This window comes from Dyella thiooxydans, assembly GCF_001641285.1.
In the GTDB taxonomy this organism is placed as follows: Bacteria; Pseudomonadota; Gammaproteobacteria; order Xanthomonadales; family Rhodanobacteraceae; genus Dyella_A; species Dyella_A thiooxydans.
This window is the reverse complement of record NZ_CP014841.1, coordinates 1977385-2087781: the sequence shown is the minus strand read 5'-3', so window position 1 is coordinate 2087781 and position 110397 is coordinate 1977385. Positions and strand designations below refer to the sequence as shown.

The window sequence follows — 110397 nt, the reverse complement described above, 5'->3', positions numbered from 1 at the left end:
CAGGGTCAGGCCGATCTCGATGAGGGCCAGTACCCGCGTATCGGCCGAACTCCAGGCCTCGGAGATGCCGTGGCAGAAGTAGAACAGGCTGAGGATGCCCACCCACAGCAGCGCCCTCCGCACGTTGCGCAGGGCGGTCAGCGGCAGCAGCAGGGGGGCCACAGTGATGGCCAGTACCAGCGCAGGGGACAGGTGCGTCGGCGGCGCCAGCCAGCCGTGCCAGGCCAGTTGCAGCAGGGTCAGTCCGGCCCAGGCGGCCAGACCGAGGCGGTAGACGGGGAGCATGCTTTCACGGACGGCGTTCATGCGTCCCCCGCCAGCTTGCGCGCGGTATCGGCCAGGCGTCGGCCGAGCGCGCGGGCAAGCTCGCGCTCGTGCTCGCTGATCGGCCGTTCCCCATCGGTGCCGGACACGTGGGTCGCGCCATAGGGCGAGCCGCCCGTCACGGTGGCGTTGAGCGCCGTTTCGGTGAACGGCAGGCCGAGCAGCAGCATGCCGTGGTGTAGCAGCGGCAGCGCCATGCTGAGCAGGGTCGATTCCTGCCCGCCGTGCATCGTGCTGGTGGAAGTGAACACCGCCGCCGGCTTGCCGACCAGTGTGCCGCTGGCCCACTCGGCGCCGGTGCTGTCGAGGAAGTATTTCAGCGGCGCGGCCATGTTGCCGAAGCGGGTCGGGCTGCCCAGTGCCAGGCCGGCGCAGTCCTGCAGATCCTGTCGCGTGGCATAGGGCGCGCCCTCGTCCGGCTCCGGCGGCTGCGCCGTCTCGGTGACCGGTGCCACCGGTGGCACCTGGCGCAGTCGCGCCTGCATGCCCGGCACTTCCTCCACGCCACGCGCGATCAATCGCGCCAGCTGGGCGGTGTGGCCCGTGCGGCTGTAGTACAGGACGAGGATCGTGAGGGACATGCGCTTGGGCGGTTCGTTGACGATCCGGTAGTGTACCGTCCGCTTCTGTCCTTCGTGCCGCGATGCGGTGCGAGCCTCCGTCCGAGCAAGGGACCTCGATGGCCAAGCCATTCAACCGCGATCGCACGCTCAGCTTCGCCCGCTTCATCTGGCAGCGCTTCGTCGACGACAAGTGCTTCGAGACCGCCGGCGCGCTTTCCTACACCACGCTGGTGTCGCTGGTGCCGTTGATGGTGGCGGTGTTCGCGATGTTCTCGGTGTTCCCGGCGTTTGCCGGCGCGCGCGACGCGCTGATCTCGTTCGTGTTCAACAATTTCGTGCCGGCCGCGGGGGAGAAGTTGCAGCTGGCGCTGGCCAGCTTTGCCAACAATGCCAGTGGGCTGACCGGGATCAGCGTGCTGGTGATGCTGTTCAGCGCGCTGTCGATGATGGTCAGCATCGAGGATCGGCTGAACCGTATCTGGCGGGTCCACCGTGCGCGTCGCTGGGGGTCGCGGCTGCTGCTGTACTGGGCGGCGTTGACGCTGGGACCGATCCTGGTGGTGGGCGGGCTGGCGGCCAGCTCCTATGTCACCGCGCTGCCGCTGCTGCAGCAGGCGGCGGGGCAGTTCGTGCCGAATGCCAGCCAGCGGTTGCTGGGACTGCTGCCGTTCGTGGTCACCTTCATCACGCTGTGGCTGATGTATGCGGTGATCCCGAACCGGCCGGTGGTGCGTCGCGACGCGGCGATCGGTGCGCTGCTCGGCGCGGTGCTGTTCGAGGTCGCCCGCTGGGGCTTCACGCTGTTCGTGCGCAATGCGCAGACCTACCAACAGATCTACGGCGCGCTGGCGGTGATTCCCACCTTCCTGCTGTGGATCTACCTGTCCTGGGTGATCGTGATCCTCGGTGCGTCGATCGCCGCCTCGATCAACGCCTTCGAGTATCACCCGCCCGCACATGCGCTGCCGGAAGGGTCGGAGTTCCTCGGCCTGCTGGTGGTGCTCAAGCACTTCGTCGAGGCACAGCGAAGCGGCGGTTCGATCGATCCGGCGATCGTGCAGGCGGCCGAGCCGTACCTGCGTTCGAGCCAGGTGATCTGCTATTTCGAGGACCTGCAGCGGGCCGACCTGATCCAGCGCAGCGAGAGCGGTGGCTGGTTGCTGTCGCGCAGCCTGGACAGCACCGACCTGCTGCGTGTCTACGCCGGAACGCAGTATCGTCTGCCGTTGCGTCCAGCCGAGGAGGCGCAGGCGCTGGGCATCGTGCTGCCGCCCGTGCTGCTCGAGCTGCTGGCGGCGGTGGCCGAGGCCCTGCACGTCGCGCTCGGCACGCGGCTGGACCGCATCTATCCCCCGTGCGCCGAACCGGCGGACGCCCCGAAGGAGTTGCTGCCATGAAATTCATCGTCCGCTGCGCGCTGGTGCTTGCCGTGGCCCTCGCTGCACCCGTGCAGGCGGCCATGCCGGCCACCCCGGCGCTAAAAGTCACCACACTCGACGGCAAGCCTTATGACCTGGCGGCACAGCGTGGGCACTGGGTGATCGTCAATTTCTGGGCGACCTGGTGCATCCCCTGCATCAAGGAGATGCCTGACATCTCGCACTTCGTCAGCACGCACAAGAACGTCAGCGCGATCGGGCTGGCCTACGACGACAGCGCGCTGGCGGACATCAAGGCCTTCGTAGCCAAGCACCCGGTGAGCTATCCGATCGCCCAGGTGGGCCTGGACAACCCGCCAAAGGATTTCGACGAGCCGCGCGGCCTGCCCACCACTTACCTGATCGCGCCGGACGGCACGGTGGCCAAGCGCTTCGTCGGTCCGATCACCGGCGACGTGCTGGCGGCCGCGATCACCGACGCAAAGTAGTGGCTGCCGCGCGCTTCCTGGTCAGTGGCCGGGTGCAGGGCGTGTTCTACCGCGCCAGCACCCGCGAGCAGGCGCTGGCGCTGGGCCTGGCCGGGATCGCGCGCAATCTGGCCGATGGCAGGGTGGAAGTGATCGCCTGCGGAGCGCCGGCGGCGATCGATGCGCTGGAGCAGTGGCTACATTGCGGTCCGCCCGCCGCCCGGGTCGAACAGGTAAGGCGGGAAGCCGACATCGAGTGGACCGGCAGCGGCTTCGCCACCGGCTGAGGCTCAGCGCGGCGGCGCAATCCAGAAACTGGCATCGGCCAGCTTCTCCTGCCTGGGTTTGCCGCGCAGCTTCGGTAGCTTCACCTTGGTGTCGGGCACGCGCACGTCGGGCAACTGGTCGAGCAGGTGGCGCATCAGGGCGAGCCGTCCCTTCTTCTGGTCGTTGTAGTCGACCACGAACCACGGCGCGTGGGCGGCGTGGGTGCGCGCCATCATCACGTCGCGCAGACGACCGATCTCCGCGTACTTGGTGCGTGCCGCCAGATCCACCGGCGACAGCTTCCAGCGCTTGAGCGGGTCGGCGGCGCGCTCGGCGAAGCGGGCTTCCTGTTCGGCCTGGTCCACCGCCAGCCAGTACTTGAACAGCAGGATGCCGTTGTCGGCCAGCATGCGCTCGAACGCCGGACAGTCGTCGAGAAACTGCGCGTACTGCGCCTGCGTGCAGAAGCCCATCGCCGGCTCGACCACTGCGCGGTTGTACCAGCTGCGGTCGAACAGCACGAGCTCGCCGGCCGCCGGCAGGTGCGCCACGTAACGCTGGAAATACCACTGGGTGGATTCGCGCTCGTCGGGTTTGGGTAGCGCCACTACGCGGTAGCCGCGGGTGTCCAGACGGTCGGTGATGGCCTTGATGGTGCCGCCCTTGCCGGCCGCGTCGCGGCCTTCAAAGATCACCAGCAGGCGCTTGCCGCTCTTGCGCAGCCATCGCTGCACCCCGGTCAGCTCGATCTGCAGCGCTTCCAGCTGCTGCTCGTAGGCCTTGCGCTTCATCGGGCGATCTCCGGTGGGGTGGCCTGGCGAGGGTAGCGCGCCGCGGGCGTTCCGCGTCACCGCACCGGTCAGCCGGCGCCGGTGAGCGCCTTGAGCTGGTCGGCCTGGTCCTCGCGCATCAGGGCGTCGACCAGCTCGTCCAGGTTGCCTTCCAGCACGTCCGGCAACTGGTAGAGGGTGAGGTTGATGCGGTGGTCGGTGATCCGGCCCTGCGGGAAGTTGTAGGTGCGGATGCGCTGACTGCGGTCGCCGGAGCCGACCTGCAGGCGCCGCGACTCGGCCTCGGCGGCGGCCTGCTTCGCGCGTTCGGCGTCGAGCAGCTGCGCCTTCAGTCGCTTCATCGCCTTGTCGCGGTTGGCGTGCTGCGAACGCTCGGTCTGGCATTCCACCACCATGCCGGTGGGCAGGTGGGTGATGCGGATCGCCGAGTCGGTCTTGTTGACGTGCTGGCCGCCGGCGCCGGAGGAGCGGAAGGTGTCCACCTTCAGGTCGGCTGGGTTGATCGCGATGTCCTCGACCTCTTCCACGTCGGGGATGATCGCCACGGTGGCCGCCGAGGTATGGATGCGACCCTGCGACTCGGTGGCCGGCACGCGCTGCACGCGGTGCGTGCCTGATTCGTACTTCAGCCGGGAGAACGCGCCCTTGCCCTCGATCCGCGCCACGGCCTCCTTGTAGCCGCCGTGTTCGCCCGGGTGTGCCGATTCGATCTCGGTGCGCCAGCCGCGGCGCTCGGCATAGCGCAGGTACATCCGCAGCAGGTCGCCGGCGAAGATCGCCGCCTCGTCGCCGCCGGTGCCGGCGCGCACCTCCAGGAACAGGTTGCCCTCGTCGCGCGGGTCGGTCGGCAGCAGCAGGATCTGCAGCTCGCCGTCCAGTGCCTCCAGCCGATGCTCCAGCCGGTCCACGTCGTCGGCGGCCATCTCCTTCAGCTCCGGATCGGCCAGCATCGCGCGGCTCTCGGCCAGCTCGCGTTGCGCCTGGTCGTGTTCGCGCAGCGCGGCGGCGACCGGTTCGAGCTGGGCGTACTCGCGCGACAGCGCGCGGAAGCGGTTGCTGTCGCCGATCACCTCGGGCTGGGCCAGCAGCAGGCCGACCTCTTCGTGGCGTTCGGCGAGGGCTTCGAGTTTGGCGCGGATGGAAGGAGTCATGGGCGGGGCGTAGGCAGAGGGTGGGGCGGGCGAACGGGCATGGAGCCGGGCGTTCGCGCCGCTAATCCTCGCCGGCCTCGCGCTCCAGGCCGTACAGGCGTCCGGCGGCGTGCAGCAGGTCCAGGTCCCCGCTGAGGGCGGCCTCGCGCAGCGCGGCGCTGGGGTGGTGCAGCAGCTTGTTGGTCAGGGTGTTGGCGAGAAAGGCCAGCGCTTCGTCCGGCGACTTGCCGCGGGCGATCATGGCGCGTGCCTTCTCCAGCACCTCGTCACGGTAGACCTCGGCGTGGTGGCGCATGTCCACCGCCGGGTTGCGCACGCCCAGCGCGCGGCGCCAGGCCATGTAGCGGTCCACCTGCAGGTCGATGATGGCCTCCGCCTCGCGGGCGGCGGCCTCGCGCGAGCGCAGGTTGTCGTCGATCACCTGGCGCAGGTCGTCGATGCCGTAGAGGAACACGTCCTCCATCGTGCCGACGCTGTCCTCGATGTCGCGCGGTACCGCGATGTCGACCATGAACATCGGCTTGCGGCGGCGTGCGGCGATGGCCTTCTCGACCATGGCGCGGGTCAGCACCGGCTGCCGCGCCGCGGTGGAGGCGATCACGATGTCCGCCTCGGCCAGGTGCTGCGGCAGGTCGGCCAGGGCGATCGCGTAGCCGCCGTGGCGGGTGGCCAGCTCGTGGGCGTTCTCCAGGGTGCGGTTGGCCACGATCAGCCGGCTGACCTGCTTCTCGACCAGGTGCCGGGCGGCCAGTTCGATGGTGTCGCCCGCGCCGAGCAGCAATACGCAGGCCTGTCTCAGGTCGGTGAACACCTGTTCGGCCAGGCGCACCGCGGTGAATGCCACCGAGACGGTATGGGCGCCGATCCGGGTATCGGTGCGCACCCGCTTGGCCACGGCGAAGGTGTGCTGCAGCAGGCGGTCCAGCGGCGCTTTCAGCGCACGCGCCTCGCGCGCCTGCTGGTAGGCGTCCTTCACCTGGCCGAGGATCTGCGGTTCGCCCAGCACCATCGAATCCAGCCCGGTGGCCACGCGGAACATGTGACGCACGGCATCGTCGTCGCGGTGGAGGTAGAGGAACTCGTCCAGCTTGCCCGGGGTCAGACGGTGATGCCGGTTCAGCCAGGCCTGCGGTACGTCTTCGGCGCCGTCGGCCACACCCACGTAGAGTTCGGTGCGGTTGCAGGTGGACAGGATCATCGCCTCTTCCACCCCGGGTTCGCCGGTGAGCTCGCGCAGGGCCTCCTCGGTCGATCCCGCGTCGAAAGCCACCTGCTCGCGCAGGTTGACCGGCGCGGTGAGGTGGTTGAGCCCGAGGGCGATCAGCGGCATGACGAGGCAGACATTTCGGCGACTAGGGTGTCCGGCGGCGTAGGCTAAGCTTGGTGCTCGTCGCGTGCGATGACGGAAACAGCCGAAACAGGCGAACAGATGAACGATAGTGTGCTGAGCGGGTGGGCCAAGTTCAAGCAACTGCGGCATTTTGCGGTGGCCGGGGGGCTTGCGCTTGCCGCCACCGGTTGTGCCGCGGTCCGGCCTGGCGGGGCGCCGGCGAGCCCTCGCGGCGAGCCGCAGCCGCTGGCCCGGATGGTGGTGGCCACGCCGGATGCCGACCACGACGTGCTGGCCCAGCTGCTGGCCGCGGAGATGGCGCTGACCCACTCCGACCTCAAGACGGCCGCGGCCGGCTACGGCAAAGCGGCCCAGCTCTCCGGCGATGCCCAGGTGGCCGAGCGCGCCACCGAGCTGGCCCTGGCGGTCCATGACGATGTCGCCGCGGAGAAAGCGCTGGCGCGCTGGCAGGCGCTGGGCGCGCCAGCGCCGGACCTCGCGCAGAGCCGGGCCCAGCTCGCACTCGATCGTGGGGACGCCGCCGAGGCCCGGAAGCAGCTCGAGCAGCTGATCAAGCTCGGCGGCCCGGACGCCTGGCGGCGCTTCGGGCGCGTGCTGGTCGGGGCGCGCGACTCCGCGCAGGCGGCCCGCCTGCTCGAGGCGATGGCCACGCCGGAACGCCTGCCCGATGACGAACGGGCCTGGTTGGCGATGAGCGAACTGGGCGAACGGCTGGGGCGACGCGACTATGCGCTGCGCATCGGCAAGGCCGCCGTGCAGCGCTTCCATACGCCGACCACCTATGCCTGGACGGCGCAGATGATGCTCCGCGCCGGCGACCGCGAAGGCGCTAAGAGCCTGCTGCACAAGGCGATCGTGGACCATCCGGGCGAAACGCGGCTGCGGCTTGCGTACGCCACCATGCTGGCACAGGGCGGGGACTACCCGGCGGCCGCAAAATTCCTCGCATCGGGCAAGCAGAGTGCGGATATCTACAATCTGCGCGCAGCGCTCGCCGCCAAGGCCAATGACCGCAAGACGCTGGCGGCGCTGTACCGGCAGCTGAAGAACGCCAGTCCCGACATCCGCGACGCCAGTACCTTCCTGCTCGGCCAACTGGCCGAGATGCAGGGCATGAAACAGGCGGCACTGGACTGGTACGACCAGGTCGGCGACGACGACCCACACGCCTTCGACGCGGATCTGCGCAGCGCGATCATCCTGCACCAGCAGGGCAAGCGGGCCGAAGCGCATGAGCTGCTCGGCCAGCTGGAAACCGCCTATCTCGACGAGCCCGGGCAGCTGCGCCGCGCCTACGAGGCCGATGCCGACCTGTACATGACCGAGCAGCGCTATCCGCAGGCGGAGGTCGCCTTCAGTCGTGCCCTGCAGGTGGTGCCGGACGACCCCGGGCTGCTGTATGGACGTGGGCTGGCCTATGCCGAATCGGGCAAGATCGATCTTGCCGTGGCGGACCTGCGCCGCTTGCTGCAGCTCAAGCCGGACGACGTCGATGCCAGCAATGCGCTGGGCTACACCCTGGCCGATGCCAATCGCGACCTGCCGGAGGCCGAGAAGCTGATCGCGCAGGCGCGCAAGGCCAAGCCGGACGATCCGGCCATCGCCGACTCCTGGGGCTGGCTGCAGTATCGGCTGGGGCATCTGGATCAGGCGGTCGCGGTGCTGCGCCAGGCCTGGAAGCAGCGCCAGGATGCCGATGTCGGCGTCCATCTGGGCGAGGTGCTCTGGAAGAGTGGCCAGCATGACGAGGCAAACCATGTGTTCGACCAGGTGCGCAAGCTCGATCCGCGCAACGCCAGCCTGCTCAGCACGCTCAAGCGGCTGAAGCCGTGAGGGCTGCCCGTTTCCTGGTCGGGCTGGGTGCATTGGCCCTGCTCGCGGGCTGTGCCCCTGCCGTTCGGCTTAAAGGCGATGCGGCAATGTACCGGGCCCAGCAGCAGCGCGAGCACGCGCTGGCCGGCACCGAACACTGGTCGCTCAGCGGTCGCCTGGGCGTTTCCGATGGCCACAGTGGCGGCAGCGGCAGCCTGGAATGGCATCAGGACGGGGATCATTACGACTTCCAGTTGCGTGCCCCGATCACCGGCAAGAGCTTCCGCCTGACCGGCGGCCCCGACGGTGCCCTGCTCGAGGGCCTGGATGGCGGCCCGTTGCGCGGTCCGGATGCGGAGTCGCTGATGCGCAAGGCACTTGGCTGGGAAGTGCCGCTGTCGGATCTGCGTGCCTGGGTGCTGGGCCTGCGTGCCGACAGTGGTCCGGCCGAGCTTCGCTTCGGCGAGGATCATCTGCCTTCGCTGTTGCTGCAGGATGGCTGGACGGTGGATTACCGGAGTTGGGACCAGAGCCGCCGGCCCGCCCTGCCGGTGCAGATCTTCGCGACCAAACCACCGTACAAGGTGCGCTTGTTCGTTGAGTCCTGGCAGCTGAAGTAGCCCGGAGCAGCTAGGCTATCGGCCCTGCGCGGACGCCGTGCCGTGAGCCGCTTCATCGCAAGAGCCCCCATGAACGCAGTGATCGAACGTGCCCGACCGGACGAGGTGGATGCGCTTTGCGCCATCGAGCGCGCGGCCGTGCAGTTGTTTCGTGGTCACCCGGCCTGGCCGTTCTATGCCGATATGGCGATTCCGCCGGAGCTGCTGCACGCTGCGATCGCCCGTGGCGTGGTGTGGGTGGCGCGAACCGCCGTCGGCGGGGAGCCGGTCGGCTTCGTATGGCTGGACGATGCCTTGCCGGACAGGGCCATCGGCATCGGTGAGCTGGATGTATTGCCGGCGCACGGCCGCCACGGCATCGGCGCCGCGCTGCTGGAGCATGCCTGCGACTGGGCACGTGCAGCCGGTTACGACCGGGTCGATCTGGGTACGCTGGCCGACGTGCCGTGGAACGCGCCGTTCTACGCCCGGCACGGCTTCGTCGTGGTCGACAAGGACGATCCGGCCTTCGCTTTCGCGCGCGACCGCGACCGCGAAAACGGCTTTCCCGACCGCCTCCGGGTCTTCATGAGCCGTCCGCTGCCGCCGCTCGATGCGAGCAGCTGGAGCGTCTGGCCGGCACCGGCCAAGCTCAATCTGTTCCTGCGCATCACCGGACGCCGGCCCGACGGATACCACGAGCTGCAGACCGTGTTCCGCCTGCTCGACTGGGGCGATGAGGTGCGCCTGCGGGTGCGCGACGACGGCGAGATATGTCGCGAGAACGAGATTCCCGGGGTGCCCGCCGGGCAGGACATCACCGTGCGCGCTGCGCGCCTGCTGCAGTCGGCCGGCGGCACCTCGCAGGGCGCCGATATCGCGGTCGACAAGCGCATTCCGATGGGCGGCGGCCTGGGCGGCGGCAGTTCCGACGCGGCCACCGTGCTGGTGGCGCTCGATCACCTGTGGGGCACCGGGCTGGGCGAGGATGCGCTGGCCGAACTCGGCCGACGGTTGGGGGCCGACGTGCCGGTGTTCGTGCGGGGGCGCTCGGCCTGGGCCGAGGGGATCGGCGAGCGCCTGCAGCCGCTGGACCTGCCGCGGCGCAGCTACGTGGTGCTGGACCCGCGCGAGCACGTGCCGACCGCGGCCCTGTTTCAAGCGGCTGAATTGACACGAAATGCCCCCCGGGCGACAATTTCGTCCTTTGTTTCGGGCGAAACCGCCGAGAATGCCTTCGAGCCGGTCGTACGCGCGCGCCATCCGCGCGTGAACGCGGCGCTGGAGTGGCTCGGCAGTTTCGGGCGGGCGAAACTTTCCGGCAGTGGCGGGTGCGTGTTCCTGGAAACGCCCTCGCCGACCCGGGCGATGGCGATTGCCGCGCGGTGTCCCGCGGAATTCGTCGCCCAGGTGGCTTCCGGAGCGGATCGTTCGATGTTGCACCGTGCGCTGGATCGCCACCGCCGCACGGAGCGGGCGAGGCATACAACGTAATACTGGGGCGTCGCCAAGCTGGTTAAGGCACGGGATTTTGATTCCCGCATGCGCAGGTTCGAATCCTGCCGCCCCAGCCATTCAAGCCAGGACCTTACAGGTCGAGAGGAATTGTCCGTGGACACGTCAGCTAGCCCGATGCTCTTTACCGGCAACGCGCACCGCGCGCTCGCCGAGGACGTGGCGCATCGCCTGGGCATCCCGCTGGGCAAAGCCCTGGTCGGCACCTTCAGCGATGGCGAGGTGCAGATCGAGATCGAGGAGAACGTCCGCCGGCAGGAAGTGTTCGTGCTGCAGCCGACCGGTGCGCCGAGCGCGGAGAACCTGTTCGAGTTGCTGACCCTGGTCGATGCGCTCAAGCGGGCGTCGGCGACCAGCGTGACCGCGGTGATCCCGTACTTCGGCTACGCCCGCCAGGACCGTCGCCCGCGCTCGGCGCGCGTGCCGATCACGGCGAAGATGGTGGCCAAGCTGATCGGTACCGTCGGCGTGGACCGCGTGCTCACCGTCGACCTGCATGCCGACCAGATCCAGGGCTTCTTCGACATCCCGGTCGACAACGTCTACGCCTCGCCGATCCTGCTGGCCGACATCTGGCGCAACTTCGCGATGGACGATTTGATCGTGGTCAGCCCGGACGTCGGCGGCGTGGTACGTGCTCGCGCGCTGGCCAAGCGGCTGGACGATGCCGACCTGGCGATCATCGACAAGCGCCGCCCGAAGGCCAACGTGGCCACGGTGATGAACATCATCGGCGACGTCGACGGCAAGACCTGCGTGCTGGTGGATGACATCGTCGACACTGCCGGCACGCTCTGCGCGGCCGCTGCGGCGCTGAAGGAGCGCGGCGCGCGCAAGGTGGTGGCGTACTGCGTGCATCCGGTGCTGTCCGGCGCGGCGATCCGCAACGTCGAGGGCTCGCAGCTGGACCAGCTGGTGGTCACCAACACGCTGCCGTTGCGCCCCGAGGCGCAGGCCTGCGCGAAGATCCGCCAGCTCTCGGTCGCCGAGCTGCTGGCCGAGACGATCCGCCGCATCGCCTTCGGCGAATCGGTGAGCTCGCTGTACGTGGATTGACGATTGAAATGTCCGTCCAGGATGGACGGTCTTGATCGGTGCTTTTCGCGGCATGGACGCCGCGTAGAGATAAATGTCTTCCCTGGTCGCGGGGAAGTCACCCGGCCGCCGCAAGGCGGCATTCCCAACCCAAGGTGTAAACCATGTCTCAGACCCATGAAATCAAGGCCGAGAGCCGCAAGGACGAGGGGAAAGGTGCGAGCCGCCGCCTGCGTCGTGCGTCGTACGTGCCGGCCGTCGTCTACGGTGGCAAGCTGCCGCCGCAGAGCATCCAGATCGAGCACAACACCATCCTGCTCGCCGCCAAGCACGAGTGGTTCTTCTCCTCGGTGCTCGACCTGAACATCGACGGCGCCGTGCAGAAGGTGCTGGTGCGTGACTGGCAGAAGCATCCGTACAAGCAGCAGATGCTGCACATGGACTTCCTGCGCATCGACGAGAATGCTGCCGTGCGCGTCAGCGTGCCGCTGCACTTCCTGAACCAGGAGAAGTCCCCGGCCGGCAAGACCTCCGGCGTGGTGGTCTCGCACAACCTGACCGAGCTGGAAGTGTCCTGCCTGCCGAAGGACCTGCCGGAGTTCGTCGAGATCGATCTGGCCGACCTGAAGCCGGGCCAGATCATCCACCTCTCGCAGATCAAGCTGCCGAAGGGTGTGGAGATCCCGGCCCTGTCGCTGGGCGCCGACCACGACATCGCCGTGGTCACCGCCAACACGGTGAAGGAAGAGGCCGAAGAGGCCCCGGCCGCCGCCGAGGGCGAAGAGAAGCCGGCTGGCGACAAGAAGTAAGCCCGCTTCCGCCCGCGCCCTCGCAGGCGCGGGCGGAGTCGGCTTGCCGGACGCATGGCAGGACTTCGACTCATCGTCGGGCTGGGTAATCCCGGCGCCGAATATCTCCGAACCCGGCACAACGCCGGGTTCTGGTTTGTGGACGCCCTGGCGGCGTCGCAGGGCGAACGCTGGAGCTTCGACGGCAAGCTGCACGGCGAATCCTGCAGGGTACGGATCGGTGGCGAGCCGGTCTGGCTGCTCAAGCCTTCCACGTTCATGAACAAGAGCGGCATCGCCGTCGCCTCGGCGCTGCGCTACTACAAGATCGAGCCGGCCGAGTGCCTGGTGGCGCACGACGAGCTCGACCTGCCGGCCGGCACCGTACGGATGAAGTTCGACGGTGGCCACGGCGGCCAGAACGGCCTGCGCGACATCGCCGCGCACCTGGGCCACGGCAAGTACCATCGGCTGCGCATCGGCATCGGTCACCCGGGACACAAGGATCGCGTGACCGCGTGGGTGCTGGGTCGCCCGACCGCGTCCGACGAGGATGCCATCGTCGACGGCATTGCACGTGCGCTCGACGCGCTGCCGCTGGCGGTCGATGGGCAGTTCGACAAGGCGATGCAGCAGTTGCACACGGTGGGAGCGGGGAGCGGCAAGAAGGGAGCGTGAGCGCCCCGGGCGCGCCTCTCCCGTCCGTTATCCGTTTCCATATCCTGGTTTTCCCCCAAGTTTCCGGAGTTCCCATCATGGGCATCAAATGCGGCATCGTCGGTCTGCCCAACGTCGGCAAGTCCACGCTGTTCAACGCGCTGACCAAGGCCGGCATCGCCGCGGCCAATTTCCCGTTCTGCACGATCGAGCCGAACGTGGGCGTGGTGCCGGTACCCGATGAGCGCCTGAACGCGCTGTCGGCGATCGTCAATCCGCAGAAGGTGATCCCGACGGCGGTCGAGTTCGTCGACATCGCTGGCCTGGTCGCCGGTGCATCGAAGGGCGAGGGCCTGGGCAACAAGTTCCTGGCGCACATCCGCGAGGTCGATGCGATCGCCCATGTGGTGCGCTGCTTCGAGCACAGCGACATCGTGCACGTGGCCGGCAAGGTCGACCCGATCGCCGACATCGAGACCATCGACACCGAGCTGGCGCTGGCCGACCTCGATTCGGTCGAGAAGGCGCTGAACCGCGCCGAGCGAGCGGCCAAGGCCAACGACAAGGAGGCGCTGGCGAAGAAGCCGGTGCTGCAGAAGCTCGCCACCGGCCTCAACGAGGGCAGGACCGCGCGCAGCCTGGGCCTGGATGACGAGGAAAAGGCGCTGGTGCGCGACCTGTTCCTGCTCACCCTGAAGCCGTTGATGTATATCGCCAACGTGCGCGAGGACGGCTTTGAGAACAATCCGCACCTGGATGCCGTGCGCGCCCGCGCGGCGGAAGAGGGTGCCGAGGTCGTGCCGGTGTGCGCGGCCATCGAGGAAGAGCTTTCGCAGCTCGATGATGCCGACCGCGACGAGTTCCTCAAGGACCTGGGCCTGGAAGAGCCGGGCCTGAATCGCGTGATCCGGGCCGGCTACAAGCTGCTGAACCTGCAGACCTACTTCACCGCTGGCGTGAAGGAAGTGCGCGCCTGGACGATCAAGCGCGGCTTCACCGCGCCGCAGGCGGCCGGGGTGATCCACACCGACTTCGAACGCGGCTTCATCCGTGCCGAGACGGTCTCCTTCGACGACTTCGTCCAGTACAAGGGCGAGGCCGGCGCAGCGGCTGCCGGGCGCCTGCGCAAGGAAGGCAAGGACTACGTGGTCAAGGACGGCGACGTCCTGCACTTCCTGTTCAACGTCTGATTTCGCGGCGGGCAGGCCGCTCTGGCCTGTCCGTCGCCGCTTCAGTTGCCGCCGTCGGCTTCGTCGATGATCTTCTTCTGGATGCGGTCGAGATAGGCATCCAGCTCCGATGTGCCGGTGAACACCTCGCTGACCGGCACCGCCTTGACGATATCGAAGACCTTGCGGACCTGCGGTTGCGGGTCCAGCAGCAGGGTATGCCCGCCGAGGGCACGGGTGGCCTTGCGGATGCGTGCCACGCTGCGCAGTCCCGCACTGCTGATGTACTCCAGGCCGGCCATGTCCAGCACCACGGTGGCGCCGTGCGGCAACTCGGTCAGCAGTGGCAGTGCCGCGCCGTCGAATTCCAGGTAGGTGTTGGCATCCAGGCGCCCATGCAGGTGCAGGACCAGGCGGTCGGGAGTGGTTCGTTCCGTGCGCACTTCAAGCGTCATGTCGGCGGTTCCGTCGGGTCGGGTTGGATGAAGCGCAGTTGCAAGTGATTGCCTTCGCAGTCGTGGTGATAGGTCAGCTCGCTGGCCATCGCGCGGACCAGGTGGATGCCCAGTCCGCCCACTTCTTCCGCGTCGGCCAGGTCGCCCGAGAGCGAGGGTGAGGCGGCCTGCAGCGGGTCGAATGCCATGCCGTCGTCGTGAAGCTCGGCGAGTACGGCGCCTTCGTCGGTGCGCAGGTGCAGCCGGATCGAGCCGTCGGGCGGGTTCTCGTGGCCGTGATGGACCATGTTCACCATCAGCTCCTCTAGCACTAGGCGAACGTCCTCACGCGTGCCGGCGGCCACGCCCGCCTCGTCCAGCGCGTACTCGCAGCGCTCCAGGGCGGCGAACACATCCTCCAGGGTGGTCTTGAGCGTCAGGTCCAGCATGCCGGCTTCCTCCCGGGATCGATGGTGCCAGCTGAGTGCGAGGATCGTGATGTCGTCGGTCTGGTCGCAGCCTTCGGCGAATGCATCCACGTCGGCCATCAGTCGGGCGGTGAATTCGCCGGGAGCCGCCGGCGGAGGTGCCCGCTCCAGGCTGGCCAGCGTGCGCTCGATGCCGAACATGCTGCCATCGGGCGCTCCGGCCTCGGTGATGCCGTCGGTATACATCAGCAGCGTATCGCCGGCTTCCATCGCCAGCTCCTGTTCGACGTAGCCCGCATCCTCGTCCAGCCCGATCGCCGGCCCCGTGGTGACCTCGATGAGGCGCCCGGCACCCCGCTGGTAGAGGATGGGGGGCTCGTGTCCCGCGCTGGCCAGCACCAGCCGGCCATCCGATGTGTCGAGCACGCCACACAGCAGGGTGATGAACATGCAGCTTTCGTTGCCCTGGCACAACTCGCGGTTGAGCTGTTCCAGCAACAGCGCGGGATGGCGTGCGCGCGGTGCCAGCGCCTTGGCCAGGGTGATCGCGCGGGCCATGAACAGCGCGGCCGGAATCCCCTTGTCCGACACGTCTCCCACCATCAGGCAGAAGTGCCGCTGGTCGAGCATGAAATAGCTGTACAGGTCGCCTCCCACCGCACGTGCCGGGCGCAGCGTGGCGTGGAGCTCGAACATGGCGCAGCGCGCATCCAGGTAGTGCTCGCTGGGCAGCAGGGCCACCTGGATCTGGTGGGCGATCTCCAGCTCGCTGCGCAGGCGTTCCTGTTCCCGGGTGGCCCGGGTCAGTTGTTCCAGGTGATGCGCCAGCTGTCGACGCATCCGGTCGAAAGCGTGCGTCAGTCGGCCGATCTCATCGCGGCGCCGAATCCGGGGCAGGGTGAAGTCCAGCTCGCCGCGCGCCACGTGCTCGGCCCGACCGGTCAGGGCCGCCAGCGGTGAGAGGGTGCGGCGGGTGACCACCAGGGTGATGACCGCGATGCCCAGCATCGCCAGCAGTCCGAGCGAGAGCTCGCGCAGGAACAGGCGGCGGAGGCTGCTTTCCAGCTGCGCCTGCGGCACCAGCAGGCCCAGCGTCCAGCCGGTGCCCGCGACCGGAGCGCGATAGAGCCACGCGCGTCCTGCGACACCGGGATCGACGCCTGCCGGCAGTTCCCCCGGCGTGTCTCCGGTCATGGCCAGCGCCTGCCGCAGTTCGGGCGCGGCCACCAGACCCAGCCTGGCGGTCCCGTCATGGGCGAGGAAGTGTCCCTCGCGGTCGACCACGAACATGACGGCTCCATCCGGGCGCTTGAGCGAGCCCAGGACGCTCTGCAGCCATGCCAGTGTCACGTCGGCATTGACGATGCCGATGCTCCGCCCGGCCGAGCGGATCGCCACCGAATAGTTGATCAGGCGCTCCTGCCTGGACTGCGAAAAGAACGGCTTCTGCCAGCAGCCATCCGTGCAGTCCAGGCCCGACCGGAACCACGGTTGCTCCCAGTAGCGGGTGCCGTCATGGCTCAGGTCGCGCCGATTCAGCGTGCCGTCCGGCTGGCGGTCGACGAACGGTGCACTGGGGGGATGGGTGGGGTCGTCGGGGGTCCACGCAAACAGGATGCCCGCCAGATCGGGGTTCGCCTTCAGGGCGTCCGAGGCCAGCTGCTCGGTTGGATCGGAGCGGGTCCGGGCGAGTCGCGCCAGCAGGCGGGTCACCTCGCCCGCGCGGGCGAGATGGGCTTCGATGCCGTGCGCGGCGGCGAGCGCCAGGGTGCCTCCCTCGCGATGCGCCGAGCGCAGCCAGGTCTGGCGCAGGTGGCCAAGCAGGAGCAGTCCGACAGCGGTGAGCACGAGGGCCGAGCCAAGCAGGCTCCACAGCGCCAGTCGCGACGCGATACTGCGCAATCCCCGCATGCGCACCTCCCCTGGCTCCCTCGGGTGTCCTGCCGTATCCGCGGAGTCCGTCCGCAAGCCGGCCTGTGCGGGCATACTGCACGTCTTCGATGGACGGGAGCAGTGCCTATGCCGGGACAGCAGAGCGAAGTCACCTTCCGGTTCCTGGCCGAGCCCACCGATGTCAATTTCGGGGGCAAGGTCCACGGCGGCATGGTGATGAAGTGGATCGACCAGGCCGGCTACGCCTGCGCGGTGGGCTGGAGCGGTGCCTATTGCGTCACCGCCTCGGTCAGCGGCATCCAGTTCGTCAAGCCGATCCTGATCGGCGACCTCGTTACGGTGCGGGCGCGCCTGATCCACACAGGTACCACCAGCATGCACCTGGCGGTCGATGTGCAGGCGAGCGACCTGCGGACCGGCGAACGTCGTCTCGCCACCAGTTGCGTGATGGTGTTCGTTGCGCTGGACCGTCCGGACGGCCGCCCGACGGCCGTGCCCACCTGGACGCCCCGCAACGAAGAGGATCAGCGCCTGCAGGAACACGCGCGCCGCCTCATGGAGATGTCCAAGGCGATGGAGGCCCAGGTCGTGGCCATGCCATCGGAGCCTGCTTCGGACTAGATCGCGCGCCGCCCGCTCCCACGGAAAGCTTGCCCTGCCGTTGCGAACCGAGCATCATGCGCGCCCCGTGCGGTTTCGCGGCTGGCCGTGCTCCGGAAAATGTCGGTAAAGTGTTGACAGTATCCGGGGGCGTGGCGAAAATAGCCGTTCTTTGTTGGAGGGATACCCAAGCGGCCAACGGGGGCAGACTGTAAATCTGCTGGCTTACGCCTTCGGTGGTTCGAATCCACCTCCCTCCACCAGTCAGGTTCCGCGCAGGTTTTCGATCGATCGGGCGGGAGTAGTTCAACGGTAGAACCTCAGCCTTCCAAGCTGATGGTGCGGGTTCGATTCCCGTCTCCCGCTCCATTGAACTCGGCCTCAAGTTTTCCGCTCATGTAGCTCAGTCGGTAGAGCACTTCCTTGGTAAGGAAGAGGTCGCTGGTTCGATTCCAGTCATGAGCACCACCTCAGGTGGCACGTCCAGCAAGGCTGGCCGGCGCCACCATTGAGTTTTTCTAACTTCAATCGACTCCATCGGGGTTTAACGCGTATGGCAAAGGGTAAATTCGAGCGCACCAAGCCGCACGTCAACGTGGGCACGATCGGTCACGTGGACCACGGCAAGACGACGCTGACGGCAGCGCTGACGAAGATCGGCGCAGAGCGCTTCGGTGGCGAGTTCAAGGCGTACGACGCGATCGACGCGGCGCCGGAGGAGAAGGCGCGCGGCATCACGATCTCGACCGCACACGTCGAATACGAATCGCCGACCCGCCACTACGCGCACGTGGACTGCCCGGGCCACGCCGACTACGTGAAGAACATGATCACGGGTGCGGCGCAGATGGACGGCGCGATCCTGGTGTGCTCGGCTGCTGACGGCCCGATGCCGCAGACGCGCGAGCACATCCTGCTGTCGCGCCAGGTGGGCGTGCCGTACATCGTGGTCTTCCTGAACAAGGCGGACATGGTGGACGACGCCGAGCTGCTCGAGCTGGTCGAGATGGAAGTGCGCGAGCTGCTGTCGAAGTACGACTTCCCGGGCGACGACACCCCGATCATCAAGGGTTCGGCGCTGAAGGCGCTGGAAGGCGACCAGTCGGAAATCGGCGTGCCGGCGATCATTGCGCTGGTGGACGCGCTGGATACGTACATTCCGGAGCCGCAGCGCGACATCGACAAGCCGTTCCTGATGCCGGTGGAAGACGTGTTCTCGATCTCGGGCCGCGGCACCGTGGTGACCGGTCGTGTCGAGCGCGGCATCATCAAGGTCGGTGAGGAAATCGAGGTCGTGGGTATCCGCGACACGCAGAAGACCACCGTGACCGGCGTGGAAATGTTCCGCAAGCTGCTGGACCAGGGCCAGGCGGGCGACAACGTGGGCCTGCTGCTGCGCGGTCTGAAGCGTGACGACGTGGAGCGTGGCCAGGTGCTGGCCAAGCCGGGTTCGATCACCCCGCACACGGACTTCGAGGCCGAGGTGTACGTGCTGTCGAAGGACGAGGGTGGCCGTCACACGCCGTTCTTCAAGGGCTACCGTCCGCAGTTCTACTTCCGCACGACCGACGTGACCGGCGCCTGCCAGTTGCCGGAGGGTGTGGAGATGGTGATGCCGGGCGACAACGTGAAGATGGTGGTGAGCCTGATCCACCCGATCGCGATGGACGAGGGTCTGCGCTTCGCGATCCGCGAAGGCGGCCGTACCGTCGGCGCCGGCGTGGTGGCCAAGATCATCAAGTAAGCGGTAAAGTGGCAAGTCGCCCGTAGGGCTGGCTGCCGGGAAGGAGGCGAGGGCGGGTTCCGTTCCTCGCCCTCCCTGACGCCGAGGCGTCCCCGTCGGTTGGTCAAGCGTGCGACTTTGCTTGTTTCTGAACTTCAGTACGCCAGTAGCTCAATTGGCAGAGCAGCGGTCTCCAAAACCGCAGGTTGGGGGTTCGAGTCCCTCCTGGCGTGCCACTCTTGCAAGGAGCGATGGCGGGTAGTGCGGATCGGTCGCCAAGACGGTCGTCGCTGCATCCGTCCAGTGCGCATGAACACCAAGGCAGAACAATCCCGGGGCATCGGCTTCGGAGATATTGGCAAGCTTGTGCTGGCCGGGCTGGTGCTCGTGGCCGGCATCGGCGCGTACTCTTGGTACGACGGCGTTGGCAAGGTGCCGCAGTCGGTGCTGCTGATTGGCGTGCTGGCCTCCATCGTCGCCTCGCTCGCGATTGCGGCCTTTACCGAACCGGGCCGCCGTCTCAAGGGGTTCATCGCCGAGTCGCAGTTCGAGTTGCGCAAGGTGGTCTGGCCCAACCGGGACGAGACCATCAAGACCACGGCAGTCATTATCGTGGTGGTGATCGTGCTGTCCCTGTTGCTGGGGCTGATCGATCTGATCCTGAAGTCGGTCGTGCTCGACTGGCTGCTCAAGCTGGGTTCGTGAGGTAAGTGAGCATGAGCAAGCGTTGGTATGTGGTGCACGCCTATTCGGGCTTCGAGAACCAGGTCAAGCGTTCGCTCGACGAGCGGATCAAGCGCGCTGGCATGGAAGAGAAGTTCGGCGAAGTGCTGGTGCCGACCGAGGAAGTGATCGAAATGCGCGCCGGCCAGAAGCGCCGCAGCGAGCGCAAGTTCTTCCCTGGTTACGTGCTGGTGCAGATCGAGACCGACACCGAGGGCAAGGGTCCGCGCATCGACGACGAGTGCTGGCACCTGGTCAAGGAGACGCCCAAGGTCATGGGCTTCATCGGCGGCACTGCCGACCGGCCGTTGCCGATCCGCGACAGCGAGGCGGATGCCATCCTCAGCCGCGTCCGCGAGGGCGTGGAGAAGCCCAAGCCGAAAGTGCTGTTCGAGCCGGGCGAGATGGTTCGCGTCACCGATGGCCCGTTCAACGACTTCAACGGCGTGGTCGAAGAGGTCAATTACGAGAAGAGCCGCCTGCGTGTGGCGGTGCTCATCTTCGGTCGCTCGACCCCGGTCGAGCTGGAGTTCGGCCAGGTCGAGAAGGCCTGATTGGTTCCCGTCGATCCGTGATCGTGGCTTGCGCCTAACCGGGTTCTGGCGCGCCACTTGCTTAAAAGCTGATCAATCTCTAAACTACGCGGTTCACGCTGAGGCTTTTCAGTCTCTGCGTGTTCGCGTTTTCAGATGCCTGCCGGAGGGCGGGCGTTCCATCGTCCGGGAAGGACATGAAGCGAGGAGCCGCAAGGCGCCTGCACTCGCAAGGAAAATCCCATGGCAAAGAAAGTTGTCGGCTATATCAAGCTTCAGGTCAAGGCCGGTCAGGCCAACCCGTCGCCGCCGGTCGGTCCGGCCCTCGGTCAGCGCGGCCTGAACATCATGGAGTTCTGCAAGGCGTTCAATGCCGCCACGCAGAAGATGGAGCCCGGTGCCCCGGTTCCGGTGGTGATCACCGCCTACTCGGACCGCAGCTTCACCTTCACGATGAAGACCTCTCCGGCCACGTTCTGGCTGAAGAAGCTCACCAATACCCCGAAGGGTTCGTCCAAGCCGAACACCGACAAGGTCGGCAAGGTGACCCGTGCCCAGCTCGAAGAGATCGCCAAGCAGAAGCAGCCCGACCTGACGGCGGCTGATCTGGATGCGGCCGTGCGTACCATCGCCGGCAGCGCTCGTTCGATGGGTCTGGTGGTGGAGGGCTAAGACATGGCAAAGCTGACGAAGCGTATGAAGGCGGCCCAGGCCGCAGTGCAGCCGGGCAAGGTCTATGGCCTGGAAGAAGCACTGAAGATCATCAAGGACAACGCCAAGGCAAAGTTCGCCGAGTCGGTCGACGTGGCCGTGCGCCTCGGCATCGACGCGAAGAAGTCCGACCAGGGTGTGCGCGGCTCCTCGCTGCTGCCGCACGGCACCGGCAAGACCGTCAAGGTCGCCGTGTTCTGCCCGGCCGGTGAGAAGGCCGAGGCCGCCAAGGCTGCCGGTGCCGACGCCGTCGGTATGGACGACCTGGCCGAGCGCATGCAGGCCGGCGACCTCGACTTCGGTCGCGTGATCGCTACCCCCGACGCGATGCGCGTGGTGGGCAAGCTGGGCCAGCTGCTGGGCCCGCGTGGCCTGATGCCGAACCCGAAGGACGGCTCGGTCACCGCCGACGTGGTCACCGCGGTGAAGAACGCCAAGGCCGGCCAGGTCAAGTTCCGCAACGACAAGGCGGGCATCATCCACGCCACCATCGGCAAGGCCAGCTTCGAGGCGTCCCAGCTGGCGGACAACCTCAACATGCTGATCTCCGATCTGCTGAAGGCCAAGCCGGCGACGGCCAAGGGCCAGTACCTGCAGAAGGTCGCGCTGTCGAGCACGATGGGCGTGGGCGTGCCGGTCGATACCTCGTCGCTGACGGTTGCGGCGAAGTAAGCAATTCAAGTCCTGCCGGTCTTCGGGCCGGGCAGGCAGTTTTTGAAGGTAGCCCCGGCGGCGCGTCCGCCGGGGTCGCCGTCAAAGACCGCAGGCGCGTTCCGCGCGCGATGACGACGGGCAGGGAGCTCGTGCTGGCAGGGAATCGCCGTCATCGAAAGCGGGAGCGCTTAATCGGGATCCGTTGCCGGACCCTGGCCTGCGCAGATGGTGTTGCCCCTTCTGGAATCGTTTTTCTGGAAAGGCCACCACCCGGGATCTCCAAAGGATCCCCGACGTCACGGAAGGCGTCGCCCAGGACCGCAAGCGGCAGGAGTCGCGAGCGGATTTCATAGTGGAGGAGTGATATGGCTCTGAATCTCTCTCAGAAGCAAGAAGTAGTCGCCGAACTGGCCGAAGTGGCCGCCAAGGCACACTCCCTGGTCGCCGTCGAGTACGCGGGCACCACGGTCGAACAGATGACCGCGATGCGCAAGAAGGCCCGCGAGTCGAGCGTGTTCCTGAAGGTTGTCAAGAACACGCTGGCATCGCGCGCCGTGGTCGGTACCGAGTTCGAGGTCGTCAAGGACGCCCTGACCGGTCCGCTGCTGTACGCGTTCTCGCTCGAGGAGCCCGGCGCTGCCGGTCGCCTGATCAAGGAATTCGCCAAGACCAACGACAAGCTGAAGGCCAAGGTCGTTTCCGTGGAGGGCAAGCTGCTGCCGGCCGCCCACGTGGATGTGCTGGCCTCGCTGCCGACCCGCGAAGAAGCGCTGGCCATGCTGGCCCGCGTGCTCGCCGAGCCCGCTGCGATGTTCGCCCGCGCCGTCAAGGCCGTGGCCGACAAGCAGGGCGGTGGCGAAGCTGTCGCGGAAGAAGCCTCGGCGGAAGCCTGAGTTCGTCGTCTATCCCATTCGATTCAATTTCCAGAGGTAAAACACAATGTCCCTGACCAACGAACAGATCGTTGACGCCGTCGCCGCCAAGTCGCTGATGGAAGTGATGGAGCTGGTGAAGGCCATCGAAGAGAAGTTCGGCGTGTCCGCCGCCGCTCCGGTGATGATGGCCGCCGGCCCGGCCGCTGGCGCCCCGGCTGCCGAAGAGAAGACCGAGTTCGACGTCGTCCTGGTGAACGCCGGCGACAAGAAGGTCGACGTGATCAAGGCTGTCCGCGCCATCACCGGCCTGGGCCTGAAGGAAGCCAAGGACCTCACCGAGGCCGGCGGCGTCCTGAAGGAAGCCGTGTCGAAGGAAGACGCCGAGAAGTTCAAGAAGGACCTGGAAGCCGCTGGCGCCAAGGTCGAACTGAAGTAATTGGCGCTCTTGCGCGCCATCAGTTTGAACCAGCGTCACGCAAGCCTGGGGGCGTAAGCCCCCGGGCTTTGCCTGTTGCAAGGGCTGGCCTCGTCGCCATCCCGTTTCACCGAGTCACCCGAAAAGGCAGTACTGAGCGGCCGGACACCGGCTACTGATTCCTGTCTTTTTGATGTCCCGTCGGGCCTGCCTGGCCGTCCGGAGCATCACCGCTTTCCAAAATTAGCCGGTGTGTGCACCACCGGCGTCACTGCGAACCGAGGCGTCACCGACCATGACCTACTCGTTTACCGAGAAGAAGCGCATCCGCAAGGATTTCGGCAAGCGTCCGCCCGTGCTGGGCGTGCCCAACCTGCTGACCATCCAGACCGACTCCTATCGCGAATTCCTGCAGGAGCATGTCGCCCCGAAGCAGCGCGATGAAAAGGGTCTGCACGCGGCCCTGAAGTCGGTTTTCCCGATCTCCAGCTACTCCGGCAATGCCGCGCTCGAGTACGTCGATTACCGCCTCGGCGAGCCGGCGTTCGACGAGCGTGAGTGCCGCAACCGTGGCATGACCTTCGGCGCGCCGCTGCGCGTGACCGTGCGCCTGGTCATCTACGACAAGGACAGCCCGGCGTCGAAGAAGGCGGTGAAGTACGTCAAGGAGCAGGAGGTCTACATGGGCGAGATCCCGCTCATGACCGACACCGGCACCTTCATCATCAACGGCACCGAGCGCGTGATCGTCTCGCAGCTGCATCGTTCGCCGGGCGTGTTCTTCGACCACGACCGCGGCAAGACGCACAGTTCGGGCAAGCTGCTGTTCTCCGCACGCGTGATCCCCTACCGCGGCTCCTGGCTGGACTTCGAGTTCGACCCGAAGGACGCGCTGTTCACCCGTATCGACCGTCGCCGCAAGCTGCCGGTGACGGTGCTGCTGCGCGCGCTGGGTTACACCAACGAGGAGATGCTGAACATCTTCTTCGAACACAACGTGTTCCACCTGGGCAAGAAGGGTGGCACCACGCTGGAGCTGGTTGCCGAGCGCCTGCGCGGTGAGACCCTCACGTTCGACCTGATGATCGGCGACAAGGTGCTGGTGGAAGCCGGCAAGCGCATCACTGCGCGCCACGTGCGTCAGCTGGCGGCCGAGAACATCACGGCGCTGGAAGTGCCGGACGATTACCCGATCGGTCGCATCCTGGCGATCGACGTCGTCGACGCCAAGACCGGCGAGCTGCTGGCTGCGGCCAACGACGAGATCACCGCTGAGCACCTCGAGGCGTTCCGCAAGGCCGGCATCGAGACGCTGCCGACCCTGTACGTGAACGACCTCGACCGCGGTGCCTACATCTCGCACACCCTGCGCATCGACAACACCAAGACGCCGCTCGAGGCGCTGGTGGAGATCTACCGCATGATGCGTCCGGGCGAGCCGCCGACCAAGGACGCCGCGCAGAACCTTTTCTACAACCTGTTCTTCACCTTCGACCGCTACGACCTGTCGGCGGTCGGTCGGATGAAGTTCAACCGTCGCGTCGGTCGCCAGGACATCCTGGGTCCGGGCGTGCTCTACGACCACAAGTACTTCTCCGAGCGCAAGGAAGAGAGTGCGCAGGAGCTGGTGGCCGCGCAGGGCGAGACGTCGGACATCCTCGACGTGCTCAAGGTGCTGATCGACATCAAGAACGGCCACGGCACCGTGGACGACATCGACCACCTGGGCAACCGCCGTGTGCGCTCGGTCGGCGAGATGGCCGAGAACACCTTCCGCATCGGCCTGGTGCGCGTCGAGCGTGCCGTGCGTGAGCGCCTGTCGCTGGCCGAGTCCGATGGACTGACCCCGCAGGACCTGATCAACGCCAAGCCGGTGGCCGCGGCGGTGAAGGAGTTCTTCGGCTCCTCGCAGCTGTCGCAGTTCATGGACCAGAACAACCCGCTGTCGGAAGTGACGCACAAGCGTCGCGTCTCGGCCCTCGGGCCGGGCGGCCTGACCCGTGAGCGTGCCGGCTTCGAGGTGCGCGACGTGCACCCGACCCATTACGGCCGCGTCTGCACCATCGAGACCCCGGAAGGCCCGAACATCGGCCTGATCAACTCGCTGGCCGTGTACGCCCGCACCAATTCCTACGGCTTCCTCGAGACGCCGTACCGCAAGGTCGAGAACGGCAAGGTGACCGACAAGGTCGATTACCTGTCCGCGATCGAGGAGGGCGACCACGTGATCGCCCAGGCGAACTCGCCTCTGGACAAGCACGGCGCCTTCATCGAGGACTTCGTGTCCTGCCGCTTCCGCGGCGAGTCCGAGCTGCGCCCGGCGAAGGAAGTCGACTACATGGACGTCTCGCCGATGCAGACCGTGTCGGTCGCGGCGGCGCTGGTGCCGTTCCTGGAGCACGACGACGCGAATCGCGCGCTGATGGGCGCGAACATGCAGCGCCAGGCGGTGCCGACGCTGCGTTCGCAGACCCCGGTGGTGGGTACCGGCATCGAGCGCGCCGTGGCGCGTGACTCGGGCGTCATCGTCACCGCCAAGCGCGGCGGCGTGATCGACCAGGTCGACGCGGCCCGCATCGTGGTGCGCGTGAACGAGGAAGAGGTCGGCGACAACGATGCCGGCGTCGACATCTACACCCTGACCAAGTACACCCGCTCCAACCAGAACACCAACCTCAACCAGCGTCCGCTGGTGAACGTGGGTGACGTGGTGGCGAAGGGCGACACGCTGGCCGATGGTTCGTCGACCGACCTGGGCGAGCTCGCGCTCGGCCAGAACATGCTGATCGCCTTCATGCCGTGGAACGGCTACAACTTCGAAGACTCGATCCTGCTCTCCGAGCGCGTCGTGCAGGAGGACCGCTACACCTCGATCCACATCGAGGAGTTGTCCTGCATCGCGCGCGACACCAAGCTGGGTGCCGAGGAAATCACCGCCGACATCCCGAACGTGGGCGAGCAGGCGCTGGCGCGCCTGGACGAGTCGGGCATCGTCTACATCGGTGCCGAGGTGAAGGCCGGCGACATCCTGGTCGGCAAGGTCACGCCGAAGGGCGAGAGCCAGCTGACCCCTGAAGAGAAGCTGCTGCGCGCGATCTTCGGCGAGAAGGCGTCCGACGTGAAGGACAGCTCGCTGCGCGTGCCGCCGGGCATGGACGGCACCGTCATCGACGTGCAGGTGTTCACTCGCGATGGTATCGAGAAGGACAAGCGCGCCAAGCAGATCGAGGAAACCGAGATCAAGCGCATCCGCAAGGACCTCGACGACCAGTTCCGCATCCTCGAGGGCGCCATCTACAACCGCATGCGCATGCAGCTGGTCGGCAAGTCCGCGATGAGCGGCCCGGGCGGTCTCAAGCGCGGTGCCGAGATCACCGACGCCTACCTGGACGGCCTGAAGAAGGACGACTGGTTCAAGATCAACGTCAAGGACGAGGACGTCACCGAGTTCCTCGAGCGTGCGGCCGATCAGGTCAAGCGCCACAAGGAGGAGTTCGACAAGCGCTTCAAGGAGAAGCAGGGCAAGATCACCCAGGGCGACGACCTCGCGCCGGGCGTGCTGAAGATGGTCAAGGTGTTCCTGGCCGTGAAGCGCCGCATCCAGCCGGGCGACAAGATGGCCGGTCGCCACGGCAACAAGGGCGTGGTGTCCAACGTGGTGCCGGTGGAAGACATGCCGCACATGGCGGACGGCACCTCGGTCGACATCTGCCTGAACCCGCTGGGCGTGCCGTCGCGCATGAACATCGGCCAGATTCTGGAAGTGCATCTGGGCTGGGCCGCCAAGGGCCTGGGCAAGAAGATCCAGAAGATGCTCGAGGCGCAGGAGAAGGTCACCAAGATCCGCGAGTTCCTCGACCAGATCTACAACCACCACGTCTCCGGCGCGGTGCAGCACGTCGACCTCAAGTCGCTGACCGATCAGGAGATCCTGACCCTGGCGAACAACCTGCAGGACGGCGTGCCGATGGCGACGCCGGTGTTCGACGGCGCCGAGGAGTCCGAGATCAAGGCGATGCTGAAGCTGGCGGATCTGCCCGAGTCGGGCCAGACCACGCTGTTCGACGGCCGCACCGGCGAGGCGTTCGATCGCCCGGTCACCGTCGGCTACATGCACTACCTGAAGCTCAACCACCTCGTCGACGACAAGATGCACGCGCGCTCGACCGGCCCGTACTCGCTCGTCACCCAGCAGCCGCTGGGCGGCAAGGCGCAGTTCGGCGGCCAGCGCTTCGGTGAGATGGAAGTCTGGGCGCTGGAAGCCTACGGCGCGGCCTACACCCTGCAGGAAATGCTGACGGTGAAGTCCGACGACGTGCAGGGCCGCAACCAGATGTACAAGAACATCGTTGACGGCAACCACGAGATGACGGCGGGCATGCCGGAATCCTTCAACGTGCTGGTGAAGGAAATCCGTTCGCTCGGTATCGACATCGACCTGGAAGAGATCAAGTAACCGACGGGTTACAGGAGCTTATGCAATGAAAGATTTGCTCAATCTGTTCAATCAGCAGCGCGCGACGCCTGATTTTGATGCGATCAAGATCGCCCTGGCTTCGCCGGAGCTGATCCGCTCGTGGTCCTTCGGTGAGGTCAAGAAGCCCGAGACGATCAACTACCGCACCTTCAAGCCGGAGCGTGACGGTCTGTTCTGCGCCGCGATCTTCGGTCCGGTGAAGGACTACGAGTGCCTGTGCGGCAAGTACAAGCGCATGAAGCACCGCGGCGTGGTCTGCGAGAAGTGCGGCACCGAGGTCACCCTGGCCAAGGTGCGCCGCGAGCGCATGGGCCACATCGAACTGGCCAGCCCGACCGCGCACATCTGGTTTCTCAAGTCGCTGCCGTCGCGCATCGGCCTGATGCTGGACATGACCCTGCGCGACATCGAGCGCATCCTGTACTTCGAAGCCTTCGTGGTGATCGATCCGGGCATGACCGCGCTCGAGCGCGGTCAGCTGCTCAGCGAAGACCAGTACCTGGAGGCCGTGGAAGAGCACGGTGACGAGTTCGACGCCCGCATGGGCGCCGAGGCCGTCTACGAGCTGCTGAAGTCGCTGGACCTGCCGGGTGAGGTCATCCGCCTGAAGGAAGAGATCGCCTCGACCAACTCCGAGACCAAGCTCAAGCGCCTCACCAAGCGCGTGAAGCTGATCGAGGCGTTCCTCGAGTCCGGCAACAAGCCGGAGTGGATGGTGCTGACCGTGCTGCCGGTGCTGCCGCCGGACCTGCGCCCGCTGGTGCCGCTGGACGGTGGCCGCTTCGCGACCTCGGACCTGAACGACCTGTACCGCCGCGTCATCAACCGCAACAACCGCCTGAAGCGTCTGCTCGAGCTCAATGCGCCGGACATCATCGTGCGCAACGAGAAGCGCATGCTGCAGGAGTCGGTCGATGCGCTGCTGGACAACGGCCGCCGCGGCCGTGCCATCACCGGCACCAACAAGCGCGCGCTGAAGTCGCTGGCCGACATGATCAAGGGCAAGCAGGGCCGGTTCCGCCAGAACCTGCTCGGCAAGCGCGTGGACTACTCCGGCCGTTCGGTGATCGTGGTCGGTCCGACCCTGCGCCTGCACCAGTGCGGTCTGCCGAAGAAGATGGCGCTGGAGCTGTTCAAGCCGTTCATCTTCGCCAAGCTGCAGGCTCGCGGCGAAGCCACCACCATCAAGGCCGCCAAGAAGCTGGTCGAGCGTGAAGAATCGCAGGTGTGGGACATCCTCGAAGAGGTGATCCGCGAGCATCCGGTGCTGCTGAACCGCGCGCCGACCCTGCATCGTCTGGGCATCCAGGCGTTCGAGCCGGTGCTGATCGAAGGCAAGGCGATCCAGCTTCACCCGCTGGTCTGTACCGCGTTCAACGCGGACTTCGACGGCGACCAGATGGCGGTGCACGTGCCGCTGTCGATCGAGGCGCAGCTGGAAGCGCGCGCCCTGATGATGTCCTCGAACAACATCCTGTCGCCGGCGAACGGCGAGCCGATCATCGTGCCGACCCAGGACGTGGTGCTTGGCCTGTACTACATGACCCGCGAGCTGGTGAACGCGAAGGGCACCGGCATGGTGTTCTCCGGCATCGGCGAGGTGCGCCGCGCCTACGACAACCGTGCGGTCCAGCTGCACGCCAAGGTCAAGGTGCGCATGAAGCAGGTGCGCATCGACGAGCAGGGCAACAAGTCGGTCGAGCATGGCCTGGTGGAGACCACCGTGGGCCGCGCGCTGCTGGCCGAGATCCTGCCGGAAGGCCTGCCGTTCTCGCTGGCCAACACCGAGCTGACCAAGAAGGCCATCTCGCGCCTGATCAATTCCAGCTACCGCCTGCTGGGCCTGAAGGAAACGGTGATCTTCGCGGACAAGCTGATGTACACCGGCTTCCGCTTCGCGACCCGCGCCGGCATCTCCATCGGTATCGATGACATGATCATCCCCGACGAGAAGAAGCCGATCCTGGAGGAGGCCGAGAAGGAAGTGGTCGAGATCCAGGAGCAGTACCAGTCGGGCCTGGTGACCGCCGGCGAGCGCTACAACAAGGTGGTCGACATCTGGTCGCGCACCAACGAGCTGGTCGCCAAGGCGATGATCGACGGCATCGGTACCGAGAAGGTGACCGACGCCGAGGGCAAGACTGTCAACCAGAAGTCGATGAACTCGCTGTACATCATGGCCGACTCTGGTGCCCGTGGTTCGGTGGCGCAGATCCGCCAGCTGGCTGGCATGCGCGGCCTGATGGCCCGTCCGGACGGCTCGATCATCGAGACCCCGATCAAGGCGAACTTCCGCGAAGGCCTGAACGTCCTGCAGTACTTCAACTCCACCCACGGTGCCCGCAAGGGCCTGGCGGATACGGCGCTGAAGACGGCGAACTCGGGTTACCTGACCCGCCGCCTGGTGGACGTGGCGCAGGACGTGGTCATCACCTCGAACGACTGCGGCACCGAAGATGGCCTGACCATGCAGCCGATCGTGGAAGGCGGCGACGTGGTCGAGCCGCTGCGCGAGCGGGTGCTCGGTCGTGTGGTGGTCGAGGACGTCTACGCCCCCGGCGACGACGACCAGCCGATCGTCACCCGCAACACGCTGCTGGACGAGGCGCTGGTCGAGAAGCTCGACAAGGCCGGCGTGCAGTCGATCAAGGTCCGTTCGCCGATCACCTGCGAAGCCAGCCACGGCGTGTGCGCCCTGTGCTACGGCCGCGACCTGGCCCGTGGCCACCTGGTCAACATGGGCGAGGCCGTGGGTGTCGTAGCCGCTCAGTCGATCGGTGAGCCCGGCACGCAGCTGACCATGCGTACGTTCCACATCGGTGGTGCCGCGTCGCGTGCTGCTGCGGTGGACAACGTGTCGGTGAAGACCACCGGCACGCTGAAGTTCAACAACCTCAAGACCGTGCAGCACAGCCAGGGTCACCTGGTGGCCGTGTCGCGTTCGGGCGAAGTGTCGGTGATCGACGCCAACGGCCGCGAGCGCGAGCGCTACAAGGTGCCTTACGGCGCGACCATCGCGGTCAAGGACGGCGATCCGGTCAAGGCCGGCCAGACCGTCGCCAACTGGGATCCGCATACCCACCCGATCGTCTCGGAAGTGGCCGGCGTGGTGCGCTTCATCGACTTCCTCGATGGCGTCACCGTGCAGAGCCAGACCGACGAGCTGACCGGCCTGGAGTCGGCGGTGGTGACCGATCCGAAGCGCCGCGGCACGCAGGCCAAGGATCTGCGCCCGATCGTGCGTCTGGAAGACAGCAAGGGCCGCGAGCTCAAGCTGCCGGGTACCGACGTGCCGGCGCAGTACTTCCTGCCGGCCGGTGCGATCGTGTCGATCCAGAACGGCGCCGAAGTGGGCGTGGGCGACGTGGTCGCCCGTATCCCGCAGGAAACCTCCAAGACCCGCGACATCACCGGCGGTCTGCCGCGCGTGGCGGACCTGTTCGAAGCGCGCAAGCCGAAGGAGCCGGCGATCCTGGCCGAGCGCTCCGGTGTGGTCAGCTTCGGCAAGGACACCAAGGGCAAGCAGCGTCTGATCATCAAGGACGTCGACGGCAACGAGCACGAGGAGCTGATTCCGAAGTGGCGTCAGGTCATCGTGTTCGAAGGCGAGCACGTGGAGAAGGGCGAAACCATCGTCGATGGCGAGCCGAATCCGCACGACATCCTGCGCCTGCTGGGTGTCGAGCCGCTGGCGGCTTACCTGGTCAAGGAGATCCAGGACGTCTATCGCCTGCAGGGCGTGAAGATCAACGACAAACACATCGAAGCGATCATTCGCCAGATGCTGCGCAAGGTCGAGATCACCGAGCCGGGCGAGAGCCATTACCTGCGTGGTGAGCAGGTCGAGCGCGTGCGCATCAACGAGGAAAACGACCGCGCCAGCGCCCGCGACGAGCGTCCGGCCGAATACCAGTCGGTGTTGCTCGGTATCACCAAGGCGTCGCTGGCCACCGAGTCGTTCATCTCGGCGGCATCGTTCCAGGAAACCACCCGCGTCCTTACCGAAGCGGCGGTTCGTGGTACGCGCGACACCTTGCGTGGCCTGAAGGAAAATGTTATTGTCGGCCGTCTGATCCCGGCAGGTACGGGTCTGGCGTACCACGCGCAGCGTCGTCGCCAGAGCGGTCTTACCGATGCGGAGCTGGAGACCCTGTCCGGTTCCTCGCATTCCTTCGCGGAAGCGCCGGTAAGCGACGGTGGGGTCGAGTAAGCCCTTCGCGGGCAACACTCGCTGACATACGAAATGAGGCGCACGGAGGCGCCTCGTGTTCGGGTCATGGATGCGATGGGCCTGATTGCTCGAGCAAGAGGGCCCGTGTTAAATTTCCGCTTCTCGGCAGGCCGAATGCATCGGTCTGCCTTTATGTTTCCCAGGAATAGTTCCGCATGACGACAGTCAATCAGTTGGTGCGCAAGTCCCGCAGCCCGAAGAGCTACAAGAGCGCTTCGCCGGCCCTGCAGAGCAGCCCGCAGCGTCGTGGTGTCTGCACCCGCGTCTACACCACCACCCCGAAGAAGCCGAACTCGGCCCTGCGCAAGGTCGCCAAGGTGCGCCTGACCAACGGTTACGAGGTCATCAGCTACATCGGTGGCGAAGGTCACAACCTGCAGGAGCACTCGGTGGTGCTCATCCGCGGTGGCCGCGTCAAGGATCTGCCGGGTGTGCGTTACCACACCGTGCGCGGCAGTCTGGACTGCGCTGGCGTCACCAAGCGCAAGCAGGCCCGCTCCAAGTACGGCGCCAAGCGCCCGAAGAAGTAAGCATCAAGGACACCCAACATGTCGCGTAAAGGTTCCCACCCCGCCCGTCTGGTCCTGCCGGATCCCAAGCACGGTAGCCAGCTGATCGCCCGTTTCATCAACATGGTGATGAAGAGCGGCAAGAAGTCCGTGGCCGAGAGCATCGTCTACGGCGCGCTCGATCAGCTCGGCGAGAAGAATCCGGAGCCGGTGGCTCTGGTCGAGAAGGCCCTGAACAACATCGCCCCGGCGGTCGAGGTGAAGTCCCGTCGCGTCGGCGGCGCCACCTACCAGGTGCCGGTCGAAGTGCGTCCGGGCCGTCGTATGGCGCTGGCCATGCGCTGGGCGATCGACGCGGCGCGCAAGCGCGGCGAGACCTCGATGCCGCGCAAGCTGGCGGCCGAGCTGCTCGAAGCCTCGGAAAACCGTGGCGGCGCGATCAAGAAGCGTGAAGAGACGCATCGCATGGCGGAAGCCAACAAGGCGTTCTCGCACTACCGCTGGTAATCCGGTGGTTCCCAGGGCAGTGGGCGGGCATGGCTCGTCCACTGCCTTGTCGTATTCGGAGGTCCTCCATCGTGGCACGCACGACCCCGATCGAGCGCTATCGCAACATCGGCATCATGGCGCACATCGATGCCGGGAAGACCACGACTACCGAGCGCATCCTGTTCTATACCGGCGTCAGCCGGCGAATGGGCGAGGTCCATGAGGGCACCGCCACGATGGACTGGATGGAGCAGGAGCAGGAGCGCGGCATCACCATTACCGCTGCCGCCACCACGGCGTTCTGGCGCGGCATGGACCGCGGACTGCCCGAGCACCGACTGAACATCATCGATACCCCGGGTCACGTCGACTTTACCGTCGAAGTGGAGCGGTCGCTGCGCGTGCTGGACGGGGCGATCTTCGTGTTGTGTGCGGCGAGCGGCGTGCAGTCGCAGTCGGAGACGGTCTGGCGTCAGGCCGACCGCTACGGTGTTCCGCGCCTGGCATTCGTCAACAAGATGGACCGGGCCGGGGCGGACTTCGACAAGGTGGTCGGCCAGCTGCGCAGCCGGCTCGGAGCCAACCCCGTGCCGATGCAGTTGCCCATCGGTGCCGGGGATGGCTTTCGCGGAGTGATCGATCTGCTGCAGATGCGGGCGATCTACTGGGATGGCGGTTCGCAGGGCATGACGTTCGAGTATCGGGACATCCCTCCTGAGCTCCTCGATGCCGCCACGCGTGCGCGTGAGTTCATGGTCGAGGCGGCTGCCGAGACGTCTGAAGAGCTGATGGAACGCTATATCGGCGAGGGCGGGCTTGGTGACGAGGTGCTGCTGTCCGCCTTGCGTACCGCGACGCTCGGCTCCGGCCTGATTCCGGTCTTCTGCGGTGCGGCCTTCCGCAACGTGGGGGTGCAGGCGCTGCTCGACGGGGTGCTCAGGTTTCTCCCGTCGCCGGCGGACCGGCCTCCGGTCGTCGGCGTGGATGAGCTGGATCGGGAGACTTCGCGCGGCGCGTCGGACGACGAGCCCTTTGCTGCGCTGGCCTTCAAGATCATGAACGATGCACCGCTCGGTGCGCTCACTTTTTTCCGCGTCTATTCCGGGACGCTGCGTGCCGGCGAGGTGGTCTACAACCCGCTCCGGCAGCGTCGGGAATGCATCGGGCGCATCCTGCAGATGCATGCCAATGAGCATGAGGAAATCGGTGAGGTCCGTGCCGGCGATATCGCCGCGGCGGTCGGGTTGGACGACGTGGCTACCGGTGACACGCTGTGCTCCCCTGCCCACGTCATTACCCTCGAGCGGATGAGCTTCCCCGAGCCGGTGATCGCGATGGCAGTGGAGCCGCGCACCGAGCTTGACGGTGCGCGGCTGGCGACGGCGCTGGAGCGCCTTGCGGCGGAGGATCCCAGTTTCCGTGTGTACGTGGACATCGAGTCGGGGCAGACCGTCATTGCCGGCATGGGCGAGTTGCATCTGGACATCCTGGTGGACCGGATGCGGCGCGAGTTCCAGGTCGAGGCGAATGTCGGCAGGCCGCAGGTCGCCTATCGAGAGGCGATCAGGCAGCCGGCGGTCCAGCAGGGCCGGTTCGCCGGTCCGTCCGCGGGCCAGGAGCAGTTCGCACAGGTCGTGCTGGAGCTGACGCCGCAGCCGCGCGGCGCGGGTTGCAGCTTCGAACTGGCGGCGCCGGCAACGTCGATCCCGCTACAGCATGTCCAGGCGGTAGAGCAGGGGGTGCGTGATGCGATGGCTGCCGGTGTGCTTGCGGGGTTTCCGGTCGTGGACGTCCGCACTCGACTGCTCGGTGGGGAGTGTCATGCGATGGAGTCGCCCGACCTGGCTTTCCGCCTGGCGGCGGCTGCGGCGTTCCGCGACGGGTTCCGCCGCGCCGATCCGGTACTGCTCGAGCCTGTCATGCGGGTCGAGGTGGTGACGCCAGACGAGTTCGTCGGCGACGTCATGGGGGATCTCAGTCGCCGCCGGGGACTGCTCCGGAGCACCGAGGAAACTCCCTCGGGCACGGCCATCGGTGCACGGGTGCCGCTGGGGGAGATGTTCGGGTACGCCACGGCCCTGCGATCGCTGTCCCGCGGGCGGGCTACCTTTTCGATGGAATTCGACCATTACGCCGAGGCGCCGGATTCCGTCGCAGGGCGGGTCACAAACCGGGCCTGACAGGCTCATCTTTCGGTATAATTGCGGTCCTTTTTTCAGAGGTTAGAGTCATGGCAAAGGGTAAATTCGAGCGCACCAAGCCGCACGTCAACGTGGGCACGATCGGTCACGTGGACCACGGCAAGACGACGCTGACGGCAGCGCTGACGAAGATCGGCGCAGAGCGCTTCGGTGGCGAGTTCAAGGCGTACGACGCGATCGACGCGGCGCCGGAAGAGAAGGCGCGCGGCATCACGATCTCGACCGCACACGTCGAATACGAATCGCCGACCCGCCACTACGCGCACGTGGACTGCCCGGGCCACGCCGACTACGTGAAGAACATGATCACGGGTGCGGCGCAGATGGACGGCGCGATCCTGGTGTGCTCGGCCGCGGACGGCCCGATGCCGCAGACGCGCGAGCACATCCTGCTGTCGCGCCAGGTGGGCGTGCCGTACATCGTGGTCTTCCTGAACAAGGCGGACATGGTGGACGACGCCGAGCTGCTCGAGCTGGTCGAGATGGAAGTGCGCGAGCTGCTGTCGAAGTACGACTTCCCGGGCGACGACACTCCGATCATCAAGGGTTCGGCGCTGAAGGCGCTGGAAGGCGACCAGTCGGAAATCGGCGTGCCGGCGATCATTGCGCTGGTGGACGCGCTGGATACGTACATTCCGGAGCCGCAGCGCGACATCGACAAGCCGTTCCTGATGCCGGTGGAAGACGTGTTCTCGATCTCGGGCCGCGGCACCGTGGTGACCGGTCGTGTCGAGCGCGGCATCATCAAGGTCGGTGAGGAAATCGAGGTCGTGGGTATCCGCGACACGCAGAAGACCACCGTGACCGGCGTGGAAATGTTCCGCAAGCTGCTGGACCAGGGTCAGGCGGGCGACAACGTGGGCCTGCTGCTGCGCGGTCTGAAGCGTGACGACGTGGAGCGCGGCCAGGTGCTGGCCAAGCCGGGTTCGATCACCCCGCACACGGACTTCGAGGCCGAGGTGTACGTGCTGTCGAAGGACGAGGGTGGCCGTCACACGCCGTTCTTCAAGGGCTACCGTCCGCAGTTCTACTTCCGCACGACCGACGTGACCGGCGCCTGCCAGTTGCCGGAGGGTGTGGAGATGGTGATGCCGGGCGACAACGTGAAGATGGTGGTGAGCCTGATCCACCCGATCGCGATGGACGAGGGTCTGCGCTTCGCGATCCGCGAAGGCGGCCGTACCGTCGGCGCCGGCGTGGTGGCCAAGATCATCAAGTAAGCGGTTTCCCGCGCGGACGAGGGCGGCAGCCGGAAACGGCTGCCGCTTTTTGTTGGGCCGGGGCTTCCCTTCGCGTTCGGGGCAGGCTATACTCGCTCTTCTTTGCAGGAGCATCTTGCCTACGGCGGGGTCTCCTACACCGCGAAATGAGGCACAGGATGTGCTTCGAGTTCGCTGGCACGGATCGCCTGGGGCATAAGACATGAGGATCACAGGGCGCGAGCTTTGTTGATCTTTGTTTTTACGCCTTTTATACTTTTCTGCTCGGCAAGCCGGATCGACTGGCTTGCCGAACATTTTGGGCGGCTTTCAGTGCATCGGGGCGTCCAGTCGCAAGTGCGAAGCGGTGAGAAGCCGCTTCGGTTCACAAGTAATTGTTCTTTTGACAACAGGACACGGTTTTATGGCGAACCAGAAGATTCGCATCCGGCTCAAGGCGTACGATCATCGTCTGATCGACCGCTCGGCCAGCGAGATCGTCGAGACGGCCAAGCGCACCGGCGCTACGGTGCTCGGCCCGATTCCGCTCCCGACCAAGATCGAGCGCTACACCATCCTGGTCTCGCCGCACGTCGACAAGGACGCGCGCGACCAGTATGAGACCCGCACCCACAAGCGCGTGCTCGACATCGTCGACCCCAATGACAAGACCGTGGACGCGCTCATGAAGCTTGACCTCGCCGCTGGCGTGGATGTCCAGATCAAGCTCGGCTGAGCGATAGACAGGATACGAAGATGAGTATCGGACTGGTTGGCCGCAAGTGCGGCATGAGCCGACTCTTCACCGAAGATGGCCGCTCGATTCCGGTGACGCTGATCGAAGCGACGCCGAACCGCGTGACCCAGGTGAAGACGGAAGAGAATGATGGCTACAGCGCCGTGCAGGTCACGGCGGGCGCAAAGCGCGCCTCGCTGCTGACGCAGCCGCTGAAGGGCCACTATGCGACCGCGAAGGTCGAGCCGGGCCGTGGCCTGTGGGAGTTCCGCGTTGCCGCCGACGACCTCGGCAAGTACGCGATCGGTGCGGAGATCAAGGCGGACGAGCTGTTCACCGTCGGCCAGATCGTCGATGTCGCCGGCGTGTCCAAGGGCAAGGGCTTCCAGGGCACGATCAAGCGCCACAACTTCAAGATGGGCGACGCCACCCACGGTAACTCGCTGTCGCATCGCGCCCCGGGCTCGATCGGCCAGCGTCAGACGCCGGGTCGCGTGTTCCCGGGCAAGAAGATGGCCGGCCACATGGGTGCGGTGAACCGCACGCAGCAGGGTCTGGAAGTGGTCAAGGTCGACGCCGAGCGTCACCTGATCGCGGTGAAGGGCGCGGTGCCGGGTGCCACCGGTGGCGACGTCGTCATCCGTCCGACCACCAAGGGTTGAGGAGAGACGCCATGGAACTGAATGTCATTGGCGCCAAGCCGCTCAGCGTGTCGGACGAAGTGTTCGGCGGCGAGTTCAAGCAGGCCCTGGTGCACCAGGTGGTTGTGGCCTACCAGGCCGGCGGTCGCGCCGGTACCAAGGCGCAGCTGTCGCGTGGTGAGCTGTCCGGCACCACCAAGAAATTCAAGAAGCAGAAGGGCGGCGGTGCCCGTCACGGCGACTACCGCGCCCCGATCTTCGTCGGCGGTGGCGTGACGTTCGCCGCCAAGCCGCGCAGCTACGAGCAGAAGGTCAATCGCAAGGCGTATCGCGTGGCGATCCGCTCGATTCTGGCCGAGCTCAACCGCCAGGATCGCCTGAAGGTCGTCGAGAGCTTCGGCATCGAGGCGCCGAAGACCAAGTCGATGGTGGCCAAGCTGGCCGAGCTGCAGGTGTCCGGTCGCGTGCTGCTGGTGAGCGAAGACGCCAACGAGGCGCTCTACCTTGCCGCCCGCAACATCCCGTACCTGCATGTCGTGGACGTGATGGCGCTGAACCCGGTCAATCTGGTGGGTTCGGACCACATCGTGCTGACCGTCGACGCGGTCAAGAAGATCGAGGAATGGCTGGCATGAGCACCGAACGCATTCTCAACACCCTGCGTGCGCCGCACATCTCCGAGAAGTCCGCGCGCCTGGCCGAGAGCAACCAGTACGTATTCGTTGTCGCCCCCGAGGCGACCAAGGCCGATGTCCGCGCGGCGGTGGAGCAGATGTTCGACGTCAAGGTCGAGCAGGTGAACCTCGTCAACGCCAAGGGCAAGGTCAAGTCCTTCCGTTTCCGCACTGGCAGCCGCCAGGGCAAGCGCAAGGCCTATGTCCGCCTCGCCGATGGTCAGACCATCGACGTGTCGGCCAAGGCCTGAGCTCAAGGAGTCGCATTGAGATGGCACTGATCACGCACAAGCCGACCTCGCCGGGCCGCCGCGACGCGGTGAGCGTCCGCACCGAGGGCCTGCACAAGGGAGCGCCGTACGCGGCGCTGACCGAGTCGCAGTCCAAGACGGGCGGTCGCAACCACTTCGGCCGCATCACCACGCGTCATCGCGGTGGTGGCCACAAGCAGCATTACCGCATCATCGACTTCAAGCGCGACAAGGAAGGCATTGCCGGCCGCGTCGAGCGCATCGAGTACGATCCGAACCGCACCGCGCACATCGCGCTGCTGTGCTACGCCGATGGCGAGCGCCGCTACATCATCGCGCCGAAGGGCGTGCAGGTGGGCGACCGCCTGGTGTCCGGTTCTGACGCCCCGATCAAGCCGGGCAACAGCCTGCCGCTGCGCAACATCCCGGTCGGTTCGACCATCCACTGCATCGAGATGAAGGCTGGCAAGGGCGCGCAGATCGCCCGCAGCGCCGGCGCCTCGGTCCAGCTGGTCGCCCGCGAGTCCGGTTACGCCACCCTGCGCCTCCGCTCCGGCGAGATGCGCAAGGTGCCGGTCGACTGCCGCGCCACGATCGGCGAGGTGGGCAACTCCGAGCACAGTCTGAAGAAGCTCGGCAAGGCCGGCGCCACCCGCTGGAAGGGTATCCGCCCGACCGTCCGCGGCGTGGTGATGAACCCGGTCGACCATCCGCACGGCGGTGGTGAGGGCCGTACCTCCGGTGGCCGTCATCCGGTCAGCCCGTGGGGCACGCCGACCAAGGGTTACAAGACCCGCAACAACAAGCGCACGCAGCAGTTCATCGTGCGTCGTCGCAAGTAACAGGAAGCCGACATGCCGCGTTCTCTGAAGAAAGGTCCGTTCGTCGACCTTCACCTCGTCAAGAAGGTGGAAGCTGCGGTTTCCGCCAACAACAAGCGCCCGATCAAGACTTGGTCGCGTCGCTCGATGATCCTGCCGGAAATGGTCGGCCTGACCATCGCCATCCACAACGGTCGCCAGCACGTGCCGGTGCTCGTCAACGAGAACATGGTCGGGCACAAGCTCGGCGAGTTCGCGGTGACCCGCACCTTCAAGGGCCACGGCGGCGACAAGAAGGGCAAGTAAGATGAGCACCGAAGCCAAAGCGATCCTGCGCAGCGCCCGCATCTCGGCGCAGAAGGCACGCCTGGTGGCTGACCTGGTCCGCGGCATGCCCGTGGGTCGCGCCAGCGACGTGCTCCAGTTCACCAACAAGAAGGCTGCCCACCTTGTCCGCAAGGTGCTGCTGTCGGCCGTCGCCAACGCCGAGAACAACCTCGGCGCCGACGTGGACGAACTGAAGGTCTCGCGCATCTTCGTGGACGAAGGTCCGTCGATGAAGCGCATGTACGCCCGCGCCAAGGGTCGCGGTTCGCGCATCCTGAAGCGCACCAGCCACATCACCGTGGTCGTTGGCGATTAAGAGGACGAAAAGACGATGGGTCACAAAGTTCATCCCACCGGTATCCGCCTCGGCATCGCCAAGGACTGGAACTCGAAGTGGTACGCAAACAAGGGCGATTACGCCAAGTACCTGGTCGCTGACCTGAAGGTCCGCGAGATGCTTCGCAAGAAGCTCGCCCAGGCTGGCATCTCCAAGATCCAGATCGAGCGCCCGGCCAAGACCGCCCGCGTGACGATTTACAGCGCCCGTCCGGGCGTGGTGATCGGCAAGAAGGGCGAGGACATCGAGAAGCTGCGCAAGGAAGTCAGCGAGATGATGGGCGTTCCGACGCACATCAACGTGAACGAAGTCCGCAAGCCGGAGCTCGATGCGCAGCTGGTCGCCGAGTCGATCGCGCAGCAGCTCGAGCGCCGCATCATGTTCCGTCGTGCGATGAAGCGCGCCGTCGGCAACGCGATGCGCCTCGGTGCCCAGGGCGTCAAGATCAACGTGTCCGGTCGTCTGAACGGTGCCGAGATCGCCCGCTCCGAGTGGAGTCGTGAAGGTCGCGTGCCGCTGCACACCCTGCGTGCGGACATCGACTACGGCACCGCCGAGGCCAAGACCACCTACGGCATCATCGGCATCAAGGTGTGGATCTACAAGGGCGAGATCTTCGACCTGGCGGCAGCGTCGCAGGAGTCGAAGGACGAGCAGTCGCAGCCGCGTCGCGAAGGCGGCGAGGGTCGTCGTGAATCGCGTCGCGAGGGCGGTGAAGGCCGTCGCGAGCGGGCGGCGAAGTAAGGAGAGTTGCCATGTTGCAACCCAAGCGAACCAAATTCCGCAAGCAGTTCAAGGGCCGCAATGACGGGCTGGCGCACAGCGCCAACCTGGTCAGCTTCGGCGAGTTCGGTCTGAAGGCGACCACGTTCGGTGCGCTGACCGCGCGCCAGATCGAGGCCGGTCGTCGTTGCATCACCCGTTACGTCAAGCGTGGCGGCAAGCTCTGGATCCGCGTGTTTCCGGACAAGCCGATCACCAAGAAGCCCATCGAGGTCCGCATGGGCGCGGGTAAGGGTAGCGTCGAGCTGTGGGTCGCCCCGATCCAGCCCGGCCGCATGCTTTATGAAATCGAGGGTGTGGACGAGTCCACGGCGCGCGAGGCGTTCCGCCTGGCGGCCGCCAAGCTCTCGGTGCAGACCCAGTTTGTCAGCCGGGCGGTGATGTGATGGCTATCAAAGATATCAACAACAAGTCGGTCGAAGAGCTGAACCAGCACCTGCTGGACCTTCGCAAGGAGCAGTTCAATCTGCGCATGCAGAAGGGCACCGGCCAGCTCAGCCAGCCGCACCAGCTGCGCCGCGTTCGGCGCGACATCGCCCGCACGAAGTTCGTGCTCGGCGGCAAGAAGTAAGGACGGCGGACATGAGCGAGAACCAGAAACAGGCACGCACCCTCGAGGGGCGCGTGGTTTCCAACAAGATGGACAAGACGGTCACGGTGCTGATCGAGCGTCAGGTGCAGCACGGTCTGCTCGGCAAGATCATCCGTCGTTCGACCAAGCTTCACGCGCAGGACGACCTGGGCGCGAACGAGGGTGACGTGGTGCGTATCGCCGAATGCCGCCCGCTGTCCAAGACCAAGCATCACCGCGTGGTGGAAATCCTCACGCGCGCCAACGTCTAAGAGGAGGGTGCAGACATGATCCAGATGCAAAGCACGCTCTCCGCGGCGGACAACAGCGGCGCCAAGGAACTGATGTGCATCAAGGTGCTCGGCGGCTCCAAGCGCCGCTACGCCGCGATCGGTGACGTGATCAAGGTCACCGTGAAGGATGCCATCCCCCGTGGCAAGGTGAAGAAGGGCGAGGTCTACAACGCCGTGGTGGTTCGCACTGCCAAGGGCGTGCGCCGTCCGGATGGTTCGCTGATCCGTTTCGACGGCAACGCGGCTGTCCTCCTCAACAACAAGCTCGAGCCGATCGGCACCCGTATTTTCGGGCCGGTCACCCGCGAGCTGCGCAGCGAGAAGTTCATGAAGATCGTCTCGCTCGCGCCGGAAGTGCTCTGAGCGGAGTAATAGCCATGAACCGTATCCGCAAGGGCGATCAGGTCATCGTGATCGCCGGCAAGAACAAGGGTCAGCGCGGCGATGTGCTGCGCGTCGATGGTGACCGCGTTTTCGTCACCAACGTCAACCTGGTCAAGCGCCACACCAAGGCGAATCCGCAGGCCAACCAGCCCGGCGGCATCGTCGAGCGCGAGGCCTCGATCCACATCTCCAATGTCCAGCTGTTCAACTCCGCCTCCGGCAAGGGTGAGCGCGTGGGTGCCAAGACGCTCGAGGATGGGCGCAAGGTCCGCGTGTTCCGCTCCAGCGGCGAAGTGGTGGACGCGTAAGGAACACGATCATGACGCGCCTCGAAAATTTCTATAAAGAGCAGGTAGTCGCCAAGCTCACCGAGAAGTTCGGCTACCAGAACGTGATGCAGGTTCCCCGCATCACCAAGATCACGCTGAACATGGGCGTGGGTGAAGCTGCGGGCAACAAGAAGGTGCTCGAGAACGCCGTTGCCGACATGGCCAAGATCGCAGGCCAGAAGCCGATCACGACCAAGGCGCGCGTCTCCGTCGCCTCGTTCAAGATCCGCGATGGCTGGCCGATCGGCTGCAAGGTGACCCTGCGCCGTGCCCAGATGTGGGAGTTCCTCGATCGCCTGATCAACATCTCGCTGCCCCGCGTCCGCGACTTCCGTGGCGTGTCGGGTCGCGCCTTCGACGGCCGTGGCAACTACAACTTCGGCGTGAAGGAACAGATCATCTTCCCGGAAATCGACTTCGACCAGATCGACGCGATGCGTGGCATGGATATCTCCATCACCACGACCGCCAAGACCGACGCCGAAGCCAAGGCGTTGCTGGAAGCCTTCAGCTTCCCGTTCCGCAACTGATACGCGAGAGATAAACCATGGCAAAGACCTCGATGGTCAACCGCGATCTGAAGCGGACCAAGCTCGTCCAGAAGTACGCCGCCAAGCGCGCCGAACTGAAGGCGGTCGTGCTGAGCCCCAGCGCCTCCTACGAGGAGAAGATGGAGGCCCAGAGCAAGCTGCAGAAGCTGCCCCGCGACGCCAGCCCGGTTCGCCAGCGCACCCGTTGCGCCCTGTCCGGTCGCCCGCGTGCGGTCTACAAGAAGTTCGGCCTGGGCCGCAACAAGCTGCGCGAAGCCACCATGCGCGGTGAGGTTCCGGGTCTGCGCAAGGCCAGCTGGTAATTCCCGACCGGGAAGCGGGCCGGCTCGGTCCGCTCGCCCCCGACGGCGGTATCTCCCGCCGTCCATGACGTTGGCGCTCTGATATTCGCCAAAGCTGGAAAAGGCTGCTACACTCGTCGGTCTGCGTAAAGCAGGCCGGCTTGTCGCGGCTCACAATCTAGAATTGATTTCCGGTTTTATCGGATATCGGTGCACTCTGAAGGATGTTTTCATGAGCATGACTGATCCCATCGCCGATATGTTCACGCGCGTGCGCAATGCCCAGCTGTCGGGCAAGCAGACCGTGACCATGCCGTCGTCGAAGCTGAAGGTGGCGATCGCCGACCTTCTCAAGAACGAGGGCTACATCCTCGACGCCAAGACCTCCGACGCGGAGGGCAAGCCGGTGCTCGAGATCAAGCTCAAGTATTTCGAAGGCCGTCCGGCCATCGAGGCCATCTCCCGAGTCAGCCGCTCCGGCCTCCGCGTCTATCGCGGCAAGGACGAGCTGCCGAAGGTGCTCGGCGGTCTTGGTATCTCGATCATTTCGACTTCCGCCGGTCTGCTGACCGACGCCCAGGCCCGCGCCAAGGGTCTCGGTGGCGAAGTCATCGGCCAAGTGGCTTAAGGAGTCGACGATGTCCCGTGTTGCTAAGAAGCCGATCAGCCTGCCGAAGGGTGTCGAGCTGAAGGTTGCCGAAGACGGCATCTCCGTGAAGGGCCCGAAGGGCTCCCTGTCCGTGCACGCGCTGCCGGGCGTCAACGTGTCCGTCGAGAACGGCGTGGCGACGATCGTTCTGGCCGAAGGTGCGGACGACAAGTTCGGCGGCACTGCCCGCGCGCTGCTGGCCAACATGGTCAAGGGCGTCTCCGACGGCTACGAGCGCAAGCTTGAACTGGTCGGCGTGGGTTATCGCGCGTCGATGACCGGCAAGGCGCTGAACCTGAGCCTCGGCTTTTCCCATCCGGTGGTGTTCAACGCGCCGGAAGGCGTGACCATCGAGACGCCGACGCAGACCGAGATCCTGATCAAGGGCTCGGACAAGCAGAGCGTGGGCCAGGTAGCTGCCAAGATCCGCGCCTACCGTCCGCCGGAGCCCTACAAGGGCAAGGGTGTGCGCTACGCCGGCGAGAAGATCACGCTGAAGGAAGCCAAGAAGGCCTAATCCGCCTCCCGGGGTGAACCCCCGGGGGTAGGCAAGGGTCGATCCGCTTCCTGGAGAACCATGACGATGAACAAGAACGAATCCCGTCTGCGCCGCGCCAAGTCCACCCGCGCGCACATCCGCAAGCTCGCCGTGCCGCGCCTCTCGGTGCATCGCACGGGGCAGCACCTGTACGCGCAGGTGTTCGATGCGTCCGGCACCAAGGTGGTGGCCGCGGCATCGACCGTGCAGAAGGCGGTCGCCGAGGGTCTGAAGGGCACCAAGAACCTCGAGGCGGCCGCAGCCGTCGGCAAGGCTGTCGCCGAGCGTGCGATGGCCGCGGGCATCGAGTCGGTCGCTTTCGACCGCTCGGGCTTCCGCTACCACGGTCGCATCAAGGCGCTGGCCGACGCCGCTCGCGAGGCCGGTCTGAAGTTCTGATCCACGTGGGGCGCGGCGATTGACGGCGCGTCCCAAGCTTCAACTACAACTCCAAGCGGCCAAGCCGCAAGCAAAAGTCCCGGAACTCCGGGCATACGGAAACCAACATGTCCTCTAACGATCGCGAAAATTCGGACGGCCTGCTCGAGAAGCTGATCGCCGTCAACCGCGTGGCCAAGACTGTGAAGGGTGGCCGCCAGATGAGCTTCACCGCGCTGACGGTGGTGGGTGACGGCGAGGGCCGCGTCGGCTTTGGTTATGGCAAGGCGCGTGAAGTGCCGGTCGCCATCTCCAAGGCGATGGAGCGTGCCCGTCGCCAGATGGTCAACATCGAGCTGAACAATGGCACCCTGTGGTATGCCGTCAAGGCCAACCACGGCGCCGCCCGCGTCTACATGCAGCCGGCCGCCGAGGGTACCGGCGTGATCGCTGGCGGCGCGATGCGCGCCGTACTGGAAGTGGTCGGCGTGAAGAACGTGCTGGCCAAGGCGGTCGGTTCGCGCAACCCGATCAACCTGGTGCGCGCCACCATCAAGGGCCTGCAGGCCGTGGCCTCGCCCAAGAAGATCGCCGCCAAGCGTGGCAAGACCCTGGATGAGGTGCTGGGCAATGGCTAAGAAAGAGACTGCCGAAAAGACCGTGCGCGTGCGCCTGGTCAAGGGTCTGCGCGGTGTGCAGAGCCGTCACCGTCTGAGTGTCAAGGCCTTGGGCCTGGGCAAGCTCAACGACGTTCGTGAGTTGAAGGACAGCCCGCAGGTGCGCGGCCTGATCAACACGGTCTACTACCTGGTCCGGGTCGAGGAGTAATCGTCATGCGTCTTAACGACATCAAGCCGGCCGCCGGTTCCCGCAAGACGCGCCTGCGCGTCGGTCGCGGCATCGGTTCGGGCCTCGGCAAGACCGCTGGTCGCGGTCACAAGGGTCAGCACGCCCGCGCGGGCGGCACCCACAAGTACGGCTTCGAAGGCGGCCAGATGCCGCTGCAGCGTCGCCTGCCGAAGGTCGGCTTCCGCTCGCAGAAGAAAGCCGAGAGCCAGCAGGTGTTCCTGTACCAGCTCGCCACGCTCGATGCCGAGGTGATCGACCTGGTGACGCTGCACAAGGCCGGCCTGGTCGACAGCCGCGCCAAGAAGGTCAAGGTCGTGGCCAAGGGTGAGATCGGTCGCGCCGTGAAACTCTCCGGCATCCTCGCCACGGCCGGTGCCAAGGTCGCGATCGAGGCGGCCGGCGGCAGCGTGGAGTAACCCGGTGGCTGCTGCCAAGGGCAACCAGCTCGGCTCGCTCGGCAAGTTGACCGAGCTGCGTCAGCGCATCTTCTTCGTGATCGGTGCGCTGATCGTCTTCCGCCTCGGTTCGTTCATCCCGGTTCCGGGCGTGAATCCCGAGGCGATGACCCGCCTGATCGAACAGCAGGGCGGTGGCCTCCTGAGCATGTTCAACATGTTCTCGGGTGGCTCGCTGTCCCGCATGTCGGTCTTCGCCCTGGGCGTCGTCCCCTACATCTCCGCCTCGATCGTGGTGCAGATGATGGGTTCGGTGATCCCCAGCCTGCAGAACCTCCGCAAGGAAGGCGAGGCAGGGCGGCGCAAGATGACCATGTACACCCGCTTCGGCACGGTCGGCCTTGCGGCTTTCCAGGCGTTCGGCATTGCCGTGGCGCTGCAGAAGCAGGTTGCTTCCGGCGGCGTGCCGGTGGTCTACATGCCGGGCATGGGTTTCGTGCTGTCCTCGGTGGTCGGGCTGACCGCCGGCACCATGTTCCTGATGTGGCTGGGCGAGCAGATCACCGAGCGCGGCATCGGCAACGGCATCTCGCTGCTGATCTTCGCGGGCATCGTGGCGGGCCTGCCCGGCGCGGTGGCGCACACGCTGACCATGCAGGCGAACGGCGAGCTGGGCAACGGCCTGAAGCTGATCCTGATCGTCGCCATGGTGCTGGCCGTGACCGCCTTCGTGGTGTTCATGGAGCGGGCGCAGCGGCGGATCACGGTGAACTACGCGCGGCGCTCCGGCGGCCAGCAGGCGTACATGAACCAGAGCTCGCACCTGCCGCTGAAGATCAACATGTCGGGCGTGATCCCGCCGATCTTCGCCTCGAGCCTGCTGATGTTCCCGGCCACCGCGCTGACCTGGTTCGGCACCGGTCACCAAGCCCGCTGGCTGCAGTCGCTGACCCAGGCGCTGAACCAGGGTGAGCCGCTGCACGACGTGGTGTTCGCGGTACTGGTGATCACCTTCGCGTTCTTCTACACGGCCATCGTCTTCAACTCCCAGGAGACGGCGGACAATCTCAAGCGCTCCGGCGCGCTGATCCCGGGCATCCGTCCGGGCAAGGCGACCGCCAGCTACATCGATGCGGTGATGACTCGCCTCACCGGTGTGGGCGCGCTCTACCTGGTGCTGGTCTGTCTGGTGCCCACGTTCATGCAGAAGTCGTGGAACGTGCCCTTCTACTTCGGCGGCACCTCGCTGCTGATCGTAGTGGTGGTGGTCATGGACTTCACCTCGCAGGTGCAGGCGCACCTGGTGAGCCACCAGTACGAAGGTTTGCTCAAGAAGGCCAATCTCCGGCGCAGCTAGTGGCTGCTGGGGCGTAGGAGTGGGGCCGGATAAACGGGAAAGCCGCGGCGCAGGCCGCGGGACTTTCCAGCAGGGTTGATTCAGGTTAAAATTGCGCGTTTACCGCGCACGAAAGCATCGGAGAAAGTACATCATGGCGCGCATCGCGGGTGTCAATTTGCCGGTCCAGAAGCATGTCTGGGTCGGTCTGCAGAGCATCTACGGCATCGGCCGCAGCCGGGCCAAGAAGGTCTGCGCGGACGCCGGCGTGGTTCCGACCACGCCGATCAAGTCCCTCAGTGAGGGCGAGGTGGAGAAGCTCCGCCACGAAATCGGCAAGTACGTTGTCGAAGGTGATCTGCGTCGCGAAGTTGGCATCGCCATCAAGCGTCTGATGGATCTGGGTTGCTACCGCGGTCTGCGTCACCGTCGTGGCCTGCCGGTGCGCGGCCAGCGCACGCGCACCAACGCCCGTACCCGCAAGGGTCCGCGTCGCGCCATCAAGAAGTAACGGATTCGAATCATGGCCAAGCCAGTCAAGACCAAGAAGAAGATCAAGCGCGTTGTCACGGATGCCGTGGCTCACGTGCAGGCCTCCTTCAACAACACCATCGTCACCATCACCGATCGCCAGGGCAACGCACTGTCGTGGGCGACTGCCGGCGGCGCGGGTTTCCGCGGCTCGCGCAAGTCGACTCCGTTCGCTGCCCAGGTCGCCGCCGAGAAGGCCGGCCGCGCCGCGGGCGACTACGGCGTGAAGACCGTCGAAGTGCGCATCAAGGGGCCGGGCCCGGGTCGTGAGTCGGCGGTGCGTTCGCTGAACGCCCTCGGCTACAAGGTCCTGAACATCATCGACGTCACGCCGATCCCGCACAACGGCTGCCGTCCCCCCAAGAAGCGTCGAGTCTAAGGAGCATACCCATGGCCCGTTATCGTGGAGCTACCTGCAAGCTCGCCCGTCGTGAGGGTTCCGACCTCAGCCTGAAGAGCCCGGCCCGCGCGCTGGACTCCAAGTGCAAGCTGGAGAACAAGCCCGGCCAGCATGGCGCCAACAAGCGCATGCGCATGTCCGACTATGCCGTCCAGCTGCGTGAGAAGCAGAAGGTCAAGCGCATCTACGGCGTGCTCGAGCGCCAGTTCAGCAACTACTACACCAAGGCGTCGACCCTCAAGGGCAACACCGGTGAGAACCTGCTGCGCCTGCTCGAGAGCCGCCTGGACAACGTCGTCTACCGTATGGGCTTCGCGGTCACCCGCGCCCAGGCCCGCCAGCTGGTCGCCCACAAGGCGGTGCTGGTCAACGGCAAGAAGGTCAATATCCCGTCCTACCAGGTCAAGCCGGGTGACGAAATCGCCCTGACCGAGCGCGCGCGCAACCAGCTGCGCGTTCAGGAAGCGGCGACCGTGTTCGACACCATGGATCTGCGCCCGCAGTGGGTGGAAGTGGACGCCAAGAAGTTCGCCGGCACGTTCAAGTCGGTGCCGGATCGCGGCGACCTGCCCACCGACATCAACGAAGCGCTGATCGTCGAGCTTTACTCGAAGTAATCAACCGGAGCTCTGCATGGCAGTTTCGTCAACTAGCGTGCTGCGGCCTCGTGGCCTCAGCGTCGAACAGCTCGGAGCCAACCGCGCCAAGGTGGTGGTCGAGCCGCTCGAGCGTGGCTTCGGCCACACCCTGGGCAACGCGCTGCGCCGCGTACTGCTCTCCTCGATCCCCGGCAGTGCCATCGTCGAGGTCGAGATCGATGGCGTGCTTCACGAGTACACCACCCTCGAGGGTCTGCAGGAGGACGTGATCGAAGTCCTGCTGAACCTCAAGGATGTCGCGATCCGTCAGCATTCGGGCGACGAGGTCACCCTGACCTTGTCCAAGAAGGGCAAGGGCGTGGTCACCGCCGGCGATATCACCGTGGATCACACGGTCGAGATCATCAACCCGGAGCACGTGATCTGCCACCTGACCAAGGACATCGCGCTCAGCATGCGCCTGAAGGTGCGTCGCGGCGTGGGTTACCAGCCGGCCAGTGCGCGCCAGCATCCGGACGACGAAGCGCGTCCGATCGGCCGCCTGCAGCTCGATGCGTCCTTCGCGCCGGTGCTGCGCGTGGCCTACGAGGTGGACGCCGCTCGCGTGGAGCAGCGCACCAACCTCGACAAGCTGGTGCTGGATATCGAGACCAACGGCACCATCGGTGCCGAGGATGCGGTCCGCAAGGCGGCCGAGATCCTCAACGACCAGCTGTCGGTGTTCGGTGACTTTTCGCGTCGCGAGAGCGCCACGGACACGGCCGAGAAGAGCGGTTTCGACCCGCTGCTGCTGCGTCCGATCGACGACCTGGAGCTCACCGTGCGTTCGGCGAACTGCCTGAAGGCCGAGAGCATCTACTACATCGGCGATCTGGTGCAGAAGACCGAGGTCGAGCTGCTGAAGACCCCGAACCTCGGCAAGAAGTCGCTGACCGAGATCAAGGACGTGCTGGGCAGCCGCGGTCTGGCGCTCGGCATGAAGCTCGAGAACTGGCCGCCGCCGGGCCTGTCGCACGGCATGCAGCTGGGCTGATGCAACACATGCCGCGGTCGCCTTGGCGATCGCGGCATCTTGCCGTGAGGGGGCTGCTGCGGCCTGCCTGTTTCCGGCACCTTTCGACGGTCCACTTGATCGTCCGCCGCGGGGACTTCCCGGGGCTTTCGCAGCAGTTGATCCTCAATACTCCTATAGCGGGCAACCGCGGGAAGCCGGCGACGTCCGGCCTCTCATAACAACAGACAGAGATTATCGCCATGCGCCATATGAAGAGCGGTCGCAAGCTCAACCGCACCAGCAGCCATCGCGAAGCCATGTTCCGCAACATGGCCGCGTCGCTGATCAAGCACGAGCTGATCCGTACCACCCTGCCGAAGGCGAAGGAACTTCGCCGCGTCGCCGAGCCGCTGATCACCCTCAGCAAGACCGACGGCGTCGCCAACCGCCGCCTCGCCTTCGCCCGTCTGCGCGACAAGCAGGCCGTGGGCAAGCTGTTCGTCGAGCTGGGCCCGCGTTACCGCGAGCGTCCCGGCGGCTACCTGCGCATCCTCAAGTGCGGCTTCCGTCCCGGCGACAATGCGCCGATGGCATACGTCGAACTGGTGGATCGTCCGCGCGCCGAGGCCGTCGACGCCGAGTAAGCGCTACCCGCTCGGGCGTCTGGACGTCCGTGTCAACGAAAGCCCCGACAGCTGGTCTGCCGGGGCTTTTTGTTTGTCGGTCCGGAGGCGATGGGGTGTGCTGACAGCGCACCGCGGGACGGGTTAATGTCGGCCATTCCCTGCTATCCACAAGCCATGAATCCTCTCCATTGGTCCTACCGCACCACCTTCCTCGCCGGCTTCGTTATCTGTGCGGGGCTGCTCGGTTTTGCGCTCTATGCGCAGTACGTCTGGGCGATGATTCCGTGCCCGCTGTGCATCTTCCAGCGCATCGGTTTCATGGTGATGGGCCTGTTCTTTCTGGCCGGTGCGATCCATGCGCCCAAGGGAGGTGGACGCTGGATCTACACGGCTGGCGTTCTGCTTGGCGCGGCCTGGGGCATTGCGGTGGCTGGACGCCATTTGTGGATCCAGTCGCTGCCCGCCGACGAAGTGCCCTCCTGTGGCGGTGACCTCGGTTACCTGATGAGCGCCTTTCCTTTCGCCAAGGTCCTGAAGCTCGTGTTCACCGGGTCGGGCGAGTGTGCCAAGGTCGAGCCCATCCTCGGCCTGCCGATGCCGGCCTGGACACTGTTGTGGTTCATCGCGCTGGGGATCTGGGCGGTACTGGTCACGCGGCGTCGGAGCGTCTGACATGGCGATCCAGCCTACGAGCCCATCCACCCCGGTGGACTGGTCTCCCGCTTCCTGGCAGCAGCGCGAGGCGTTGCAGCAGCCCCACTACGACGATCCGGCCGAACTGGCCGCCGCTACGGCCCAGCTGGCCTCGCTGCCACCGCTGGTGACCTCCTGGGAAGTGCTTGCGCTCAAGCAGGCGCTGGCCGAGGCCCAGGATGGCCACAGCTTCCTGCTGCAGGGCGGCGATTGCGCGGAGAGTTTCACCGACTGCACCAGCCCGATCATCTCCAACCGGCTCAAGGTGCTGCTGCAGATGAGTCTGGTGATGGTGCACGGGCTCAAGAAGCCGGTGCTTCGGGTGGGGCGATTCGCTGGACAGTACGCCAAGCCGCGCTCGGCCGACACCGAGACACGCGACGGTCTGACCCTGCCGAGTTTCCGCGGGGACGTGGTGAACGCACCGGCCTTCACGGCCGAGGCACGCCGCGCCGATCCTCAGCGCCTGATCCAGGCACACGCACATTCGGCGCTCACGATGAATTTCGTGCGGGCGCTGATCGATGGCGGTTTTGCCGACCTGCATCATCCGGAGTACTGGGACCTGGCTTGGGTCGAGCACTCGCCGCTGGCTGCCGAGTATCGCCAGATGGTCGCCTCGATCGGCGACTCGCTGCGTTTCATGGAGACGCTCGCCGGCCCGATCGCCAGCTTTTCGCGGGTCGATTTCTTCACCTCGCACGAGGCGTTGCTGCTGCACTACGAACAGGCGTTGACCCGCCAGGTGCCGCGCCACCCGGGCTGGTTCAACCTGTCCACGCATTTTCCGTGGATCGGCATGCGCACTGCGGCGCTCGACGGCGCGCACGTGGAGTATTTCCGCGGCATCCGCAATCCGATCGCGGTGAAAGTGGGGCCGTCGGTCACACCCGAGCAGCTGCTGCCGTTGATGGACGCACTCAACCCCGACGACGAACCTGGACGGCTGACGCTGGTGCATCGCATGGGCAACGCGGCGATTGCCGAGCGCCTGCCGCCGCTGCTGGACGCGGTGAAGCGCGAAGGGCGTCGTGTGCTGTGGGTGGCCGACCCGATGCATGGCAACACCGAAAGCACATCCAACGGCTACAAGACGCGTCGCTTCGACAACATCCGCGGCGAGCTCGATCAGGCTTTCGACATCCACGCCGCCGCCGGCACGCGCTTGGGTGGCGTCCATCTCGAGCTGACCGGCGAGAACGTCACCGAGTGCATGGGTGGCGCACGCGACCTGTCCGAGTCGGATCTCTCGCGGGCCTACAAGTCGACGGTCGATCCCCGGCTGAACTACGAGCAGTCGCTGGAGTTGGCGATGCTGATCGTGCGCAAATCCGTCAGTCGCGGCTGAGGCATCGGTCAGCGCAGGTAGACGGTGGGGCCGAGCACCGCGGCAAACGCCGCCATCACCACGGCGCCTGCGATGAGCAGCGCGGGGTGGCGGCCGATCGCCAGGGGGCGGGGTGGAGTCGCCGGTGTTGGGCGATAGGCCACATTGAACAGCCCCGCCGTGCCGCCGAAGGTCGACGCCACGGCGGAGATCAGCGTGATCACCAGCCCGTGCGGGTTGAACAGGCTGACCAGCAGCGCGCCCGCACCGCCTATCCAGTAGACGGTCATGGCCGTGCGCACGCGGGTGGCACGCGCTGCCGCGCCGCCGCCGAGCATCGCGTCGATGCTGCGGTTGGCGAGGCGGATGGTGCCGATGTAGGCCGCCAGGCCTACGGCGGTCAGGGCGACCCGCCACAACCACGGATGCGGCAGCGGCGCGAGTCCGCCATCGCCGACCGGACTCCAGTCGCCCAGGCCCAATATTCCGGAGAACAGCCAGTAGCCGGCAGCCACCATCGCCTTCACGGTGAAGGTGATCCAGAGCGCCAGTCGCAGCAGCGGCGTGCGGACGGTGCGCCAGGCGAGGTAGGCCAGTGCCGCCACCACGATATCGACCGTCGTGCCGGCCATGGCCACCAGGCGGCGCGCTATCGGCCCGGTGCCTGGACATTCGACGTAGTAGGCCCCCAGCTCGCTCGGACGGTGCCCGGAGGCCACGCAGGTCACGGCGTGGCCCAGCAGCTCGTGGGCCATGGTCAGCAAGGGCGAAAGCAGCAGAACCAGGCCGATCAGGGTCCAGCGATCGACATGCGGCAGCTCGGCGGGCGCTTCAGGCGATCGTTGCTTCGCACTCATCGGTGAGGTTCCGGGACAGGGCAACGCTGCCTATCGGACCACGTCGGGTAGCCGGAGCGAAGTGATCCTTGTCACCTGCAGATCCTGCATGCAGCTCAGGGAGCGGCCTCCCGCTCGACGGCGATGCGCTTGTCCATCATCTGCCCGCCCAGGCGTGCGTAGGCGCGGCAGGCGTCCGGATCACGCAGCGCATCCGCATGCCCCTGCGCGCGCGCCGTCATGCGTTGCCAGAAGCGGCTGGCTTCCGGATGTGGGGTCATCAGGATGTCACAAGGCAGGGTGGACAACGCGGCGATGCCGCGACGGAAGGATGTCAGACGCTCCGGATGGTCCGGAGCGGAGAAGCGGTAGCTGCCGGCCGCCATGGGCGTGAGGCTGTCGGCATACACCATGTGCAGGCAGCGGCCGCGCTCGCAGGAGGTCCAGCTCCAGGTGGTGCTTCCGGGGGTGTGTCCCGGCGTCGGGTGGGCGCGGATCGCCAGTGGCCCGACATGTACCGTGGCCTCGTCCCCGATCACCTGCACGTGCCTGATGGGCGGAAACAGCGGCGCGTCGCCGTACTGTGGGTCTTCCGGGTCCTTGCCGCCCTCACGCAGCGCCCGAGCCTGGGCGGCGCGGGCCCGGACCGTGGCCCCGCTGTCCCGGGCGATCGCTGCCACGGCGCCGGCGTGGTCCCCGTGCGCATGCGAGTCGAGGATCACCCGGACGTCGTGCAGGCGGAAGCCGAGCGATCGGATGTTTGCTTCGACCATCGCCGCACTTTCGGGCAGCGTGCCGTCGATCAGCACGTGGCCCCGTGGCGAGGTCACCAGGATCGCGCTGAGTCCGCGGCTGCCGACGTACCAGGTGTTGCCGTAGATGCGCTGCGGCACCTGTGGCTGGCGCCAGGTGGGGTGGGGATCCGGCGCTGCCGGAGTGGCGGGCAGCGGAAGGGCGATCGCGATGGCCGCCGCGAGGGCGCCGGGGAAGGGGATGCGCATGAGGTCTCACGGAGCGGTCGAAGGCAGGCCAGCGTGGAGTCTGGCGCCACGCGCAGTCGGCCGGTTCCCGGGCGTGGCGCTGGCGCCTTCGGCGCTTCCGCGGGCAGTTCGAACCGGGGGGCTTCCGGGATCGCGCAGGCCGGAGCGGCGTGGGGCTTGCGGCAGGTTGTCGCGGCGTCCGGGCGACGACCTTAGCGTTTGGCGGCTTCACCATGCCGGGCGCCTATACTTCGTGGATGACCCGATGCTTCCGTATCCCGCTCCGCGGCGTCCTTCTGCTGGCAGCCCTGCTGCTGCCGGCCGTACACGCCGCCGATAACCCGCCGACGCATACCGTGCCGGATACCCTGGCCCAGCGCATCGCCTCGTGCACGGCGTGTCATGGCGAACACGGCGAGGGTTCGCCGGGCACCGGTTTCTTCCCGCGTCTGGCGGGCAAGCCGGCGGAGTACCTGGCGCGCCAGCTGCGCTATTTCCAGCTCGGCCTGCGCAGGTACGGCCCGATGGAATACACCGTGCGCCCGCTCACCGACACCTACATGCACGAGATCGCCAGCTACTTCGCCCAGCAGGAAGTGCCGTACTCGCCGTCACCCACGCCGAGGGTGTCCGCCGCGCAGCTGGCACGCGGACAGGCGCTGACCGAGCATGGCGACCCCGGGCGCAAGATCCCGCCGTGCCAGGCTTGCCACGGCAGCCAGCTGACCGGCGTGCAGCCGTCCACGCCCGGCCTGGTGGGTCTTCCCTACGACTACGTGAGTTCGCAGCTCGGCTCCTGGCGCACCGGCACCCGCGCCGCTGCCGCACCGGACTGCATGTCGACCATCGCCAACCGGCTTACTCCGGCGGACATCACCGCGGTGTCTGCTTTCCTGGCCACAAGGCAGCTGCCGGCGGACATGCATGCGCAGCCGCCCGGTTCGGTGACGCCACCACTGCAGTGCGGCGTGCTGGGCAATGCCCCGCCGGCGGAGGCGCCGGTCAAGGGAGACGGCGCATGAAGTGGCTGCTGCGCGGTTTCCTGATTGTCCTCTTGCTGATGGTGGGCGGCGTCGCCTGGTGGCTGTTCGGGCCGCACCCCGACGATGTCGCCACGCGCGAGGCAGGTCGCCTTGCCGCCAGCGAAAACCTGGCCGACCCGGCGCTGATCGAACGCGGTCGCTACCTCGCCACGGTCGGCGATTGCGCGGCCTGCCACACCGCGCGCGATGGCGTCCCGTTCGCCGGCGGCCACGAAGTGCCGACCCCATTCGGCAATATCCCGGCGCCGAACATCACCCCGGATGACGAGACCGGATTGGGCCGGTGGACGTTTGCCGATTTCTGGCGTGCCCTGCACGAGGGCAAGGGCCGCCACGGCGAGTTCCTCTATCCGGCGTTCTCCTACACCTCGTACACCAAGGTCACTCGCGATGATGCGCTGGCGATCTTCGCCTACCTGAAATCGCTGGCGGCGGTGCATCGCCCGGCCGCAACACCGGAGCTGAAATTTCCCTACAGCGTGCGCCAGGGACTGGCTGCCTGGCGCGCGATGTATTTCCAGCCCGGTGTGTACCAGCCCGATCCGGCCCGGTCGGCCGAATGGAATCGAGGCGCTTATCTGGTGCAGGGCCTGGGTCACTGCAACGAGTGTCACGCCCGGCGCGACGCGCTGGGCGGCATCCCGGCGCAGCCGCCGTTGTCCGGCGGCGAGATTCCCGCACAGGACTGGTATGCGCCCGACCTCGGCACGCAGGCCCACGGCGGGCTGGAGGGCTGGAGCGGGCAGGACATCGTGCAGTTGCTCAAGACGGGGCAGTCGGCGAAAGGCAGCGCGTTCGGCCCGATGGCCGAGGTGGTCGCGCGCAGCACCCAGCACATGACCGACGCCGATCTCGCAGCGATCGCCAGCTATCTCGAGTCGCTGCCGCCACGGTCGCAGCCGCGGGTCGTCGAACCGGCGATCGACGCAACGGCGATGCGGCACAGGGGCGGGGAAATCTATGGCCAGCGTTGTGCCGCCTGCCACGGCAAGGACGGCAATGGCGTGGCCGGGGTCTACCCGCCGCTCAACGGCAACTCCTCGGTCGACGAACCGACCGGCATCAACGCGATCCGCGTGGTGCTGCTCGGCGGCTTTCCTCCGGTGACCGCGGGCAACCCGCGGCCGTACTCGATGCCGCCGTTCGCGCAGTCGCTGAGCGACGCGGACGTGGCGGCGGTGGTCAGCTACATCCGCCACGCCTGGAGCAACCGCGCTTCGCCGGTGCTCGAGCGTGACGTGGGCAAGTATCGCCAGACGCCGATGGACTGAGTCCATCGATGCGCACCGCATCGCGCGAACGGCCCGCTTCGTAGGGCCGTTCGCATGCCGGGCTCCGGCAACCCTACGGCGGCGCATGGCTGGCGCTCGCAGGTAAGATGCGCCTTTGCCTCACGACAGTCGAAGCGAACGCATGATCATCAATCCGAAAGTCCGCGGTTTCATCTGTATCACGGCGCACCCGGTGGGCTGCGCGAACAACGTGCGCGAGCAGATCGACATCACCAGGGCCAGCGGCCAGAGCGGGCAGGGCCCGAAGCGCGTGCTGGTCATCGGCGCCTCCACCGGCTACGGCCTGGCTTCGCGCATCACCGCCGCGTTCGGCTACGGTGCGGCGACGCTCGGCGTGTTCTTCGAGAAGCCCTCGAGCGAGACCAAGACCGGCACCGCCGGCTGGTACAACTCCGCCGCGTTCGACCAGGCAGCCAAGGCCGCCGGCCTGTACAGCAAGTCGATCAACGGCGATGCGTTCTCAAACGAGACCCGTGAGCGCGCGATCGAGCTGATCAAGGCGGAGATGGGCGGCCCGATCGACCTGGTGGTCTATTCGCTGGCCTCGCCGGTGCGCAAGCTGCCGGACACCGGTGAAGTGAAGCGTTCGGCGCTCAAGACCATCGGCGAGCCCTTCAGCGCCACCTCGGTCGACACCAACCGCGACACCGTGATCACCGCTACCGTCGAGCCGGCCACCGAGCAGGAGATCGCCGACACCGTCGCCGTGATGGGCGGCGAGGACTGGGCGCTGTGGATCGAGGCGCTGAACCAGGCCGGCGTGCTGGCGAAGGACGCCACCACCATCGCCTACAGCTACGTCGGCACCTCGATCACCTGGCCGATCTACTGGCACGGCACCCTGGGCCGCGCCAAGCAGCACCTGGACAACACCGCCAACGCGATGCGAGAGCGCTACGCGGCGAATGGCCTGAAGGCCTATGTGGGCGTGATGAAGTCGGTGGTGACCCAGGCCAGCGCGGCGATCCCGGTGATCCCGCTGTACGTGTCGATGGTCTTCAAGATCATGAAGGCCAAGGGCATCCACGAGGGCACCATCGAGCAGGCCAACCGTCTGTTCCGCGACTTTCTCTATCGCGCCGATGGCAGCGCGCCGCCGGTGGACGAGGAGCATCGCCTGCGCCTGGACGACTGGGAGCTGCGCGAGGACGTGCAGTCCGAGTGCAAGGCGCTGTGGCCGACGGTGACCACCGAGAACCTCAGCCAGGTGACCGACTACGCCGGCTACCGCCACGACTTCCTCAAGCTGTTCGGCTTCGACCGCAGTGACGTGGACTACACGCTGGACGTGCCCGCGGACGTGCGCTTTGACTGCGTGGAGATGTAACCCGCCCTCTCCAAGCTGCATGACGCACGGGCGCCCCTGGGCGCCCGTGTGCGTTTGGGGGCTGCAACGGCACTGGATCCCAGCCTTCGCTGGAATGACGAGCGTGGGGTTGGCGCCTTCGACGGCAAGCTCATGCCATGCCTCATCGTCATCCCGGCGCCCGCCGGAGGCGCTCTTCAGCGGCGAATGCCGGTCATCCAGCGTCTTCAATCGCCACGTACCAACCTGGCCAACTCAACCCATGGCCCGATCGACCAGTGCCCGCGCGCCTGCCCCGACGGCGACGGCAGCACGAACACCCGCGTCGTGCCGATGTGTTCCGGCTGCTCGCCGTAGCCGCTGATCGCCCTGCCCAGCGCCGCCTTCGCGCCGTGCTTGCTGGTGAAGGCCAGCCAGCGCGGTGCAAAGCACTCGATCTTTGCCATCAGCGCCGGCACGTCGAAGGCGTCGCGCGGCAGCTCGCTGTCGTTGCCGCTGTGGAACTTGGCCAGGTCGGTGAAGCCGATGCCGAGTTCGGGAAGCCGCGGGAACTCCTCCGGCGCGTAGCGTCGCGGGGTCAGGCCGACCTCGGCCAGCGCCCGCCAGAAAAGATTGCCGGGGTGCGCGTAGTAGGCGCCCTCGGCCGCCGAGCGCTTGCCCGCCGCGGTGCCGCAGAACACCAGTGCCAGGCCCGGTTGCAGCACGTCGGGCAGGATGTGCCGCTCAGTCGTCCGCGTCATCGAGCAGGAAGTCGGTGAACTGGAAGCGTTCGTCGCGCAGCACCGACTCGCCGCGACGCAGCCGCAGCGGCGTGCGGAACAGCGGGCCGCCGCAGCTCAGCGTATGGAACTCGCCGCGCTCGCCGCAGGGGTCGACCCCGACCGGCAATGCGTCGAGCAGGGCGCCGTCATAGGCGCGACCACAGAAAGCGGCGTCGAGTTGCTGGGTGTCCACGCAGCACAGCATGGCGCGATGGCCCTCGGCGACGAAACGGCGCGACAGCGCGGAAGTGTCTTCGCCCCAGATCGGAAATACCGCGCGCCATTCGGTCTGGCCGAGCTGGCGTACGCGATAGTCGCGCACGTCCTGCAGGAACAGGTCGCCGAACGCGCAGTGCCGGATGCCCGGCCAGCGCATGCGCGCTTCGATCAGCGCCTTGGCGTGCGCCTCCTCGTAGGCCTCGTTCGAGCCGGGCCAGTCCATCTCCACCACCAGCAGCGGCAGGCCGAGCGACGCGGCCTGGGCTTCCAGGATGTCGCGGCGTACGCCGTGCATGGCGATGCGGTCGTAGGTGCGGTTGACCGTGGTGAGCAGGGCGACCACCTGCCAATGCGGATCGGCGCGCAGCCGCTGCAGGGCCATCAGGCAGTCTTTGCCCCCGCTCCAGGCGAGCAGGATCGGTGTCGGTGTCATCCGCTAACTCTACGTGATCATGCCGACCACATGGCATGGACGTCCGGCTTGGCACGCTGTGACGATGACCGGCTTCCTCGACGACCTGTGGACCCACTCTCCCGCGTTCCGCCTGATCGGCTGCGCCGCGGTGGCGCTGGTCGTGGCGATGCTGGTGCATCGCGCCATCCGCGCCCTGCTGTGGCGGTGGAGCGACGATCATCCGATGGTGCGCGACATGCTGCGCTTCGCGCGGGCCCCGATGGGCTGGCTGGTGCCGCTGGTCGCCCTGGCGGTGGTCCTGCATGCCCGCCCCGAGTCGACGCTGCTTGCCCCGGTGCCGGTGCTGTCGCGCGGACTGGTCGTCGCGTTGATCGGCGTCGCCACCTGGCTGGCCGTACGTTGCGTGCAGGCGGCCGAGGCGTTCTTCGCCCGGCGCTTCCCGGTGGACGTGGCCGACAATCTGCACGCGCGCCGGGTGCTGACCCAGTCGCGCGTGCTCGGCCGTACCGCCACCGTGCTGATTGTGCTGCTCGGGCTGGCGGCGGCGCTGATGACCCTGCCGCTGGTGCGCCAGATCGGCGCGAGCCTGCTCGCCTCGGCCGGATTGGCCGGGCTGGCGGTCGGCCTGGCCGCCAAGCCGGTACTGAGCAACCTGATCGCCGGGCTGCAGATCGCGCTGACCCAGCCGATCCGGCTCGACGACGTGGTGATCATCGAAGGCGAATGGGGCCGGGTCGAGGAAATCACCGGCACCTACGTGGTGGTGCGCATCTGGGACGAGCGACGGCTGGTGGTGCCGTTGAACTGGTTCATGGAGCACCCGTTCCAGAACTGGACCCGGCGCACGGCGCAGATCATCGGCACCGTGTTCCTGTGGCTGGACTACCGCGTGCCGCTGGCGCCATTGCGGGAGGAGCTGCAGCGACTGTGCCGCGAGGCGGCCGAATGGGACGGTCGGGTATGCGTGCTGCAGGTCACCGATGCCAGCGATCGGGCCATGCAGCTGCGTGCGTTGGTCAGTTCGGGCGATTCCGGGCGCAACTGGGATCTGCGCTGCCGGGTACGCGAGGGCCTGCTGGCCTTCGCGCAGGCCCGGTATCCGGATGCGCTTCCGCGCTGGCGCGGCGAATGGTCGCGTGCCCCGGGCGGCGAACGGGAGGCGGCCGGGATGGCGCCGCGGCGGCCTCCGGAGGGGCAGCGCAGCCCGCATCCCGAAGATGGCGCCGGCGAGCTTCCCGGGTCGGCCTGAGCCGCCCGGCGACACGCGTCACGGGCCGCCAAAGTCAAGGGCTGGTGCGCATCGACAGTGCCCCGAACCAGCCGTTATAAAGGTCGCCCTGGGCGGGGGTAGTGCGGTGAGCGAAGAGATCCTGATCAATGTGACGCCGCGCGAGACCCGCGTCGGCATCGTCGAGAACGGCATGCTCCAGGAGGTCCATGTCGAGCGCGCCTCCCGGCGCGGCTACGTGGGCAACATCTACAAGGGCCGGGTGCAGCGGGTGATGCCCGGCATGCAGGCGGTGTTCGTGGACATCGGCCTGGACCGGGCGGCCTTCCTGCACGCCTCGGACATCATTCGTCCCGCCATTCCGGGCGGCGAGGGAGACGGTGGCGGCAACGGCTCGGTACCGTCGATCAGCGAACTGGTGCATGAGGGCCAGGAGATCGTGGTGCAGGTGGTGAAGGACCCGATCAGCACCAAGGGCGCGCGGCTGTCCACCCACCTGTCGATCCCCTCGCGCTACCTGGTGCTGCTGCCGCACGCGCGCACGCTGGGCATCTCCGCGCGCATCGAGGACGAGGATGAGCGCCAGCGCCTGAAGGACGTGCTGGCGCCGTTGCTCGGCGAGAACCCGCTGGGTTACATCGTGCGCACCAACGCCGAGGGCCAGTCGGCCGAATCGCTGGCGTTCGACGTGACCTACCTCGGCAAGGTGTGGCGGGTGGTGCAGGAGAACATCGCCCGCGCGAAGGTCGGCGAGCGGGTCTACGAGGAACTGTCGTTGCCGCTGCGCTGCCTGCGCGACTCGCTCAACGAAACCATCGAGAAGGTGCGCGTGGATTCGCGCGAGACCTTCGAGAAGGTGGTGAAGTTCGTGCACAAGTTCATGCCCAGCCTGGACGACCGCGTCGAGCACTACGACGGCGAGCGGCCGATCTTCGACCTCTACGGCGCCGAGGATGAGATCCAGCGCGCGCTGAGGAAGGAGGTGCCGCTCAAGTCGGGCGGTTATCTCATCGTCGACCAGACCGAGGCGATGACCACCATCGACGTGAATACCGGGGGCTACCTCGGCACGCGCAACCTCGAGGAAACCGTCTACCGCACCAACCTGGAGGCGGCACAGGCCGCGGCGCGCCAGCTGCGCCTGCGCAACCTGGGCGGCATCATCATCATCGATTTCATCGACATGACCGACGAGGAGCACAAGCGCCAGGTGCTGCGCACCCTCGAGAAGGGCCTGTCGCGCGACCATGCCAAGACCACCGTCTATCCGATGTCGGCGCTTGGCCTGGTGGAGATGACCCGCAAACGCACGACCGAGAGCCTGGAGCGGCAGCTGTGCGAGCCGTGCCCGGCCTGCTCCGGTCGCGGCACGGTGAAGACCGCCGAGACGGTGACCTACGAGATCTTCCGCGAGATCACCCGCGCGGTGCGCCAGTTCAGCGCCGCCAAGCTGCTGGTGATGGCCAGCCCGTCAGTGGTCAACCGCATCCTGGAGGAGGAGTCCTCCGCGGTGGCCGAACTGGAGGAGTTCATCTCCAAGAGCATACGCTTCCAGGCCGAAGAGCATTATTCCCAGGAACAGTTCGATGTGGTGTTGCTGTAACCGGCGATGCGACGCAGGTCGCCGACCGTGACGGCGACCTGGTCGCGGCACGCGCACCGGCTCAGCCGGGCGTTCGGATGGACGATCGGCGTCGGCCTGATCACCCTGGCGGTGGTCGCGGCATTGGCGCAGGTGCTGCTGCCGGCGTTGGCGCAGCATCCGCAATGGGTCGCCGCCCAGCTGGGCGAGCGCCTGCACCGTCCGGTGTCGTTCGAGTCGATGCAGGGGCGCTGGACCCCGGCCGGCCCCACCTTCGCCCTGCGTGGGGTCACCCTCGGCGCTGCCACTCCGGGGCAGGCGCCGCTGCGCCTTCCCGAGGTCGACGCGACGCTCGATTTCGGTGGCTGGCTGCTGCCCTCCCGGCACCTGCTCAACCTGCACGTGCGGGGCGTGCAACTGGACGTGGCCCGGAGCAAGGACGGGCACTGGTCGATCCGTGGCGTCGGCGCGACCGGGGGCAGCTCCGGTCAGCCCACGTCGCTGGGGCGGCTATCGCTGGACCTGTGGCTGGACGATGTGCACATCGACGTCGCCGACGAGCGCACTGGTCGGCACTACGCGGTGCTGGCCGACCAGTTGCGGGCATGGCTGGGTTCGGGCGAGGTGCGGGTGGGGGCGCGTCTGCGCCGCGCCGGTGCCGATGGCGTACTCACCGCGGCCGGGCAGTTCCGCGACGATGGCAGCAGCGGGCGGGTCTGGCTGGCTGGGGACAACCTCGACGTGAACGCCATGCTGGGCGACGCCAGCCTCGCCGGCTACACCGCCGAGCAGGGACACGGGCATCTGGAGGCCTGGCTGGACTGGCGCGACGGCAAGGTGGTGCGCAGCGTGCTGCAGACCGACCTGACCGGTGTTTCGCTCGGCACACCGGCAGGCAGCCGGGTCGACGTGGCGGCGATCCGCGGCGTGATGGAGATCCGCCAGACCGGTGACGGCTATCGGCTGGCCTGGGCCGGTTACGACGGCAGCGCCCTGGTGGCGGTGATGCATCGGCCTTCGGCCGAGGCAATCCGCATCGGCATCGCCGCCAGCCAGCTGCAACTGGCGCCGCTGGTGCCCTGGCTTGCGCTCAAGCCGGACATGTCCGCCGGCCTGTCCCACTGGCTGGGTGAGGGCAAGCCACGCGGGGAAATCACGCGCGCCGACGTGCAGTGGCAACAGGGTGTCGGGCTTACCCGGCTGGATGCCGCGTTCCAGGGGCTGGGCATCGACCCGGTCGGCACGATGCCCGGTATCGACCGGCTCTCCGGGACGCTGCGTGGCGACACCGAGGCGCTCTCGCTGGAGCTGCCGGAGCAGGCCACGGTGCTGCGTTTTCCCAAGGCGTTCCGCCAGCCGTTCGCGCTGTCCCGGCTGGCCGGCACGATCGCGGTGTGGCACGACGACGATGGCGTACATCTCGGCACCGATCCGCTGGACTTCACCGGCGTCGGCTATGCCGGCCAGGCGCGAGGCGAGGTGCTGTTGCCGGCTGGCGGCGGCCGGCCGTTCCTCGACCTGTATGCCCATATCGACCGCGGTGACGTCACGGCCGCCAAGCTGTTCTGGCCATTGACGATGCCGCCGAAGGCGATGGCTTGGCTGGACCGCGGCCTGGTCAGCGGCACCATCGACGGCGGCGATGCGCTGGTCCGCGGCAGCCTGGCTGATTGGCCATTCCTGCACAACGAAGGACGCTTCGAGGCGCAGGCACGGATCAGCGACCTCACCCTGGACTACGGCAGCGGCTGGCCGCGCGCCGAGCATGTCAGCGCGGTGGCCAGCTTCATCGACAACGGCATGCTGGTGCAGGCCAGCGGGGGCGATGCGATGGGGGTGAAGGCGCAGCACGCGGTGGCGCTGATCCCAGATTTCGGTGATGCCGCGCTGGATCTCAACGTCAGTGGCAGCGGCAGCGGGGCGAGCCTGCTCGGCTTCGTCAGCCACAGCCCGATCGCTGCGCGCGAGGCTGACACGCTGGCCAAGCTCAAGCTCGGGGGCAAGGGCGACTTCGATTTCCACCTGCTGCTGCCGCTCAAGGACGATGCCTCGCTGCAGCTCAACGGCACCGCGCAATTGACCCGTGCCGATCTCAGCGCGCCGGACTGGAACCTCCAGCTGGGGCAGCTTTCCGGGCCGATGCAGTTCGATGCCAAGGGCCTGACCGCCGGCCCGCTGCAGGGGACGTTCCGTGGCCAGCCGTCCACGCTGCAGATGCGCATTGCCGGCGCCACCGGCGACCCCGATGCAGTGCTTTCGGCCAGCCTGGACGGACGCTACACCCTGGCTGAGCTGCTGCAGGACCAGCCGGCCATGGCCTGGCTCGGCGCCGCTTCCGAGGGGCGCAGCGAGTTCCGCATCGGGCTGGACATCGGTCGCGATGCGGCCAATACGCCGCTGCACCAGCGGCTGACCGTCGACTCGGCGCTGCAGGAGATCGCGATCAAGCTGCCGGCGCCGCTGGACAAGCCCGCGGGCGTGATGATGCCGTTGCACGTGGAGCTCGGCCTGCCGACCGATTCGGCCGACCTGCAGGTCTCGCTGGACGACGTGATGCGCGCGCGCTTCCGCCTGCCGGGTGGTTACGGCCAGCCGCTGGCCGGAACCGTGGCGCTGGGCGACCGGATGCCCGACACGCTGCCGCAGCTGGGGCTGCGCGTGCAGGGCCATGGTGGCCGGGTGGATGTCAGCGGCTGGATCCAGCAGGTCGTCGGCGGGCAGGGCAGCGGCAGCGCGCCTCCGCTCGAGGGCATCGACATCACCGCGGACCACGCGATGCTGTTCGGCAACGATTTCCCCGGCCTGCACATGAAGGTCACCCCGAAGCCCGACGGCCTGGGTATCGACGCCGACGGCGCGACGCTGTCCGGGCACTTCGACGTACCCGGCGCCGACCTCGGCAAGCGCGGCATCACCGCAAGGCTCAAGCGCCTCTACTGGCCGAAGGCCGAGCCGCCGAAGGATGCCGACGGCAAGGCGCTGCCCGACACCGGCCCGACCCCGGCGCAGGCCGCACGCACGGGCGTGAATCCGGCCAGCCTGCCGCCCTTCCACCTGCTGGTGGACGACCTGCGGCTGGGCAATGCCCACCTCGGCCAGGCCCGGCTGGAGAGCTGGCCGACCGCCAAGGGCATGCACCTGGACCAGCTGCGGGCGTTGTCCCCCAGCGTGCAGATCACCGCCTCCGGCGACTGGAACGGAACTCCCGAGGACAGCCAGACCCATCTGGCGATCGACTTCTCCGCCGAGGACATCGGCAAGATGCTCGATGCGCTGGGCTTCGACGGCTTGTTCAACGGAGGCAAGACCCGGGCCCACCTGGACGGCATCTGGCCGGGCAGCCCCTCGGCGATCACCCTGGCCAACCTCGAGGGCCGGCTGCAGGTGCATGTGAGCGACGGGCGCATCCCCGAGGCCGATTCGCCGGGCGTGGGGCGGCTGCTGGGACTGGTCTCGCTGGCCGAACTGCCGCGCCGGCTCACGCTCGACTTCGGCGACGTGTTCGGCAAGGGCCTCGCGTTCGACAGCATCGACGGCAGCTTCGTCTTCGCCGGCGGCAACGCCACCACCCAGAACATGAAGATCAAGGGGCCGGCCGCGGAGATCACCGTGACGGGGCGCACCGGCCTGCGCGCCCGCGACTACGACCAGCAGCTCTACGTGGTGCCGCACGTCGGCAACAGCCTGCCGGTGGTCGGCGCGGTGGTCGGTGGGCCGGTGGGGGCCGCGGCGGGCCTGGCGGTGCAGGGGCTGCTCGGCCGCGGCCTGAACAAGGCGGCCAGCGCGCGCTACGCGGTCACTGGCAGCTGGGACAAGCCCAAGATCACCCTGATCGAGAAGCGCGTGCCCAAGCCCCTGCCACTGCTGCCGGCGCCGGCCAGCTCGACCGCGCCAACGCCTCCGCTGCTGCCCGCGCCGGCCACGTCGGCGCCGGCGCGCTGAGCCCTCAGTCCGGGGCGCCAGCCTCCTTCGGCGGACCGCGGAACGGAAACAGCTGCTGCCGGACGAACCCGTCGGGCATGTAGTCGCCGACCACGCCGTACTTCTCCGGGAACGCCTTGGTCGACTTCACCGCGGTGCCGAACAGGTAGTCGAGGAAGGCGTAGTGGGCGGCGTAGTTGCGGTCGATCGCCTCGTCGTCCGAGGCGTGGTGCCAGTGGTGGAAATCGGGCGTCACCACCAGGTATTTCAGCGGGCCCCACGGCAGGTGCACGTTGGCGTGGTTGAACACCGCCTGGAAGCCGACCACCAGGATGTAGGCGTTCATCACGCCCTCGCTGAAACCCAGGATGTACAGCGGCGCCAGCACCGCCACCCGGGTCACGATGAGCTCCAGCATGTGCTGGCGCGAGCCGGCCAGCCAGTCCATCGTCTTGGCGCTGTGGTGCACGGCGTGGAAGCGCCAGAGGAACGGCACCTCGTGGTAGGCGCGGTGCGTCCAGTACTGCGCCAGGTCGGCGACCAGGATGCAAAGCAGCAGCTGCGGCACGAAGGCGGTGTGCTGCACGGTCTGCTGGAACGGGCTGTCGGTGAGCCAGCCGAACAAGTGGTGCAGCAGGAAGTTCACCGTCAGCAGCGCCAGCCCCACGATGAAATGGTTGACCGCGAAGTGCTTCAGGTCGGTCTGCCACTCCTTGCGGAACACCGCCTGGCCCTTGTAGAGCGGGAACAGCTTCTCGATCACCACGAACACCAGCGTCGAGCCGAGCAGGTCGAGGATGAACCAGTCCAGCCCGATGTACGGCGTGTGGTCGGGGAAGTTGCCCACCGGCACGCGCGAACCGCCCAGCGCGGTCGCCGCCAGCACGAAGGCGAAGGCCACCGCGTTGATGTTGCGCGAGCGGCCCAGGATCACGTTGCCCAGCGACATGCCGCCGGCGACCAGCAGCCCCGCCAGCAGCAGCTGGCGCAGCACGTCCACCGAATACTTGTGGCGGAGGTCCGGCGTGGTCAGGTACTGGGGATAGTGGAAGGCGAGCACCGCGAGCAGGCAAAGCACGCCCAGCGACAGGGCGATCACGCCGCTGACCCGGCCCAGACCGGGCTTGAGTTCGCCGTCGCTGCGCAGCAGTTCGCGGGTCTCGGCGACCGGCTGCTGCAGTGTGTGTTCGATCACGTCGCGTGCGCGCTTGCGCCCCGAGTCTGGCTGCATGAATCGTCTCCCCATGGACGCCTTCCTGGCGTTGGCGCATCGTAGCGGACCGGGGCGCGGGGCGCTTTAAAGCACCGAACGGTGCCCCCATACCTGCCAGTCAATACCGGATACCGAAGCGGATGCCCATGTCTTCCCTCCTCGAACAAGCCCAGAGCCGCCTGCTCACCCCCGGTGGCCTGGCCACCGGCGACCTGGAGCGGGTGTTCGACCAGCTGATGGCGCCGTCGATCGACGCTGCCGACCTGTATTTCCAGCATTCGCGCAGCGAGTCGTGGCTGCTGGAGGAGGGTATCGTCAAGGACGGCAGCCACTCGATCGAGCAGGGCGTGGGCGTGCGTGCGATCTCGGGCGAGAAGACCGGCTTCGCCTATTCCGACGAGATCGTGCTGCCGCAGCTGCTGGACGCCTCGAAGGCCGCCCGCGCCATCGCGCAGGACGGCCGCGGCGCCGGCCACCCGCTGGCCATCGGCAACACGCGCGCGCTATATCCGGCGATCGATCCGGTCGAGAGCCTGCCCAACCCCGACAAGATCGCCCTGCTGCGCGAGGTGGATGCCTACGCGCGCTCGCGCGATCCGCGCATCACCCAGGTGATCGTCAGCCTCGCCGCCACGCTGGATACGATCCTGATCGCCGCCTCCGACGGCACCCTGGCCGCCGACGTGCGCCCGCTGGTGCGCATCAACGTGCAGGTGATCGCCGAGGCCAACGGCCGCCGAGAGCAGGGCTATGCCGGTGGCGGCGGGCGCTACAGCTACGGCGAGCTGATCGCCAACGGCCGCGCGCTGGCGTTCGCCGACGAGGCGGTGCGCCAGGCGCTGGTCAACCTCGACTCGGTCGATGCCCCGGCCGGCCAGATGACCGTGGTGCTCGGCCCGGGCTGGCCCGGCGTGCTGCTGCACGAGGCGATCGGCCACGGCCTGGAGGGCGACTTCAACCGCAAGGGCAGCTCCGCCTTCGCCGGCCGCATCGGCCAGCGCGTCGCGGCCAGGGGCGTCACCGTGGTCGACGACGGCACCCTGGCCGGCCGCCGCGGTTCGCTCAGCATCGACGACGAGGGCACGCCGACCGAATGCACCACGCTGATCGAGGACGGCATCCTGGTCGGCTACATGCAGGACAAGCTCAACGCCCGCCTGATGGGCATGCAGCCCACCGGCAACGGCCGGCGCGAATCGTTCACCCAGCTGCCGATGCCGCGCATGACCAACACCTACATGCGCGGCGGTGACATGGACCCGGCAGAGATCATCCGCTCGGTGAAGAAGGGCCTGTACGCGCCGAATTTCGGCGGTGGCCAGGTCGACATCACCAACGGCAAGTTCACCTTCTCGGCCAGCGAGGCCTACCTGATCGAGGATGGGAAGATCACCGCGCCGGTGAAGGGCGCCACCCTGATCGGTTCCGGTCCGGAGGTGCTGCAGCGGGTGTCGATGATCGGCAACGACATGGCACTGGACGAGGGTGTCGGCGTGTGCGGCAAGGACGGCCAGAGCGTGCCGGTGGGCGTGGGCCAGCCGACCCTGCGGATCGACTCGATGACCGTGGGCGGCACCGCGTCCTGAGCCGGCAGCTGTTCCGGCCGCTACCGCCGGCGTGGCGCTGCTAGAGTAGCGGCGCCTTCCATGCGACCTAAGGAGAGTGAGCATGCCGGTCCCGCAGATCCAACGCCCGACGGCGGCCTTCGTCGGTGCTTCCTGGCTGGCCCTGATGGTCGGCTCGCTGGCCTATCTCATCGGGCTGTGGAATGCCCAGATGGCGCTCAACGAAAAGGGCTACTACCTGACCCTGCTGCTGTACGGGCTGTTTTCCGCGGTATCGCTGCAGAAATCGGTACGCGACCGGCTGGAGGGGCTACGCGTGACAGGCCTCTATTTCGGCCTGTGCTGGGTCTCGCTCGGCATCGCCATCGTGCTGCTGGTGATCGGACTGTGGAACGCCACGCTCGGTCTCAGCGAAAAGGGCTTCTACGCCATGGCGTTCCTGCTCAGCCTGTTCGCCGCAGTGGCTGTGCAGAAGAATGTCCGGGACATGGCCCTGCACGACGGCGACGCGGACGCCATGGATCGTTCCGCCGACTTCTGAACCGCGGGCATCCCCGGTCAGTCGGCTGAGCCCTCGTCGCCATCGGCTTCCTCCAGCGTCTTGAGCACCTGGAAGATCTCGCGATAGGCCCGCGGCGGCTTGTTCGGGGTGTTCTTCTCGATGCGTGCCTGGCGCACCAGCGAGCGCAGGTGCTGGCGGTCGAGCGCCGGATGCTTGTCGGCCAGATCGGACAAGGCGGCATCCCCCTCGTCGCCGAGCAGGCGTTCACGCAGCGATTCCAGCCGGTGCATCGCCGCGGTCTCCTGGCGCTGCTTGTCGCGGTTTTCGCCCAGCGCGGCGCGCACCGTGTCGAAGGTGGCCTCGTCGTGGCGGCGCATCAGCTTGGCGAGGAAGCCGAGCTGGCGCTTGCGTGCGATGTGCGAGGTGATCTTCCGTACGTTGGCGATCTCGTCGCGCACGTCGTCCGGCAGCTCCAGCTTGGCCAGCCTGGACGGGATCATTTCCACCAGTTGCGTGGCCAGCGTCAGCACGGCCAGTGCGTCGCGCCGCTGCTGGGTGCGGCTGGGACCGTATTCGTTTTCGTCCAGTTCGTACTGGCTGCGGCTTCGGCTGGGGCTCACGGGGCGGATTCCGGCGGGGTGGCAAGGGCGAGCGGATCGCTGTCGTCGGCCTGCTCCAGCGCGAAGCGCGGAATCGGCTCGCCCTCCAGCTCCACCGTCTCGCAGAACATCGCCGCCGGGCGCACCCACAGGCCGTGCTCGCCGTACAGCGCCTGGTACACCACCAGCGGCTCCATCGTCTCGCTGTGGCGGGCGGTGCCCAGCACGCGGTAGCGCTGGCCCTTGTAGTGGCGGTAGATGCCGGCGGCAGGTTGCATGGGACTCTCCACAGCGGCCAGACTGGCACGCTCTTTTCATGCCGGCCGGCAGGCCCCATGTCTGGGAGCTGGGCGGCGCGGGTCGTCCATTCTACCCGTCCACCCTGCAGGAATCCCACGTGAGCGACATCACTCCCCATCCCGACCGCAGCCACGAGGAGCTGGACCGCCTGGCCGAGCTGGCGCAGGACGTGATCCACCGCGCGCGCGCCGCCGGTGCCAGCCAGGCCGAAGTGGCCGCCAGCATCGACACGGGCCTGAGCGTGAATGTGCGGCTGGGCGAGGTGGAAACGGTCGAGCACACCCGCGACCGCGGTTTCGGCCTCACCGTGTACTTCGGCCAGCGCAAGGGCTCGGCCAGCACCGCCGACCTGAACCCGGACTCGATCCAGGCCACGCTGGACCAGGCCTGCGCGATCGCCCGCTATACCGAGGAGGACCCGGCCGCCGGCCTCGCCGATGCGGCACTGATGGCCACCGAGTTCCCCGATCTGGACCTGTGGCATCCGTGGGCGATCGATACCGCCGATGCCATAGCGCTGGGCCAGCGCATCGAAGACGCCGGCCGCGCCCATGCCGGTATCAGCAACTCCGACGGTGCCGGCGTACAGATGGGCGAGAGCCTGTCGGTGTACGCCAACTCGCACGGCTTCGTCGGACGCGAGCGCGGCACCCGGCACTCGATCTCGCTGTCGCTGATCGCCGGCGACGAGGCCGGCATGCAGCGCGACTACTGGTACGACAGCGTGCGCGATGCGGCGAAGTTCATGGACGCGAAGGCGCTGGGCGACAAGGCCGCCGAGCGCACCCTGGCGCGGCTGGGTGCGCGCAGCCTGTCCACGCGGCAGTGCCCGGTGCTGTTCGCGTCGGAGCTGGCGCGCGGGCTGGTCGGTCACCTGGTCAGCGCGGTCAGCGGTGGGGCGCTTTACCGGCGCTCCAGTTTCCTCGTCGACCATGCCGGCAAGCCGGTGATGCCGTCGTGGATGCAGATCGTCGAGCGGCCGCTCCTGCGCGGCGGCCAGGCTTCCGGTGCGTTCGACGCCGAGGGCGTGGCCACCCGCGACAGCGCACTGGTCGAGGATGGCGTCCTGGCGCGCTACGTGCTCGGCAGTTACTCCGCGCGCAAGCTGGGCCTGGCCACCACCGGCAATGCCGGCGGCATCCACAACCTGGTCGTCACGCCGGGCAGCAGCGACGGCGAGGCCAGCGACTTTGCCGGCATGCTCGAGCGCCTGGGTACCGGCCTGCTGGTGACCGAGCTGATGGGGCAGGGCGTCAACACCACCACGGGCGACTATTCGCGCGGTGCATCCGGCTTCTGGGTGGAGAACGGCGTGATCGCGTTCCCGGTCGAGGAAATCACCATCGCGGCCAACCTGCGCGACATGTTCGCCGGCATCGTGGCGGTGGGATCGGACGTGGATCCGCGCTCGCACATTCTCACCGGTTCGATCCTGCTCGATCGCGTGACCGTCGCCGGCGAATAGGTGGCCGGTCCCCTGCGCAAAAGTCTGCGCTCGCGGTAGCATCGGCAGGACATCGCCGCGTCGCGCGATGCTTTGCCACCAACGAGGGCCAGGCCATGAGCGTTCCCCCCGAAGACGTCGTACCTCCTCCGCCCCCGCCGGCCGCGCCGCCGCCGAGCGATCCTCCCCCGTCCGAGCCGCCGGTTGCCGGTGGGCCTTCCGCCGAGCAGCGTCAATGGGCGATGTTCGCCCACCTGTCGGCTCTGCTCGGTCTGGTCACCGCTGGCTGGGCGTGCTTCCTGGGGCCGCTGGTCATCTGGCTGGTGAAGAAGGACACCATGCCCTTTGTCGACGACCAGGCGAAGGAGGCGTTGAATTTCAACATCACGGTGATGATCGCCGGCGCGATCTGCTGGATCCTGGTGTTCGTGCTGATCGGCTTCCTGCTGCTGTGGGCACTGGCGATCGTGTGGATCGTGTTCACCATCATCGCGGCGATCAAGGCCAACGAGGGCGTGGCCTACCGCTACCCGTTCGCGCTGCGTCTGATCAAGTAACCCCGCTGCCAAGCAGCGGCATGAGAGAACCTGCCAGAATCCGCGGTGCGGTGTGCGGGGCCATCAGCGAACGGGGCCGCACACCAATCAGGAGCCAGCGCCACCGGGACTGGCAGACAAATCGGAAAAGGGGAGATAGGGATGGGATTTTTCGACTGGTACGTGTCGTGTATCAAGGATCACTACGTCGACTTCGAAGGCCGTGCACGGCGCCAGGAGTACTGGATGTTCGCCCTGGTGAACATCCTTGCCGCCATCGTGGTGGGCGTCATCGGGGCGATCATCCACCTGAGGATGCTGGGTTCGCTGTATTCGCTGGCGGTGCTGTTGCCAGGTATCGCCGTGACGGTGCGCCGTCTGCATGACACCGATCGATCGGGCTGGTGGATCCTGATTGGCCTGATCCCGCTGATCGGCACGATCTGGCTGCTGGTGCTGATGGTGCTCGAGGGCACCCAGGGCTCCAACCAGTACGGCCCTGATCCGAAGCAGGCGGGCTGAACCGAAGGGTCTCTCAGAGGAGTGGAAAGGGCGGCGCAAGCCGCCCTTTTCAGTGCTGGCGACCGGCTGCGTAACGTGCCAGTTCGATCAGCAGCTCGCTACGCGACTCCAGCATGGAGATGGCGGCCAGCGCCTCGTCGGTGAGCTGTGCCAGCCGCGTGCGCGAGGCGTCCAGGCCCAGGATCGACGGGAAGGTGGGCTTGTCGGCCGCCGCATCCTTGCCGGCGGTCTTGCCGATCACCGCCGATTCGCCCTCGACGTCGAGAATGTCGTCGCGCACCTGGAAGGCCAGGCCGACGGCGCGGGCGTAATGGTCCAGCGCATTCAGTGTGGCGGTGTCGGCGCCGGCGGTCATCGCGCCCAACTGCACCGAGGCGCGGATCAGCGCGCCGGTCTTGCAGGCGTGCATGTGCTCCAGCTCGTCCAGCGACAGCGTGCGGCCAACGGCGGAAAGATCCAGTGCCTGGCCGCCGGCCATGCCCTCGGCACCACAGGCACGGCCGAGCGCGCGCTGCATCGCCATGCCGGTGGCAGGATCTACCGGAGCCTGTGCCAGCAGTTCGAAGGCCAGCGCCTGCAGCGCGTCGCCGGCAAGGATCGCCATCGCCTCGCCGAACACGATGTGGCAGGTGGGGCGGCCGCGGCGCAGTGCGTCGTCGTCCATGGCCGGCAGGTCGTCGTGCACCAGCGAGTAGGCATGGATCAGTTCCACCGCGCAGGCCGGCGCGTCGAGCACCGGGTCGTCGCAGCCCAGTGCGTGGCCGGTGGCATAGACCAGCAGCGGACGCAGCCGCTTGCCGCCGCCGAGCACGGCGTAGCGCATGGCGCGATGCAGTTCGGCGGGCGGGGCGTCTTCGGCGGGCAGTGCCGCGGCGAGGGCGCGGTCGGCGCGATCAATCAGCGCCTGCAGCGCCGGGCTCAGCTCAGAGTTCGGGTTCAAACGGTTCGGCGCTCTCGGGGGCGTCGGGGTCGAGCAGCAGGCGCACCCGCAGGTCGGCCTTTTCCAGCGCCTGCTGGCAGTGGCGGTAGAGACCGATGCCACGCTCGAAGGAGGCCAGTGAATCGTCCAGGCTGAGGTCGCCACCTTCCATCTTCGCCACGAGCTGTTCGAGCTCGTCGAGCGAATGCTCGAAGTCGGCGGCTGGCGCGGTATCGACAGGGGCGGGAACGGTCTTTGCCATGGCCGGGAACGCTAACGCAGCGGGGCACGGGAATCAATGGAAAAGGCGTCGCGCATGCCCTGGAAACCGCATGGCATCGGGCTTTTCGCTAACGGCCCGGAACCCAGCACAGCGTTTCGCCGAGCAGGGCCTGCCCGCGGGCGCTCAACCAGCGGTCGGCGACAGCCACGAGCGCATGGTCCTCCCAGATCAGCGGGCAGGCCAGGCGTTGCCAGGGGGGCACGGCGCCGGCCTGGAAAAGGTCGCGCAGTTCGCGGGTGTGTGGGTCGCCGGCCGGCTTGAGCCGCTCGCCGCCCCGGCGCAGGCGGACCGTGAGCGGGGTGTCCAGCGTGCGGTCGACGCGCAGCGAGCCGCCGTCCGGCAGGTCCAGCACGCCGCCGTGCCAGCACGCCTGCCAGCCCGGGGCGAACGGCGGTGCCTGCGGCAGGGCCCACAGGCGCCCGCGCCACACGTGCAGCTCGGCGCCGGGCCAGCGGATGCAGGGGACGCGGCCGTCACGGGCGTCGATCTGGCGCAGGATCTGCGCCCGTTGGCCGCCGGTGGGAGCGGGCAGGCCACGGCCGTGCAGCCAGTGATCGAGCAGCGGCTCGCGCAGGCCCGGGGCGAGGCCGCGCCAGCCGGCGGCGTCCAGGCTGCCGGTGACGTGGTCGTGCAGTTGCCCGAAGGCTGCCAGCCAGCGGGTGCGCAACGCGTCGGCGGCCGCCCGGCAAAGCGCGGCGCTGCGGACGATCGAGTCGGCGGCCTGGGGCCAGTGTCGGGCGAGGCGGGGAAGAATCTCGTGGCGCAGGGCATGGCGGGCCAGTCGCGGATCGGCGTTGGCCGGGTCATCGAGGCAGGCCAGCGCATGCTGCTGCACGTAAGCATGCAGCACGCTGCGGGGCACTTCGAGCAAGGGACGCCACAGCGTGCCGGCGCCAAGCGGCCGCCGCGCGCGCATGCCGCCCAGCCCTTCCGGCCCGGCACCGCGCAGCAGCTTCAGCAGTACCGTCTCGACCTGGTCGTCGCGATGGTGGGCAGTCAACAGCTGCTCACCTGGCTGCAGCGCGGCAGCGAGCGCGGCGTACCTGGCCTCGCGTGCGGCGCCCTCCACGCCAAGGCCGGCGCTGGCGTCCACCGCGACGCGCAGCACCGTGCAGGCGACGTCCAGGCCGGTGCAGAACGCCAGCGCGTGTCCGGCCCATCGCGCGCTGTCCGCATGCAGGCCGTGGTCGACATGCAGCGCGCGCAGTGGCCGCTCGCGCGGAAGCGTGGCCAGTGCATGCAGCAGGGCGGAGGAGTCCGGTCCGCCGCTGAATGCCACGCACAGGCCATCTGCCGGTGCGTCGGCCAGCCGGTCAAGCAGGTGTTCGGTCAGCGAGTGTGACAAGACGATGCGTGGTGGCCGGGGACGCACACAGTCTAGGGCGACCGGTACGGTCACGCCCGCTGCGCGGTGGCGGGTGGGCTATTTGCGCCGCTTGTCGCGCACGTAGAGCGTGCGGGTCGCGCCGTCTCCCCGCGGGTCGATCTCGAACAGGCCGGTCGCGTCGACCAGTTCGCTCAGCTTGCGGTAGCCGTAATTGCGCGGGTCGAACTCCGGGGCCTGCTTGGCGACCGACGAACCGATCGCGCCCAGGTGTGCCCAGCCGCTGTCGTCGGAGACCGCTTCGATGGCATTGCGCAGCAGTCCGACCAGCCGCGCGTCGCCCTTCAGCTGGGCCTGCGACAGGCGCTTGGCAGGGGTCTCGTCCTCCGGCTTTTCCACCAGCAGTTCGGTGTAGATGAACTTGTCGCAGGCGGCAACGAACGGCTCGGGCGTCTTCTTCTCGCCGAACCCGTACACGGTGAGCCCGGACTCGCGGATGCGCGCGGCCAGTCGGGTGAAGTCGCTGTCGCTGGAGACGATGCAGAAGCCGTCGAAGCGCCCGGTGTAGAGCAGGTCCATCGCGTCGATGATCATCGCCGAGTCGGTGGCGTTCTTGCCGCGGGTATAGCCGAACTGCTGGATCGGCTGGATCGAGTAGGTCAGCAGCGTTTCCTTCCAGCCCTTCAGGTGCGAGCCGGTCCAGTCGCCGTAGATGCGCTTGGCGTGGGCGGTACCGTACTTGGCGATTTCCGCCAGCAGACCCTCGACGATTGCCGGCTGGGCGTTGTCGGCGTCGATCAGGACGGCAAGGCGGTCGGATGGGGTGTTGGCCATGGCGAAGCTTCCCTTTGCGAGCCAGTGCCCATCATGGCAGAGCGGCGGCGGATCCGGGTCAGTAGCGGACGCCGGCGCGATCGAGTTCGTGCCGCAACGCATCCAGTCCCCGCCAGTCGGGCCTGCGGGCGACCCCGCGGCGTATGCGCCGGCCGTCGGCAGCCACGCCGACGCTGATATCAGCCTTCGGTATAGGCGCCGTAGCCGCGCAGGCGCTCGTAGCGGCGCGACAGCAGGTCGGGCACGTTCAGTGCCTCGAGGCGGTCCAGCTCGTTGAGCAGCACAGCCTTGAGGCGGATCGCCATCGAGTGCGGGTTGCGGTGCGCACCGCCCAGCGGCTCGCGCACCACCTTGTCGATCAGGCCCAGCTCGAGCAGTCGCGGGGCGGTGACGCCCATCGCGTCGGCCGCATCGCGCACCTTGTCCTGGCTCTTCCACAGGATCGAGGCGCAGCCTTCCGGCGAGATCACCGAGTAGATCGAGTACTGCAGCATGATCACCGCGTCGCCCACGCCGATCGCCAGCGCGCCGCCGGAGCCGCCTTCGCCGATCACGGTGCAGACCACCGGAACTTTCAGCTCGGCCATTTCCAGCAGGTTGCGGGCGATCGCCTCGCTCTGGCCACGCTCCTCGGCACCCACGCCGGGGTAGGCGCCCGGGGTGTCGATGAAGGTGAGGATGGGCAGGCCGAAGCGCTCGGCCAGCTTCATCAGGCGCAGCGCCTTGCGGTAGCCCTCGGGGCGCGGCATGCCGAAGTTGCGGCGCACCTTGCCCTTGGTGTCGCGCGCCTTCTGGTGGCCGATGATCATTACCGAGCGGCCGTTGACCCGACCCAGGCCGCCCACGATGGCTGCGTCGTCGGCGAAGGCACGGTCGCCGGCCAGCTCGTGGAATTCCTCGCAGATGGCGCTGATGTAGTCCAGCGTGTACGGCCGCGCCGGGTGGCGCGACAGCTGGGTCACCTGCCACGAATTGAGGTTGCGGAAGATGTCGGCGGTCTTGACCTTGAGCTTCTCGCGCAGGCGGCCGACCTCGTCGTCGATGTCCACCGCCTGGCCATGGCTGGCATGGCGAAGCTCTTCGATCTTCGCTTCCAGCTCGGCAATCGGTTGTTCGAAATCGAGGAAGTTCGGGTTCATTCGGCGCGGTTCAGGACAGTAAGCGGGGCAGTATAGCGGTACGCGGAAAAACGCGAGAACGCGGGCGTATTGTAGGAGCGCACCCTGTGCGCGAATGCTCTTGGCTTCAATGTCGATCGGGAGAAAAAGCATTCGCGCACAGGGTGCGCTCCTACATCACTCCTGGCTCCGCACGATGCGCAGCCGGGCGGCCTCGACCCCGGGCAGGGCGCGCACGGCGCGCAGCAGGTCCGGGATCGCCTCCACCCGCCAATCGTCGCCCAGTTCCAGGTCGGCCTGGGCGTCGCGGTTGTGGTAGCCGTAGAGCACCACGCTGGCCCGACCGCCGCGGAAGCCCGCCAGGGTGCGTTGCAGCTGGGCCGGGAAATCCGGGGTGATGCCGTTCAGCTTCAGCCGCAGCAGGCGGGCATGGCGGCGGCAGGCGTCGGCCAGGGTGATCGCGCTGCGCGCGCGCACCTGGAAGCCGCCGCCGGAGAACTCGTCGATGCGCAGGCCGCCTTCGACGATCAGCATCTCGTCGCGAGTCAGCAGCGGGGCCACCTGCTGGAACAGTTCGCCGAAGAAGCTCACCTCGATCGAACCGGTGCCGTCCTCCAGCCGCACGAAGGCATCGGAGTCGCCGCGCTTGCGCACCGCGGTGACCATGCCGGCGACCGTCCACGGCGTGTCCGGGCCGCGACGGAAGCGGTTGTTCTCGCCGTCGTTGTTCTTGCGCGGTCGCGGCGGCTGGTAGCGCTCGGCGATCTCGCCCAGCGGGCAACTGGACAGCTGCGCCAGCTCATCGCGCCACGGGTCGGTGGGATGGCCGGAGAGGTAATGGCCGAGCGTGTCGCGCTCGCCCTGCAGCTTCCGCTCCAGCGGCCACTCCGGCACCGTCGGCAGGTCGATCTGCACCACCGGCGTGACCGCACCCATTGCCGCCCCGAACATGTCGTTCTGGCCGGACTGGCGGTCGCGCAGGTGTTGTTCGGCGGCCTTGATCGCGTCCGGCAGCTGCTCCATCAGGCTGGCGCGGGTCGGCGCCAGCGGGTCGAGCGAACCGGCGTAGATCAGCGCTTCGAGCACGCGGCGGTTGAGCTTGGTCGGATCGACCCGGCGGCAGAAGTCGGCCAGGTCCTGGTAGGGACCGTTGCGCTTGCGCTCGTCGACGATCGCCTCGCAGGCGCCCTGGCCGACGCCCTTGATCGCGCCGAGGCCGTAGCGGATCACCTTCGGTTCGACCGCCACGAACATGTAGTCGGAGGCGTTCGCGTCCGGCGGCAGGATGGTCAACCCGATCGCCTTCGACTCGGTCAGGAAGGTCACCACCTTGTCGGTGTTGTCCATGTCCGAGGAGATCGTCGCGGCCATGAACTCGGCCGGGTAGTGCGCCTTCAGCCAGGCGGTCTGGTAGGACACCAGCGCGTAGGCGGCCGCGTGCGACTTGTTGAAGCCGTAGCCGGCGAACTTCTCCATCAGGTCGAAGATTTCGTCGGCCTTGGACGCGCTGAGCCCGTCCCTGGCCGCACCCTCGCGGAACGTCGCGCGGTGCTTGACCATCTCCTCGACTTTCTTCTTGCCCATCGCGCGGCGCAGCAGGTCGGCGCCGCCGAGCGAATAGCCGCCGACGATCTGCGCCATCTGCATCACCTGCTCCTGGTAGACCATGATGCCGTAGGTCTCTTTCAGGATCGGCTCGACGCGCGGATCGGGGTATTCGACTTCTTCCTTGCCGTGCTTGCGCGCGACGAAGCTGGGAATCAGGTCCATCGGGCCGGGGCGGTACAGCGCCACCAGCGCCACGATGTCGCCGAAGCGGTCGGGTTTGGCGTCCTTGAGCATGCGCTGCATGCCGGAGGATTCGAGCTGGAACACCGCCACCGTCTGCGCGCGCTTGAGCAGCTCGTAGGTGGGCACGTCGTCCAGCGGGATCTGGCTGATGTCCAGCGGCGCCTCGCCGCTCTGGGCGCGACGAGCGTTGATCGCCTTCACCGCCCAGTCGATGATGGTCAGCGTACGCAGGCCGAGGAAGTCGAACTTCACGAGGCCGACCGCTTCCACGTCGTCCTTGTCGTACTGGGTGACGACGCCGCTACCGCCCGGTTCGCAGTACAGCGGGGCGAACTCGGTCAGCGGCTTCGGCCCGATCACCACGCCGCCGGCGTGCTTGCCGGCGTTGCGGGTGAGGTTCTCCAGACTCAGCGCCAGGTCGATCAGCGGCCGCGCCTCGTCCTCGTCCTGCTCGTACAGATCGCAGAACTCCCTGACGACACGGTCCGGCTCCTTCTTCGACTTCTCGCTGCGGCCCAGCGCGTCGGACAGGGTCAGGTCGAGCGGGCGCGCGGGAATCAGCTTGGCGATGCGGTCGACCGCGTTGTAGCCCATGCCGAGCACGCGGCCGGAGTCGCGCAGCACCGCCTTCGCCGCCATCGAGCCGTAGGTGATGATCTGGCTGACGTGGTCGCGGCCGTACTTGCGCGCCACGTAGTCGATCACCTCGTCGCGGCGGTCCATGCAGAAGTCGATGTCGAAGTCGGGCATCGACACGCGCTCGGGATTGAGGAATCGCTCGAACAGCAGGTCGTACTGCAACGGATCCAGGTCGGTGATCTTCAGCACCCAGGCCACCAGTGAGCCGGCGCCCGAGCCGCGGCCCGGGCCCACCGGGATGCCGTTCTGCTTACCCCAGTTGATGAAGTCCGCCACGATCAGGAAGTAGCCGGGGAAGCCCATCTCGATGATGACGTCCAGCTCGCGTTCCAGCCGTGCCTCGTAGTCGGCCAGGGTCTTGCCTTCGGCCAGCGGCGCGGCGGCGAGGCGCTCGGCCAGGCCTTCACGCGCCAGTTCGCGGATGTAGCTGGCCAGGTCGTGGCCGTCCGGTACCGGGAAGTCGGGCAGGTAGTAGGTGCCGAACTTCAGTTCCAGGTTGCAGCGCTTGGCCAGCTCGACGGTGTTTTCCAGCGCCTCCGGCAGGTCGGCAAACAGCGCCTCCATCTCCTCCGGCGACTTCAGGTACTGCTGGTTGCTGTAGTCGCGCGGGCGCTTGGGGTCGGCCAGCACGCGACCCTGGTGGATGCACACGCGCGCCTCGTGCGACTCGAAGTCTTCCTGCTTGAGGAAGCGCACGTCGTTGCTGGCGATCACCGGCAGCTCGAGCTCGGTGGCCAGGATCAGCGCGGCGGCGTTCCAGGCCTCCTCGCCTTCGCGGCCGGTGCGCACCAGCTCCAGGTACAGGCGGTCGGGAAACAGCCGGGCCAGCGGGCGCAGCTTCGCCAGTGCCGCGTCGGTGCCCTGGTTCACCGCGACGCGCGCCACCTCGCTCTCGCGGCCGAGCAGGGCGATCAGGCCCTCGGAGGCGCCGGGGGTGAGCCATGCGGCATCGACCATGGCCTTGCCACCGGCCTGGCCGTCGCGCCAGGCGCGCGACACCATCCGCGACAGGTTCAGGTAGCCGGCGTGGTTCTGGCACAGCACGGTGAGGCGCCAGGGGCGCGGGTCGTCCGGGGCGTTCACCCACAGGTCGCTGCCGCCGATCGGCTTGATGCCAGCCGCACTGCAGGCCTTGTAGAACTTCACCAGCGCGAACATGTTGCTGTCGTCGGTCAGCGCGACCGCGGGCATCCCGGCGCGCACGCAGCCATCGACCAGCGCCTTGATGCGGATGGTCGAATCGACCAGCGAGTACTCGCTGTGCAGGTGCAGGTGGACGAAACGGGCGGGCATGGCGACTCGGCGGCTGACCGGGAAAGGTAACCGTGGGTCGGGTGGGCCACAAGCTTGACAGTCGCGGCAACCAGACCATCCCGCGGCCAGGCCTGGGTGGTCAGCCTCCTGCGATGGGGAACCTGTCGACAGGTTTCATGTACGGCATGGCATCCCGGCTCCGCACCGGCTTCGCGCCGCAAAGGCTGGCGGAAGCCGATGACCGGGCCGCACGACTCAACGGATGGTGAAGCGCTGGCAGTCGTCCTCGCCGAGGACGTGGTCGAATGGCTGGATCAGCAGGCCGCGGCCGTCGTAGTCGTGATGCGTGGTGTCGTCCGCCTTGCCTCGCGGCAGCGCCTGGTCGATCGCTTCGCGCAGCGGGTTCGGTGCAGGGACGTCGGATGGTGCGGGCCAGGGAGCGGTGGGCGATGTCATGACGGGGCTCCTCGCGGTCTTTCCGCGGTTGGAACGATCCGCAGGAGCGGATCCGGGGGGCGTCCCTGCATCGGGCGGGCGGATGGGGTGGCCGTCGCCTTGTCCTGCCCCATGGGATGCGGGAAACGCGGTCCGCGTTGCGCGGCCGGGAGGATCCGGTCCGGATCGGTGCCCCGCATCGGCAGGGGCTTTGCGCAGCATTTTACGCCGCCAGCATGCGCCCGCACCTGCCACCAGTCAGGTTTTCGCTGGCCCGCTGCTTGCTGCCCGTACTGCTCAGAACAGGGCCATCTGCTCGAGCGCCCGGCCGACCGGGCCGAAGCTTCGCCGGTGCTGCGGGCACGGTCCCAGCCGCTGCAGCGCGTCCAGGTGTGCCGCCGTCGGGTAACCCTTGTGCACGGCGAAGCCATAGCCGGGATGGACGGTGTCCAGCTGCACCATCAGCCGGTCGCGGGTGACCTTGGCGAGGATCGAGGCGGCACTGATCGCCGGCTCCAGCGCGTCGCCGCCGACGATGGCGCGGCCGGGGCAGGGCAGGTCGCGCGGCAGCTTGTTGCCGTCGACCAGCGCCTCGTGCGCGACCGGCGCCAGGCCGGCCACGGCTCGGCTCATGCCGGCCATGGTGGCCTGGAAGATGTTCAGCCGGTCGATTTCTTCCGCCTCGACCACCACCACGCAGTGCGCCAGCGCGTGTTCGATGACCAGCGGGTAGAGCGCCTCGCGCTTTTTCTCGCTGAGTTTCTTGGAGTCGTCGAGGCCGGCGATCGGCCGGGCCGGGTCGAGGATCACCGCGGCCACCACCACCGGGCCGGCCAGCGGGCCGCGGCCGGCCTCGTCGACGCCGGCGATCCGGTGCGGGGTCCGCTCAGGCATGCGCGGCGCTCCGCTCGATCAGTTCGGCCACCGCGGTGGCCGCGGCGTCACCGGCGTGGCCGGACAGGTCGACCTGCAGGTTGCGGTGCAGTTGCTCGAACGTCGCCACGATCGCGCCGCGCCGCTCGCTGTGCTGGAACAGCGCCAGCGTATCGTCGGCCAGATGGGCCGCGGTGCAGTCGTCCTGCATGCGCTCGGACACCGGCAGCGGATCGCCCAGCCCGCTGGCGCGCGCCAGCACGTTGGGCAGCGAATAGATATCGGTCTTGAGCATGTGCAGCAGCCGGGCGATGCGGTAGCTGAGGGGCGACACGCGGTAACCGACCACCATCGGCCGCTTCGCCAGCATCGCCTCCAGCGTGGCTGTGCCGGAAGCCAGCAACACCACGTCGGCGGCCAGCATCGCCTCGTGGGCATGGCCGTCGAGCAGCCGCGGCGGCTCGGGCCAGTGCGGGCCGGGCCGGTTCAGCAGTGCCCGGACCCGCTCGTGCATGCGGGCGTTGGCCGAAGGCACCACCACCTGCAGCCCCGGTACGGCGGCGGCGACCCGTGCGGCGGCGTCGAGAAAGGTCGCGCCGAGCCGTTCGATCTCCGAACCGCGGCTGCCGGGCAGCACCGCGAGCACGGGGCGATCCTGCGCCAGGTTCAGCGCCTCGCGCGCGGCGGGGCGGTCGCCGACCATCGGAAAGCGGTCGGCCAGCGGGTGGCCAACGAAGCGCGCATCCACACCGTGTCGGGCGTAGATCGGCGGCTCCATCGGGAACAGGCACAGCACCCGGTCGGCGCTGCGACCGATCTTCTCCGCGCGCTTCTCGCGCCAGGCCCACACCGAAGGGCTGACGTAGTGCACGGTACGCAGTCCGGCGGCGCGCAGGCGCTGCTCCACGCCGAGATTGAAGTCCGGTGCATCGATGCCGACGACCACGTCAGGCCGGGCGGCGATCAGCCGGGCGACCAGTGCCTTGCGCAGCCGCAGCAGTCGCGGCAGGTGGCGCAGCACTTCGGCCAGGCCGAACAGCGACAGTTCGGCCATGTCGTACCAGGATTCCAGCCCCTGTGCCTGCATGCGCTTGCCGCCGATGCCGACGAAGCGGGCTCCGGGGTATCGCCGGCGCAGCGCGGCCAGCAAATCCCCGCCCAGCTGGTCGCCGGATTCCTCGCCGGCGATCACGGCGATGAGCGGGGCGGCGGGGTCGGGGAGTCGCGAATCGGTGGAGACGGGCGGCGCATTCATGTGCGCGATTGTAGTGCGTGCCGCCCGGCCGTACGGGGCGCAGCGCAGGCCGGTCCCATGGGGTGGACGTTTCAGCGCGCCAGCGAGCGCTCGCTGCGCTCCAGGAACTCCAGCATCGCACGGACATCCTCGCTGTCCTGCGCCTGCGTGGCCAGCTGCTCGCGCGCCTCGGCCAGGCTCAGGCCGGCCATGTACAGCGTGCGGTAGGCACGCTTGATCGCCGAGATGCGCGTGCTGTCGAAGCCGCGGCGCTTGAGGCCCTCGCTGTTGATGCCACGCGGGCGACCGCGGGTCTCGTTGGCCATCATGACGAACGGAGGCACGTCGCTGCCGACCAGGCAGCCCATGCCGATGAAGGCGTGCGCACCGACCTTGCAGAACTGGTGCACGCCGGCGTAGCCGGACACGATCACCCAGTCGCCGATCTCCGCGTGCCCGGCCAGCGCCGAGTAGTTGGAGAACACCACGTGGTTGCCGACCTGGCAGTCATGCGCCACATGCACGTAGGCCAGCAGCCAGTTGTCGTTGCCGATGCGGGTGATGCCGCCGCCGTCGCCGGTGCCGCGGTTTACGGTGACGAACTCGCGGATCAGGTTGCGGTCGCCGATCACCAGCTCGGTGCGCTCGCCCGAGAACTTCTTGTCCTGTGGTGCGCCGCCGAGCGAGGCGAACTGGCTGATGCGGTTGTCGCGGCCGATGCGGGTGGGGCCCTCGATCACCACGTGCGGCCCGACCACGGTGCCGGCGCCGATCTCCACGTCCGGCCCGATCACCGTGTAAGCGCCGATACTGACGTTGTCGCCCAGCACGACCGACGGGTCGATCTGGGCGGTGGGATGGATCGACGCGGCGTGGATCATTTGTCGGACCTCGCTGCGCACATCAGTTCGCAGCTGGCCACTTCCTTGCCGTCCACCAAGGTCCTCGCGATGAACAGGCCCATGCCGCGCATCAGGCGCTTGAGCGAGACTTCCATGCGCAACTGGTCGCCCGGCACCACCGGGCAGGCGAAACGGGCGTTGTCGATCTTCGCCAGGTAGAACAGCGGGCTGCCCTGGTCGCCCTTCAGGCGGCTCGAGATCTGGGTAAGCAGGCCGGCGCTCTGCGCCATCGCCTCGACGATCAGCACGCCCGGCATCACCGGGTGGCCGGGGAAGTGGCCCTGGAAGAACGGCTCGTTCATGGTGACGTTCTTCAGCGTCACCACGCTGGTGTCCGGCACCAGTTCGATCACCCGGTCCACCAGCAGGAACGGGTAGCGGTGGGGCAGCAACTGCTGGATCTGTTCGACACCGACCGGCAGGCTGAAATCCGCAGCGTAATCACTCATTGTTGCTGTCCTTCTCCAGCGCCGCGAGGCGGCGCACATAGTCGTCGAGATGCTTGAAGCGGGCGGCATTCTTCCGCCACTGCCGGTTTTCCTGAAGCGGCGTTCCCGAGGAATACTCGCCGGGTTCGCGGATCGAGTGGGTCACCAGGCTCTTGGCCGTGATGGTAACCCGGTCGGCCAGCTCCAGATGGCCGAGCACGCCGGCGTTGCCGCCGATCATGCAATAGCGGCCGATCTTCGCGCTGCCTGCCACGGCGGCACATCCGGCCAGCGCCGAATGCGCGCCGATCGTCACGTTGTGGGCGATCTGGATCTGGTTGTCCAGCCGCACGTCCTCCTCGAGCACGGTGTCGTCCAGCGCGCCTCGGTCGATGGTGGTGTTCGCCCCGATCTCGCAGTCGTCGCCGATGCGCACGCCGCCAAGCTGGGGCAGCTTGATCCAGTGGTCGCGGTCGAAGGCCAGGCCGAAGCCGTCCGAACCGATCACCGCGCCGGGGTGCACCAGCACCCGCTTGCCCAGGGTGACGCGGGTGACCAGGGTCACGCGGGCGACCAGCCGTGACTGGGCGCCGACCACGCAACCCTCGCCAATGACGCAGTGCGGACCGAGCACGACCCCATCCTCGATCACCGCGTCAGCCTCCACCACGCAACAGGGGCCGACGCTGGCGCTCGGGCTGACCCGCGCCGTGGGCGCGACCACCGCGCTCGGGTGGACGCCGGCCGGAGCGGCCGGCAGATGCTCGAACAGCGCGGCGATCTTTGCGTAGGTGACGTAGGGGTCGCGGGCGACCAGCGCCGCGGTCGGGCACTGCGCCGCGTCCGCCTCGCGCAGCACCACCACGCCGGCGCGGGTGCCGGCCAGCTGGCCGGCGTACTTGCTGTTGGACAAAAAGGTGAGCTGGCTCGGGCCGGCGCCGGACAGCGTGCCGACGCCGTCGATCAGGCGGCCGGCGTCGCCGTGGGCGACGAGGCCGAAGCGATCGGCCAGCTCTCCGACCGTATGGGAATTCGCGCTCATGGATGCTCCGGGAAAGCGCGCCATTGTAGGCGACCCGGGCGCGGGTGTCCGTGCGCCCGCGAAGGGAAGGGGCCGGAAACGCGAAAGCGCGGCCGGGGCCGCGCTTTCGCCAGGGTGTCCGCGTGCCCTGCGGCGTCGGTCAGAACTGGCTGCCGAAGGTGAACTGGATGCGCTCCTCGTACGGCCGGTCGGCCGGCTTGGAGCGGATCGGCGTGGCGAAGTTGATGATCAGCGGACCGATCGGCGCCTGCCAGTGCAGCGAGATACCGGCCGAGGCACGCAGGTCGCCCGCCTTGAAGCTCTGGTAGTCCTTGTAGGCGTTGCCGACGTCCATGAACAGCGACACGCGGGCGGTGTTGATGTCCTTCAGGAACGGCAGCGGCAGGTATAGCTCGGACGTCCCGAGCACCTTGAAGGCGCCGCCGATCGGCTGGGCGTACTGGTAGTAGCTGCCGGTGCAGTAGCCGTTGGAACCGGGCTGGATCGCATGACCGCTGGCATCGGTGCCGGAGCACACGCGCGGGCCCAGGGTGTTGTCCTGGAAGCCGCGCACGTCGCGCACGCCGCCGGAGTAGAAGTTCTGCCAGAACGGGTAGTCCAGCGGCTGCCCGGCCTGGTACTGGCCGAACGAGTTCTTGTAGGTCTGGCTGCCGTAGGTCGCGCCGTACTGCGCCTGGCCGTCCAGGTACAGCACGAAGCCACCACCGATCGGCCAGTAGTGGTTGGCTTCCGCGCTGACGCGGAAGTGCTGCACGGTGGAGCCCGGTAGTGCCACGTCCGTGGACACCGACATCAGGCCACCGCGGGTCGGCGCCCAGTAGCCATTGCGGGTGTCGTGGTTCCAGCCCAGGGTGCCGGTCCACTCGTGGATGGTCTGGTGGCCCAGCGCGTTCTGGTAGTCCAGCAGCACCTGCGGGCTGTAGCCCGGGTACAGATTGATCTTGTTGCTGCTCAGGCCGAGACCGACGCGCAGGCTGTCGAATTCGGTGATCGGGATGCCGAGGAAGGTGGAGAACGATTTGGCACTGGTGGCGTAGTTGGCGAAGTTGGTGTTGCCATAGTCGGTCTTGGAGTAGCCAACCGTATAGCCGATGCCGATGCCGCTGTCGGTCAGGAACGGGTTGTAGTAGCTGGCATTGACGCGCTTGTAGTACGTGCTGGTCTCGGCGCCGACGCTGAAGCTGTCGCCGGTGCCGAGGAAATTGTTCTGTGACACCGAGGCGGACAGGATGATGCCCGAGTACTGCGAGTAGCCCACGCCGAACTGCAGGCTGCCGGCGGACTGCTCTTCCACCTTCACGGTGACGTCGACCTGGTCCTGGGTGCCGGGCACGCGCTGCTTGTCGATGTCGACCTTCTTGAAATAGCCCAGCTGCTGCAGGCGGATCTTCGAGCGGTCGATCATCGCCTGGGAATACCAGGAGCCCTCAAGCTGGCGCATCTGACGGCGCAGCACGTCGTCCTCGGTACGGGTGTTGCCCTGGAAGATCACCCGGCGCACGTACACGCGCTGGCCCGGCTCGACGTAGAAGGTCAGGTCGACGGTGCGCTTTTCCTTGTCCAGCTTCGGCACCGGCGTCACCTTGGCGTAGGCGAAGCCGAGGTTGGACAGGATGCCCTTGATGGCGTTGGAGGTGCCTTCGACCGCAGCGCGGTTGAACTTGTCGCCCGCCTTCACGAACACCAGCTGGCGCAGGGTTTTCTCCGGCAGGATCAGCTTGCCCAGCAGGTGCACATCCGAAACGGTGTAGACCTCGCCCTCCTTGATGCTCGCGGCGATGTACATCTCGCGCTTGTCGGGCGAGATGGTGACCTGGGTGGAATCCACGCCGAAGTCGGCGTAGCCGCGGTTCATGTAGTAGGACTGCAGCTTCTCCAGGTCGCCGGAGAGCTTCTCGCGCGAGTACTGGTCGTTCTTCGAGTACCAGGACATCCAGTTGGTGGTGCCGGACTCGAAGTTGTCCTCGATCTGCTTGTCGGTGAACGTGGTGTTGCCGACGACGTTGATCTCCTTGATCTTGGCGACCTTGCCCTCGCGGATCTCGATGTCCAGCGCCACACGGTTGCGGTCCAGCCGGGTCACGTGCGGGTCGATCGACACGTTGTACTTGCCGCGGTTGTAGTACTGGGTGATCAGCTCCTGCTTCACGCGGTCCAGCGAGAGGCGGTCGAAGGTCTCGCCCTCGGACAGGCCGATTTCCTTCAGGCCCTTGCGCAGGTCCTCTTCCTTGATGTCCTTGTTGCCGCGGATGGTCAGCTTGGCGATGGACGGGCGCTCGATCACCTTGATCACCAGGATGTTGCCCTCCCGGCTCATCTCCACGTCGCTGAAGAAGTGCGTGTCGTAGAGGGCGCGGATGGCGCGCTGGGCCTCGTCCTCGGTGAACTGGTCACCCTTGTTCACCGGCAGGTAGTTGTAGACCGTGCCCGCCGAGATGCGGCTCAGGCCGTCGATGCGGATGTCGGACACGACGAACGGTTCGAAGGCCACCGCGTTGGCGGAGAGAGAGGCAAGCAGGAGCAGGGCGGCGATACGCTTCATCGTCGATTCCGTTGGGTTATTTCGACGGGCCGATCATGGTGATCGTCCCGGACAAGGCAGGGCGCAGGAGCAACGCCGAAGTTCGATCACGTCCGCCTGCACCGGCGGTGCGTGGCGCCGCGATCCGGAGCGGGCCGTACGAACCGGCAGCATGGGCAGAGCAGAGATCCGTCACGACAGCAGGATGCGATGAAGGTCGTTGTAGAACGCCAGACCCATCATCGTGAACAGCAGGGCGAGCCCGACATACTGGCCGGCGATCATGGTTCGCTCGCTGACCGGGCTGCCCTTGACCAACTCGATAAGGTAATACAGCAGATGACCCCCATCCAAGAGCGGGATGGGCAGCAGGTTGAGGATGCACAGGCTCAGCGAGACCATGCCGAGGAAGTTGAGGAACCAGCCCGGGCCCATGTTGGCCGACTGGTTGGCGACCTGGGCGATGCCGATCACGCCGGAGAGATTCCTGGTGGAGGCCTGCCCCGTGATCATCTTCCCGATCATCTGGAAGGTCTGGTGCGCCGTGCCCCAGGTGGTATCCAGGGATTCACGCAGGGCGCGAAGCGGACCGTACCGTTGCATCACGGACTTGATGCCGACGCCGATGATCCAGTTCACCGGCTGGCCTTCGAGCGCTTCGCGACGCGCTGTCACATGCAGCAGGAGCTGGCTTCCGTCGCGGTCCACCAGGATCGCCAGTTCCGGCGATTTGGCTGCCAGTTCCGGTACCAGCTTGGTAAATGCGCGGTAGTCGGTGACGGGCTGCCCGTTGACGCTGAGGATCCGGTCTCCGATCCGCATGCCCGCCTGTGCGGCGGGCTTGCCGGCAATCACCTCCTGGATGATGGCTGGCGGGGGAGCCGACTGCAGGCCGACCATATCGAGATACTGGCCGACGTCCTTGCCCGCCGGCAGCCGGTCCAGGGGAAGCACCAGATGCCGGACTCCTCCCTCGGCACCACGAACCTCCAGTGGGAGGGGTTCGCGCCCGAGCAGAGCCGTGGCCAGCTGGTCCATCGCATCGGACCAGGTGGGGGTCTTCTTGCCCCCGATTTCCAGCAGCTCGTCACCGTCGCGGATGCCTGCCTGCGCCGCGATGCTTTGAGCTTTGGGGGTCACCACCGGCACCGCATCCGGGCGCCCGATCATGAACATCACCCAGAACGCCGCCACCGCGAAGATCAGGTTGAAAGCAGGGCCGGCAGCAACGATCGCGATGCGCTTCCACACCGGCTTGCCGGTGAATTCCTCGTCCTGCAGCTGCGGTTCCACGTCGCCCTCGCGGGCGTCGAGCATCTTCACGTAGCCGCCGAGCGGGATCATCGCGATCTGGTACTCGGTGCCGTCCCGGCCGACGCGCTTCCAGATCGCCTTGCCGAAGCCGACGGAGAAGCGCAGCACCTTCACGCCACAGCGGCGCGCGACCCAGAAATGGCCGAACTCATGAAAGGTCACCAGCACGCCGAGCGTGACCAGCAGCCAGAACACCGAGCCGAAAAAAGGATTCATCGATAAGAGCTTATCAGCATGCGTGACGGAGGACGCGGCGTGCGGCAGCGCGCGCCACGCGGTCCCGGTCTACCAGGGTCTGGACATCGACCACGGCTTCGGCCGGCAGTTCCGCCAGCACACTCTCCACCACGTTGGCGATGTCGAGAAAACCCAGTGCGCCGGCCAGGAAGGCCTCCACCGCCACCTCGTTGGCGGCGTTCAGGATGGCCGGGGCGTCGCCGCCTGCGCGCAGCGCCTGGAAGGCCAGGGCCAGGCAGCGGAACGTGTCGGTATCCGGCCGTTCGAACTGCAGGGGCGCCAGCGCAGCCAGGTCCAGCGGGGCGACGGCGGTGTCGATCCGCTCCGGCCAGGCCAGCGCGTGGCCGATCGCCGTGCGCATGTCCGGGTTGCCGAGCTGGGCCAGCACCGAGCCGTCCAGGTAGTCGACCATCGAGTGGACCAGGCTCTGCGGGTGCACCACCACCTCGATCGCCTCGGCCGGGGCGCCGAACAGGTGGTGCGCCTCGATCACTTCCAGGCCCTTGTTCATCAGGGTGGCCGAGTCGACCGAGATCTTCCGGCCCATCACCCAGTTCGGGTGGGCGCAGGCCTGGTCGGGAGTGATATGGGCCAGCTCGGCGCGGCTGCGGCCGCGGAACGGGCCGCCGGAGGCCGTGAGGATCAGCCGGCGGACACCACTCCTGGCGAGATCCGGGCGGCCGCCCGGCAGGCACTGGAAGATCGCGTTGTGCTCGGAATCCACCGGGATCAGCTCGCCGCCGCCCTCGTCCAGCGCGGCCAGCAGCAGCGGGCCGGCCATTACGATCGACTCCTTGTTGGCCAGCAGCAGGCGCTTGCCGGCCCTCGCGCCCGCCAGGGTGGATTCCAGTCCGGCGGCGCCGACGATGGCGGCCACCACGGTGTCGCAGAGCGGGCCCGCGGCGGCCTGCGCAACGGCCTCGGGGCCGCCGGCCACATCGCAGTGGACGCCGGCGGCGGCGAGTCCCCTGGCCAGCGCCGGTTCCAGCGATGGATCGGCGATCACCGCCAGATCGGGCCGATGCGTCGCGCACAGCGCGACCAGTGCGTCCACCTGGCGGTGCGCCACCAGCACGCTGGCGCGGAATCGCTCCGGATGGCGCGCGATGACGTCGAGGGTGCTGCCGCCGATGGAGCCAGTGGCGCCGAGGACTCCGACCTGCCTCATGACAGCTGCACGACGCCGAGCAACCACAGGCCCAGCGCGAACACCGGCATCGCTGCGAACACGCTGTCGAGCCGGTCGAGCAGGCCACCGTGGCCGGGGAACAGGTGGCCGGAATCCTTCACCTGCGCGTGGCGCTTCATCAGGCTCTCGACGAGATCGCCGACGATCGACACCGCCACGGTAACCGCGGCCAGCACGACCAGACCGGCCAGGCGTGCATCGTGCACGCCCAGCAGCCAGCCGCCGATCGCCACCACCAGGCCGGCCGCGACGAACGCGCCGTAGACGCCGGCCCAGGTCTTGCCGGGGCTGATCTGCGGCGCCAGCTTGCGCTTGCCCAAGAAGCGGCCGGCGAAGTAGGCGCCAATGTCGGCGGCCCAGACGATCGCCAGGCCGAGGAAGGTCCACCAGTGGCCGTGAGGCACGGTGCGATGGATCAGCACCAGACCGGCCCACGCCGGCACCATCACGAACGCGCCGGCCAGCAGCTTCAGGCGCCGGTTCTCCGGCGTCGGCGCGGCACCGAAGGAGAAATGGCGCAGCCAGGCCGACGCGACCACCCACCAGGCCACACCCAGCAGTGCCATCGCCGCCCACAGCCGCGGATCGCGGCTCCAGCCGGCGGCGGCATAGACCAGCGCCAGTGCGAGCAGCACGGCGATGCGGGCGGCCATGTTGTTCAGTCCGCTCAGGCGCATCCATTCCCAGGCGCTGGCGAGGAACGCGATGGCCACGATCACCGCGAACACCGGCGTCGCCGGCCCCAGGATGATGAACAGGGCCAAGGGAAGCAGCAGCAGGGCGGTGAGGATGCGCTGGAGCAGCATGGAGGTCCTTGGGTTCGTCAGGGCGGAGGTGCCGCAGCGACCTGGTCGCTGGTGCGGCCGTAGCGGCGTTCGCGGCGGGCGAAGTCGTCGATGGCCTGCGCGAGGCTGGCCTGGTCGAAGTCCGGCCACAGGGTATCGGTGAAGTACAGCTCGGCGTAGGCGGCCTGCCAAAGCAGGAAGTTGCTGATGCGCTGCTCGCCGCCGGTGCGGATGAACAGGTCCAGCGGGGGGAGGTCGGCCAGGCACATCCACCGACCCAGCGCGGCCTCGTCAAGGGTCTCGGCAGTCAGCTCGCCCCGGCCGATCGCCTGGGCGGCCTGGCGCGCGGCCTGCACGATGTCCCAGCGGCCGCCGTAGTTGACCGCGATGTTCAGCTGCAACCGCGTGTTGCCGGCGGTGCGCTCCATCGCGCCGTGCATGCGCTGCCGCAGGTCTGCGCCGAAGCCCGACAGTTCGCCGATGAAGCGCACGCGCACGCCCTGTGCATGCAGCTCGTCCACTTCCTTGTCCAGCGCCCGCAGGAACAGCGACATCAAGGCGCTGACCTCATCCTCCGGGCGTTGCCAGTTCTCGCTGGAAAAGGCGAACAGCGTCAGCGCCTCCACGCCCAGTCGGACGCAGCCCTCGATCACCTCGCGCACCGCCTTGCGCCCGGCGTTGTGGCCAAAGCTGCGTGGCTGGAAGCGGGCCCTGGCCCAGCGGCCGTTGCCGTCCATCACGATGGCGATGTGGCGAGGCACCCGTGCCGGAGCGTTCATGCGCGGCGACGCCGGCCAGGCGGGGCGGGTGAGCGCGGCATCGTCAGACGCTCAGCAGCTCTTCTTCCTTGTGCTTGACCACCGCATCGACTTCCTTGACGAAACGATCGGTGATCTTCTGGATCTCCTCGTCCGCCTTGCGCTCGTCGTCCTCGGTGATCTGCTTGTCCTTGCCCAGGTCCTTGATCTGCTGCAGGGCGTCGCGACGGATGTTGCGGATCGCGATCTTGGCGTTCTCGCCCTCGTGGCCCACGTGCTTGGCCAGCTCGCGGCGGCGCTCCTCGGTGAGCGGCGGCATGTTGAGGCGGATCACGGTGCCGGCGGTGGTCGGCGTGATGCCGATGTCCGACGCCATCAGCGCCTTCTCGATGGTCGCCACCAGGCTCTTTTCGAACGGGGTGATGATGATCGAGCGCGAGTCGCCCAGCGCCACCGAGGCGACCTGGTTCAGTGGCATGTCCGAGCCGTAGTAGGACACCTTGATGTTGTCCACCAGTGCGGTGCTCGCACGGCCCGTGCGCAGACGAGTCAGGTCGTGCTTGAGCGCGTCGATGGTCTTGCCCATGCGGGTCTGGGCATCGGTCTTGATGTCGTTGATCATGGGACGTCTTCCGGTGGATCAGGCGAGCCGGCAAGTATACCAGCGAGGCGGAGCCGCCCTTGGGGCGGCGCAGCAAGCCCGGGTCAGTGGGTGCCGACGGTGGTGCCGATCGACTCGCCGCGCATCACCCGCATCAGGTTGCCCGGCACGGTCATGTCGTAGATCACCATCGGCAGGCGGTGGTCGCGGCAAAGCGCGATGGCTGCGGTATCCATCACCGCCAGCTTGCGCTCGATCACCTGGTCGTAGGTGAGGTGGTCGTAGCGGGTGGCGTCGGCGTGCTTGGCCGGGTCGGCGGTGTAGATGCCGTCCACCTTGGTGGCCTTCAGCAGCAAGTCCGCACTCACCTCCACGGCGCGCAGCGCGGCGGCCGAGTCGGTGGTGAAGAACGGATTGCCGATGCCGGCGGCGAACAGCACGATGCGGCCCTTCTCGATGTGGCGGATGGCGCGGCGGCGGATGAAGTCCTCGGCCACGTCGTGGATCGGCAGGGCGCTCATTACGCGGGCGAAGCCGCCACGCTTCTCGATCGCGTCCTGCATCGCCAGTGCGTTCATCACCGTGGCGAGCATGCCCATGTGGTCGCCGGTGACCCGGTCCATGCCGGCTGCGGCCAGGCCGGCACCGCGGAAGATGTTGCCGCCGCCGATCACCACGCCGATTTCGACGCCGGCCTTGCGCACTTCGAGGATTTCGTCGGCGAGGCGGCCGATCACCTTCGGATCGATGCCGTAGTCCTCGTCGCCCATCAGGGCTTCACCGGAGAGTTTGAGCAGGATACGGCGGTACTTAAGCGGTTCGCTCATGGGGTCTCCGGATTGTGTGGGGCAAACCGCCATATTGTAGCGGGCGGCGGGCCGGCGGTTAAGCTGGAAGGCGCCTTGTCGGCCCAATCGGGGGGAAAGACGGGCTCTTGCCGGCAGCTTTGGGTGACGAGGGCATTCCCCGGAAGCGGCGCGGGCTTCGCTGTCATGCCCGGGATAGGCGCCGGATTGGCGCCTGGAAAAGAAAAAGCCGCGGTTTCCCGCGGCTTTTCCGTGTCACCGGGTGGCGGGGATCAGACCTGCATCGCCTTCGCCACTTCGGCGGCATAGTCTTCCTGCACCTTCTCGATGCCTTCGCCGACGGCCAGGCGGGCCACCGCCACCACTTCGGCGCCGTCCTTCTTCAGGGCGTCGCCGACGGTCACGTTGGTGTCCAGCACGTAGGCCTGGCCGAGCAGGGTCACCTCGGACACGATCTTGTTGATCTTGCCGGAGATGATCTTCTCCAGGATCTCGGCCGGCTTGGCCTTGTCCTTGTCGGACATCTGGCTCAGCGCGATGTCCTTTTCCTTCTGCACGAAGTCGGCCGGGACGTCCTCGGCCTTCACGTACTGCGGGTTCATCGCGGCCACGTGCATGGCCACGCCCTTGGCCAGCTCCTCGGAGCCGCCCTTCAGGGCCACCAGCACGCCGATGCGGCCGCCGTGGATGTAGCTGCCGATCACGCCGTCGGTTTCGACGCGGGCGATGCGGCGCACCTCGATCTTCTCGCCGATGGTGGCGATCAGCGCCTTGGCGCCTTCCTCGACGTTGCTGGCGCCCGGGAAGGCGGCGGCCTTCAGCGCGTCGATGTCGGCTGCGCCGGACTCCAGTGCCACCGTGGCGACGGCGTCGCTGAACTTCACGAAGTCGGGGTTCTTGGTGACGAAGTCGGTCTCGCAGTTGACCTCGACCAGCACGGCCTTGCCGGCGGCCTGCGCGGTCACGATGCGACCTTCGGCGGCGACGCGGTCGGCCTTCTTGTCGGCCTTGGCCAGGCCGTTCTTGCGCAGCCACTCGATGGCGACTTCGATGTCACCGTTGTTCTCGACCAGGGCCTTCTTGCATTCCATCATGCCGGCGCCGGACCGCTCGCGCAGTTCCTTCACCAGCTGGGCGGAGATGTTGCTCATGTCAGTTCCTCGAATGCTTTGGAGCCCGACGACCGGCGGGCGGCCGTCGGGCGGGTGAAGCGGCAGGCTTACTCGGCGTCGGTCGACTCGCGGCGGCCACGGCCGCCGTCACGGCGCGGCGCGCCCTTCTTGGCGGGAGCGCGGCGCGGAGCGGCCTTGCGCTCCTCGTCCTTGGCGACCGGGTTGCCTTCCTCGTCGAGCTCGACGAACTCGTCGGCATCGCCTTGGGCGGCGTTCGGCGCGGCGGCCTTGCCTTCCAGGATGGCGTCGGCGGCGGCGCGGGCGTACAGCTGGATCGCGCGGATCGCGTCGTCGTTGCCCGGGATGGCGTAGTCGACCAGCTCCGGGTTGTAGTTGGTGTCGACCACCGCGATCACCGGGATGCCGAGCTTCTTGGCTTCCTGCACGGCGATGTCTTCGTGGCCGATGTCGATGATGAACAGCGCGTCGGGCAGGCGGTTCATGTTCTTGATGCCGCCCAGCGAGTTCTCAAGCTTCTCGCGCTCGCGGCGCAGGGACAGCACCTCGTGCTTGACCAGCTTGTCGAACGAGCCGTCGGTCTCGGCCGCTTCCAGCTCCTTCAGGCGGGCGACCGACTGCTTCACGGTGCGGAAGTTGGTCAGCATGCCGCCGAGCCAGCGGGCGGTCACGAAGGGCATGCCGGCGCGGGCGGCCTCTTCGGCCAGCGGCTCACGGGCGGAGCGCTTGGTGCCGACGAACAGGATGGTGCCGCGCTTCTGCGCCAGACCCGACAGGAAGTTCATCGCGTCGGTGAACAGCGGCAGGGTCTTCTCGAGGTTGATGATGTGGATCTTGCCGCGGGCACCGAAGATGTACGGGGCCATCTTGGGGTTCCAGTAACGGGTCTGGTGACCGAAATGGACGCCCGCTTCGAGCATCTGGCGCATGGTGACTTGTGCCATGGGTGTAACTCCGAATTGTCGGTTCCGCGAACGGAACCTGGGGGTTGGGACCTCCACGCATCCCCGGCTTCGACCGCGGCGTTTCCTGGGATTGGCGGAAACGGACGCAGCACCCCGAAGACGGTGCCGATGCGTGTGTGGCGTTGGTTTGGGCTTGTTCCGCTGGATGGTTACAATGCCCGCTCGCATTGCAGGGGAGTGGGCTGAAAACGCCTGTTGCGCCCCGCAAAACTCACGAATTGTAGCCGGTGAGCCGGCAAGGCGGCAAGTTGGGCCCGGGCGTTGATCCACGGGCATGCCGCCGCCATCTGGGTGGAACCATGGCCATTACCCTCAAGACCCCCGAAGACCTGGCCGCCATGCGTGTGGCCGGCCAGCTTGCCGCCGAAGTGCTGGCGATGCTGAAAGAACACGTCAAGCCCGGTGTCACCACCGAGGACCTGGACCGCCTCGCCTACGAGCACATCGTCAACAGGCAGAAGGCGATCCCGGCCAATGTCGGCTACCACGGCTTCCCCAAGACGCTGTGCACTTCGGTCAACCACGTGATCTGCCACGGCATTCCGACCGGAGCCAAGGTGCTCAAGGACGGCGACATCATCAATCTCGACGTCACCGTCATCAAGGACGGCTGGCACGGCGACACCAGCCGCATGTACTTCGTCGGCACCCCGTCGGTGCTGGCGAAACGCTTGGTGGACACCACTCACGAGGCGATGATGCGCGGCATCCAGGCGGTGCGCCCGGGCGCCACGCTGGGCGATGTCGGCGCGGCGATCCAGAAGCACGCCGAGGCGGCCGGCTTCAGCGTGGTGCGCGAGTACTGCGGCCACGGCATCGGCAAGGTCTACCACGACGAGCCGCAGGTCCTGCACTACGGCAGGCCCGGTACCGGGGTGGAACTGAAGAAGGGCATGACCTTCACCGTCGAGCCGATGATCAACGCCGGCAAGCCGCATACCAAGCAGTTGCCCGACGGCTGGACCGTGGTCACCAAGGACCACTCGCTCTCCGCCCAGTGGGAACACACCATCGCCGTCACCGACGACGGCTTCGAGATCCTCACGCCCTGGCCGGATGCCTGAAGGCCTAGGAGTGAGGGGAGAGGAGTGAGGAGTGAGGAGTGAGAGGGGGCGCCACGGTGGACGTGGCGCCCTCTGCATTTGAACAACCCGCGGTGACGCGGGCATGGGGGGATGCGGAGCCGCATACCGGACCCCGGCACAGCCGTGCCGGGGTCTACACTGTCCTGCCTTCTCTCACTCCTCACTTCTCTTCACTCACTCCTCCCATGACTCCCCCTTCCGTCCCGCTGCCGCCGCTGCCCCGCCTGCCGATCGCGGTACCCCGCTCCGGCGTCTCGACCGAGGCGCGCAAGGCGTTGCGCCAATTGCTGGGCGACATGGATCGGGCGCTGGCCACCGCCTTCCGCGACGGTGCCGACGCCACCGCGCTGGCCGCGCGACGTGGCGAGTCGGTGGGGCGCATCGTGGTGCACGTGTGGAACGCCTGCCTGGGCGAGGTCGCGGACACCGCGCTGTTCGCGGTGGGCGGTTTCGGCCGCGGCCTGCTGTTCCCGCAGTCGGACGTCGACCTGCTGGTGCTGACCACCCGCGACGACCCGACCCTGCGCCGCGCGCTGGAGCAGTGCTTTGCGACCTTCTGGGACATCGGCCTGAAGGTCGGCCATGCGGTGCGCGAGCCGGCCCAGTGCAGGGCGCTGGCGGCGGAAGAGGCCAGCGTGTTCACCAGCCTGCTGGACGCGCGCCGACTGGCCGGCGACCCGGCGCTGGACACCGTGCTGCGGAGCATCGTCGACGATCCCGCACTATGGCCGCCGCGCGCCTATCTCGCCGCACGCCTGGCCGAGCGCGACGCGCGGCACGCCCGCTTCGACGACACCGCCTACAACCTCGAACCCAACCTCAAGGACGGACCCGGCGGCCTGCGCACGCTCGACTCGCTGCGCTGGCTCGGCCTGCGCCTCGCGCATGCCGACGGTTTCGACGGGATGGTCGCCGAGGGCCTGCTCGACCCGGCCGAGCGCGCCACCCTGGCCGAGGCCGAGGCCACGTTGCGGCGCTATCGCTTCGCCCTGCACCTGGAGGCCGGGCGGCCGGAGGAACGTCTGCTGTTCGACTTCCAGCGCGGGCTGGCCGCGCGCATGGGCTTCGTCGACCAGCACGAGAAGAACCTCGGCGTCGAGCAGTTCATGCAGGGCTACTACCGCGCCGCCAGCCAGGTCGAGCGGCTGGGTGTGCAGATCGTCGAGCGCTTCGAGGAGATGCTCGAGCCGGACAGCCCGATGACACCGATCGGCAGCGGCTTCGTGCAGCACGGCCGGCGCATCGCCGCGGCCGACCCGGAGCTGTTCATGATCCGGCCGGCGGCGCTGGTCGAGATTTTCCTGGCGCGGCTGGACCACCCCGAGCTGATCGGCTTCAGCGCCGAGACGATGCGCCGCATCCACCAGGCGACGGCACGGCACGGCAGTGCGCTGAGCGACGACCCGGCGGCACTGGCTGCCTTCCTGAAGCTGCTCCAGCGTGGCGCACCGGCGGTGGACGCGCTGTGGCGGATGAACCGGCACGGGCTGCTGGCGGCGATCCTGCCGGCGTTCGGCAAGGTGTTCGGGCGCATGCAGTACGACCTGTTCCACGTCTATACCGTGGACGAGCACACGCTGCGCGTGCTGCGCAACCTGGCGCGCTTCGCCGATCCGGCGGCGGTGAAGGAGTTTCCGCTCGGCTGCCAGATCTGGGCCTCGCTGGAAAAGCCCGAGCTGCTCCTGCTGGCCGGCCTGTTCCACGACATCGCCAAGGGTCGCGGCGGCGACCACTCGGTGCTGGGCGAGGACGACGCCCGCGTGTTCTGCACCCGGCTGGGGCTGGCTCCCGAGCATGTGGATACCGTGGCCTGGCTGGTGCGCTGGCACCTGCTGATGAGCACCACCGCGCAGCGCCAGGACATCACCGACCCGGAGGTGGTGAACCGTTTCGCCGAGGCGGTCGGCGACCGCCTGCGGCTGGACCGGCTCTACCTGCTCACCATCGCCGACATCATCGGCACCAGCCCGCGGCTGTGGAACGCGTGGAAGGACCGCTTGCTGGCCGATCTCTACACCGCCACCCGCTACGCCCTGCGCAGCGACGCCGAACTGCCGCGCGACGCCAGCGCCAGCATCGCCGAATGCCGTGCCAGCGCGCTGGCGCTGCTGGCTTCGGAGGGCTTCGCCGAAGAGGCGGTGGAGACGGTGTGGCGTGATTTCCCCGAGCGCAGCTTCCTCCGCCACCGGCCCGAGCAGGTGGCCTGGCAGACCGCGGCGATCCTGCGGGCGGACAAGGCACTGCCGCTGGTGGAGGTGCATCCGTTCTCGGTGCGCGGCAGCACGGAACTGTTCGTCTATGCGCCGGACCGCGACGGCCTGTTCGCCAGCGTCACCGCGATGCTCGACCGCATGCATTTCTCGGTGATGGAGGCGCGCGTGCTCAGCTCGCCCAGCGGGCTGGCGATGGACACCTTCCTGCTGCTGGAGGCCGACAGCCAGATGCCAGCCACGCCGCAGCGTGCCGACGAGCTGCGCCAGCGGCTGCTGCGCGCGCTGGCCGAGACCAAGCCGGTGCTGCCGGCGCGGCGCGGACTGCACCGGCACCTGAAGCACTTCCAGATGGCGCCGCGGATCGCCTTCTCCGCCACCGGCGGGCGCACCCAGATGGCGCTGGTTTGCAGTGACCGCCCTGGCCTGCTGGCCGCAGTGGCGCAGGTGATGCTGGAGGTGGGCGTGCGCGTGCACGACGCGCGCATCGCCACCTTCGGCGAGCGGGTGGAGGATTTCTTCCAGCTCACCGATCGCCACGACGCGCCACTGGACGGTGAACTGCAGGAGTGCCTGCGGCAGGCCCTGCTGGAGCGGCTGGCCCCGGCCCAGGGGTGAGTGGCCGGCACGCCTCCAGCCGGTGGGAGCGGGTGTATCGTCCCGTCTTCCGCCCGTGCGGCAGCTGAAGGAGGAAGCAGGGATGAACATCAGGCATGCGGGTCGTTCGGCCCTGGCGGCCCTCGCGTTCTGTATCGCGACGGTGCCGGCTTCCGCGGCCGCGGCCACCGCCGATGCCGCGGCGTCTCCGCAGCAGGGCGCCGCCGGGGTCACCTGGGTCCACCCGGTCATAGCGAAGTTCGGAGGGGTGCATCCGCGCCCCGATGTGGACATGCAGCTGGATCCGAAGGCCGACTACAAGGTGTTCGTCGACGTGGTGTCCGCCGATCTCGACTCGGACGAGCCGCTCCATTCGCTGCTGCGCCTGGCTCGCCTTGTCAACCTGATGGGCTACGGCAAGGTGCCGCCATCGCACGTGCACATCGTGGCGCTGCTGGATGGCCAGGCCGGCGCCGCCGCGCTGACCGATGAGGCCTACCGGCGGATGAGCAAGAAGCACACCGCCAACCCCAATACCGCATTGCTGCATGCGCTCAGGCAGGCCGGGGTGAAGCTGATGGTGTGCAGCCAGGCGATGGCGGGGCTGGGCCTGAAGGACAGCGACATCGATCCCGACGTCACCATCACCCTGTCCGGCCTCACCGACCCGATCCTCTACGGCCAGCGCGGCTACAGCTACATGCAGCTCTAGCCGGTCGCGCGACGGGCGTCTGGACGGCCGCCCGGTTGTCCATTCCGCCCCGGAAGCGGGTGCTGGCGGGGCCCATGCGTGTACTCTTGGCGGCTTGTCACGAGCACGCCGGAAGCCTACGCATGTCCTCCATCCAGACCCTTATCGAAGACGCGTTCGAGCGTCGCGCCTCGCTGTCGCAGAGCGAGATCGAAACCCACCTGCGCCCGGCCGTCGGCCAGGTGCTGGACCTGCTCGAGTCCGGCGAGCTGCGCGTCGCCGCGCCGGACGGCCAGAGCGGCTGGACCGTCAACCAATGGGTGAAGAAGGCAGTACTGCTGTACTTCCGCATCAACGACAACCGCGTCGTGGACGGCGGCCCGGCCGCCGCCTTCGACAAGGTGCCGCTGCGCTTCGCCCACGGTGACGATGCCTCGCTGCAGCAGCTCGGCGCGCGCGTGGTGCCCGGTGCGCTGGTGCGCCGTGGCGCGCACATCGCGAAGGACGTGGTGCTGATGCCCAGCTACGTGAACATCGGCGCGCACGTCGGCAGCGGCACCATGGTCGACACCTGGGCCACGGTCGGCTCCTGCGCGCAGATCGGCGCGCGCGTGCACCTGTCCGGCGGCGTCGGCATCGGCGGCGTGCTGGAGCCGCTGCAGGCCAACCCGACGATCATCGAGGACGACTGCTTCATCGGCGCGCGCTCGGAGGTGGTCGAGGGCGTGGTGGTGGAAAAGGGCAGCGTGATCGGCATGGGCGTGTTCCTCGGCCAGTCCACCCGCATCTACAACCGCATGACCGGCGAGATCAGCTACGGACGCATCCCTTCGGGCAGCGTGGTCGTATCCGGAAGCCTGCCTGCCAAGGACGGATCGCACAGCCTCTACGCCGCGGTGATCGTCAAGCAGGTGGACGAGAAGACCCGGTCCAAGACCGGCATCAACGACCTGCTGAGGAGCTTCGAATGAGCGTCGAACTGTATGGCCTGGCCAAGTGCAGCACCTGCGACAAGGCGCGCGCATGGCTGGATGCGCACAAGATCAAGCACAGCTTCACCGACTACCGCGAACACCCGATCGCCCCGGCCGCGCTGAAGGCGTGGGCGAAGGAGCTGACCTGGGAGAAGCTGGTCAACCGGGCCAGCTACACCTGGCGCGACCTGAGCGAGACGCAGAAGGCCGCTTCCACCGACGCGCAGTGGCTCGCCCTGATCAAGGAATTCCCCGCACTGGTCAAGCGTCCGGTGGTGGTGAAGGACGGCGCGGTGAGCGTCGGTTTCACCGAGAAGAAGTTCAAGGAACTGTTCGGTGGCTGAGGCCGCAGTCCTCTATGGACTGGCGGGCACCGATGCCTGCCGCAAGGCCTGTGCGTGGCTGGACCGTTTCGGCCACGCGTATCGCTTCGTCGACACCCAGCGCGAGCGGCCCGCGCCCGAGGCGCTGAAGGCCTGGGCGCAGGCCGCCGGCGGCTGGGACGCGCTGGCCGACCGCAGTGGCCGCGCCTGGAAAGGCCTGCTGCCGCAGCGGCGCAACCCGGAGAGCGATCCGGAGTGGACACTGCTGATCCGCGAGCATCCCGGCGTGCTGCGCCAGCCGCTGGCGGTGCTCGCCGATGGCACGCTGCTGCTGGGCTTCACCGGCGGGCAATACGAAAAGCGATTCGGCAAGGGCAGGGCCACCGCATGAGCGACGTCTTAGACCTCACCTGCGATCTGATCCGCCGCGCTTCGGTCACGCCCGACGACGCCGGATGCCAGTCGATGATCGCCGCGCGGCTGACGAAGGCCGGCTTTCGCGTGCGCCACCTGCGCTTCGGCGAGGTCGACAACCTGTGGGCCACGCACGGCGAAGGCGGCTCCACGCTGGCCTTCCTCGGTCACACCGACGTGGTGCCGACGGGCCCGGTGGACTCGTGGCGCTTCGATCCGTTCGGGCCGACCGTGGTCGACGGCGTGCTGTACGGCCGCGGCGCGGCCGACATGAAGGGTTCGGTGGCGGCGATGGTGGTGGCGCTGGAGAGCTTCGTCGCCGCGCATCCGGACCACGCGGGGCGCGTCGGGTTGCTGCTGACCAGCGACGAGGAAGGCCCGACCAACCTCGACGGCGTGCGCAAGGTCGCCGAGGTGTTCCGTGCCGAGGGCGAGCGCATCGACTGGTGCGTGGTCGGCGAGCCCTCGTCGACCACGCGTCTCGGCGACCTGGTCCGCGTGGGTCGGCGTGGGTCGCTCAGCGGCACGCTCACCGTGCGCGGCGTGCAGGGCCACGTGGCGTATCCGGAGAAGGCGAAGAACCCGATCCACGCCTTCGCCCCCGCGCTGGCCGAACTGGCACTCGAGCGCTGGGACGAGGGCAACGCCGATTTCCCGCCGACCTCGTTCCAGGTGTCGAACCTCAATGCGGGCACCGGTGCCACCAATGTCATCCCGGGCGCGCTCACGGCGCTGTTCAACTTCCGCTACAGCACGGCCAGTAGCGCCGGGGACCTGAGGGCCCGGGCACAGGCCATCCTCGATCGCCACGGGCTGGATTACTCGCTGGACTGGAACCTCTCGGGCGAGCCGTTCCTCACCCCGCCGGGCGGACGCCTGCGCGAGGTGGTGGCGTCGGTGTGCCGCGAGCTGGCGGGCGTGTCGCCGGTGGAGAGCACCGGCGGCGGCACGTCGGACGGCCGCTTCATCGCCCCGCTGGGTGCCGAAGTGGTGGAGCTGGGGCCGGTGAATGCCACCATCCACAAGGTGGACGAGTGCGTGGCGGTCGAGGATTTGGAGCGATTGCTGGCCCTTTACGCGGGTATCTGCGAGCGATTGTTCCTCTGATCGCTCCAAAAATGTGATGTAGATCACATTTTCTTGCGCTTGAGCGTATGCTCAGAAGTCTTCGCCGTTGGCGAAGCCCTTCGCGTTGCGGAGAGAGTTCGGGGCCCTAGACCACATCAGTGCAGGGCGACATGCCCTGAGGGAGACTCTCATGAAGCGCATCACTGCATGGCTGGCCCTGGTGGCTGGCTTGTTCTGTGTCCTTGGCGTGCAGGCGGCCGACGACAGCAGTCCCCGCGTCATACGCGGCTACACGGACTGGGTGGCACCTGCCGAGCAGCAGGCCTACGAATCGGGCATCAAGGCCTACAACCAGTGCCTGGGCGAGCATGGATTCAAGTACGCATGGATGGCGCTGAACCACGAAACCGGCGACGTCTACACCTATTCCTATGTCAGCGATCCGCTGTCCTGGGCGGATTTCGATGCCATGCGGGACAGCGGCAAGGCCTGCGACGCGTCATTCCGCCAGAACGTGAACCCGCATCTGAAGCGCGAGACCAGCGGCTTCATGAAAGTCATGCCGGAAATGAGCTACATGCCGCCGGGTTCGGACATGGGGCAGGGCTACATCGACGTGGTCCTGTTCACGCTCAAGCCCGGCCACGAGGCCAACGAGGGCTTCATGACCGCGGTGAAGAAGGTCACTGCCGCGGCACACAAGGCGAAATGGCCGAACGCGTACCAGATCATGCAGACCGTGGACAGCGGCGAGGACGCACCGGACTACATCCTGGTCAGCCCGTCGAAGGACTGGGCCGACTTCGGCGCCGAGCCCAACCCCACGTTCTGGAAGATGGTCGCCAACGTCTATGGCGATGCACAGGCCAAATCCCTGCGCAAGGCGCTGAACGACGCGATCAAGCACGTGTCCGCGCATGTGGACCGCCACAACGCCGAACTGACCTATCGTCCGTCCGGCAAATAGATCGCGCGACCAACGTATTTCCCCGCGGCCCGCATTCGCGGGCCTTTTTTTGGGGCCGCGCAGGTTCCGCGATGCCCCTGATCGGCGCGGCCTGAGCCAGGTCACGTCCACGCACCCTCGCACCTCCGCGGCAGCTGAGCGGGTTCAGGCGGAAGCGACAGGATCGCGCGTGTTGCATCGCCAGCGCTTGTCATGGCCGTTGCTTTGTCGACATCCTGTAGCCACGCAAACAGTGCAAGGAGGCCCCAACGTGTCTAGGGGGAGGGCTGGACTGCTGTTGCTGTGCTGCTTCGTCGCCTTCGCGGTTTCGGCGGGGGAGATTGCTCCGTCGTCCACGGCGCCGGCAGAAGCGGCCGGCATGGCCACGCGGATCCGCGTGGTGACCGACAACAACTATCCACCGTTCGTGTTCCTCGACGCCGACGGCAAGCCTCGCGGATATGAAGTCGACCGGTGGCGCCTGTTCGAGAAGCACACCGGCATCCACGTCGACCTGGAACCGATGGACTGGGCGTCCGCCCAGCGGGAATTGCTGGCCGGCAGGGCGGACGTGATCGACATGATCTTCCGCACGCCCGCCCGCGATGCGCTGTACGACTTCTCCGCACCGTATGCCACGCTGCCGGCGTCCATCTTCGTGGACCGCCGCATCCGCGGTGTGGTGGATGTGCAGTCCCTGCGCGGCTTTCCGGTCGGCGTCGAACGTGGCGATGCCTGCGTCGAGCGGCTGCATGCTGCGGGCATCACGGATCTGCGGGAGTTTGCCGGCTACAGCGACATGATCCAGGCGGCCACCCATGGCGATATGCGCATCCTGTGCATGGACGAGTACCCGGCCGACTTCTACCTGTATCGCCACGACGCGCTCGACCACTTCTACAAGGCTTTCGTGCTCTACACCGGGCAGTTCCACTGGGCGGTGCGCAAGGGTAATGGCGCGATGCTTGCCCGGGTGGAGCAGGGCATGGCGAAGATCCCGCCGGCCGAGCTGACCGCGCTGCGCCACCGTTGGCTCGAGCATCCGTTCGTGCTCAGCTCGTACCTGGAGCCCGTCGTGATCGTGGCTTCGATCATCCTGCTGGCGCTCGCCCTGCTGGGATTCTGGGTGTGGGTCCTGCGGCGTGCGGTGGCGGCGCGCACGCGTGCCGTGCTGGCCAGCCGGCAGCAGATGCAGGCCGTGTTCGATGCCAGCCCCGACGCGATGTGGGTCAAGGATCTCGCGGGGGTCTATCGCGAATGCAACAGTCGTGTGGACGAGCTGTTCCGCGGCGGGCGGCAGGAGTTGATCGGCAAGACCGATCGCGAGCTGTTCACCGCGGCGTTTGCCGACCGCGTACAGGCGATGGACCGCGAGGTGCTGCGGCTGGGGCGGCAACACACGTACACCTTCGGGCTGGAGGTGAACGATGGCAGCGAGCGCCAGCTCGAGGTGATCAAGGTGCCGGTGCCGGGGCCTGATGGTTCCGCCGGTGGCGTGCTGAGCGTAGCGCGCGACATCACCCTGCGACTGCAGGCGGAGTCCCAGCTGCGCCTGTGGGGCAAGGCGTTCGAGCATGCTGCGTTCGGGGTGAAGATCTACGATGTGCGCACACAGCGGATCATCGCGGTCAATCCCGTGTTCGCGCGGGAGCGGGGCTATACCCCCGGGGAACTGGAGGGGATGCCGGTCGACGTGCTGTATCCGGCCGACCTGACCGATGCGCAGCGCGCCGAGCGCCGGGCCGCCGAGCAGCAGGACCATTCGCTGCTGGAGAGCGAGCACGTGACCCGCGACGGACGGCGCTTCCCGGTGCTGCTGGATCGCTCCGTGGTGCGTGACGCGGAGGGCCGGCCGCAGTTCGCTGTGGTCTATGCGCAGGACATCAGCGAACGGCAACGGGCGGAGTCCGAACTGCGCCTCGCGGCCGTGGCCTTCCAGACCCAGGAGGCGCTGATGGTCACCGATGCCAGTGGCACGATCCAGCGGATCAACGACGCGTTCTGCGCCTTGACCGACTACGGGTCGGAGGATGTGCTGGGCAAGAGGCCCTCGATCCTCGGTACGGCGCATCACGACCACGACTATTACGGCCGCATGTGGCAGCAGATTCGCGAGAAGGGCTTCTGGCAGGGAGAGCAATGGATCGCGGGCAAGGATGGCGTGCCGCGGGTGGTGCGCATGGCGGTCTCATCGGTACACGACGTCCGAAACCAGGTGAGCCACTACGTCTGCACCATGACCGACCTCACCAACGAGCGTGAGGCCATGGCCCAGGCCGAACGCATGACCTTCTTCGATCCGCTCACCGACCTGCCGAACCGGCGCTTCCTGCACGGGCAGATCCAGCACCTGCTGGAGGAGGACCGGGGCGGCGCCCTGATGATGATCGACCTGGACCATTTCAAGCGCGTCAACGACCTGCGCAGCCACGGTACCGGCGACCGCCTGCTGTGGCTGGTCGCGATGCGTCTGCGCCCGCTGCTGGAGGAAGGCTGCATGCTGAGTCGATTCAGCGGCGACACCTTCGCGGTGCTGATGGAGTGCCCTGGCGAAGACGGCGATCGCATGCAGCGCGCCATGGCCTGCGCCGAGCGCGTGCGCCAGTCGATGCTCCCGTCGTTCCAGCTCGATGACGATACGCGGGTCACCGTGACCTGCAGCATCGGCGTCACTGCGCTGGAACCCGGCAAGGGCTCGCCGGAGTCGGTGCTCCGCGAGGCGGAACTGGCCATGTACGCCGCCAAGGCGGCGGGACGCGACCAGGCCGTGGCGTTTGCTCCGGCCATGCAGGCGGACATCGAGCGAAACGAGCAGTTGGCGGCCGAACTCAAGCAGGCGATCGATCTGGACGCGCTGGAGCTGCACCTGCAGGTGCTGGTGGACCGGCGCGGCCAGCCGGTGGGTGCCGAGGCATTGCTGCGCTGGCAGCGGCGCAATGGCGAGCAGGTATCGCCCGCGCTGTTCGTGCCGTTGGCCGAGGAGCGCGGGTTGATCCTGCCGCTGGGCGACTGGGTGCTGCGCAAGGCCTGTGCGCAACTGGCGGCCTGGACCGCTCATCCGCGCACGCGCCACCTGACGCTGTCGGTGAACGTGAGCGCCCGCCAGTTCGGTCATGCCGGCTTCGTCGAGAATGTGCTGACGATGCTCGCCGAGGCGGGCGCGGATCCGGCGCGGCTGAAGCTCGAGATCACCGAGACCGCGGTGCTCGACGACCTGGCATGGGCAGCCAGCAAGCTGGCCAGCCTGCGTGCGCAGGGCGTGCAGGCCTCGCTGGACGACTTCGGCACCGGCTACTCCTCGCTTGCCTATCTCTCGCGGCTGCCGCTGGACCAGCTGAAGATCGACCGGTCGTTCGTCAGCCGCCTGCCCGACGTGGCCGGTGACGCGATGGTCGCGCAGACGATCATCGCGATGGGCCACGGTCTGGGCATGGAGGTGGTGGCCGAGGGCGTGGAGACCAGGGAGCAGTGGACGTTCCTGATGGAACAGGAGTGCGATGTGTTCCAGGGGTACCTGTTTGGCCGGCCGATGCCGCCGGAACAGTTCGAGGCCCTGCTGGCCGAACTGGATATGGCGAACTGAGCGATCAGCCGGCCGGGATGTCCAGTGCCGCGGCCCGTGCCAGCATCACCTCGCGCTCTCCCGCGTTGGTGGTGAGCTCCGCCGCCCGGCGGAATTCGGACCTGGCTTCGTCGCGCCGGCCGAGTTGCTCCAGCAGGTCGCCACGCACGGCCGGCAGCGGTGCGTAGCGGGACAGTGCCGGTGCGTCGGCGATCGCCTCGACCAGTACCAGTCCCGCCGCGGGCCCTTCGGCACGCGATACCGCCACCGCGCGGTTGAGTTCGATCACCGGCGAGGGGGCGACCTGCAGCAACAGGGCATAGAGGGCGGCGATACGTGGCCAGTCGGTGGCCGCGGCGGTCGGTGCACCGGCGTGGCAGGCGGCGATCGCCGCCTGCAGCGTGTGCGGGCCGGCACCGTCGGGATGGCGGATGGCGCGGGCGAGCAGCGCCTGGCCGCGGGCGATCGCCAGCCGGTCCCAGCGGGTGCGGTCCTGCCGGTCCAGCAGCACCGGCCGCCCGCTCGCATCGACCCGCGCGTGGGTGCGCGACGCCTGCAGCTCCATCAGCGCCAGCAGGCCGAGCACTTCCGGCTCGTCCTGCTCCAGCGCGGCGAGCATGCGCCCCAGCCGCAGCGCCTCCTCGCACAGGGCCGGCCGCATCCAGTCCTCGCCGGCGGTGGCGGCGTAGCCTTCGTTGAAGATGAGATAGATCACACCGAGCACGCTGGCCAGCCGTTCGCCGCGTTCCTCGCCGCGCGGCATGTCGTAGGGCACCCGCTTCTCGGCCAGCGTGCGCTTGGCGCGTACGATGCGCTGCGCCACGGTGGGCTCGGGCTGCAGGAAGGCGCGGGCGATCTCGGCGGTGGTGAGGCCGCCGAGCAGGCGCAGGGTCAGCGCGATGCGCGCCTCGTGCGGCAGCACCGGATGGCAGGCGGTGAAGATCAGCCGCAGGCGGTCGTCGCCGATGTCGTCGTCGAGGGCGTCGAAATCGGGCATCACGTGCGGCTCAAAGTCCGGATCGCCGCCGAGCATCGCGTGCTTGCGCTCGGCCAGCTGGCGATGGCGCAGCAGGTCGATGCCGCGATTGCGCGCGGTGGTCATCAACCAGGCGCCGGGGTTGTCCGGGATGCCGCTGTCCGGCCAGCGCTCGAGCGCGCTGACCAGGGCGTCCTGGGCCAGTTCCTCGGCCAGGTCGATGTCCCGCACCACGCGCACCAGGGCGCCGATCAGCTTCGGTGCCTCCAGTCGCCATACGGCATCGATGCGGCGATGCAGTTCGGCCGTTTCCATAGGGCCGATCACAGCACTGCCTGGCGTTCGCGGCAAGCATGCCGGCGGCATCAGCGCGCCCGGTCGGCGATCTGCCCGCGCAACCGGGCCTCGGACTCGCGCAGTTCGGGCGACATGACTTCGGCGAAGTCGGCCTCCTCGTACAGCGGGCGGATCTCGATCTCGCACTCGCCCACGAACGGGGCCGGGCAGCGCCGCGCCCACTCCAGTGCCTCGTCCATCGAACGCACCTGCCACAGCCAGAAGCCGGCAATCAGCTCGCGGGTCTCGGCAAACGGACCGTCGACCACCTGCTGCCGGCCACTTGCGAAACGCACGCGCTTGCCGTCGCGGCTGGGCTTGAGCCCCTCGCCGGCCAGCATCACGCCGGCCTGCACCAGTTCCTCGTTGAAGCGGTTCATCGCCGCCATGATCTCGGCGCTCGGCATCGCCTGCGTCTCGCTTTCGGACTCGTCGGTGGCTCGCACCATCACCATGCATCGCATCGCTGTTCTCCTTCGCTGGGGAGTCGGCCGGCGGATGCCCGGCTCGTCCTGACGACGAATCGACCGGCGCGTATTCGACATGCTTCGCCTCTGGCGTCGGCTGGCATCGCGGATCGTCGGTGCGCGTCAGCCCCTGCCGCACGCGGCGGGGTGGCCTGTGCTTGAATGCGCGCAGGGCAGGGCCGGCGGTGCTGGCGTGCTGCCCCGGTCATGGCATGAGCGAGGGCGGGACAGATGCAGGCGAACGGTACATTCGAGGTCACGCGGGAATCGCAGCCACTGGCAGCGACCAGCGCGCCGGCCAACCTGGGGCGGCACACGCTCGACAAGCGCTTCGATGGCGATCTGCAGGCACACAGCGTGGGCGAGATGCTCTCCGCCGGTGGCGAGGTCGCCGGTTCGGCGGGCTATGTCGCGATGGAGCGGGTGACCGGGCGGCTCGACGGCCGCGAAGGCAGCTTCGTGCTGCAGCACAGCGGCACGATGGATCGCGGCGCCGCCACGTTGACCGTGCACGTGGTACCGGACACCGGTACCGGCGAGCTGGCCGGCCTGGCTGGCAGCATGACGATCCGCATCGCCTCGGGGCGGCACGAGTACACGTTCGACTACACCCTCGGCTGAGCGCGCCGGCGCCTCACCCGGCGGTCGGCTCCAGCGTCAGCGTGTGCCGGACCGGCCCCGGCAGCAGCGGGGTCGGCCGTCCGTGCACCCAGTCCTCGTGGCCGGCGCCGAAGAACGGCGACAGCGGGTTGTCGCTCTGCCCGCCGGGCATGTGGAAGAGGCCGCGGTCCTCGTGGCCGGGCGAGACGTCCAGCCGCTCGGAGGCACCGAAGCCCGGCGCGGCC

112 protein-coding genes and 5 tRNA genes (2 of these 117 cut by a window edge) are annotated in these 110397 nt (G+C 67.4%); 79 read left to right on the top strand and 38 right to left on the bottom strand.

The genetic code is table 11. The features are described from left to right. On the bottom strand, positions 1–306 hold the 5' portion of the coding sequence (locus tag ATSB10_RS09565) for a DUF2069 domain-containing protein (protein ID WP_083966159.1). The gene continues 66 nt to the left of window position 1, outside the view; the window shows 306 of its 372 coding nt (coding positions 1–306); its start codon is at positions 304–306; its stop codon lies beyond the left edge, outside the window. Next, positions 303–905 (bottom strand): NAD(P)H:quinone oxidoreductase, encoded by a 603-nt coding sequence (gene wrbA / locus ATSB10_RS09560; RefSeq protein WP_063672371.1) that lies wholly within the window; start codon positions 903–905, stop codon positions 303–305. The genes ATSB10_RS09565 and wrbA overlap by 4 nt, the downstream gene beginning before the upstream one ends. 98 nt (positions 906–1003) lie before the next feature. Between wrbA and ATSB10_RS09555 the strand changes: the two genes are divergently transcribed. Genes ATSB10_RS09555 through ATSB10_RS09545 form a run of 3 tightly spaced genes read left to right on the top strand, consistent with a single transcriptional unit; the run spans position 1004 to position 3020 of the window. Further along, entirely contained in the window at positions 1004–2284 is a 1281-nt protein-coding gene (locus ATSB10_RS09555; protein WP_063672369.1) for a YihY family inner membrane protein, read from the top strand. Next, on the top strand, positions 2281–2754 hold the full coding sequence (locus ATSB10_RS09550) for a TlpA family protein disulfide reductase (protein WP_063672367.1): 474 nt from the start codon (positions 2281–2283) through the stop codon (positions 2752–2754). Before ATSB10_RS09555 ends, ATSB10_RS09550 begins: the two co-directional genes overlap by 4 nt. Then, positions 2754–3020 (top strand): acylphosphatase, encoded by a 267-nt coding sequence (locus tag ATSB10_RS09545; protein ID WP_063672365.1) that lies wholly within the window; start codon positions 2754–2756, stop codon positions 3018–3020. The genes ATSB10_RS09550 and ATSB10_RS09545 overlap by 1 nt, the downstream gene beginning before the upstream one ends. A 3-nt stretch (positions 3021–3023) precedes the next feature. Here the strand turns inward: ATSB10_RS09545 and ppk2 are convergent, their stop codons facing one another. The 3 genes from ppk2 to hemA all read right to left on the bottom strand — a co-directional run bounded on the left by ppk2 (position 3024) and on the right by hemA (position 6272). Next, positions 3024–3791, bottom strand: coding sequence for a polyphosphate kinase 2 (gene ppk2, locus ATSB10_RS09540; RefSeq protein ID WP_063672363.1), 768 nt, complete (start codon positions 3789–3791; stop codon positions 3024–3026). Positions 3792–3859: 68 nt separating this feature from the next. Next, positions 3860–4942, bottom strand: coding sequence for a peptide chain release factor 1 (gene prfA / locus ATSB10_RS09535; protein ID WP_063672361.1), 1083 nt, complete (start codon positions 4940–4942; stop codon positions 3860–3862). A 61-nt stretch (positions 4943–5003) separates the two neighbouring features. Continuing rightward, positions 5004–6272: a glutamyl-tRNA reductase gene (hemA, locus tag ATSB10_RS09530; protein WP_063672359.1), complete on the bottom strand. Its 1269-nt coding sequence runs from the start codon at positions 6270–6272 to the stop codon at positions 5004–5006. A 99-nt stretch (positions 6273–6371) separates the two neighbouring features. Between hemA and ATSB10_RS09525 the strand changes: the two genes are divergently transcribed. From ATSB10_RS09525 to ychF, 8 genes are all read left to right on the top strand, one after another. Beyond that, positions 6372–8126, top strand: coding sequence for a tetratricopeptide repeat protein (locus tag ATSB10_RS09525; RefSeq protein ID WP_063672357.1), 1755 nt, complete (start codon positions 6372–6374; stop codon positions 8124–8126). Further along, positions 8123–8725 (top strand): lipoprotein insertase outer membrane protein LolB, encoded by a 603-nt coding sequence (lolB, locus tag ATSB10_RS09520; protein WP_063672355.1) that lies wholly within the window; start codon positions 8123–8125, stop codon positions 8723–8725. Before ATSB10_RS09525 ends, lolB begins: the two co-directional genes overlap by 4 nt. A 69-nt stretch (positions 8726–8794) precedes the next feature. Then, positions 8795–10198, top strand: coding sequence for a 4-(cytidine 5'-diphospho)-2-C-methyl-D-erythritol kinase (gene ispE / locus ATSB10_RS09515; RefSeq protein ID WP_063672353.1), 1404 nt, complete (start codon positions 8795–8797; stop codon positions 10196–10198). A 3-nt stretch (positions 10199–10201) separates the two neighbouring features. Next, positions 10202–10278 (top strand) — tRNA-Gln (locus tag ATSB10_RS09510). A gap of 58 nt (positions 10279–10336) precedes the next feature. Continuing rightward, positions 10337–11275: a ribose-phosphate diphosphokinase gene (locus tag ATSB10_RS09505; protein ID WP_063672352.1), complete on the top strand. Its 939-nt coding sequence runs from the start codon at positions 10337–10339 to the stop codon at positions 11273–11275. A 143-nt stretch (positions 11276–11418) separates the two neighbouring features. After that, a complete protein-coding gene (locus tag ATSB10_RS09500) occupies positions 11419–12063 on the top strand; it encodes a 50S ribosomal protein L25/general stress protein Ctc (RefSeq protein ID WP_063672350.1) in 645 nt (214 codons plus the stop codon). Positions 12064–12117: 54 nt separating this feature from the next. Further along, positions 12118–12720, top strand: a complete 603-nt coding sequence (pth, locus tag ATSB10_RS09495) for an aminoacyl-tRNA hydrolase (RefSeq protein WP_063672348.1) — start codon at positions 12118–12120, stop codon at positions 12718–12720. Positions 12721–12797: 77 nt separating this feature from the next. Next, positions 12798–13889, top strand: a complete 1092-nt coding sequence (gene ychF, locus ATSB10_RS09490) for a redox-regulated ATPase YchF (RefSeq protein ID WP_063672346.1) — start codon at positions 12798–12800, stop codon at positions 13887–13889. A 41-nt stretch (positions 13890–13930) separates the two neighbouring features. On the opposite strand, the gene ATSB10_RS09485 is transcribed toward ychF, so the two are convergent. After that, on the bottom strand, positions 13931–14323 hold the full coding sequence (locus ATSB10_RS09485) for an STAS domain-containing protein (protein ID WP_063672344.1): 393 nt from the start codon (positions 14321–14323) through the stop codon (positions 13931–13933). Beyond that, positions 14320–16641, bottom strand: coding sequence for a SpoIIE family protein phosphatase (locus tag ATSB10_RS09480; RefSeq protein WP_063672342.1), 2322 nt, complete (start codon positions 16639–16641; stop codon positions 14320–14322). Before ATSB10_RS09480 ends, ATSB10_RS09485 begins: the two co-directional genes overlap by 4 nt. 108 nt (positions 16642–16749) lie before the next feature. Between ATSB10_RS09480 and ATSB10_RS09475 the strand changes: the two genes are divergently transcribed. From ATSB10_RS09475 to ATSB10_RS09245, 47 genes are all read left to right on the top strand, one after another. Next, entirely contained in the window at positions 16750–17244 is a 495-nt protein-coding gene (locus ATSB10_RS09475; protein WP_063672340.1) for an acyl-CoA thioesterase, read from the top strand. Positions 17245–17400: 156 nt separating this feature from the next. Further along, a tRNA-Tyr gene (locus tag ATSB10_RS09470) sits at positions 17401–17486 on the top strand. Positions 17487–17518: 32 nt separating this feature from the next. Beyond that, a tRNA-Gly gene (locus ATSB10_RS09465) sits at positions 17519–17592 on the top strand. A 23-nt stretch (positions 17593–17615) separates the two neighbouring features. Next, a tRNA-Thr gene (locus tag ATSB10_RS09460) sits at positions 17616–17691 on the top strand. A gap of 85 nt (positions 17692–17776) precedes the next feature. Next, entirely contained in the window at positions 17777–18967 is a 1191-nt protein-coding gene (gene tuf / locus ATSB10_RS09455) for an elongation factor Tu (protein ID WP_017463590.1), read from the top strand. Positions 18968–19106: 139 nt separating this feature from the next. Continuing rightward, positions 19107–19182 (top strand) — tRNA-Trp (locus tag ATSB10_RS09450). A 73-nt stretch (positions 19183–19255) separates the two neighbouring features. Beyond that, entirely contained in the window at positions 19256–19651 is a 396-nt protein-coding gene (gene secE / locus ATSB10_RS09445; protein ID WP_063674421.1) for a preprotein translocase subunit SecE, read from the top strand. An 11-nt stretch (positions 19652–19662) separates the two neighbouring features. Continuing rightward, positions 19663–20223, top strand: a complete 561-nt coding sequence (nusG, locus tag ATSB10_RS09440; RefSeq protein WP_017463268.1) for a transcription termination/antitermination protein NusG — start codon at positions 19663–19665, stop codon at positions 20221–20223. Positions 20224–20445: 222 nt separating this feature from the next. After that, entirely contained in the window at positions 20446–20874 is a 429-nt protein-coding gene (gene rplK, locus ATSB10_RS09435) for a 50S ribosomal protein L11 (RefSeq protein WP_063672339.1), read from the top strand. Positions 20875–20877: 3 nt separating this feature from the next. Beyond that, entirely contained in the window at positions 20878–21585 is a 708-nt protein-coding gene (rplA, locus tag ATSB10_RS09430; RefSeq protein WP_017463270.1) for a 50S ribosomal protein L1, read from the top strand. 347 nt (positions 21586–21932) lie between these two features. Then, complete coding sequence (gene rplJ, locus ATSB10_RS09425) at positions 21933–22460, top strand: 50S ribosomal protein L10 (RefSeq protein ID WP_063672337.1); 528 nt, start codon at positions 21933–21935, stop codon at positions 22458–22460. Between the two features lie 46 nt (positions 22461–22506). After that, the gene (gene rplL / locus ATSB10_RS09420; protein WP_063672335.1) at positions 22507–22878 is read left to right on the top strand and encodes a 50S ribosomal protein L7/L12; all 372 of its coding nucleotides are present in this window, start codon (positions 22507–22509) and stop codon (positions 22876–22878) included. 274 nt (positions 22879–23152) lie between these two features. Next, positions 23153–27313 (top strand): DNA-directed RNA polymerase subunit beta, encoded by a 4161-nt coding sequence (rpoB, locus tag ATSB10_RS09415; RefSeq protein ID WP_063672333.1) that lies wholly within the window; start codon positions 23153–23155, stop codon positions 27311–27313. A gap of 25 nt (positions 27314–27338) precedes the next feature. Then, the gene (rpoC, locus tag ATSB10_RS09410) at positions 27339–31544 is read left to right on the top strand and encodes a DNA-directed RNA polymerase subunit beta' (protein ID WP_063672331.1); all 4206 of its coding nucleotides are present in this window, start codon (positions 27339–27341) and stop codon (positions 31542–31544) included. Positions 31545–31720: 176 nt separating this feature from the next. Next, positions 31721–32095: a 30S ribosomal protein S12 gene (rpsL, locus tag ATSB10_RS09405; protein ID WP_017463275.1), complete on the top strand. Its 375-nt coding sequence runs from the start codon at positions 31721–31723 to the stop codon at positions 32093–32095. Positions 32096–32113: 18 nt separating this feature from the next. Continuing rightward, positions 32114–32581 carry a 30S ribosomal protein S7 gene (gene rpsG / locus ATSB10_RS09400; protein WP_017463276.1) on the top strand — a complete coding sequence of 156 codons (468 nt, stop codon included), beginning with the start codon at positions 32114–32116 and terminating at the stop codon, positions 32579–32581. Between the two features lie 71 nt (positions 32582–32652). Beyond that, positions 32653–34743, top strand: coding sequence for an elongation factor G (gene fusA / locus ATSB10_RS09395; protein ID WP_063672329.1), 2091 nt, complete (start codon positions 32653–32655; stop codon positions 34741–34743). 50 nt (positions 34744–34793) lie between these two features. Beyond that, positions 34794–35984 (top strand): elongation factor Tu, encoded by a 1191-nt coding sequence (gene tuf, locus ATSB10_RS09390; RefSeq protein WP_017463590.1) that lies wholly within the window; start codon positions 34794–34796, stop codon positions 35982–35984. 403 nt (positions 35985–36387) lie between these two features. Next, on the top strand, positions 36388–36699 hold the full coding sequence (gene rpsJ, locus ATSB10_RS09385; protein ID WP_017461875.1) for a 30S ribosomal protein S10: 312 nt from the start codon (positions 36388–36390) through the stop codon (positions 36697–36699). Positions 36700–36719: 20 nt separating this feature from the next. Further along, positions 36720–37361 carry a 50S ribosomal protein L3 gene (gene rplC, locus ATSB10_RS09380; RefSeq protein ID WP_063672327.1) on the top strand — a complete coding sequence of 214 codons (642 nt, stop codon included), beginning with the start codon at positions 36720–36722 and terminating at the stop codon, positions 37359–37361. A gap of 11 nt (positions 37362–37372) precedes the next feature. Then, on the top strand, positions 37373–37975 hold the full coding sequence (gene rplD, locus ATSB10_RS09375) for a 50S ribosomal protein L4 (protein ID WP_063672325.1): 603 nt from the start codon (positions 37373–37375) through the stop codon (positions 37973–37975). Beyond that, a complete protein-coding gene (gene rplW, locus ATSB10_RS09370; RefSeq protein WP_017461872.1) occupies positions 37972–38265 on the top strand; it encodes a 50S ribosomal protein L23 in 294 nt (97 codons plus the stop codon). The genes rplD and rplW overlap by 4 nt, the downstream gene beginning before the upstream one ends. A 20-nt stretch (positions 38266–38285) precedes the next feature. Next, positions 38286–39107, top strand: a complete 822-nt coding sequence (rplB, locus tag ATSB10_RS09365) for a 50S ribosomal protein L2 (RefSeq protein WP_017461871.1) — start codon at positions 38286–38288, stop codon at positions 39105–39107. 12 nt (positions 39108–39119) lie between these two features. Then, positions 39120–39392, top strand: a complete 273-nt coding sequence (gene rpsS / locus ATSB10_RS09360; protein ID WP_017461870.1) for a 30S ribosomal protein S19 — start codon at positions 39120–39122, stop codon at positions 39390–39392. A 1-nt stretch (position 39393) separates the two neighbouring features. Continuing rightward, a complete protein-coding gene (gene rplV / locus ATSB10_RS09355; RefSeq protein ID WP_017461869.1) occupies positions 39394–39729 on the top strand; it encodes a 50S ribosomal protein L22 in 336 nt (111 codons plus the stop codon). A 15-nt stretch (positions 39730–39744) separates the two neighbouring features. Beyond that, positions 39745–40494, top strand: a complete 750-nt coding sequence (gene rpsC, locus ATSB10_RS09350) for a 30S ribosomal protein S3 (protein WP_017461868.1) — start codon at positions 39745–39747, stop codon at positions 40492–40494. Between the two features lie 11 nt (positions 40495–40505). Further along, positions 40506–40919, top strand: a complete 414-nt coding sequence (rplP, locus tag ATSB10_RS09345; RefSeq protein ID WP_017461867.1) for a 50S ribosomal protein L16 — start codon at positions 40506–40508, stop codon at positions 40917–40919. Further along, positions 40919–41104, top strand: a complete 186-nt coding sequence (gene rpmC, locus ATSB10_RS09340) for a 50S ribosomal protein L29 (RefSeq protein WP_063672323.1) — start codon at positions 40919–40921, stop codon at positions 41102–41104. The genes rplP and rpmC overlap by 1 nt, the downstream gene beginning before the upstream one ends. An 11-nt stretch (positions 41105–41115) precedes the next feature. Next, the gene (rpsQ, locus tag ATSB10_RS09335) at positions 41116–41376 is read left to right on the top strand and encodes a 30S ribosomal protein S17 (RefSeq protein WP_063672321.1); all 261 of its coding nucleotides are present in this window, start codon (positions 41116–41118) and stop codon (positions 41374–41376) included. Positions 41377–41391: 15 nt separating this feature from the next. Next, positions 41392–41760, top strand: a complete 369-nt coding sequence (gene rplN / locus ATSB10_RS09330) for a 50S ribosomal protein L14 (RefSeq protein WP_007513359.1) — start codon at positions 41392–41394, stop codon at positions 41758–41760. Positions 41761–41774: 14 nt separating this feature from the next. Then, a complete protein-coding gene (rplX, locus tag ATSB10_RS09325; protein ID WP_063672320.1) occupies positions 41775–42089 on the top strand; it encodes a 50S ribosomal protein L24 in 315 nt (104 codons plus the stop codon). 8 nt (positions 42090–42097) lie between these two features. Continuing rightward, complete coding sequence (gene rplE, locus ATSB10_RS09320) at positions 42098–42640, top strand: 50S ribosomal protein L5 (RefSeq protein WP_205631135.1); 543 nt, start codon at positions 42098–42100, stop codon at positions 42638–42640. A gap of 17 nt (positions 42641–42657) precedes the next feature. Continuing rightward, a complete protein-coding gene (gene rpsN / locus ATSB10_RS09315) occupies positions 42658–42963 on the top strand; it encodes a 30S ribosomal protein S14 (RefSeq protein WP_063672316.1) in 306 nt (101 codons plus the stop codon). A 211-nt stretch (positions 42964–43174) separates the two neighbouring features. Further along, on the top strand, positions 43175–43570 hold the full coding sequence (gene rpsH / locus ATSB10_RS09310) for a 30S ribosomal protein S8 (protein ID WP_063672314.1): 396 nt from the start codon (positions 43175–43177) through the stop codon (positions 43568–43570). A gap of 10 nt (positions 43571–43580) precedes the next feature. Beyond that, on the top strand, positions 43581–44108 hold the full coding sequence (rplF, locus tag ATSB10_RS09305) for a 50S ribosomal protein L6 (RefSeq protein ID WP_017461859.1): 528 nt from the start codon (positions 43581–43583) through the stop codon (positions 44106–44108). 60 nt (positions 44109–44168) lie between these two features. Next, positions 44169–44528 (top strand): 50S ribosomal protein L18, encoded by a 360-nt coding sequence (rplR, locus tag ATSB10_RS09300; protein WP_063672312.1) that lies wholly within the window; start codon positions 44169–44171, stop codon positions 44526–44528. A 107-nt stretch (positions 44529–44635) separates the two neighbouring features. Continuing rightward, a complete protein-coding gene (rpsE, locus tag ATSB10_RS09295; protein ID WP_017461857.1) occupies positions 44636–45145 on the top strand; it encodes a 30S ribosomal protein S5 in 510 nt (169 codons plus the stop codon). After that, complete coding sequence (gene rpmD / locus ATSB10_RS09290; protein WP_063672310.1) at positions 45138–45335, top strand: 50S ribosomal protein L30; 198 nt, start codon at positions 45138–45140, stop codon at positions 45333–45335. The genes rpsE and rpmD overlap by 8 nt, the downstream gene beginning before the upstream one ends. Further along, positions 45335–45772, top strand: coding sequence for a 50S ribosomal protein L15 (gene rplO, locus ATSB10_RS09285; RefSeq protein WP_205631134.1), 438 nt, complete (start codon positions 45335–45337; stop codon positions 45770–45772). Before rpmD ends, rplO begins: the two co-directional genes overlap by 1 nt. Positions 45773–45776: 4 nt before the next feature. Beyond that, positions 45777–47108, top strand: coding sequence for a preprotein translocase subunit SecY (gene secY, locus ATSB10_RS09280; RefSeq protein WP_017461854.1), 1332 nt, complete (start codon positions 45777–45779; stop codon positions 47106–47108). A gap of 133 nt (positions 47109–47241) precedes the next feature. Next, positions 47242–47598 (top strand): 30S ribosomal protein S13, encoded by a 357-nt coding sequence (gene rpsM / locus ATSB10_RS09275; RefSeq protein WP_017461853.1) that lies wholly within the window; start codon positions 47242–47244, stop codon positions 47596–47598. 12 nt (positions 47599–47610) lie between these two features. Continuing rightward, positions 47611–47997 carry a 30S ribosomal protein S11 gene (gene rpsK, locus ATSB10_RS09270; protein ID WP_007513384.1) on the top strand — a complete coding sequence of 129 codons (387 nt, stop codon included), beginning with the start codon at positions 47611–47613 and terminating at the stop codon, positions 47995–47997. Positions 47998–48008: 11 nt separating this feature from the next. Further along, positions 48009–48635, top strand: coding sequence for a 30S ribosomal protein S4 (rpsD, locus tag ATSB10_RS09265; RefSeq protein WP_017461852.1), 627 nt, complete (start codon positions 48009–48011; stop codon positions 48633–48635). A 16-nt stretch (positions 48636–48651) separates the two neighbouring features. Continuing rightward, positions 48652–49650, top strand: coding sequence for a DNA-directed RNA polymerase subunit alpha (locus ATSB10_RS09260; protein WP_063672306.1), 999 nt, complete (start codon positions 48652–48654; stop codon positions 49648–49650). A 221-nt stretch (positions 49651–49871) separates the two neighbouring features. Further along, positions 49872–50255, top strand: a complete 384-nt coding sequence (gene rplQ / locus ATSB10_RS09255) for a 50S ribosomal protein L17 (RefSeq protein ID WP_017461850.1) — start codon at positions 49872–49874, stop codon at positions 50253–50255. A gap of 156 nt (positions 50256–50411) precedes the next feature. After that, the gene (locus ATSB10_RS09250) at positions 50412–50909 is read left to right on the top strand and encodes a disulfide bond formation protein B (protein ID WP_063674420.1); all 498 of its coding nucleotides are present in this window, start codon (positions 50412–50414) and stop codon (positions 50907–50909) included. 1 nt (position 50910) lies between these two features. Beyond that, the gene (locus ATSB10_RS09245; RefSeq protein ID WP_063672304.1) at positions 50911–52278 is read left to right on the top strand and encodes a class II 3-deoxy-7-phosphoheptulonate synthase; all 1368 of its coding nucleotides are present in this window, start codon (positions 50911–50913) and stop codon (positions 52276–52278) included. Between the two features lie 8 nt (positions 52279–52286). Here ATSB10_RS09245 and ATSB10_RS09240 read toward each other — a convergent pair whose 3' ends face one another. Further along, the gene (locus ATSB10_RS09240) at positions 52287–53114 is read right to left on the bottom strand and encodes a hypothetical protein (protein ID WP_063672303.1); all 828 of its coding nucleotides are present in this window, start codon (positions 53112–53114) and stop codon (positions 52287–52289) included. A 95-nt stretch (positions 53115–53209) separates the two neighbouring features. Then, positions 53210–54094 (bottom strand): subclass B3 metallo-beta-lactamase, encoded by an 885-nt coding sequence (gene bla / locus ATSB10_RS09235; RefSeq protein ID WP_063672302.1) that lies wholly within the window; start codon positions 54092–54094, stop codon positions 53210–53212. A gap of 236 nt (positions 54095–54330) precedes the next feature. Here bla and ATSB10_RS09230 point away from each other — a divergent pair, with 236 nt between their 5' ends. The 3 genes from ATSB10_RS09230 to fabV all read left to right on the top strand — a co-directional run bounded on the left by ATSB10_RS09230 (position 54331) and on the right by fabV (position 57735). Beyond that, the gene (locus ATSB10_RS09230; protein ID WP_063674419.1) at positions 54331–55095 is read left to right on the top strand and encodes a cytochrome c4; all 765 of its coding nucleotides are present in this window, start codon (positions 54331–54333) and stop codon (positions 55093–55095) included. Further along, the gene (locus tag ATSB10_RS09225; protein ID WP_063672301.1) at positions 55092–56387 is read left to right on the top strand and encodes a cytochrome c; all 1296 of its coding nucleotides are present in this window, start codon (positions 55092–55094) and stop codon (positions 56385–56387) included. The genes ATSB10_RS09230 and ATSB10_RS09225 overlap by 4 nt, the downstream gene beginning before the upstream one ends. Before the next feature lie 142 nt (positions 56388–56529). Further along, positions 56530–57735, top strand: coding sequence for an enoyl-ACP reductase FabV (fabV, locus tag ATSB10_RS09220; protein ID WP_063672300.1), 1206 nt, complete (start codon positions 56530–56532; stop codon positions 57733–57735). A gap of 206 nt (positions 57736–57941) precedes the next feature. On the opposite strand, the gene ATSB10_RS09215 is transcribed toward fabV, so the two are convergent. Then, positions 57942–58454, bottom strand: coding sequence for a mismatch-specific DNA-glycosylase (locus ATSB10_RS09215; RefSeq protein ID WP_063672299.1), 513 nt, complete (start codon positions 58452–58454; stop codon positions 57942–57944). Next, a complete protein-coding gene (locus tag ATSB10_RS09210) occupies positions 58438–59127 on the bottom strand; it encodes a Dph6-related ATP pyrophosphatase (protein ID WP_063672298.1) in 690 nt (229 codons plus the stop codon). Before ATSB10_RS09210 ends, ATSB10_RS09215 begins: the two co-directional genes overlap by 17 nt. 64 nt (positions 59128–59191) lie before the next feature. Between ATSB10_RS09210 and ATSB10_RS09205 the strand changes: the two genes are divergently transcribed. The 3 genes from ATSB10_RS09205 (at position 59192) to ATSB10_RS09195 (ending at position 65861) form a co-directional block, all read left to right on the top strand. Continuing rightward, positions 59192–60358, top strand: coding sequence for a mechanosensitive ion channel family protein (locus tag ATSB10_RS09205; protein WP_063672297.1), 1167 nt, complete (start codon positions 59192–59194; stop codon positions 60356–60358). A gap of 106 nt (positions 60359–60464) precedes the next feature. After that, complete coding sequence (gene rng / locus ATSB10_RS09200; protein WP_063672296.1) at positions 60465–61940, top strand: ribonuclease G; 1476 nt, start codon at positions 60465–60467, stop codon at positions 61938–61940. Between the two features lie 27 nt (positions 61941–61967). Beyond that, on the top strand, positions 61968–65861 hold the full coding sequence (locus ATSB10_RS09195) for a YhdP family protein (RefSeq protein ID WP_083966325.1): 3894 nt from the start codon (positions 61968–61970) through the stop codon (positions 65859–65861). A gap of 4 nt (positions 65862–65865) precedes the next feature. On the opposite strand, the gene ATSB10_RS09190 is transcribed toward ATSB10_RS09195, so the two are convergent. Beyond that, positions 65866–67071: a sterol desaturase family protein gene (locus ATSB10_RS09190; protein WP_083966158.1), complete on the bottom strand. Its 1206-nt coding sequence runs from the start codon at positions 67069–67071 to the stop codon at positions 65866–65868. Positions 67072–67199: 128 nt separating this feature from the next. Between ATSB10_RS09190 and tldD the strand changes: the two genes are divergently transcribed. Both tldD and yiaA read left to right on the top strand, forming a co-directional pair. After that, entirely contained in the window at positions 67200–68639 is a 1440-nt protein-coding gene (gene tldD / locus ATSB10_RS09185; RefSeq protein WP_063674416.1) for a metalloprotease TldD, read from the top strand. A gap of 82 nt (positions 68640–68721) precedes the next feature. After that, positions 68722–69159 carry an inner membrane protein YiaA gene (gene yiaA, locus ATSB10_RS09180; protein ID WP_063672295.1) on the top strand — a complete coding sequence of 146 codons (438 nt, stop codon included), beginning with the start codon at positions 68722–68724 and terminating at the stop codon, positions 69157–69159. 17 nt (positions 69160–69176) lie between these two features. On the opposite strand, the gene yjgA is transcribed toward yiaA, so the two are convergent. Both yjgA and ATSB10_RS09170 read right to left on the bottom strand, forming a co-directional pair. Beyond that, positions 69177–69740, bottom strand: coding sequence for a ribosome biogenesis factor YjgA (gene yjgA, locus ATSB10_RS09175; protein ID WP_063672294.1), 564 nt, complete (start codon positions 69738–69740; stop codon positions 69177–69179). After that, positions 69737–69997, bottom strand: a complete 261-nt coding sequence (locus tag ATSB10_RS09170) for a DUF1653 domain-containing protein (protein ID WP_063672293.1) — start codon at positions 69995–69997, stop codon at positions 69737–69739. The genes yjgA and ATSB10_RS09170 overlap by 4 nt, the downstream gene beginning before the upstream one ends. A gap of 119 nt (positions 69998–70116) precedes the next feature. On the opposite strand from ATSB10_RS09170, the gene pmbA reads away from it, so the two are divergent. The 3 genes from pmbA (at position 70117) to ATSB10_RS09155 (ending at position 72521) form a co-directional block, all read left to right on the top strand. Continuing rightward, positions 70117–71484 (top strand): metalloprotease PmbA, encoded by a 1368-nt coding sequence (pmbA, locus tag ATSB10_RS09165; protein WP_063672292.1) that lies wholly within the window; start codon positions 70117–70119, stop codon positions 71482–71484. A gap of 95 nt (positions 71485–71579) precedes the next feature. Beyond that, positions 71580–72020 carry a DUF4870 domain-containing protein gene (locus tag ATSB10_RS09160; RefSeq protein ID WP_063672291.1) on the top strand — a complete coding sequence of 147 codons (441 nt, stop codon included), beginning with the start codon at positions 71580–71582 and terminating at the stop codon, positions 72018–72020. Between the two features lie 141 nt (positions 72021–72161). Then, positions 72162–72521, top strand: coding sequence for a DUF805 domain-containing protein (locus tag ATSB10_RS09155; RefSeq protein ID WP_063672290.1), 360 nt, complete (start codon positions 72162–72164; stop codon positions 72519–72521). Positions 72522–72570: 49 nt separating this feature from the next. Here the strand turns inward: ATSB10_RS09155 and ATSB10_RS09150 are convergent, their stop codons facing one another. The 21 genes from ATSB10_RS09150 to rpsB all read right to left on the bottom strand — a co-directional run bounded on the left by ATSB10_RS09150 (position 72571) and on the right by rpsB (position 95882). Continuing rightward, entirely contained in the window at positions 72571–73443 is an 873-nt protein-coding gene (locus ATSB10_RS09150; RefSeq protein WP_425478201.1) for a polyprenyl synthetase family protein, read from the bottom strand. A 1-nt stretch (position 73444) separates the two neighbouring features. After that, on the bottom strand, positions 73445–73702 hold the full coding sequence (locus tag ATSB10_RS09145; RefSeq protein WP_063672288.1) for an exodeoxyribonuclease VII small subunit: 258 nt from the start codon (positions 73700–73702) through the stop codon (positions 73445–73447). Between the two features lie 88 nt (positions 73703–73790). Beyond that, positions 73791–75068 (bottom strand): tRNA lysidine(34) synthetase TilS, encoded by a 1278-nt coding sequence (tilS, locus tag ATSB10_RS09140; protein ID WP_063672287.1) that lies wholly within the window; start codon positions 75066–75068, stop codon positions 73791–73793. A gap of 78 nt (positions 75069–75146) precedes the next feature. Then, a complete protein-coding gene (locus ATSB10_RS09135) occupies positions 75147–75881 on the bottom strand; it encodes an NYN domain-containing protein (protein ID WP_063672286.1) in 735 nt (244 codons plus the stop codon). 179 nt (positions 75882–76060) lie between these two features. Beyond that, positions 76061–77020: an acetyl-CoA carboxylase carboxyltransferase subunit alpha gene (locus ATSB10_RS09130; protein WP_063672285.1), complete on the bottom strand. Its 960-nt coding sequence runs from the start codon at positions 77018–77020 to the stop codon at positions 76061–76063. 156 nt (positions 77021–77176) lie between these two features. Further along, complete coding sequence (gene dnaE, locus ATSB10_RS09125) at positions 77177–80722, bottom strand: DNA polymerase III subunit alpha (RefSeq protein WP_063672284.1); 3546 nt, start codon at positions 80720–80722, stop codon at positions 77177–77179. A gap of 216 nt (positions 80723–80938) precedes the next feature. Next, a complete protein-coding gene (locus ATSB10_RS09120) occupies positions 80939–81139 on the bottom strand; it encodes a hypothetical protein (protein ID WP_063672283.1) in 201 nt (66 codons plus the stop codon). Between the two features lie 276 nt (positions 81140–81415). After that, positions 81416–82012 carry a ribonuclease HII gene (gene rnhB, locus ATSB10_RS09115; RefSeq protein WP_063672282.1) on the bottom strand — a complete coding sequence of 199 codons (597 nt, stop codon included), beginning with the start codon at positions 82010–82012 and terminating at the stop codon, positions 81416–81418. Continuing rightward, on the bottom strand, positions 82005–83246 hold the full coding sequence (gene lpxB / locus ATSB10_RS09110) for a lipid-A-disaccharide synthase (protein WP_063672281.1): 1242 nt from the start codon (positions 83244–83246) through the stop codon (positions 82005–82007). The genes rnhB and lpxB overlap by 8 nt, the downstream gene beginning before the upstream one ends. A 71-nt stretch (positions 83247–83317) precedes the next feature. Then, positions 83318–84106, bottom strand: coding sequence for an acyl-ACP--UDP-N-acetylglucosamine O-acyltransferase (lpxA, locus tag ATSB10_RS09105; protein ID WP_063672280.1), 789 nt, complete (start codon positions 84104–84106; stop codon positions 83318–83320). Then, positions 84103–84576 carry a 3-hydroxyacyl-ACP dehydratase FabZ gene (fabZ, locus tag ATSB10_RS09100; RefSeq protein WP_017461818.1) on the bottom strand — a complete coding sequence of 158 codons (474 nt, stop codon included), beginning with the start codon at positions 84574–84576 and terminating at the stop codon, positions 84103–84105. Before fabZ ends, lpxA begins: the two co-directional genes overlap by 4 nt. Then, positions 84569–85597 (bottom strand): UDP-3-O-(3-hydroxymyristoyl)glucosamine N-acyltransferase, encoded by a 1029-nt coding sequence (gene lpxD / locus ATSB10_RS09095; protein WP_063672279.1) that lies wholly within the window; start codon positions 85595–85597, stop codon positions 84569–84571. Before lpxD ends, fabZ begins: the two co-directional genes overlap by 8 nt. 139 nt (positions 85598–85736) lie before the next feature. After that, entirely contained in the window at positions 85737–88139 is a 2403-nt protein-coding gene (bamA, locus tag ATSB10_RS09090; RefSeq protein WP_063672278.1) for an outer membrane protein assembly factor BamA, read from the bottom strand. A 171-nt stretch (positions 88140–88310) separates the two neighbouring features. Next, positions 88311–89648 (bottom strand): RIP metalloprotease RseP, encoded by a 1338-nt coding sequence (rseP, locus tag ATSB10_RS09085; RefSeq protein WP_063672277.1) that lies wholly within the window; start codon positions 89646–89648, stop codon positions 88311–88313. 13 nt (positions 89649–89661) lie between these two features. Next, the gene (locus tag ATSB10_RS09080) at positions 89662–90837 is read right to left on the bottom strand and encodes a 1-deoxy-D-xylulose-5-phosphate reductoisomerase (RefSeq protein ID WP_063672276.1); all 1176 of its coding nucleotides are present in this window, start codon (positions 90835–90837) and stop codon (positions 89662–89664) included. Then, positions 90834–91664 (bottom strand): phosphatidate cytidylyltransferase, encoded by an 831-nt coding sequence (locus ATSB10_RS09075; protein WP_063672275.1) that lies wholly within the window; start codon positions 91662–91664, stop codon positions 90834–90836. Before ATSB10_RS09075 ends, ATSB10_RS09080 begins: the two co-directional genes overlap by 4 nt. 17 nt (positions 91665–91681) lie before the next feature. After that, complete coding sequence (gene uppS / locus ATSB10_RS09070; protein ID WP_063672274.1) at positions 91682–92422, bottom strand: polyprenyl diphosphate synthase; 741 nt, start codon at positions 92420–92422, stop codon at positions 91682–91684. 43 nt (positions 92423–92465) lie between these two features. After that, positions 92466–93023 carry a ribosome recycling factor gene (gene frr / locus ATSB10_RS09065; RefSeq protein ID WP_017461811.1) on the bottom strand — a complete coding sequence of 186 codons (558 nt, stop codon included), beginning with the start codon at positions 93021–93023 and terminating at the stop codon, positions 92466–92468. Between the two features lie 83 nt (positions 93024–93106). Continuing rightward, on the bottom strand, positions 93107–93829 hold the full coding sequence (pyrH, locus tag ATSB10_RS09060) for a UMP kinase (RefSeq protein WP_063672273.1): 723 nt from the start codon (positions 93827–93829) through the stop codon (positions 93107–93109). 251 nt (positions 93830–94080) lie between these two features. Next, positions 94081–94959 (bottom strand): translation elongation factor Ts, encoded by an 879-nt coding sequence (gene tsf, locus ATSB10_RS09055; protein WP_063672272.1) that lies wholly within the window; start codon positions 94957–94959, stop codon positions 94081–94083. Between the two features lie 68 nt (positions 94960–95027). Next, positions 95028–95882, bottom strand: a complete 855-nt coding sequence (rpsB, locus tag ATSB10_RS09050) for a 30S ribosomal protein S2 (protein ID WP_063672271.1) — start codon at positions 95880–95882, stop codon at positions 95028–95030. A 320-nt stretch (positions 95883–96202) separates the two neighbouring features. Here rpsB and map point away from each other — a divergent pair, with 320 nt between their 5' ends. From map to ATSB10_RS09005, 9 genes are all read left to right on the top strand, one after another. Continuing rightward, entirely contained in the window at positions 96203–96967 is a 765-nt protein-coding gene (map, locus tag ATSB10_RS09045; protein ID WP_063672270.1) for a type I methionyl aminopeptidase, read from the top strand. A 206-nt stretch (positions 96968–97173) separates the two neighbouring features. Next, the gene (glnD, locus tag ATSB10_RS09040) at positions 97174–99816 is read left to right on the top strand and encodes a [protein-PII] uridylyltransferase (RefSeq protein ID WP_063672269.1); all 2643 of its coding nucleotides are present in this window, start codon (positions 97174–97176) and stop codon (positions 99814–99816) included. An 82-nt stretch (positions 99817–99898) separates the two neighbouring features. Next, a complete protein-coding gene (locus ATSB10_RS09035) occupies positions 99899–100507 on the top strand; it encodes a DsrE family protein (RefSeq protein WP_083966157.1) in 609 nt (202 codons plus the stop codon). A gap of 122 nt (positions 100508–100629) precedes the next feature. Next, a complete protein-coding gene (gene dapD, locus ATSB10_RS09030; RefSeq protein ID WP_063672268.1) occupies positions 100630–101457 on the top strand; it encodes a 2,3,4,5-tetrahydropyridine-2,6-dicarboxylate N-succinyltransferase in 828 nt (275 codons plus the stop codon). After that, positions 101454–101804 (top strand): Spx/MgsR family RNA polymerase-binding regulatory protein, encoded by a 351-nt coding sequence (locus ATSB10_RS09025; RefSeq protein WP_063672266.1) that lies wholly within the window; start codon positions 101454–101456, stop codon positions 101802–101804. Before dapD ends, ATSB10_RS09025 begins: the two co-directional genes overlap by 4 nt. Further along, positions 101797–102174 (top strand): thioredoxin domain-containing protein, encoded by a 378-nt coding sequence (locus ATSB10_RS09020; protein ID WP_063672264.1) that lies wholly within the window; start codon positions 101797–101799, stop codon positions 102172–102174. The genes ATSB10_RS09025 and ATSB10_RS09020 overlap by 8 nt, the downstream gene beginning before the upstream one ends. After that, a complete protein-coding gene (gene dapE / locus ATSB10_RS09015) occupies positions 102171–103304 on the top strand; it encodes a succinyl-diaminopimelate desuccinylase (RefSeq protein ID WP_063672262.1) in 1134 nt (377 codons plus the stop codon). Before ATSB10_RS09020 ends, dapE begins: the two co-directional genes overlap by 4 nt. A 151-nt stretch (positions 103305–103455) precedes the next feature. Further along, entirely contained in the window at positions 103456–104232 is a 777-nt protein-coding gene (locus tag ATSB10_RS09010) for a hypothetical protein (protein WP_063672261.1), read from the top strand. Between the two features lie 358 nt (positions 104233–104590). After that, positions 104591–107794, top strand: coding sequence for an EAL domain-containing protein (locus ATSB10_RS09005; RefSeq protein WP_063672260.1), 3204 nt, complete (start codon positions 104591–104593; stop codon positions 107792–107794). Positions 107795–107798: 4 nt separating this feature from the next. Here ATSB10_RS09005 and ATSB10_RS09000 read toward each other — a convergent pair whose 3' ends face one another. Both ATSB10_RS09000 and ATSB10_RS08995 read right to left on the bottom strand, forming a co-directional pair. Next, positions 107799–109064, bottom strand: coding sequence for an RNA polymerase sigma factor (locus tag ATSB10_RS09000; RefSeq protein ID WP_063672259.1), 1266 nt, complete (start codon positions 109062–109064; stop codon positions 107799–107801). 50 nt (positions 109065–109114) lie between these two features. Further along, positions 109115–109549, bottom strand: a complete 435-nt coding sequence (locus ATSB10_RS08995; protein WP_063672258.1) for a YciI family protein — start codon at positions 109547–109549, stop codon at positions 109115–109117. A gap of 234 nt (positions 109550–109783) precedes the next feature. Between ATSB10_RS08995 and ATSB10_RS08990 the strand changes: the two genes are divergently transcribed. Next, positions 109784–110173 (top strand): DUF3224 domain-containing protein, encoded by a 390-nt coding sequence (locus tag ATSB10_RS08990; RefSeq protein WP_063672256.1) that lies wholly within the window; start codon positions 109784–109786, stop codon positions 110171–110173. Between the two features lie 13 nt (positions 110174–110186). On the opposite strand, the gene ATSB10_RS08985 is transcribed toward ATSB10_RS08990, so the two are convergent. Beyond that, positions 110187–110397, bottom strand: the 3' end of a protein-coding gene (locus ATSB10_RS08985; protein WP_063672254.1) for a penicillin acylase family protein. Its footprint extends 2201 nt past the window's final position; 211 of the gene's 2412 nt are visible here — the last part of the coding sequence; its start codon lies beyond the right edge, outside the window; its stop codon occupies positions 110187–110189.

What these genes read in the sequence shown, in the direction of transcription:
- wrbA (WP_063672371.1), bottom strand. Translation starts at nt 905, where the DNA reads ATGTCCCTCACGATCCTCGTCCTGTACTACAGCCGCACGGGCCACACC.
- ATSB10_RS09555 (WP_063672369.1), top strand. Translation starts at nt 1,004, where the DNA reads ATGGCCAAGCCATTCAACCGCGATCGCACGCTCAGCTTCGCCCGCTTC.
- ATSB10_RS09550 (WP_063672367.1), top strand. Translation starts at nt 2,281, where the DNA reads ATGAAATTCATCGTCCGCTGCGCGCTGGTGCTTGCCGTGGCCCTCGCT.
- ppk2 (WP_063672363.1), bottom strand. Translation starts at nt 3,791, where the DNA reads ATGAAGCGCAAGGCCTACGAGCAGCAGCTGGAAGCGCTGCAGATCGAG.
- prfA (WP_063672361.1), bottom strand. Translation starts at nt 4,942, where the DNA reads ATGACTCCTTCCATCCGCGCCAAACTCGAAGCCCTCGCCGAACGCCAC.
- hemA (WP_063672359.1), bottom strand. Translation starts at nt 6,272, where the DNA reads ATGCCGCTGATCGCCCTCGGGCTCAACCACCTCACCGCGCCGGTCAAC.
- ATSB10_RS09525 (WP_063672357.1), top strand. Translation starts at nt 6,372, where the DNA reads ATGAACGATAGTGTGCTGAGCGGGTGGGCCAAGTTCAAGCAACTGCGG.
- ispE (WP_063672353.1), top strand. Translation starts at nt 8,795, where the DNA reads ATGAACGCAGTGATCGAACGTGCCCGACCGGACGAGGTGGATGCGCTT.
- ATSB10_RS09505 (WP_063672352.1), top strand. Translation starts at nt 10,337, where the DNA reads ATGCTCTTTACCGGCAACGCGCACCGCGCGCTCGCCGAGGACGTGGCG.
- ATSB10_RS09500 (WP_063672350.1), top strand. Translation starts at nt 11,419, where the DNA reads ATGTCTCAGACCCATGAAATCAAGGCCGAGAGCCGCAAGGACGAGGGG.
- pth (WP_063672348.1), top strand. Translation starts at nt 12,118, where the DNA reads ATGGCAGGACTTCGACTCATCGTCGGGCTGGGTAATCCCGGCGCCGAA.
- ychF (WP_063672346.1), top strand. Translation starts at nt 12,798, where the DNA reads ATGGGCATCAAATGCGGCATCGTCGGTCTGCCCAACGTCGGCAAGTCC.
- ATSB10_RS09485 (WP_063672344.1), bottom strand. Translation starts at nt 14,323, where the DNA reads ATGACGCTTGAAGTGCGCACGGAACGAACCACTCCCGACCGCCTGGTC.
- ATSB10_RS09480 (WP_063672342.1), bottom strand. Translation starts at nt 16,641, where the DNA reads ATGCGGGGATTGCGCAGTATCGCGTCGCGACTGGCGCTGTGGAGCCTG.
- ATSB10_RS09475 (WP_063672340.1), top strand. Translation starts at nt 16,750, where the DNA reads ATGCCGGGACAGCAGAGCGAAGTCACCTTCCGGTTCCTGGCCGAGCCC.
- tuf (WP_017463590.1), top strand. Translation starts at nt 17,777, where the DNA reads ATGGCAAAGGGTAAATTCGAGCGCACCAAGCCGCACGTCAACGTGGGC.
- secE (WP_063674421.1), top strand. Translation starts at nt 19,256, where the DNA reads ATGAACACCAAGGCAGAACAATCCCGGGGCATCGGCTTCGGAGATATT.
- nusG (WP_017463268.1), top strand. Translation starts at nt 19,663, where the DNA reads ATGAGCAAGCGTTGGTATGTGGTGCACGCCTATTCGGGCTTCGAGAAC.
- rplK (WP_063672339.1), top strand. Translation starts at nt 20,446, where the DNA reads ATGGCAAAGAAAGTTGTCGGCTATATCAAGCTTCAGGTCAAGGCCGGT.
- rplA (WP_017463270.1), top strand. Translation starts at nt 20,878, where the DNA reads ATGGCAAAGCTGACGAAGCGTATGAAGGCGGCCCAGGCCGCAGTGCAG.
- rplJ (WP_063672337.1), top strand. Translation starts at nt 21,933, where the DNA reads ATGGCTCTGAATCTCTCTCAGAAGCAAGAAGTAGTCGCCGAACTGGCC.
- rplL (WP_063672335.1), top strand. Translation starts at nt 22,507, where the DNA reads ATGTCCCTGACCAACGAACAGATCGTTGACGCCGTCGCCGCCAAGTCG.
- rpoB (WP_063672333.1), top strand. Translation starts at nt 23,153, where the DNA reads ATGACCTACTCGTTTACCGAGAAGAAGCGCATCCGCAAGGATTTCGGC.
- rpoC (WP_063672331.1), top strand. Translation starts at nt 27,339, where the DNA reads ATGAAAGATTTGCTCAATCTGTTCAATCAGCAGCGCGCGACGCCTGAT.
- rpsL (WP_017463275.1), top strand. Translation starts at nt 31,721, where the DNA reads ATGACGACAGTCAATCAGTTGGTGCGCAAGTCCCGCAGCCCGAAGAGC.
- rpsG (WP_017463276.1), top strand. Translation starts at nt 32,114, where the DNA reads ATGTCGCGTAAAGGTTCCCACCCCGCCCGTCTGGTCCTGCCGGATCCC.
- tuf (WP_017463590.1), top strand. Translation starts at nt 34,794, where the DNA reads ATGGCAAAGGGTAAATTCGAGCGCACCAAGCCGCACGTCAACGTGGGC.
- rpsJ (WP_017461875.1), top strand. Translation starts at nt 36,388, where the DNA reads ATGGCGAACCAGAAGATTCGCATCCGGCTCAAGGCGTACGATCATCGT.
- rplC (WP_063672327.1), top strand. Translation starts at nt 36,720, where the DNA reads ATGAGTATCGGACTGGTTGGCCGCAAGTGCGGCATGAGCCGACTCTTC.
- rplD (WP_063672325.1), top strand. Translation starts at nt 37,373, where the DNA reads ATGGAACTGAATGTCATTGGCGCCAAGCCGCTCAGCGTGTCGGACGAA.
- rplW (WP_017461872.1), top strand. Translation starts at nt 37,972, where the DNA reads ATGAGCACCGAACGCATTCTCAACACCCTGCGTGCGCCGCACATCTCC.
- rplB (WP_017461871.1), top strand. Translation starts at nt 38,286, where the DNA reads ATGGCACTGATCACGCACAAGCCGACCTCGCCGGGCCGCCGCGACGCG.
- rpsS (WP_017461870.1), top strand. Translation starts at nt 39,120, where the DNA reads ATGCCGCGTTCTCTGAAGAAAGGTCCGTTCGTCGACCTTCACCTCGTC.
- rplV (WP_017461869.1), top strand. Translation starts at nt 39,394, where the DNA reads ATGAGCACCGAAGCCAAAGCGATCCTGCGCAGCGCCCGCATCTCGGCG.
- rpsC (WP_017461868.1), top strand. Translation starts at nt 39,745, where the DNA reads ATGGGTCACAAAGTTCATCCCACCGGTATCCGCCTCGGCATCGCCAAG.
- rplP (WP_017461867.1), top strand. Translation starts at nt 40,506, where the DNA reads ATGTTGCAACCCAAGCGAACCAAATTCCGCAAGCAGTTCAAGGGCCGC.
- rpmC (WP_063672323.1), top strand. Translation starts at nt 40,919, where the DNA reads ATGGCTATCAAAGATATCAACAACAAGTCGGTCGAAGAGCTGAACCAG.
- rpsQ (WP_063672321.1), top strand. Translation starts at nt 41,116, where the DNA reads ATGAGCGAGAACCAGAAACAGGCACGCACCCTCGAGGGGCGCGTGGTT.
- rplN (WP_007513359.1), top strand. Translation starts at nt 41,392, where the DNA reads ATGATCCAGATGCAAAGCACGCTCTCCGCGGCGGACAACAGCGGCGCC.
- rplX (WP_063672320.1), top strand. Translation starts at nt 41,775, where the DNA reads ATGAACCGTATCCGCAAGGGCGATCAGGTCATCGTGATCGCCGGCAAG.
- rpsN (WP_063672316.1), top strand. Translation starts at nt 42,658, where the DNA reads ATGGCAAAGACCTCGATGGTCAACCGCGATCTGAAGCGGACCAAGCTC.
- rpsH (WP_063672314.1), top strand. Translation starts at nt 43,175, where the DNA reads ATGAGCATGACTGATCCCATCGCCGATATGTTCACGCGCGTGCGCAAT.
- rplF (WP_017461859.1), top strand. Translation starts at nt 43,581, where the DNA reads ATGTCCCGTGTTGCTAAGAAGCCGATCAGCCTGCCGAAGGGTGTCGAG.
- rplR (WP_063672312.1), top strand. Translation starts at nt 44,169, where the DNA reads ATGACGATGAACAAGAACGAATCCCGTCTGCGCCGCGCCAAGTCCACC.
- rpsE (WP_017461857.1), top strand. Translation starts at nt 44,636, where the DNA reads ATGTCCTCTAACGATCGCGAAAATTCGGACGGCCTGCTCGAGAAGCTG.
- rpmD (WP_063672310.1), top strand. Translation starts at nt 45,138, where the DNA reads ATGGCTAAGAAAGAGACTGCCGAAAAGACCGTGCGCGTGCGCCTGGTC.
- rpsM (WP_017461853.1), top strand. Translation starts at nt 47,242, where the DNA reads ATGGCGCGCATCGCGGGTGTCAATTTGCCGGTCCAGAAGCATGTCTGG.
- rpsK (WP_007513384.1), top strand. Translation starts at nt 47,611, where the DNA reads ATGGCCAAGCCAGTCAAGACCAAGAAGAAGATCAAGCGCGTTGTCACG.
- rpsD (WP_017461852.1), top strand. Translation starts at nt 48,009, where the DNA reads ATGGCCCGTTATCGTGGAGCTACCTGCAAGCTCGCCCGTCGTGAGGGT.
- ATSB10_RS09260 (WP_063672306.1), top strand. Translation starts at nt 48,652, where the DNA reads ATGGCAGTTTCGTCAACTAGCGTGCTGCGGCCTCGTGGCCTCAGCGTC.
- rplQ (WP_017461850.1), top strand. Translation starts at nt 49,872, where the DNA reads ATGCGCCATATGAAGAGCGGTCGCAAGCTCAACCGCACCAGCAGCCAT.
- ATSB10_RS09250 (WP_063674420.1), top strand. Translation starts at nt 50,412, where the DNA reads ATGAATCCTCTCCATTGGTCCTACCGCACCACCTTCCTCGCCGGCTTC.
- ATSB10_RS09245 (WP_063672304.1), top strand. Translation starts at nt 50,911, where the DNA reads ATGGCGATCCAGCCTACGAGCCCATCCACCCCGGTGGACTGGTCTCCC.
- ATSB10_RS09240 (WP_063672303.1), bottom strand. Translation starts at nt 53,114, where the DNA reads ATGAGTGCGAAGCAACGATCGCCTGAAGCGCCCGCCGAGCTGCCGCAT.
- bla (WP_063672302.1), bottom strand. Translation starts at nt 54,094, where the DNA reads ATGCGCATCCCCTTCCCCGGCGCCCTCGCGGCGGCCATCGCGATCGCC.
- ATSB10_RS09230 (WP_063674419.1), top strand. Translation starts at nt 54,331, where the DNA reads ATGACCCGATGCTTCCGTATCCCGCTCCGCGGCGTCCTTCTGCTGGCA.
- ATSB10_RS09225 (WP_063672301.1), top strand. Translation starts at nt 55,092, where the DNA reads ATGAAGTGGCTGCTGCGCGGTTTCCTGATTGTCCTCTTGCTGATGGTG.
- fabV (WP_063672300.1), top strand. Translation starts at nt 56,530, where the DNA reads ATGATCATCAATCCGAAAGTCCGCGGTTTCATCTGTATCACGGCGCAC.
- ATSB10_RS09215 (WP_063672299.1), bottom strand. Translation starts at nt 58,454, where the DNA reads ATGACGCGGACGACTGAGCGGCACATCCTGCCCGACGTGCTGCAACCG.
- ATSB10_RS09210 (WP_063672298.1), bottom strand. Translation starts at nt 59,127, where the DNA reads ATGACACCGACACCGATCCTGCTCGCCTGGAGCGGGGGCAAAGACTGC.
- ATSB10_RS09205 (WP_063672297.1), top strand. Translation starts at nt 59,192, where the DNA reads ATGACCGGCTTCCTCGACGACCTGTGGACCCACTCTCCCGCGTTCCGC.
- ATSB10_RS09190 (WP_083966158.1), bottom strand. Translation starts at nt 67,071, where the DNA reads ATGCAGCCAGACTCGGGGCGCAAGCGCGCACGCGACGTGATCGAACAC.
- tldD (WP_063674416.1), top strand. Translation starts at nt 67,200, where the DNA reads ATGTCTTCCCTCCTCGAACAAGCCCAGAGCCGCCTGCTCACCCCCGGT.
- yiaA (WP_063672295.1), top strand. Translation starts at nt 68,722, where the DNA reads ATGCCGGTCCCGCAGATCCAACGCCCGACGGCGGCCTTCGTCGGTGCT.
- ATSB10_RS09170 (WP_063672293.1), bottom strand. Translation starts at nt 69,997, where the DNA reads ATGCAACCTGCCGCCGGCATCTACCGCCACTACAAGGGCCAGCGCTAC.
- ATSB10_RS09160 (WP_063672291.1), top strand. Translation starts at nt 71,580, where the DNA reads ATGAGCGTTCCCCCCGAAGACGTCGTACCTCCTCCGCCCCCGCCGGCC.
- ATSB10_RS09155 (WP_063672290.1), top strand. Translation starts at nt 72,162, where the DNA reads ATGGGATTTTTCGACTGGTACGTGTCGTGTATCAAGGATCACTACGTC.
- ATSB10_RS09145 (WP_063672288.1), bottom strand. Translation starts at nt 73,702, where the DNA reads ATGGCAAAGACCGTTCCCGCCCCTGTCGATACCGCGCCAGCCGCCGAC.
- ATSB10_RS09135 (WP_063672286.1), bottom strand. Translation starts at nt 75,881, where the DNA reads ATGGCCAACACCCCATCCGACCGCCTTGCCGTCCTGATCGACGCCGAC.
- ATSB10_RS09130 (WP_063672285.1), bottom strand. Translation starts at nt 77,020, where the DNA reads ATGAACCCGAACTTCCTCGATTTCGAACAACCGATTGCCGAGCTGGAA.
- dnaE (WP_063672284.1), bottom strand. Translation starts at nt 80,722, where the DNA reads ATGCCCGCCCGTTTCGTCCACCTGCACCTGCACAGCGAGTACTCGCTG.
- ATSB10_RS09120 (WP_063672283.1), bottom strand. Translation starts at nt 81,139, where the DNA reads ATGACATCGCCCACCGCTCCCTGGCCCGCACCATCCGACGTCCCTGCA.
- rnhB (WP_063672282.1), bottom strand. Translation starts at nt 82,012, where the DNA reads ATGCCTGAGCGGACCCCGCACCGGATCGCCGGCGTCGACGAGGCCGGC.
- lpxB (WP_063672281.1), bottom strand. Translation starts at nt 83,246, where the DNA reads ATGAATGCGCCGCCCGTCTCCACCGATTCGCGACTCCCCGACCCCGCC.
- lpxA (WP_063672280.1), bottom strand. Translation starts at nt 84,106, where the DNA reads ATGATCCACGCCGCGTCGATCCATCCCACCGCCCAGATCGACCCGTCG.
- fabZ (WP_017461818.1), bottom strand. Translation starts at nt 84,576, where the DNA reads ATGAGTGATTACGCTGCGGATTTCAGCCTGCCGGTCGGTGTCGAACAG.
- lpxD (WP_063672279.1), bottom strand. Translation starts at nt 85,597, where the DNA reads ATGAGCGCGAATTCCCATACGGTCGGAGAGCTGGCCGATCGCTTCGGC.
- bamA (WP_063672278.1), bottom strand. Translation starts at nt 88,139, where the DNA reads ATGAAGCGTATCGCCGCCCTGCTCCTGCTTGCCTCTCTCTCCGCCAAC.
- rseP (WP_063672277.1), bottom strand. Translation starts at nt 89,648, where the DNA reads ATGAATCCTTTTTTCGGCTCGGTGTTCTGGCTGCTGGTCACGCTCGGC.
- ATSB10_RS09080 (WP_063672276.1), bottom strand. Translation starts at nt 90,837, where the DNA reads ATGAGGCAGGTCGGAGTCCTCGGCGCCACTGGCTCCATCGGCGGCAGC.
- ATSB10_RS09075 (WP_063672275.1), bottom strand. Translation starts at nt 91,664, where the DNA reads ATGCTGCTCCAGCGCATCCTCACCGCCCTGCTGCTGCTTCCCTTGGCC.
- uppS (WP_063672274.1), bottom strand. Translation starts at nt 92,422, where the DNA reads ATGAACGCTCCGGCACGGGTGCCTCGCCACATCGCCATCGTGATGGAC.
- frr (WP_017461811.1), bottom strand. Translation starts at nt 93,023, where the DNA reads ATGATCAACGACATCAAGACCGATGCCCAGACCCGCATGGGCAAGACC.
- pyrH (WP_063672273.1), bottom strand. Translation starts at nt 93,829, where the DNA reads ATGAGCGAACCGCTTAAGTACCGCCGTATCCTGCTCAAACTCTCCGGT.
- tsf (WP_063672272.1), bottom strand. Translation starts at nt 94,959, where the DNA reads ATGAGCAACATCTCCGCCCAGCTGGTGAAGGAACTGCGCGAGCGGTCC.
- rpsB (WP_063672271.1), bottom strand. Translation starts at nt 95,882, where the DNA reads ATGGCACAAGTCACCATGCGCCAGATGCTCGAAGCGGGCGTCCATTTC.
- map (WP_063672270.1), top strand. Translation starts at nt 96,203, where the DNA reads ATGGCCATTACCCTCAAGACCCCCGAAGACCTGGCCGCCATGCGTGTG.
- glnD (WP_063672269.1), top strand. Translation starts at nt 97,174, where the DNA reads ATGACTCCCCCTTCCGTCCCGCTGCCGCCGCTGCCCCGCCTGCCGATC.
- ATSB10_RS09035 (WP_083966157.1), top strand. Translation starts at nt 99,899, where the DNA reads ATGAACATCAGGCATGCGGGTCGTTCGGCCCTGGCGGCCCTCGCGTTC.
- dapD (WP_063672268.1), top strand. Translation starts at nt 100,630, where the DNA reads ATGTCCTCCATCCAGACCCTTATCGAAGACGCGTTCGAGCGTCGCGCC.
- ATSB10_RS09025 (WP_063672266.1), top strand. Translation starts at nt 101,454, where the DNA reads ATGAGCGTCGAACTGTATGGCCTGGCCAAGTGCAGCACCTGCGACAAG.
- dapE (WP_063672262.1), top strand. Translation starts at nt 102,171, where the DNA reads ATGAGCGACGTCTTAGACCTCACCTGCGATCTGATCCGCCGCGCTTCG.
- ATSB10_RS09010 (WP_063672261.1), top strand. Translation starts at nt 103,456, where the DNA reads ATGAAGCGCATCACTGCATGGCTGGCCCTGGTGGCTGGCTTGTTCTGT.
- ATSB10_RS09005 (WP_063672260.1), top strand. Translation starts at nt 104,591, where the DNA reads ATGGCCACGCGGATCCGCGTGGTGACCGACAACAACTATCCACCGTTC.
- ATSB10_RS09000 (WP_063672259.1), bottom strand. Translation starts at nt 109,064, where the DNA reads ATGGAAACGGCCGAACTGCATCGCCGCATCGATGCCGTATGGCGACTG.
- ATSB10_RS08995 (WP_063672258.1), bottom strand. Translation starts at nt 109,549, where the DNA reads ATGCGATGCATGGTGATGGTGCGAGCCACCGACGAGTCCGAAAGCGAG.
- ATSB10_RS08990 (WP_063672256.1), top strand. Translation starts at nt 109,784, where the DNA reads ATGCAGGCGAACGGTACATTCGAGGTCACGCGGGAATCGCAGCCACTG.